We start from the raw sequence: 110,214 nt of genomic DNA, 5'->3' as shown, positions 1-110,214 counted from the left end.
AGCACATGCAACTCGGGATTATTGGACTGGGCCGCATGGGCGGCAATATTGCGCGACGTCTGATGCTCAACGGTCACACCACCGTTGTTTACGACCGCAATACCGCCTTTGTCGACACCCTGGCCGCCGAGGGCTCTACCGGCGTCGCCGATCTGCCTGCACTGGTCGCAGGCCTGGCCAAGCCGCGTGCGGTGTGGGTCATGCTGCCGGCGGGCGCACCGACTGAAGACACCATCGAAACCTTGAGCAATCTGCTCGAAGCGGGCGACACCATTATCGATGGCGGCAACACCAACTATAAGGACGACATCCGTCGGGCCAAGACTCTGGCCGAGAAGGGCCTGCACTACATCGACGTCGGCACCTCCGGCGGCGTCTGGGGCCTGGAACGCGGTTACTGCATGATGATTGGCGGCGATGCCGAGACTGTTAAGCGTCTGGACCCGCTGTTCGCCGCGCTGGCGCCGGGCATGGGCGATATTCCGCGCACCAAGGACCGCAAGTCCGATGACCACCGTGCCGAGCACGGCTACATTCACGCCGGTCCTGCCGGTGCCGGTCACTTCGTGAAGATGATCCATAACGGGATCGAGTACGGCATGATGGCGGCCTTCGCCGAAGGTTTCGACATCCTCAAGACCAAGTCCAGCGAGCTTCTGCCGGAGGATCAGCGTTTCGACCTGAACGTGGCCGACATCGCCGAAGTCTGGCGTCGTGGCAGTGTGGTGTCGTCCTGGTTGCTCGACCTGACCGCGGATGCCCTGGCGGTCGACCCGAAACTCGACGGTTTCTCCGGCTCAGTGGCCGACAGCGGCGAAGGCCAATGGACCATCGAAGCGGCAATGGAACAAAAGGTGCCGGTACCGGTGCTGTCCAACTCGCTGTTCTCGCGCTACCGCTCCCGCGGCCAGGGCACTTTCGGCGACAAGATCCTCTCGGCCCAGCGCTTCGGCTTCGGCGGCCACGTGGAGACTCCGAAGAAATGACCCATACGATCCGCAGAAAATCCAAGGCAGAACCCGCACCACCGACCACGCTGTTTTTGTTCGGTGCCCACGGCGACCTGGTCAAGCGCTTGCTGATGCCGGCGCTGTACAACCTCAGTCGCGACGGCTTGCTTGACGAAAATCTGCGGATCGTCGGCGTTGACCACAACGCCATCACCGATGAAGCCTTCGCGCAAAAGCTTGAAGACTTCATCCGTACCGAAGTGGCAGCCAAGGTCGGCAAGGGCGATCAGATCCTTGATCCAGCCTTGTGGGCCAAGCTCGCCAAAGGCATCAGCTACGTCCAGGGTGACTTCCTGGACGACAGCACCTATTCAGCCCTGGCGGCGAAAATCGCCGACAGCGGCACCGGCAATGCGGTGTTCTACCTGGCCACCGCGCCACGTTTTTTCAGCGAAGTGGTGCGCCGTCTCGGCAGCGCCGGGTTGCTCGAGGAAAACCCGGAAGCGTTCAGAAGGGTGGTGATCGAAAAACCGTTCGGCTCCGACCTGCAAACCGCCGAGGCGTTGAACGCCTGCCTGCTCAAGGTCATGTCGGAAAAGCAGATCTACCGGATCGATCACTATCTGGGCAAGGAAACCGTGCAGAACATTCTGGTCAGCCGGTTCTCCAACAGCCTGTTCGAAGCGTTCTGGAACAATCACTACATCGACCACGTACAGATCACCGCCGCCGAAACCGTCGGCGTTGAAACCCGTGGCAGTTTTTACGAACACACCGGCGCCCTGCGGGACATGGTGCCCAATCACCTGTTCCAGTTGCTGGCCATGGTGGCGATGGAGCCGCCGGCCGCGTTCGGCGCCGATGCGGTGCGGGGCGAGAAGGCCAAGGTAGTCGGTGCGATCCGGCCCTGGACCACCGAGCAAGCACGGGAAAACTCGGTGCGCGGTCAGTACGGCGCCGGTGAAGTCGCGGGCAAACCGGTGGCCGGTTATCGCGATGAAAAAAACGTCTCCCCTGAAAGCACCACTGAAACCTACGTGGCGCTCAAGGTGATGATCGACAACTGGCGTTGGGTCGGCGTGCCGTTCTACCTGCGCACCGGCAAGCGCATGAGCGTGCGCGATACCGAGATCGTCATCTGCTTCAAACCGGCGCCGTATGCGCAGTTCCGGGATACCGAAGTCGACGAATTGCAGCCGACTTACCTGCGTATCCAGATCCAGCCCAACGAAGGCATGTGGTTCGACCTGCTGGCCAAGCGGCCGGGGCCGGCGCTGAACATGGCCAACATCGAGCTGGGGTTCGCCTACAAGGACTTCTTTGAAATGCAGCCGTCCACCGGCTACGAAACCCTGATCTACGACTGTCTGACCGGTGACCAGACGCTGTTCCAGCGCGCTGACAACATCGAGAACGGCTGGCGCGCGGTGCAGCCGTTCCTCGACGCCTGGCAGCAGGACGCCAGTGTGCAGGGTTATGCCGCCGGCGAAGACGGGCCGAAAGCCGCCGATGATCTGCTGATTCGCGATGGTCGCGTCTGGCATGGTCTGGGATGAGCGAACCGATCCGTTTTCTGTTGAGCGACATGGACGGCACGCTGTTGCTGCCCGATCACAGCCTGAGTCAGCGCACGATTGATGCGGTCCGTTCGCTGCGCGAGGCGGGCGTGCTGTTCAGCCTCGCCACCGGGCGTCCGCCCAAAGCCATGCTGCAACAGATCGAGGCCTTGGGCGTGGACCTGCCGACAGCAGCGTTCAACGGCGGCACGATCGTCAATCCGGACGGCAGCATTCTGGTGGCTCATTTCCTGCCCGCGACGGCAGCGTTGACCGCACTGGCATTGTTCGCCGATCAACCGGATGTCGAAATCTGGGTGTTCAGCGGCGGCGACTGGTTGCTCAAGGATCCTCACGGGCCGATGGTCCCGCGTGAGCAGCACGGGCTCGGATATCCGCCAGTGGTGGTGGAGAGTTTCGAGCCGTATCTGCAGCGTATCGACAAGATCGTGGCAACCAGCAGCGATACGGAACTGCTGATCGAGCTGGAGGCGCGGTTGCTGCCGAAAGTCGAGGGCATGGCACAGGTGTCGCGCTCGCAACCGGTATATCTGGACGTGACGGCGCTGGAGGCCAACAAGGGCTCGGCGCTGGTGACGCTGGCTGAACATCTGGGCGTATCAATGGCGCAGACGGTGGCAATTGGCGACGGCGGCAATGATCCGGCGATGTTCCATGTCGCCGGTTTGGCGATTGCCATGGGGCAGGCCGAGGACGCGGTGAAGCGTCAGGCCGATGTGGTCACCGGGCCGAACACCGAGGACGGGGTGGCGCAGGCGATCGAGAAATACATTTTGCCGCGTTGATCGATGCATAAAAAACGGGAGCCCGATGGCTCCCGTTGTTGTTTTTACAGCCAGTAGCTCACGGCATACCAGCCCAGCAATCCCATCACGATGGTGTAGGGCAATGCCATCCACACCATTCGCCCGTAGGACAACCGCACCAGCGGCGCAATCGCAGACGTCAGCAGAAACAGGAACGCCGCCTGGCCATTGGGTGTGGCCACGCTCGGCAGGTTGGTGCCGGTGTTGATCGCAATCGCCAGTGTCTCGAAATGCTCGCGACTCATGTGTCCGGACAGGAACGCCTGTTTCACCTCGGTGATGTAGATCGTGGCGACGAACACGTTGTCACTGATGGCCGATAACAGGCCGTTGGCGATGAACAGCATCCCCGGCTGCTGATCGGCCGGCAATGTCAGTACCCACTGAATCAACGGCGCGAACAGTTGTTGATCGTGAATCACCGCCACCACGGCGAAGAACACCACAAGCAGCGAAGTGAACGGCATCGCATCCTTGAAGGCATTGCCCAGACGATGCTCGTCGGTAATGCCGCTGAAGGCCGTGATCAGCACAATCACCATCAGGCCGATCAAGCCGACTTCGGCGATATGGAACGCCAGCCCGGCAATCAGGATCAGCGCAGCGCAGCCTTGCACCAGCAGGGCGGCACGTTGGCGCGGGGTGCGTTCGGCATTGTCTTCGGCGGCGTAGTTGGCCAGCACCGCACGTACGTTGTCCGGCAGCAACGTGCCGTAGCCGAACCAGCGCAGTTTTTCCAGCAGCAGGCAGGTCACCAGTCCCGCAACCAGAACCGGCAGCGACACGGGGGCGACCTTCACGAAAAACTCGGCGAAGTGCCAGCCCATTTCGTGGCCGATCAGAAGATTCTGCGGCTCGCCGACCAGGGTGCAGACGCCGCCCAGTGCGGTGCCGACAGCGCCGTGCATCAACAGGCTGCGCAGGAACGCGCGAAACTGTTCCAGGTCATCATGATGCAACTGGGGCAGATGGCGGTCATCGCTGAATTCGCTGTCCTGGCGCGGGTCGTTGCCGGAGGCCACTCGGTGGTAAACCGAATAGAAGCCCACAGCGGCACTGATGATCACCGCGGTCACGGTCAACGCGTCAAGAAACGCCGAAAGAAACGCCGATAAAAAGCAGAACATCAGGGCCAGCAGCGCCTTCGAACGCACGCCGAGCAACAGGCGCGAGAACAGGAACAGCAGCAGGTCTTTCATGAAGTAGATGCCGGCGACCATGAACATAAGCAGCAGAATTACCGGGAAATTGTGCTGCAACTCTTCGTACAGCGCCTGGGGCGTGGTCATTTTCAGCAGCAGCGCTTCGATCAGCAGCAAGCCACCTGGCATCAGCGGGTAGCACTTGAGCGCCATGGCCAGAGTGAAAATGAACTCGATCACCAGCAACCAGCCGGCCGCGACCGGGCCGACGGTCCACAGCACCAGTGCGTTGAGAATCAGAAACCCGACGATGCACGCCTTGTACCAGCGGGGCGAATGCCCGAGAAAGTTGTGCGCGAACGCCTGAGCCATCGAACCGGACATCGGTTGCTCCTTGTTTTAAGAAGCACGCAAGTTGCCGTAAGCGATGGGCAAGATCAAGTGTGAGAAGGTTCGCATCAGTGATTCAGATAACGCGCGACCAGTGCGCGGTAGTTGCCATCCAGTGAATAGCCGCCTACCAGAATGCCGCCGTCAGGCTGTATCGCCAGCGAGGTGGCGGTATCGAGGCTGCGCCCCAGTCGTGTGCGCAACCAGCCATTACCTGATCCGAAACCTCGATCAAGGCTGCCGTTCGCCAGATAGCGGGCGACGATGAAGTCGGCTTCGACCCCGCCGATCGTTGCGCCGACCGCGATGATGCGCCCGTCCGGCATCACCTGCGCGGCACTCCATTGGCAGCCGCTGAAGGCGATTTCCAGCAGGTGCGGCTGACCACCGTTGCAATGTAGGTCGGGGCGGCCGTTGCCATGGACGGACAGCGCCATGCATCGAATCGGATCGCGGCTGCTGCCAAAACAATGCAAATGCTCCGCCGATTCGATGACCTGGGTGACCAGCGCGCTGTGCCCCTGGGCTTTGAAGGCCATGAAACCGTCCACCGCAAAACGCTCATCGAGCCGCCCGTCCGGCAGATAGCGGGTGAGCAGGCCTTCCTGAGGAAAGTCGATGGAGCCGGCCACCACGATTCTGCCGTCTTCTTGCAACAGCAGAGCGCCGAGCCAGGTATTGAGCAGCAAGTGGCGAACCATGACGAAACCGCGCCCGTTGAACGACGGATCAAGGTTGCCATCGGGTTTGAGGCGGATCAGCATGCCGACGTGATCGGCGAGCTCGAAGTGATGGTTGGCGATCAGCAGGATATGCCCGTCGGGCTGCACTGCAAAATCGCAGGCTTCGGCGCCTGGAACGCCTGGCGGCAACCAGGCATCGCGGGTGCCCATGGACAGGTCGCCGGGCAGGCGGACAATTTGCTGGCCATTGTCACCGAAGTCCGGGTCAGGCCGACCTTGGGTATCGAACAGGGCCAGGGCAGGCAGAGTGCGATGCTCTGATTCGTAGTGCAGGCCCGCCAGCAGAATTCGTCCGTCGGGCAAGACCTGAACCTTGCTGCCGGTGGCCTCGAAGCCGGCGGCGAACTGGCCGATCACGCTGCCTTGAAAACCAAAGCCCAGATCCGCCGAGCCGTCTTCGAGCAGGCGCGCCAGGCCGAAACGACTGCCTTGTGCAGTAGCTACCTTGGCGGCGACCAGAATTCGGCCTTGCGCATCGAGCGCCACACTCTGAGTCAGGCTGGACATACTTCCGACGAAGTAAACCTGCGCCACACCGTTGCTGGAAAAGTTCTTGTCGAGTTGTCCGGCGTTATTCGCTAGCGTCGGCAGCGCGATGGCTGTCTGGGTTGACATGCATGCTTCTCCTTGCGAGTCGACCGGTTTCCGGGAAGCGGAACGGGTAACTGCATGAGCGAAACATTCAATCCCTGAACACTCGCTAGTACAACTGTAAGAACTAACAGGTGGAGGGTCGCACTGTGCCAGAACAGTGTCTTTTTGAACCAGTCGCAAGCCTGCCAAGTATCGAGGCGCGAAAGTATTAAGGAAAGTTGTACAAAAAGACTGAAGTTGGAAAAGGATCCGCAACTAACAGAAGAGGGCGGATGACTTGAACGTCATCCGCATTGCCCGCCAATATCAGTGTGGCATCGACCAGGATTGCAGCGCATAGCCTTCTTCGCTCAGTTCAGCGCGGGCCTGTTGCAGCAGGTGTTCAAGTTGCGCCGGATCGGAGTAGGCGCTGCTCGGGATCTGGGTGCGACCGATGTGGGAATTGGTCCGGTCGATAACGGTCAGGCTCAGTTCGCCATTGCCGTCTTGTGGGGCCCAGGCGACGCATTGAAAAGGTTCAAATGCGCGGTTGGCAATCAAAAGAGCTTCGTTGATACGGAGCGGGGCGGTCATGGGATCTTCTCTCTATTAGTGCCCAATCAAGTGATCGGCCGTCAGTTGGGCTTACCGTACGGCGAGTTACTTGTACTGATGCACGCAACCCGCTGGCGGGTCACACAGAATCTGAAGAAATTTCGACTTTCTTTCATACACTCAATCTTCAGACAGGTTTTGAAAGCCTGGCGAAAGATTTAAGTCGATAGCTAACTAATAAACTGGCTTCTTATAACTGGTTCACTTGTACATCTATAAGCAATCGATACAAGACGCCGTCAAATTCTTGCTAATGTAACAGTCAGGCCTGCCAAATGACTGTTTTTACGATCATTTCCTGAAATTTGGCGCCAAGGAACAGTCATGAACGAAGCGCCTGCCTTAAGACGTTTGTTGGTCGTCGACCCCTGCGACGATTGTCACCGATTGTTGCCGGGTTTACGTGCCGTGGGCTGGGACGTCGACAGTTGCAGCCTGGAAAATGCCGCCGACCGAAGCTGCGACGTCGGCTTGTTGCGGTTGCAGCCTTTTCACCTGGAACGTCCCGAAGCCGTCAAGGAGCTGATCAGCCGCAGCGGCACCGAATGGATCGCCGTGCTGAATCAGGAAGTGTTGCGCTTGCAGAACGTCGGCGATTTCGTCTGCGAGTGGTTTTTCGATTTCCACACCTTGCCGTTCGACGTGTCACGGGTGCAAGTTACCCTCGGTCGGGCTTTCGGCATGGCGCGTCTGCGCGGTCAGGGCACGATTCACGTCGACCAGCCCGAACATGAGCTGCTGGGCGACAGCAAACCGATTCGCGAGCTGCGCAAACTGTTGAGCAAACTGGCGCCCACCGAGTCGCCAGTGCTGATTCGCGGCGAAAGCGGTACCGGTAAAGAACTCGTCGCCCGCACGCTGCACCGGCAGTCGCAACGCCACAGCAAACCCTTCGTGGCGATCAACTGCGGTGCGATTCCCGAGCACTTGATCCAGTCCGAACTGTTCGGCCATGAGAAAGGCGCTTTCACCGGCGCCCATCAGCGCAAGATCGGCCGGATCGAAGCGGCTAACGGCGGCACGTTGTTTCTCGATGAAATCGGTGATCTGCCGCTGGAGCTGCAAGCCAATCTGCTGCGTTTCCTTCAGGAAAAACACATTGAACGGGTCGGTGGCAGTCAACCGATCCCGGTGGATGTGCGGGTATTGGCGGCGACCCACGTCGACCTCGAAGCCGCGATCGAGAAAAAACGTTTCCGCGAGGACTTGTACTACCGGCTCAATGTGCTGCAAGTCGTCACCGCACCGTTACGCGAGCGTCACGGCGACCTGTCGATGCTGGCCAACCATTTCTCCCACTTCTACAGTCACGAAACCGGCCGTCGTCCGCGCAGTTTCAGCGAAGACGCGCTGATCGCCATGGGCAAGCACGACTGGCCGGGTAATGTCCGTGAGCTGGCCAACCGCGTGCGTCGGGGTCTGGTGCTGGCCGAAGGGCGACAGATCGAGGCCCGAGACCTGGGGCTGATCAGCCAGCAGTCGATCGCGGCACCGATGGGTACGCTTGAAGATTACAAGATCCGCGCTGAACGCCAGGCGCTGTGCGATGTATTGAACCGGCACAGCGACAATCTCAGCGTTGCCGCCAAAGTGCTGGGGGTTTCCCGGCCGACTTTCTACCGTTTGCTGCACAAGCATCAGATCCGCTAGGGCGCGGCGCTTCCTGAGCCCGGGAAGCTGAAAAGGCCCGCTGCGATGCAAATCGCAGCGGGCCTTTTCATGTGTGGTGATTAGAAGTAGTACGGGAATTTCAGGCTGAAGGAGAAGTCCGGGGCATCGTCCGTCATGCCGATGGACAGGTTGGGCACGATGGTCAGGTTGTCGGTGGCCGCGATGGTCATGCCGACGTTGAAGTAACCGGCGTTGGCGTCGCTGGACACCACCGATTCCCAATCGCCGCCATCCTGTTTCAGCTTGCTCTTGCGTTGCACCAAGTCCGAGACGGAGAACGACATACTCATCTTCTCGTTCAGTGCGAAGGCAACACCTGCGCCAATCTGGAAGCTGTCGCCGATGCGTACCTTACCCGGGGTTTTCTGGTTGACGGTCGAACTGATGTCGTCGAACGATTCCTCGAAGTTATGGGTGTAGGACAGGCTGCCGAACAACACGGCCGGGTCAAACGTCTTGACCAGCGAGATGCCCGGGGTGATCGACCAGACGCCGTTGCCGGTAGGCAGGGTGTCAGGCACGAACAGGTTCGAGTTGGCATCGGTCTGGCGCAGCTTGATCCCGAACGGATCCTTGCCCGTTGGCGCCTTGACCCGCAAGGAAACCACGGCATCCGGGGTGTTGACCGATTCGTCCAGGAACTTGTAGGCGATGCCGAAGTTGACGTCGCCGATGGTCGGGTCGCGGCTTACGTCCTGTTCGGTGGTGACATTGGAGGCGCCTCCGTTGCCGCCGCCTGACTGATAGGTCGATTCACGGTAGACCACCGGCACGTTCAGGTCGAACTGCCAGCGGTTGTCAAAGTTGTAGCGTCCCGTCAGGTCGAGAGTCCAGGTATCGGCCTTGATCCGGTCGAGGTTGATGTTGCCCAGAAAGATCGAGTCCAGGGCGAGGAAGCCGTTGAGGATCAGTTGGCGGGTGTCGTAGCGTGAATAGGTCACGCCGGTTTCAAAGCTGAACTTGCCGCCGCCAAAGAAGCCGCTGGCTTCGTCGTACAGGTTGGACACACTCTGTGCCGGTTGCGAATCATCGGCCAGCGACTGGCCATAAGATGCGCCACTTCCCCCGGCGGCGCCCCCCGATGCTGCTGCAGCCCCGGTGCCGGCGGCGACCCGGTTGCCTTTCATGTCCGAAGGCGATTTGGCCAGGCGTTTTGGGGGAGGGGACGCGGGTTGGTCTTCGACCTGGCGGACCCGTTGTTCGAGCACCGCCAGGGCTTTCTGTTGTACTTCGTATCGTTGCTTAAGCTCCAAAAGTTCCTGTTTCAGGGCTTCCACATCTGCGTCGGGTGCTGCTTGCAGCATCGCCGCAGGTAGAAGAGTACTCAAACATACAGCGGCACGCAGTGATACTGATCGATACATGAATAAGCCGTCCCTTTAAGCCCAATGATCGAGACTCAGCGTAGTTCAATATCCGATATTGCGTAGTGCCCTGAGTTGAGTCAGGTTGCAGTCCAGTGCGCCGGCACTCATGCCGTTATTGTTAAGGACAACGTTGAGTTGAGTCAGGTTGTTGACTACGTTTGCGCTACCCAGCAAACGGGTGTTTTGCAGCAGTCCGCCCTGGGCGACCTGTTGCAAGGCTGTACCCTGATTGCCGGAGGCCTGAATGGCCATTTGAACACCGCCGCCTGTGGCCGACACCGCGACGCTGCCGGCGCCGTTGCTGCCGGAAATGGTCTGGCCGGCCATCAAGGCCTGGCCCTGGGCAGGCATCAGTGCCGGTGCCTGACTGGCTTCTTTGACGTTGATCGCAACGTTGTTGTAGGCGGAGTTGCCGTCGCCGGCGGCGCGCACACTCTGCGTCACGCCCTGGCTGGAGTTGAGTCCCGCACCACCCACGATCGAGCCCGTCCCCAGTTCCGGGGTACTGCCATTGCCGTGTTCCTTGATGGTCGAGACGTAGAATTCGGGTTTTACCGAAGCTGCCTGCAATTGCATCGTGGCCGAGGCCCCGATCAGATCTCCACTGGCGTTGCGCCAGGTACTGCTCATGACGACACCGAAGCTGATGATCCGGCCCGGCATGACGTAGCGACCGCGTAGCTCAGCGAGCTCCTGGTCCTTGATTTCAATGGGTTTGAATCCTGCATTGGCATAGCCTGATGCGCTCGCTGCCAGGCAGGCGGCGGCCAGCCAGTATGAGGTTTTCATCTGCTGCTCCCGGGACATCCAGCCCCACTCTTGTAATCGGCGATTAAAAGAAGTCGCTCTGTATGAACCCGAAGTCCATCAATTCAGCATCTTTGACCGGGTTGAAAGCATCCAGCTTGTTTTTGGCCGTCAACGGTACCGGAGGGCTGCGCAAGGCATTGGCCTTGTCATATCCGGGGCCGACGATGGCAAAGACGATGCCGTTCCAACCTTTGACAAAGTCATCATGGGAGTAGCGTTTGTGTCCCAGGACCGGGTCTGCGATGTAAACCCAATCCTTGTCCGCCCGCTGCATCACCACGAAATGCTTGTAGCCGCGAATTTCCATCAGTACCACCACCGGGATCGTGACAGCGTCGAGTTTTTCCCGGGGAATCTTGTAGCCTCTGGCGCGCATGCCGATGCTTTCTATGTAGCGCTTCATGTCCAGCATGGAGAAACCCTGAGTACGGACAAGGTCCTGGTCTGCATTGACCAGCATGCCTTTGATGATGTGCTCCTCATCGACGTCGAGCCAATAAGCCTGGCGCAATACCGTAGCCAGTGCGGCGGCGCCGCAGCTGAAGTCGGTTTTCTGTTCGACGATGTCGGCAAACTTGCGCTCACGAATGCTTTGCACGTTTTTGTAGACAAGCGTGCCGCCCGGCAGGGCAGCAACGGGCATCTGGGCAGCCTGGGTCAGGCCACAGAAGCAAAGCACAGCGAGGAGGGCAGTCTTACGCATGATCGATACGCCTTTGCGGACTGAGGAAAAGCCCCGTTTCCGGGGCTTTCGTTTCGATCGCGATTACATGCAGGCTTTGCAACCTGCGGCGATGGACAGCGAGTTGCTTTGTTGGTTGCCAACACCTGCCGATACGTTGGCTCCGCCGTTGCCGGAGAAGTTGTTCATCGAACCGGTCATGGTTGCGGTGTTGGTTACAGGGTTTTTCCAGCCATCTTTGGTCAGCACTTGTTGAGTGGTGACGCCAGCCAGACCGAAGACACCCACGGCTTCGAATTTGGCTTTTTGATCGTCATCACGACCACCGCCGCGGTTGTTGTTGCCATAGCCGCCGTGACCGCCACCGCCGTGGTGATCATCGTCTTCGATGGTTGCAGTACCTTTGGCGGCGAAGACGCCAGCGGCTGCGAAGGTGCCGGTGAGGGTGTCTTTTTTGTAGGTTTGCACGCCTTTGTTTTCTACGACCAGGCCAGTGGAAGACTGGTTGGCAGCAGCAGCGGCAGTGGCTACACGGCCACCCGATACGGCGATTGCCAGGTTGTTTTTCTGTTGGTTGAAGTTGCCGGAAGTCACGTTGATGCCGATGTTCCCGGATCCGTTGTTGCCAGCGTTGTTAAGTGTAGCGGTGTTGAGGGTCGACGAGTTTTTCACATAGTTGTTGTTGTTGACTTGAGTTGCACTCGAGGCAGCAACAGCAGTACCGAAGATGAAGCTTTCGTCGGCGGTGGCCAGGGCTGCGGCATTGTCTTGTTGGTTGCCGTCGCCGGCTGCAACGTTGGCGCCCATGTTGCCGTTGGAGCCGTTCAGCGAGTTGTCAGCCTTCGCATCGTTTTTAGTGCCCTGGTTTTTTACCACGTTGCCATCGCTGTTTTGTGCATCAAGCACAGCAGCACCGGCACCGGCGGTGATTTGCAGAAGTTGTTCCAGGGTTGGGCCTTTTGGATCATGGTTGCCATGACCATTGCCGTGCCCGTTACCATGACCGTGATTATCATCACGACCGCCTGCCTGTGCTGCGATTGCCATCACTGCTGCGAGTGCGAAAACCAGTGGTTTGAGGGCCATTGTAGGTTTCATGGTGTTTCTCCGTCGTGCTTATTAGTTGGTTAAGTGTTGGTACTTTCTAATTGCACTGCTTCTTGTTTGGGTCAGTCAGCGACCCGGATGCTCAGGGTGTTAGCCATTCGGTTCCCCACCCCGGCACTCTGGTTCACCTGGATTACCCCCCGGCTGCCGGTGAAGGCCTGATCACTTGTCGTGACCTGGCGACTGCCGGGTGAGGTGCCAGTTGCTCCTGAGCTCGGTAACAACGCCACGTTCTGTTGGGAAAGGGCGCTATCGTCAACGCTCTGCGGGGCAGCACTGATGCTGACGCGCGTAACGTTGGCCATTTGGTTGTTGGCCCCGGCGCCCTGGTTCACGCCCAGGATTCCGTTGCCGTTACTGAAAGAGGTGCCGCCGATGTTGGCGCTCGCGTTGATCGAGCGGTCGGCGGGGGTGTCGATTTTCTGTTTCACGCTGGTGGTCGCGTGGGATTCGGTGCCAATGGCGATCGCCTTGACGTTGGCCTGTTGCATTTGGTCGCCGGCGGCCTGGTTGACGTTGAAGTTGCCCCGGTACTGAACGCCGGAGTCTTGAATGTTCGCGTTGTTCACAGCACTGGGGTCGGCCATCACGCTGGAGCAGCCGAGCAGGGCGATAACGAGCAGGGAACGATTCATCTCATTGGCCTCCAGCCATGCGGGTCAACGGGGCAAGGCCGGTGCTCATGGCACGGTTGACGGTATTGGAGATCGAGCTGCCGGAACCGCCGCCATGCCCGGCACTCATGCCGGGCATCCCGTTGGGATTGGTCAGGGTGTTCATGCCAGGCAGATTCGAATTGGGGGTATTGATGTTGCCGCGGATCGACGATCCGCTGGCTACACTGGCAAATTCACCGTCGCTGAGTTCGGTGTTGCTCAGCGTTTGATTGATACGGGCCGATGGGTTGGCATTGACGGTGGTCGGGTAGGGATCTTTGCCGCCGCTGCGGCCGATCGGGATCGGCTGGACGTCACGGTTGAGCACGATCACGCCATTGCCGTCGGCCTGAACGTTGAAACTGAGAAAAGCGCTGGCGGCTGATCCGATCAGCAGAAGGCAGGTAAAGGCTTTTTTGATGTTCCCCACGGCGGCAATTCCTTCTTCAGTGGGCTGAGCCTGTTCAGCGTTGTGAAGGAGAGAGCGAAAGCTGTGCCGCTTTTTAGATGTCTTTTGATTTCAAAGGGTTGTGTGGATTGGACGCAGGGTTGATACACAATCTGTTTCATCGCTGAAACAAGTCACTGGCTTCGCAACCCCTTAAAGTCATTGCAAAGCTCTGGAACAAGGGTTTGCGCGCAGGTGTTTCATCTGCGTAACAAGTCGCATGACAAAGGGATGAAGGGCGCTGAGACGGGCACTTTGCACCCGCAGGAGTGTTTCAGGAACGGACACTTTTGCCCCAAAACAGGGGGAAGGAACGGGGCATTCGCCCCGAAACCTGGGTCAGTCCGCGAGCAGTGAGCGCACCGCGTCGAAGGCTTGCTGCTGGCGTTCGGCCCAGTTGCCCTGAATGATCTGCAAAGGTTGATGATGGGTTTGCAGCCAGATCCGGGTGGCCTCATAGAACGCGAGCCGTTCATTCAAGTCGGGCTGGCAGCGCTGACCATCGTCCGTCCACTCGATCTGCTCGGGGGAGAGCAGCAAGTGCAGGTCGTAGTGACGCGCCAGCAACTCGGTTTGCAGCCAGGGCGGGCAGTCGCCGAACAGGGTCTGGCTCCACAGGATGTTGCTCAACAGATGCGTATCCAGAATCAGCAATCGCGGCTGCTGCGCCCGTGCCGCGTCTTCCCATTGCAACTGGCCGCGAGCAATTTCCGGGATGTCGGCGAGGCAGGTATCGCGAGGGTTCTGCTCGATGAACCAGCGCACATATTCGTCCACCCGCAAACCGCCGAACTGCTGTTGGATGCCGGCCGCCAGCCAGCTCTTGCCCGTGGACTCGGGGCCGGTCAGGACAATCACTTTCATCGTTGCAACGCCGGATCGGCACGCCATTCGCGCCAGCCTTGCACCGCAATTACGGTGAACAGGGCATACAGCGCCGCCGTGAGGTACAGCCCTTTATAGAGAAACAGCGCGACGAAGATCACATCCAGCACGAACCACAAAGCCCAGCATTGCAGACGCTTGTGGGCCATCCAGAATTGCGCGACCAGGCTGAAACCGGTCAGCGCCGCGTCGAGCCACGGTTGTGCCGCGTCCGTCCAGTGAGCCATGGCCGCGCCCAGCAGCAGACTGCCCGCTGCGCCAATGGCCAGCCCTTGCGCAATCGAGCGGGTGTCGAGCCGGCTGACCTCGCGTCCGTCATGCATCGTCCCGGCCCGCGTCCATTGCCACCAGCCATAGAGTTGCAGCCCGGCATACACCACCTGCAGCAGCATGTCCGAATACAGCTTTACCTCGAAGAATACCCAGGTGTAGAGCAACACCATGACCAGTCCGATCGGCCAGCACCACGGATTCTGTTTGACCGTGAGCCACACGGCGATTACACCGAGAGCGGCGGCAAACAGTTCGAGCCCGGACATGCAGGATCCTTGGGGGGAATAAAAGAGGGAGCGGATTGTACCGAAAAACAGGTGGGAAACGAGTTCCCACCTGAAAGGGCGTCAGACGCGAAACTGACGCAGCAAGCCGTTCAACTGTTCGCTGAGCTCGCCCAGGCGAACGCTCGCCACACTCGACTGCTCTGCCGCCAGCGCGGTGCTGTGGGACAGCCCCGCGGCCTGGGTGACGTTCTGATTGATGTCTTCGACCACATGCGCCTGCTGCAGCGTTGCGCTGGCAATCGAGGCGTTCAGGCCGTTGAGGTTGCGCAGGGCCTGACCGATGGCATTCAGGCTGGCACTGGCCAGGCCGGCCTGCTCGATGGTCAGTTGCGAAGCCTTGCTGCTGTCGCCGATCACCTTCACCGCGGCTTCGGAATGATTTTGCAGGCGTTCGATCATCGTCTGGATTTCCGCCGTGGACTTCTGCGTGCGTTGCGCCAGCAAACGCACTTCGTCAGCCACCACTGCAAATCCGCGACCCTGTTCGCCGGCGCGTGCTGCTTCAATCGCGGCGTTGAGAGCGAGCAGGTTGGTCTGCTCGGCAATCGAGCGGATCACCTCCAGCACGCTGCCAATCTGCGTGCTCTCGGTCGCCAGCGTGCGGATCACTTCGACGGCCTGATCGATGGTGCCGGACAGCTTGTCAATCTGCTGCAGGCTGCTGTCGATGTTGACCTGGCCTTGTTGGGCCTGGGCTTCTGCGTCACGCATTTCGCTGGCGGCGTGCTCGGCGTTCTTCGCCACGTCCTGCACACCGTAGGTCACTTCGTTGACGGCGGTGGCCACCAGCTCCATCTGCTGCGACTGTTGCTGGCTGCGTTGCCGGGCCTGTGCCGCATCGTTGCCCAGCTCACTGGACGATTGGCCCAATGCGCTGGCGGATACCTGCAAGTCACCGATCACCCGGCGCAGCTTGGCGGTGAAAGCATTGAAGTGATGGGCCAGTTGAGTGACCTCGTCCTGACCCTGGGTGTCGAGGCTGCGAGTCAGATCGCTTTCGCCGCTGGCAATGTTGGCCATGGCGTTCACGGTTTCCTGTAACGGACGGACGATGCTGCGGGCAATCAGAATCACCAGAAGTGCCATGATCGCCGCAATGACCAGTCCGACTACTGACGCCTTGAGCACCTGGCCCTGGAACTCGGCCTGCACGTCGTCGACGTACACGCCCGAACCGATCACCCAACCCCACGGCTCGAACAGTTTCACGTAAGAGGTTTTGACCACCGGTTCACTGGCACCCGGCTTGGGCCAACGATAGTCGACCATGCCGGCGCCTTTGGCCTTGGCGATGGCGACCATTTCGTTGAACACCGCAAAACCGTCCGGGTCGCGGATCGCCGAGAGGTTCTGGCCTTCAAGCTTGGGATTGGTCGGGTGCATGACCATCACGGGCGTAAGGTCATTGATCCAGAAGTAATCGTTCTGGTCATAGCGCAGGCCACGAATGGCAGTCAGCGCCTGTTTCTGCGCCACATCGCGCGTCAGGGTGCCTGCCGCTTCGAGGCCCTGGTAGTACGTCAGCAAACCGCTGGCGGTCTGCACCACATGTTGGGTTTTCTGGGCCTTGGCGTGATACAGGTCATCATGGATCTGCTTGAGCATCAAAACGCCCAACGTCAGCAGCATGACGACTGCCACGATCAAGATGAGCCACAAGCGTCGGCTGATCGACACACTGCGCAAGCTGTTCATAACGCTGTCACTCCGGATTCTTTTTCTTGTAATAAACCACCGCCAGCATCCAACCACGTTTCGGTGACCGGGCATACGCGACCCAAGTCGTATAACGCGGCAGCGCTATTACGGCTTGTCTGTTAGGATTTCGGCGCCGCGCGTAAAAACCTGAATCCAAATTGATTTTTCACGGAATTTTGACTGTTTCGTGTGGATCCTGTGCGTGCGGAATCGGTACAGCTTTGACCAGCTACGCTGAACGCAGTGAACGTAAAAAATACTATCGGGGCATGCCGTCTGGCATCGCTCTTTGGGGGATTGATGGATCTTTGGACGGCCTTGCAGGCATTGATACTTGGAGTTGTAGAGGGGCTGACGGAGTTTTTGCCCATATCCAGTACCGGACACCAGATCATTGTTGCCGAATTGCTCGATTTCGGAGGCGAGCGGGCCATGGCGTTCAACATCATCATCCAGCTCGGCGCGATTCTCGCGGTGGTCTGGGAATTCCGGCGCAAGATCCTCGACGTGGTCATCGGTTTGCCGACTCAGCCAAGTGCTCGGCGCTTCACCGCCAATCTGCTGATTGCCTTCCTGCCCGCCGTGGTGCTGGGCGTGATCTTCGCCGACCTGATTCACCATTACCTGTTCAACCCGATCACCGTGGCCGCCGCGCTGGTGGTGGGCGGGATCGTGATGTTGTGGGCCGAGCAGCGTCAGCATGAAGTGCACGCCGAAACGGTCGACGAGATTCGCTGGACGGATGCACTCAAGATTGGCTTCGCCCAGTGTCTGGCGATGATCCCCGGTACTTCGCGTTCCGGCTCGACCATCATCGGCGGCCTGTTGTTCGGGCTGTCGCGCAAGGCGGCCACCGAGTTCTCGTTCTTCCTGGCGATGCCGACCATGGTCGGTGCGGCGGTGTATTCGGGCTACAAGTACCGCGACCTGTTCGTACCGGCAGACTTCCCGGTGTTTGCCATCGGTTTCGTCACGGCGTTCATCTTCGCCATGATCGCGGTGCGCGGCCTGCTCAAGTTCATCGGCAGCCACAGTTACGCGGCCTTCGCCTGGTATCGGATCGCCTTCGGTCTGGTGATTCTGGCGACCTGGCAATTTGGATGGATCGACTGGTCGGCCGCCCAGCCATGAGTGATTCCCGCGCACGCCGCCCGGATCGCGGGTCTTCCGGTGGCAATATCCAGCATTTGAAACTGAAACTGGTGGTGCTGCTGATCGTCTGCGCGTTGCCGTTGTCCGGCGCGCTGTCGATGTGGCTGCGCGGGATTTCCCTGGTACCGCTGACGGCTTACGGGCTGGTCAGCGTGCTGGCGTTTTTCCTGTACTGGGCGGACAAGCGCAAGGCCCGCGCCGACGCCTGGCGTACGCCGGAAAACATCCTCCATGCGGTGGAACTGGCCGGCGGTTGGCCGGGTGCGCTGATCGCTCAACAGGTCTTCCGGCACAAGACGCGCAAGGTGTCGTTTCAGATCCTGTTCTGGGTGATCGTGGCGTTGCATCAGGTGTTCTGGATCGATCAGTTGTTCCTCGGTTCGAACCTCCTGGCGCTGTTCTAGAGCACCAGCCCGACCTGAGCGCGCTTGGGCAGCTTGCTCACCACCAGTTGATGGGAGCGCTGCAACAGCCCTCGCAGTTCCTCGGCGCCCAGCGGGTAGGGCGGGTGCATGATGATCCATTGCGCCCGGGCCAGATACGGCGCCGGATGAATCCCCGGCCGGTCGCAATGACCGAGAAACAGATCCTTGTCGACCTTGAATGCCAGCGAATCACCGCGCAGGCCCTGCAGGGCAAACATCTTGTTGCCGGCAATCGAAAACACCCGCACGCCACCCCATTTGTAGTCTTCCCGCGCGCCGGGCAAGGCCAGACAAAATTCTGCAACGTCCGTTTCGCTCATCTTTCCTTGTTTCATAACAGCCGTTCTCCACAGGCGTTGAACGATTCGACCAGATGATCGATCCACGCGCGCACCGCCGGCATCACCCCGCGCCGATGCGGATACACCGCTTGCAACCAGCCGCCGGGCAATGACCAGCCCGGCAGCAATTGCACCAGCGTGCCGTTATCCAGCTCCGCTTCGCAATACATCATCGGCAGCAGGGTGAAACCCTGTCCGGCCAGCACGCACGCCTTGCGCACGATGAAATCGTCGATGCCCAGCCGGGCTTCCAGTGCCAGGTCGCAACTCTTGCCGTGCTGATCGAGCAGACGCACATGCACCATGCGATCCGCCTCCAGGGCGCCCAGCACCGGCAGGCTTTTCAGGTCCTGCGGATGATTGATTTCCACTCCCTGTATAAAGGAAGGGCTCGCCACCACCACCATTTGTGCCTGACGCAGTCGGCGGGTCACCAGCATCGGTTCTTCATCGCCGTGTTCGCGCACACGCAGGGCCACGTCAATGCCTTCGGTGATGAGGTCGACCCGGCGATTGAGCAGGGTCACTTCCAGTTGCACCTGGGGATATTTGCCAAGGAAATTGCTGATCACCACCGGCAGCATTTCATGGGCCAGCCCGGTCGGACTCGAAACCCGCAGGCGACCGCGAGGCTCGCTGGACATGCTGGCCACCGTTTCATCGGCCATTTCCGCTTCCAGCAGCATCGCCTGACAGTGACGCAGATATCGCTCGCCGACCGCCGTCAGCTTCAGTTGGCGAGTGGTGCGTTGCAGCAGACGCGCGCCGAGGCGCTCTTCCAGCTCGGCGATGCGCCGCGAGAGGCGTGACTTGGGGATGCCGAGCAAGCGGCCAGCGGCGGCGAATCCGCCGGCCTCCACCACTTTGGCGAAATAGTAGAGATCGTTGAGGTCTTGCATGGGGGAAATCCGACTGTTCTATCAGTGGGACAAACTATCGCATTGTTGCCGTCTAATCAGCTATTGGTTTCATCGGTAGGATTGCCACCATTCCGTCGCCGCCGGCGATTCATTCCAGGAGATTCCACATGAAACTGCTGCACATCGATTCGAGCATTCTGGGCGACAACTCCGCTTCCCGTCAGCTGAGCAGCCAAGTGACTCAAGCCTGGCAAGCCGCCGAGCCAAGTGCTGTCGTGACCTACCGCGACCTGGCCGCCGACGCTATCAGCCACTTCTCGTCGACCACCCTGGTTGCTGCCGGCACCACCGCTGAACTGCGCAACGCCGGACAACAGCACGAAGCCGAACTGAGCGCCACCACCCTGGCCGAGTTCATCGCCGCCGACGCCATCGTCGTGGCTGCACCGATGTACAACTTCACCGTGCCGACCCAACTCAAAGCCTGGATCGACCGCATCGCCGTTGCCGGCCAGACTTTCCGTTACACCGAAGCCGGCCCTGAAGGTCTGTGCGGCGGCAAGAAAGTGGTGATCGTGTCCACCGCTGGCGGTATCCACGCCGGTCAGGCTTCGGGCGTGGCCCACGAAGACTACCTGAAACTGGTATTCGGCTTCCTCGGCATCACCGACATCGAAGTCGTGCGTGCCGAAGGCCTGGCCTACGGCGAAGAAGTGCGTAACAACGCGATGACTGCCGCTCAAGCGAAGATCAGCGAGCAACTGTTCGCCGCCGCGTAAGGCTTGCGTAAAGAACAGCTCCTGTTCAGGCAAACCCTCAAAAACTCTGTATTCTGGTTCCGCAAGGGCCAGATACAGAGTTTTTGTTTCTGACTGTTACATAATCTGGCCCGGGTTATGCAGTCCGATGATCAACGTCTGAGTGCAACGCCGCGCCGGATCACCGAACCTCGGAATCTCGGGCGTCGAACTCCACGGATCTTTCGATTGAGTAACAACAGGGTGGGGCATCCCATGATGCGTCTTTGTGCAGCGTTACTGATTTGCCTGCTCGGCAGCCTGAATTCAGTGCACGCTGCGCCCGGGCAGCACCCGCGCTGGAGCGTCGGGTATCACGAGATGACGTTCCTCGATCCGCTCGACCTGCAACCGATGCGCGCCATCGCGTTCTATCCCTCCAGCGACCGCGAACATCTGAGTCTGCTTGAAGGCTATTCGGTCGAGGCCGGCGAAGACACCAAAGTCGCCATCGGCCGTTTCCCGATGCTGATGTTGTCTCATGGCAACACCGGCACGCCGCTGGCGCTGCACGACCTGGCCACGTCACTGGCCCGCAAGGGTTTTGTGGTGGTGGCGGTGATTCACCCCGGCGACAACTCCAAGGATCACAGCCGCCTCGGCACACTCAGCAACCTTTATGGTCGGCCGATCCAGATTTCCGAAGCCATTACCGCCACGCTGGGCGACCGCATGCTCGCGCCGTATGTCAACGCCGAACAGGTTGGCGTGATCGGCTATTCGGCGGGCGGCGAAACGGCGTTGATTCTGTCCGGTGCACAGCCTGATCTGGATCGTCTGCGCCGTTACTGCCAGGAGCGCCCGGACGACCGCGACGCCTGCAACACTCAAGGTGAGTTGATTGTCGACCGCGATGATCTGCAACCGGTGGCCGATCCGCGCGTGCATGCATTGCTGCTGATGGCGCCGCTGAGTCTCAAGTTTGGTCGTCACACTCTGGCCGATGTGCATGTGCCAGTGCTGCTGTACAGCGGGGACGGTGACAAACTGGTGGCCTTCGACAAAAACGCCGCGGCCCTGGCGCGCAAGCTGCCGACTGCGCCGGATTTCAAACTGTTGGCCGGGGCGGGGCACTTCGTGTTCATGGCGCCGTGCACCGAAGAGCAGATCCTCGCCATGCCGGCGTTGTGCACCGATGCCGATGGTGTGGACCGCGAAGACATCCACCGCAACCTGATTTCCGAGGCCGGGCGGTTCTTCTCCCATGCCTTGGGCAGGCCGACCCGCGCGGGAATGCAGACGGCGGATCAGTGAGCGCTCACGCCATGGCCCGGCGCTTGAGCAGCAAGGTCAATCCCAGTCCGGTCACGGACAGCACGGCCGCACTGAAGAAAATCCACGAATAGCCCAGATTCAGCGCCACCGCGCCCATCAACGGCCCGGCAATCGCCAGCGCCAGATCGAAAAACACGGCATAAGCACTCAGCCCTGCGCCGCGACTGGAGTTGGGCACTTGCTTGATTGCTTCGACGCCCAGCGCCGGGTACACCAGCGACAGGCCGAAACCGGCCAGACCGGCACCGATCAAGGCATACGCAGTCGAAGGCGCCAGCCACAGCATGACCAGGCCGACGGTTTCGATGGTCATGCAGGCAATCGCCGAGGTGAATCCGCCGAAACGCCCGATGGCTGAAATGAACAGCAGGCGCGACAGAATGAAACACACACCGAACACAGTCAGGCAGTACGCCGCGCCGGTCCAGCCGCGATTGAGGTAATACAGAGTAATGAAAGTGGTCAGCGTGCCGTACCCGATCGACGCCAGGCTCAGACTGGCACCGAACGGCGCAATCCGCCCGAATACCGCCCAGAACGGCAGTCTTTCACCGCGCACCACCGGCACCGACGGCTTGTTGCGGATCAACAGCAAGGCGCCGGCCGCGAGCAACGACAAGGCGATGCCGAGGCTCTCGAAACCATAGTCGGCGACCATCACTACGCCCAGCGGCGCGCCGATGGCAATCGCACCGTAAGAGGCGATGCCGTTCCACGAAATGGAGCGCGCGGTGTGTTCGGCACCGACCTGGCCCATACACCAACTGATGGTGCCAACGCCGATCAGGCCCTGGGCGATCCCCAGCAGCAGACGACCGACGATCAGGATCGACAGGCTCAACAGCGGCAAGCTCTGCAACAGCGTCGAAACCAGCGTCAGCACACCGCTGAGCACAATCCCCGACAAGCCATACACAATCGCCCGCTTGGTGCCGACGGTGTCCGACATGCGCCCGGCCATCGGCCGGCTGAGCAGGGTGGCCAGGTATTGCGAACCGATTACCAGCCCCGCAATGACTGCACTGAAACCCAGTTGTTCGTGGACATAACCGGGCAGCACCGCAATCGGTAAACCGATGCAGAGGAAGGCGATAAAGGTATAGAAAACGATAGAGACGATCTGCAGGGTGATCGCCATGGAGCTTTGCGGAGGCTTTTGCTGCGCAGACATGAGGGCTCGTTCGCGGGCGGCGGTGGGAGAGTTCGCATCATGGCTTGGCGCTGAAATAAAAGAAAGCAGGCTAACGATCGTTTCCACGCACCACGCACCACGCACTAACGTCCTCACGTTGATCGTTCCCACGCTCCGCGTGGGAATGCAGCCCGGGACGCTCCGCGTCCCTTCCAGAGCTGGAACGCGGAGCGTCCCTTGAGGCATTCCCACGCAGAGCATGGGAACGATCAGGAATGAGCAAAAAAAGCCCTGTCACAAGGACAGGGCTTTCTGTTTACCGCTCGATTCGACTCAGAACACCACGCCTTGGCTGCGCAGGTAATCGTCGTAGGTGCCGCTGAAGTCGGTCACGCCGTTCGGGCTCAGCTCGATGATGCGCGTGGCCAGGGACGATACGAACTCACGGTCGTGGCTGACGAAGATCAGCGTGCCCGGGTAGTTTTCCAGCGCCAGGTTCAGCGCCTCGATCGATTCCATGTCCAGGTGGTTGGTCGGTTCGTCCATCACCAGAACGTTCGGCTTTTGCAGGATCAGCTTGCCGAACAGCATGCGACCTTGCTCACCACCGGAGATCACCTTCACCGACTTGAGGATCTCGTCGTTGGAGAACAGCATGCGGCCCAAGGTGCCACGGATCATTTGTTCGCCCTGAGTCCACTGACCCATCCAGTCGAACAGGCTCACATCGTCTTCGAAGTCGTGGGCGTGGTCCTGAGCGTAGTAACCCAGTTCCGCGCTTTCGGTCCACTTCACGGAACCAGTGTCCGGGGTCAGTTCGCCCATCAGGGTGCGCAGCAGGGTGGTCTTGCCGATGCCGTTCGGGCCGATGATCGCTACGCGCTCGCCGGCTTCAACGGTGAAGCTGAAGTTCTTGAACAGGGTCTTGCCGTCGAAGCCCTTGGACATCTGCTCGATGGTCACGGCCTGACGGTGCAGCTTTTTGGTCTGTTCGAAGCGGATGAACGGACTCACGCGGCTCGATGGCTTGACCTCGGCCAGCTGGATCTTGTCGATCTGCTTGGCACGGGAAGTGGCCTGTTTGGCTTTCGAGGCGTTGGCCGAGAAGCGGCTGACGAACGTTTGCAGTTCGGCGATCTGGGCTTTCTTCTTGGCGTTGTCCGACAGCAGTTGCTCGCGGGACTGGGTCGCCGCCGTCATGTACTCGTCGTAGTTGCCCGGGAACAGGCGCAGCTCGCCGTAGTCCAGGTCGGCCATGTGGGTGCAGACGCTGTTCAGGAAGTGACGGTCGTGGGAAATGATGATCATGGTGCTGTTACGCGCCGTCAAAATCGTTTCCAGCCAGCGGATGGTGTTGATGTCCAGGTGGTTGGTCGGTTCGTCGAGCAACAGCACTTCCGGATCGGAGAACAGTGCCTGGGCCAACAGAACGCGGAGTTTCCAGCCTGGCGCCACTTCGGTCATCGGGCCGAAATGCTGTTCCAGCGGAATGCCCAGACCCAGCAGCAGTTCACCGGCACGGGATTCGGCGGTGTAGCCGTCCATCTCGGCGAACTCGGTTTCCAGCTCGGCCACGGCCATGCCGTCTTCTTCGCTCATTTCCGGCAGCGAGTAGATGCGGTCGCGCTCGGCCTTGACCTTCCACAGCTCTTCGTGACCCATGATCACGGTGTCGATCACAGTAAATTCTTCGTAGGCGAACTGATCCTGACGCAGCTTACCCAGGCGCACGTTCGGCTCGAGCATTACCTGGCCGGCAGACGGCTCAAGATCGCCACCGAGGATTTTCATGAAGGTCGACTTGCCGCAACCGTTGGCGCCGATCAGGCCATAACGGTTGCCGTTGTTGAATTTGACCGAAACGTTTTCAAACAGCGGCTTGGCGCCGAACTGCATGGTGATATTAGCTGTAGAAATCAAAGGGCTTACCAGTAAAGGGTTTCAGAGGTTGTCTTTTGAGCTTGGGACCAATTTCGGACCAATTTGCAATTTTTCAAGCTCCTGCCAGTCGCTCGACGAGTTGATCCAACGTGCATAAGTCGATAGAAGCATCTGCACACTGTGGCCAAGCTGCTGGGCGATGAATGCGGGGTTAATTCCAGACATTAGGCATATTGTTGCATACGTGTGGCGGCAGTTGTATGGCGGTCGATGTCGCAACCCCAGCTCAGTGATCACCGGTATCCACTGCTTATGCAGATCCGAGGTCTGTCGGATGAACTCTGAGTTTTTGCTGGGCGGGAAAACGTAGGGCATGTTTTTGATTCGGCTCTGGCCCGCCAGGCGGCGCTCGGCGTATTTCTTCGCAAACTCGATTGCATGAATCGCCCGCGAGTTCAGCAGAACAAACCGGTCACGCCCGGTTTTCGTCCGTTCCTCGATCACGCCCAGCGCAACCGTGCGACGGACGTGAACCGTCTTTTTCTCCAGGTCGACGGCTTCCCAGCGCAGCGCCGCCGCTTCTGAAAGACGTAGCCCGGTGAAAAACACAAACTCAAAGAACGCCGCGTAGATCGTGCTGGGCCAATGCGGATGGTCGTACAGCTTCGCGATAATGGCGTTCGCTTCATCGAGCGTGAACGGATCGACCTCCTTTTTCGATCTGCTCGGGAGCTGTAGCGATTCCGCCGGATTGCGCGCTATAAGCCCGTCTTGGACTGCCGACCGGAGAATGGTCGACAGTTTGACCATTGCGTTTCGCTTCACCGCCGGCGAAGTCCATTCAATGGATGTCAGCATCCGGCGGAGTAGGGTCGTTGTGATCAGATCAATCCGCACCAGGGCGAGGTGTGGAATCACGTACATATTCAACACGCTTTTGTAATTGAGCCGGGTTCCTGCCGCGATTTCCCGGCTGTCGAGCCAGAGCTGGGCATATTCGCCGAAACACGGAATGCTCCCGGCGGCCATGCCGGAGTTCGGGAACAGCTCCGCGTATTTGTCCAGATCCAGCAGATTCAGCTTAATCAGGCTGATTACCTTATCGCGAAGCTTGGATGCAGCTTGGATGCCCTTTTGTGTCGTGGGATAGGGAAGCGTTTCGCTGCGCCGCCCGCCTTCCCAGGTGAAACGGAATCGGAGGGTGCCGTGGTGAATGTCGATCCCTGGGGGTAGATCCATTGGTTTTCCAGCCATTCGTCATATCTCCTTTTGCTGTAGATGATCCGCCCGCCGTGCTTCATCCAGACGCCTTCGGGGATCTGGCCCCGGCCGCGTCGTGCTTCCAAGGCTCGCGCCGTGGTGCCGAGAATCTGAGCCATAAGTGACTCGCTAACTTTGTCGATGTCGTGCGCTTCGGATGGGGTCATATGTCCTCGATAACGCCCGGTGGGCGGGGGTATTGGTCTAGGTTGCTGACGGGATAGTTGATGGCTGAAAGCGCGCCGCCTTGGCGTGGCCTACGCACACGCGCTCGGGAACGCTGTCGTCATCGAGATACGCATGACACATAAACCCTTTCCGGTCGTGTGCCATGAACTCGGCGTCGCTGGTGGTTATGGGGGACTGGTTGGCGATTGATCCGAGGCGATAGGCGCAGCCGTGGCACGCGCCCGCCGGGTCGCATTTCTGCGCCAGCATCACGCCCTGGCACGCGCCGAAGATCGTCGGCAGGTTCACGCTTGAGAACCTGTCCGGGTGTACGTGGCATTCGGTAATCAGAACGGTATCGCTCATTTCCGCGCAGTTTGCGGCGACAGAGTTCGCCATGCCCACGAACTGAGCGAGCAGTTCCACCAATCGACCAGGGCCGTCTCGCTCGAGCGCTGCCTGGATCGCCGTTCGGCGAAAGTCGAGGTCAAACTGGCAAAGCCCGGCGATGAACAGCGCGTCATCGGGCGTCATGCTGTAATCGGTGTTGTCTGTCACGGGGGAACCTCCTTGGTTTCAGGTGAATTCGGCGGGGACTTCAATCGCTGGGCCGTGCATTGCGAATACAAGGGCGCGGTATACGGCGATGGTTCGCGATTCGCCGGCCTGGCGGTTGAATGGATTTCCGGTCATGTCGGCCAGCCAGTGCGGGCCGTTGGCGCGTTCGCACCAGATGCCGTACTTACTAACCAGGTGGTCGGCGCGGGGCTGGTCGCCCTCGATCATGTTGACCGCCCATGCCAGCGCGAGGCCGGCGAGTTCGGGGGTTTGGACGATGGCCGTTCGGCTCATTGCTGCACCTGGTCGGTTGCGGCGCTGGCGCCTGCCGGTGGCAGCGCCTTGACGTGGACGCGCCCGCCTAAGTAGTGCCAATCGATTCGCCAGCCTGTGAGGACAGATAGCCCCCGACAGAGCTGTTCCGCTGCATCCCTGGGCATGTCGCCGATGACCGCGACGCTGCTGCCGCGCTGGTAAACATCCGGGTCGCATGGCGGTATCTGGCGCAGTTGTTCGACTTCCTGAATCAGCCCCAGCACAGCCTCGGGGTGAGCTGCTGCGTAATAACGGGCAACGACCGGCGCCGCCTCGGGCTGGCCATATTCCGCCGTATCTACGGTGAGAATCGGATACTGGTTATCGTCTTCATCGAGCCGACCGACCTGCCAGTCTGCCGGCTCGCCTTCTGCCGGCCAGCATGACGACATGTTGTCCCAGCCTTTCATTGCCAAGGCCGAAGCCTTGAGTTCGGTGTAGTCACCGCTCATTCGGGGCTTTCCTCATTCGATACCAGCAGTTGATCGGCGCCAGCAGTCGCCAGCCCAGGATTGAGTTCGACGCGCTGGCCAGCGAGCAGCCCCGCCAGTTGCGCGTTCAGGTCTAACTCGACCTCTTGCACCTTCCGCGCCTTCCCGATTTCCTGGCCTGCCAGGTATTGCTCAATGAGTGCTTTGTCTTGAGCTTCGACCGCCACCAGGTCGCGGCCTGTCGAATGTTGCTCGATACCTGGTTCATCCTCTCCGCGCGGTATCAGTTCGTGAACCTTGCCCTCGACCGCCGAAACCCACGCGAGCGCGAAATGGTTGCCGGCGGTTTCAGGCGAATACGAGCTACGGCGCTTCCCTGAGCGCACCAGGGCGACGTATTCGCGCCGCGCCAGCGTGAGTTTTGCCAGCAGCGCCTCATAGGCGTACATGGCGATCTGCGGCGCCGGAGTGACGCCGACGTACAGCGCTCGCTCAACGGCTCGTTTCCTGGTGGTGCACCAGTGGCGATACGTGAGTGGGCGAACGCCGAAAGCCTTGCCTACGACAGTGCTTAAATACCGATCCCATCGAGGCCGGCGTCTCACGCGGCACTTTTCCGACTGCACTTCCCCTACGTCGCTCAACCGCACGTCAAGTTCGGAAAGGCGATATTCGCGCATCAACGCCTGTGCCTGGCGCATGGCCGTTGCGGCTTCTGTTTCGTTCGAACTTTGCGACAGGGCCAGACAGCGCTTGATCTTGCGGATTACCCGTTCCAGCTTTGCGTCGATCATGCGACCACCACCCCGCGATAGCCTTCGGCGTGCCGCGCTACGTCAATGAGCCGATACAGCGTGTCGACCTTCTTCTGGCGCTGCTCAAGAATCGCCCACCGTTTTTGGTGCTCGGTGTATCGGTCGTTGAAGCCTCGGATTTGCTCAAGGAGCTTGAGCTTTTCCTGGCGTTTGGGTTCCTGGTTGTACTGCTGCCAGAGCCGTGACCGGTGATCAAAATCAAACCCTTTCAAAATCTCCAGCTCTTGCGCCGTGTCGGATTCAAGCTTGAGGGATTGTCGCTGCCAGCGGATGTACAGAACCTGGCTGCGCTTGGGCTTGGAAAACGTGTGTTGCCGTATCCACTCGACCAGCTCGCCCTTTGTCATTTCCTCAAGGATGTCAGAGGCCTGGTTGCTCATTCCGGCACCTTTTCAGGCTTCTGCAAGCCTTCCTGAATGCGGTTGTAAATTTCCTCACGGTGAACCTCTACCTCTTTCGGGGCATTGATGCCGATGCGCACCTGGTTCCCGCTGACGGCCAGCACCGTCACGGTGATGTCGTCGTTAATGCGGATGGTTTCGGAGACGCGGCGAGTCAAAATCAACATTGGTCAATTCCTTATGTTTCGGGAGTAGGGCAGCGCCCGGAGAATTCCAGGAGCCGGGGCAGAGCAGGGAAGGTTGCCGGCGCCGACAGTTGGTGATCGGCGCCGGTGATGATCAGCGAGGGTCGAACGCGCCCAGGCGCAGGGTTGCTTTGTCCTGCACCTGGTCGAGTAGAACGCCTTTGAACTCCTGGGCGATTTCTTCACGTTGTGCGGCTTCGCCAACCCAGCGCAGGGTCAGTGCCGGGGCGCTGCCACTGGTGATGATCGACAGTCGCAGGGTGAATTCCCGGACTGACAGGCCTTCATAGGGCGACGTGGTGAACACCAGGTTGGCGGGCAACGTTTCTTTGCTGGTGGCCTCGATTTGATCCATCGCGCTGCGACTGGTCGATACCTCAGTCACGGCGTGGTCGCTTTCGGAAAGCGATTTGATCGTGATGTTTCGAATCGATGCCACAACCTTGGCAATCGGCAGTGCGTTGCCGGCGGCGTCGAAGCCGGTAAGGTTGTGGTTCCAGTCCTCGATCCAGTCGGAAAGGTCGCGCTGGGCCATGCGACGGCCTGAAATCTCCTGCACCGCGTTGAACGCTACAGTCGCCTTGAGGCGCAGCGCTGCTTTGTCATCGGCGTGGCCTGGAACTTCCGGGGTGCCGAGGTTGAAATACACGACAGACGACATTGCATCCTGGTCGATGAAACCGAGGCCTTCCCCGCGCTCCTGGACGTAGGCGCCGAAGTCGACCAGCGAAGTGGTGGAGAACGTGCCACGGAACCGGGAGCGGCCAGCCTGGTACGTCTCCAGGTTCGTCAGTTTCGTGGATTCTGGAACCAGGACAACCGGCGTGTGGGTCGGCAGAGTGGCGCCGGCGGCGGACAGCGCGGCATCGATGACAAGTTGTAGCGCTTCTTTCGAAAGGGACATCAGTGTTTTCCTGTGATTGCGTTAAGTGCGTTGCGGGATCGGTGCCTGGTCACGGCTGAAAAGCTGCTCAACCTTTTCCGGGAACAGGGTTAGCTTGCCGCCGCTGCCGACGTGCATCGGGGTATCGAGGCTGGTGTTCTCGCTGCGGTCGCCGCGCTTGGTCGGCACCTTGTACGCCAGCTTGTGCTTGACCTTGACCTGGTGCGTTTCGCCGATTTGGCTGATATCGAGCGTGATCGTGATTTTCCCGGCCTTGCCGTTGTCGACCACGCCGGCGGCGACTTCGGAAAGGGCGTGGCCGATCTGGCTCGCGAACAGCCCGGCATTGAGTTCTTCGAAGAATTCAGCGGGATTCGTTGGGTTTGGCATCTATTCGTCTCCGGTGCGTGCTGGCGCCAAGTGGGGTCGGGCCGGCGATTTCTTTTCAGGGCTGGATCTTTTGCTGGCGCCAAACGCCTGCGGCTTCAAACACCGCCGACGCTTGCGATTCTTCAATCTCAACGAGCGCCGGCACGGCCAGCCAGCCCATTGCGACGTGATGATTGGGGTTACTGCCGTCGCGCAATTCGTCGTAAAAATGTTCGATTACGTCATTCAGCGAATCGGTGCGGTACATGCCAACCGGTTGGATTTCTTTCGACTTCATGTACCTGTCGCCCAGCTCATTGATGCCGAAGGCGGCGATATAGATCGTCCACCGGTGCGGGATATCGCAAAGGGCGTTGGCGATGGTCACGTTTCGGATTTGCCGGCACTTGCGCCAGTCGATCATCACCTGGCGCCCTGACGGGTCTATTGCGACCACGGCGGCGTTGTGGCTGGCGATCATTGAATAGGCGACTCGATCAAGTCGCCGCTGGAGATTGTGGGCCTTGCGTTTACTCATGAGTTGCGACCGGCCATCGCGAGAACTTCCGCCTGGCTGATCCCGAGCCGCGCCGCAATTCGCTTGACCGTAACGCCTTTCTCGACGAGCTGGCGCGCGCGCGCCTCGATGCTGAGAAATGTTGGCTTTAGGGAAAAGTCGCGGTGCGGCGCTGGTGGTTTGTAGCTGTAGCCTTCAATCGGGGTGACTACGCCGCCCTTTGCAAAGAACGCGGCTTTCGCGGCGTCCAAGTCGATTTGGCCGCGCTTCATTTCGAGGCCTTCATAGCGATGACAACGAGAACAACAGCGAGCAGCGAAACCCAGCGCGTTGCACGCTCGCCAATGGCCTTGGCCGTGAACGCTGAGCCGGGTTGGCGAGGGAATACGCGCTCCAGCTTTTCAGCGTACTGCACTGCCTCAATGTGGGTTTTGTTGTTGCCGATCAGGCGATTGTGATCGGCTGAGATTACCGACCACCCGCCGCCTGGGCTTGGCTGGACGAAAAACCGCGACTTGCTGCGAAATTCCTCGGTCGCCAATACGACCTTTTCACGCAAATACTGTCGGTTCTCTTGGGCTGCGCGGATCTTCTCAAGCATGGTCGAAACTCCTTATCAGGCGTCGATGTCGTGTAGTTGGGTAAACCTCATTGGTCAGGCGTCAGGCGGTGGCCAGCAACGCCAGATGGGGGAGGGTGTAACCCGCCTGGCGCCTGCCAATGAAGTCTTAGAGGGGAGGTGAAGAAAGCCCCGCATTGCGCGGGGCTTGATGGCTCGAAAGCGGAGCCGGTGTTACCAGAAACCGAACCAAATGCCGGTTCCGTGAACGATGGCCACCGGGAAGAACAGCGCCCCGGCGATCAGGAATCCCCAGCTCGCCGACTTGAAGCAAACGGCGACGTGCGTAATCCACGCCAGCACGCACCAGACAATCAGCAAAAAGGGAATCCAGCTCCCCGAATCAGAACCTTGCTTACTCATTCGTTATCATCCTCGGGCAGTTCCGGCGACCCGTCTTGTTCGTCCAGTTCGGAAACGTGCTTGTCATAGTCCGAGAGCAGTTCCCGGAGCTTTCCGGGATTGGCTTCGGCGTTGGCCTGAGCGCGCAACAGATCCTCAATACTGGATTTCTCGGTGTTGTTCATTGGGTCGCCTCCTGCGGCGTTACTGAGTTGTTATGACCTGGGCTTTCGGCACCCACCCCGATGGGGTTTCAACCAGGCAGCCCACAAACAAGGCGTATTTGACGTGCCTGTCGATCTGGTAGCCGTAATAGGCGCAGCCCGCACGCTTGCCGGCGCTGCTGATCACGACGACCGCGAGCAGGGCCGCCGAGCCGAACAGCACCAGCTTTGTTCGGAGCTTCAACCTTCGATCCCGAAGTCAGCCAGGCGCAGGCCCAGCAAACGGCCAACTTCCGAAAGCACCTTGAGTTCGCCGGCTTCGATTTCGCCGTCTGCTTCGGCGATGGTGATCATGTTTACAAACACTTCCTCCGCATCGAGCGGGTTGCTCTTGATGTCTTCAATCTCGCGCATGATGTTCATGCGCCCGACGCGGAAACCAGCGTTCAGTTGCTCAGTGAAGCGCCCCAGCGTTGCGGTGATTTCAGAGCCGAAGTGATCCAGGTTTTTGTTCGAACGAATGAGCTGATCGATCTTGTCCAGCTCGGTTTTCTCGATTTCGCCATCCGCCGCGGCGACCAGGATGCAGCCACCTACGATTGCTTCCATAAGGTCGCGGTTCTCAACCTTTTTCAGCTCGGCTTTCGCCTTGCCGAACTTCTTGCCAAACAACTTGCCAAGCATTTTGTTGCCCTCTGTGATGGTTCCCCGTCTGGCCCTGTTTGCAGGGCCAGCCAGCGAAACCGACTCAGATAACGGCTGTCATTTCCGAAGTGCCGCCTTCGCGTTGCGTGGTGATCATCAGGCCGGCAATCGCAAACCCGCCGCCCTGGATAACTCGAGCGCAATGCTGGAATTTCGGGTAGGAATTGCCGTCTCCGTCTGGAGTCAGCGAAGTGCAGACCAGGTCTGTCGCGTCTTCGCCTTCCGGCCCGCCGTCACCGTGGCCAATCGCAAAGCTCGAAAGCATCGCGATCCCTTCCGTCTGGCAAATCTCGATGATTTGCAACATGAGCGGGCTGATTTTGCTGTCGTAAATCTGTTCTTTGTTCACGGGTTTTCCTTGTGGTTTGTCGACTTCCCAGCAGCCACTTTTTCGAATGGCTGCGAGTGAAATCTGTGCGGACGGTTTAGCTTTCTCACCACCGGTTTCCCGGTACGTCGCTTGGGTCACGTCGAAGTTTTAAAGAGCGCCGGCTTTCGCCTGAATCGCCGGGCGGTGCCTGACGACGGGGCAGATTTAAGCAAGCTAAACAGTGACGGTCAAGCTTGCTGAAGAAAATATTTTTAGCTTGCTCAATTTGCTGAATGGCCATCGCTCGCGCTATGCCTCGGTCTGTAAAGGGCGCGGGATTCTAGGAGGGGATCTGGGCATAAAAAAAATTCATAGCGCTTATCAGGCATAAGCAAAATGAATGGGATAGCGCTGTCCGATCTGTACTATTGCGTCCAGTCGGGTCTGGTCAGAACAAACCCGAACCAGTAGGAGATTCCGTGAAAAGCTCGTTTTTTAAAGCCGGCTTTGTAGCAGCGCTGGCGCTGAGTGCCCAGGGCTGCGCAAGCATCATAAGCACCAGCAAGCCCGTTGTAGGCGTTTACGCAAATTCACCCGATACCACGTATTCCATCACCGATGTCGCTGGCAAACTTATTGTGACCGGACAGACTCCCGCTCAAGTTCCTTTGAATGCCGGGCGTGGTTATTTCAAGCGGCAGAGTTACATCGTGAAGTTTCATCACGACGGCTATTCCGATGACGTTCGCAATGTCGATGCATCCGTTAATGGCTGGTATTGGGCCAACTTATTATTCGGTGGGCTAGTTGGCCTATTCGTTGTCGACCCTCTAACGGGGGCCATGTATACGTTGCCCGACGAAGTGAACGGTAACCTTGTTCAACTAGCACACGCGCCGCCCAGCTCGACATCAACAGTCACCAACTAACAGAAGCCCGCCATGCGCGGGCTTTTTCACGTCCGTAGCTTTTCCTCGGGCATTAGAAAGCCCGCGCTAGGCGGGCTTCTGGGGCAGTGCTTGCAAGCTATCTATCTAAGCAAGTGCCGATGACGGCCACTTTGCGTCGATTACTTTTCCGACAATAATCCATTTGTCGTCAAGTTCGATAGTCGGGAACGAAGGGTTTAACGCTTTCAAAAAGGTTCGGCCCGAGTCTCTTATTAATTGTTTAAATGTCGGTTCGTTGGAATCTACCAACTTGGCCAGGACGTAATTACCATCTTTAACGTCTTGATCAGGAGCTACTAGAATAATCATACCTTCTGCGAAAGACATTCCTCCCATTGCGGTCATCGATGGCCCATTGACTCTTAACCAAAAGCCTTTTGGGCCTGCCAACGCATCCGAAGGATGCACCCGAAGTTCTTCGACATTACCTAACTCTATAGCGTCCACGGGCATTCCAGCCTGAACCCAGCTTATTTCCGGGTATTCGTGATATCGGAGTGGCCCATTCACTGGCTCAACGTTTGATCCCCGATCCCTTGGGACGGATTCCATATCGCCTGTTCCATTTGCAAGCCACTCGGCGCTAACGCCTGTCGCCTGGGCGAGCGCAAACAGATTTTCCGGGCGAAGGCTTTTGCTATCGCCGGTTACCCATTGCGTTACCGCTGATGGAGAGACGCCGCACTCGCGCGCGATGTCCTTTTTCAGCTTCCTGCTGTGCTTGATCGCCGTAGCGATTCGGTCTGGTCTGGTCATAAGCAAATATTAAGCGAACTGAAATTTAGCATGGTCTAGACGTTTTGACCATGTTGGCGCGCGCCGTTTAGTATGCTTAAATTCGTTCTTCCCGTAGGAGCTGTGCATATGAAAACCTCTGATGTTATCGAGCAATTCGGCTCGAAAATCAGGCTAGCCGAGAAGCTGGGAATTTCTCCCAGCGCTGTTACGCAGTGGGGAGAAATCGTCCCCGAGTCTCGGCGCTACCAGATTCAAGTGTTGACCCGAGGCAAGTTGAAAGCTGTGCCCGTCAACTCGAAACCCGACCGTGTGTTGGGCAAATGATCACCCCGGAATCAATTTTCAACCACAAAAAACATGCGTGAGATTTTCTGAATGTTCGAATTTTTGAAAGCCCTTCACAACGCGGTTCTGGACAACAACGCCAAGGTGGTTTCCGAGCAAATGCGGCTTTCCCATACCGGCTTGCTGGGGCGTGCGAACCCTGATCACGACGGCTCCAGCCTGAAAGCGGAACACGTCTACGAAATCTTGCAGTACACCCAAGACATGCGCCCGCTTGCGGTGCTGGCTGCTGCATTCGGGTTCGATCTGGTTCCGCGTGAAGAGGCCAAGCCTCAAGCCCTAACCATGTCGCTCCTGACCGTGAGCAAGGAAGTTGCGGAGCTGACCGTGGCCGTACATGCCGCGCTTGAGGATGGCTTTGTGAGCGCGACCGAGAAAAAGACGATTGCCCAGGAAATCGAGCATGTCCGCGAAGGCCTGCGCGTAATGGCCGTGTCCGTTAAATCGGCCTGAGCGCACTTTTTTCAAGGCGAAAAAAAACCGCCGGCGAGGGCGGTTTTCGTACAGCAGACAACTTAAAGCGATCCAATTATGCCCTTCAAGACATCGGGGATTCAACCCCAAGAGCATTCCAGGCACGGAGCCAGCACCACCGATCAAGCCCGGAAAGTCGATATGCAGATAACTCTCAAAAACAGCCGGGCGCCCGAATTCCGTAAGGGGCGCCCATGAGCATCATTCGTGCGCCCCGGCCAGACTCGGGGTTTTACACCTTGAACAAGAAAATCAGCGAGGATGCGCGCCTTTCGTGGGCAGCGCGTGGCGTTCTGGTTTTCCTGCTGGGCAAGCCAGATCACTGGGAAGTTTCAGTACGCCATCTGATGAACCAGACCGAAAACGCAATCGGCAAGCGAACCGGGCGTGATGGTATCCGTGGGATTCTGAAAGAGCTTGAGCAGGCCGGGTATTTGGTGATGGATCAGGCCCGGAGCAATGCAGGCGAGTTCAACGGAACCGCCTACACCGTTTGCGAAAAACCGATATCACCGGAGACGGAAAAGCCGGCGCCGGTTGAGGAACCACCGGAGACGGATTTACCGGCGCCGGATTTGCCGGCGCCGCCAAATCCGCACCTAATAAAGAATGAGTTAAAGCAATATCCTGAAAAAGCAGCAAATACTGAATTTGCACCCCAGGCTATCGCCGGTGAGGTGCTGCCGGTTGTCGTGCCGCGCTGCCCGATTCCGGCGGACATGCCAGGCCCGAAAGATCAGACCTGCAAAACGTTCAAGACCTGGGCGAACTATGCGTTCGCGTATCGCGCCCGCCACAAGGCTTGGCCGATTTGGAACGCCAAGGTTGCCGGCCAGTTCGGCCAATTGATCAGCCGCCTGGGCGCCGACGACGCTCCCCAGGTCGCGGCCTACTTCCTGAAAATCAACGATGCTCGGATTGTCCAGCGGTATCACGCTGTCGGCGACCTGCTGGCCGGCGCTGAGGCGTACCACACCCAATGGGCGACAAACCGGCAGATGACCGGCGCTGCCGCCCGACAGGTCGAGCAGACGCAAACGAACCTTAGCGGCGCCCAAGCGGTTTACGAGCTGATCATGGCCGAGGGGCAGGGGAGCGCATTCGATGCTGACCACTGAGCAAAAGGCCCGGATGGGCGCGACGATCTTCGCGACCGCCGAGGCTATGGGCCAGACGATCAGCGTCGCCGGCGCCAAGATGATTGCCGACGATCTGGCCAGTTACGACGAACCTGTAATCGTCGCCGCGCTCCAGGCCTGTCGCCGTGAGCAAACCGGGCGGATATCGCTCGGACTGATCCTCAAGCATGTTCACGCCGCTGATGGTCGCCCCGGCAAGGATGAAGCGTGGTCTATCGCGCTGGCGGCTGATGACGAATACGCAACCGTTGTGCTGACGACTGAAATCCGCCAGGCAATGATCGCATCGGCGCCTGTACTCGCCGCCGGTGACAAGATCGGCGCCCGCATGGCGTTCCTGAGCGCGTATGAGCGGCTTGTGAGCGTAGCCCGCGCAGAGGATCGCCCGGCAAAGTGGGAGGTTTCGCTGGGCTTCGATCAGGCCGGGCGAGCTGTCGCAATCGATGCGGCTGTGCGCGCAAAGCTGATCACCCACGACGTGGGGGCCAAGTATCTGGCCGACCTGCGTATTGCACCGGTTACCACTGATGGCCAAGCCATTGCCGGGTTGTTGACCGGGCAGGTTCACAACGCAAGCGCCGATGTTCGGGCGCGTCTCGATGGCATTCGCCAGCAGCTCCAGAAGAACAGCGACCGCAACCGCCGCAAGAAAGGCCAGCGCGACCGCGTGGATACCTACCTGAGCAAGCGCCGGCTACGTCTGGCCCTTGCCGCCCTGACATCCGAGGCAACCGAATGCCAATGAGTGAAACCCGGCTGATGAAACTCCTTGAGGGCCAGTCGTCAATCGCCAACAAGATTTTTCAGTTCGTGCCAATCCAGGAAGCATGGGACGCGCAAGACATTCACCGCGCCGCGCTGGCTTCGGAAGCCACGACGGTATCGATTCACGCAATACGCCGTGCGCTGGGCGAGCTGTCCGACGCCGGCGCCATACGAGAACCCGCCGCTGGCCTTTTCCAGCGCGATGCAGTCATCCCCAAGGCCAGAAAGGAGCCAGCAATGCCCACGCCCGCCAAACAACTGAAACCCGGCATGGATCAGGCCACCACCGGCACGCTGGACGTTCTCGCGAGCCTTTCCGCCGAAGTGGTCACGCTGTCGAACGATTTCGGCGCCCGCCTGAAAGGCCTTGCCCAGCGCATCGATGACGTCGCGTTGACTGTCGAGGCCGAGCGCGAGGCAAATTCCGAGGCCGCAACGAAGTTGCTCCAACTGCAAACGCTGCTGAAAGGGCTGTAGGGGTGGAAGTGAAAGATCAGAAGTTTTCGATTGTCCGCCCGGTGCTGGCCGATTTCCGCTACGCCGTCTACTGCGGATCGACGCTGCTGGATCTGCAGAGCGAGCCGGAGTCCGCCGTAGCTCTGTTTGCTGATCGTGATTGCGCGATTCGCTATTGCGCGCGCATGTGGCCGGCGACATTCGCCGTGGTTGATCTGGAGCAGTTGCCAGCATGAGTCCCTGGGAAACGCTCGCCTGGTATGAGGGCGCATTGTTCGGCGGGCTGCTGCTGGAGATTGCAATGCGCAAGCTGTATCGGGCGTATCAGGCTCGACGCTCCCGGCGGTGCCGGGGTTGAAGGCCGCAACCCTCAAGGGGTTTGGAGCAAGGAAGCCGAGAGCAAAACGTGTCGACCGTGAAGGGCTGGAGCAAGCCGACCTGATCGAAGAATTCGACGCTCGATATCCCCGCTATGCGCGGTTGCTGTACCACGTTCCCAACGGTGGCCACCGCCACAAGGCCACCGCCGGGAAGCTGAAAGCCCAGGGCGTTCGCGCCGGCGTTCCTGACCTGGTGCTGGCCGTTGCCCGTGGTGGTTACTTCGGGCTGTACATCGAGTTCAAGGCGCAGCCGCCATACGACGCCGATGTCAGCCCGGCCCAATATGCGTATATCCAAGCCCTCAACGCCGAGGGCTATCTGGCCGTGGTTTGTCGCGGCTCGTTCGACGCGATGGAAGCAATCCGGGCTTACCTGATTCAACCCCCGACACTAAGGGCCGTTCCATGAGTTCCACCGCTGTAATCAAGCTTTCCGACGCCGAGTTGCGTCGACAGGCTGCCCAGGACGGCATTCGAACTGTTCGTGATCCTCGACACCCAGGCTTGCGCCTGCGGTTCTGGCAAAGTCGCCAGGCCGGCACCTGGTATCTGGTGCGCGGTGATGACTGGCTGCAATTGGCTCGCTGGCCTGACGTTGGCGTTTCGGTGATGCTGGCTGAGCTGCCGGAGGTGCGTCGGCGCCTTCTGCGCAATCCCGTTGGCCAGGTGCGCGCGGGCGAGCTGGCCACCGTTGGCGCCGTGCTGGATTGGTACGCGGAACGCCTGGAGCGTGACCGCAATTTGTCGGCCAAACGAAAGGGCAGCGCGCGCTCTGCAATCTCGCGGCAATTGCGCCCGCTGCTGGGCGAGCTGTCCGTTCCGATGCTGACTCGCTCGACGGTCGACCGCGAATTGATCTGGCCGCTACAGGAGCGCTATTCCGTTTCGTATGTGCGCCAGATTCTGGTTCTGCTGCTGACTGTATTTCGCCGCGCTGAAAAAGTCGGGGTGATCAGCGCCAATCCCGTGGCCGGTTTGAGCTTCGGTGATTTCTCAAACGCCAAGATCCCTCCGAAGGCTGCGCGGCTGCGGGGCGTACAACTGCCCGATCTGGTGGCCGATCTGGCGAGCGCCTTCGACAAGTCGCCGGCTGACGCAATGCTGGCCCTGATGATGCTTTGCCACGGCACGCGCATTGGCGAAACCCGCCAAGCTCAATGGCGCGATATCAGCCTGGGCGAGCGCGAGTGGTTCATTCCTGCCGACCGCACGAAGACCCGCACTGAGCATCGGCTGCCGCTGACCGCTCAAGTGTGCGGCCTGCTGACGCGCTACAAGGCCCGTCAGGGCGCGAAAGGCTATGAAGGGGTGTATCTGTTCCCAGGAAAGCGCGGAATGTGCCTCAGCGAAGCCCAGGGCAGCCGAGCGTTCACGCGGTTGGGTAAGGGCGAGTGGACAAGTCACGACCTGCGCAAAGTCGCCCGCTCTGCATGGGTGGATTTGGGTGTGGACGGATTCATTGGCGAGATGCTGCTGAACCACTCCCTGGGCAAAGTCGCCAGTTCATACATTCACACGCGAGCGAGTGGCCAGCTATTGCTCGCCCTGGAGACGTGGCACGAACACCTAGACCGTATCGGATTCAAGGCAATTCACGCCGAGATAACACCGGGATCTGTGAATGCCGCCGAGGTGCTACAGACCAATAACTACGCGGGTTTCGACGCAAAAATGGGTTCCGTATCTGGAGAGGTTTCGAAATGACCAATCGCAACGATAGCGCCATGGCGATGGCCTACGCCCTGCAACGTCGCGGCAAGTCAGAAATGCCGCAAATCGCCCAGGCAGCCCAGGCAGCGGTCGACAAGGTTCTGGCTGGCCAGGCATCAATCCCCCAGGCCTTGATCGGCGCGCTGGTTGATTGCCAGGTGCGGATAATCGTCGACGAGTTCCTGGGCCGGGGTGCGCGATGAAAAAGATTCACGGGCCGGACTTGAAAAAGGCCGTCATCGATCTGGCGAAGTGCCCGGCTTGCCGTGGGAGCGGGGTCGTCAAACCGATGTTCTACGAGCTTGATTGCGAGGGCTGCCATGCATCCGGTTGGGTTGCTGCCGATGGCTTCAAGCCGCTGACGCTCCAGGAGTTGGTCACCCAACTGAATTTCAAACTCAAGGCTGCTGAGCGCCAGCTTGCCGACGCGCGCCGCGCTGTTCCTGTGGGAGCGAGCGCCGACTACGAACGAAATAACCGCCGTGGGCCTGGCGGCACCAATTACACCGGGGACTGATCATGAAAAAGCGAACGTATGCAGGAAAGGCACTCGGCGATACCGAGTACATGCTGGAGCAGTGGGGGTGGTGGCGGATGGATGGAATGGGCGTTCCCAGCTACGTCTCGCAGCTCGACGCGATGATTCAGCGCAACACGCCCAGCGCCAGCCCGGCAAAACAGTATGTGATCACTGACGACCTGGCCCTGGCCGTGGATAGCGCCGTGGCTCGCCTGGTGTGCCGTGATCGCCAGATGGGCGAATTTATCTGGCTGTATTTCGGCGCGAAATGGCCGGCTCTGCGAATCAGCCGGGAATTCAGCATGGGCGAAGCCAAGGCCCGGGAGCTGATCAAGGCCGGCGTAGCTTGGATCGATTGCGCCCTGGAGCGAATTCGCGAGGCGGCATAACGAGCGAGTGCGTTTCAGTCCTGTCGTGCTGATGGGTCGGCTGCTGTCTCGTTATGCTGGCTACGCCTGGAAGTATCTACACGTACAATCCGAATAATTCAGCCAATGGACAAGCCTGATGGACGACAAGCAAAAAGAAATCAAACAATTGAAAAGGATGGTCACTGCGGCCCAACAAGAAATCGAAATGGCGATTATGTTCCATGAGACATGGCGACCTGCGGCGTATGATTCTGACCTGCATGAGCGTGTGGGCACCTCATATGCCGCACACTCCTTTCAGATTATTCGATTGGCTCTGCGTCGCGAATCTTTATTGGCGTTGACGCGGTTATGGGATAGCAACAAAGCGGCTGTGAGAATGAGCCTGATCTTGCATCGGTTGCGAGATAAGGCGTTCTTTGAGGCGCTGGTTCAGGTGACGGCTAGGAGGATGGGGCTTCGCTCTATGTTTGCGCCCGATGCCGTAAAGCGGTCGATGGAGCCAAAACGGGATCAGGTAATAAAGTTGATCGGCAAATATTCAGAGGGCGGCACGCATTCTGGCGTGTTAGATAATCTGATTATCTTGCGACACCAACGGCTAGCCCACCGACAGTGCCCAAACGAGCCGGTTTCGGCGGCGGAGTCTGGCGAAGTTGCGCAGGAGTTCGAATGCTCCCCTATGTGGCCTACAGATGTCGAAATTGAAGAGTTCTATCAAGACAATCTCGAAATCATGCGCATATTGATGAGTCTGGTTAATGGCCTTGCCTACGACTTGTCCGAAGCCACAAAGGTCTATAAGCATCACGCGAAATATTTTTGGGCATCTGCACGGGGCGAGCGTACAGAGGGTCATCCCAATTACCGACCGCCTCGCGTGAAATAAAGGAAATCGCTTTCCGCGCGGATAAAGTGGTGGTTTCATGGCAGCGTGTCACAGCAGCAATCGTGGACACCTACTGATTATCAAGCCTCGGATCATTCCGGGGCTTTTTTGTTTTTGTTGGAAACCGGAGTCAGGCCGGCCCTTATGGGGAGTCCTGGACGCGGAATAGCTGGTGAGTCCCGCGCGAGAATAGAACCCCAGCAGTCGACGATTTCGGTTTTCGGGCTTTTTGCGAAAGGCGTCGGCGGGCGGTGTGGGAAGACACACAACTATTTCCAAGGCTCGCCCAGGTGGCGGGCCTTTTTTTGTATTGGCGCCGGAATCTGCAATGAATCACGTTATCCCGATCCAGTACCAGGGCGTGGTCGTTCGATTCAACGCTGACGGCTGGATTAGCGCGACGGAAATCGCCAAGCGCGAGAGGAAGCGGCTCGACAAGTGGCTGGCCACTCGCGAAACGCAGGATTACATCCAGGCGCTGGGCCGGCATTTAAATACCACCAAAAAGGGGGATTTAATTCGCACGGTTCGGGGCCGCAACGGCGGCACCTGGCTACACCCGAAACTGGCCGTCGCCTTCGCCCGCTGGTTGTCGGCTGATTTCGCTGTATGGGCTGACCTTCGAATTGATGACCTGGTGCGCGGTGAGCTGACCGAAAAGCGCCAGTTTGATATCGCCTGTCTCCAGTACGACGAAGGCAAAACCGCCGCCAGCACCAGCGGTCGAGAGCTGGCCCGCTGGAGAAAGCGAAAGCCTGTCCTTGAACAGCGCGTTGCTTATTGGCGTGAACAATTGCAGATGACGCTCGGTATCGATACCGACTCACACCTGGTCGAGAAACGAAATGGATAAAGACCCCGGCTTGTGGGCTGCACTTCTTTCGTGGGTTGTCACCCACCAAACCCAACTTTATGCGGCTGGTACGTCCATGCTGATGGCTATTTTTCGCGTTGTGCGTGGCGGTGGCACTCGCCGCCAGATGTTCCTTGAGGGCGCAATGTGCGGCCTTATCACCCTGGCCCTGGTGCCGTTGCTTCAGTGGCTGGGCTTGCCTCAGTCCATGGCGACGTTCGCCGGCGGCGCGGTTGGCTTTATGGGCGTGGACAAGATCCGCGAATATTCCGACACCATCCTGTCTCGCAAGGCGGGTGGTTAATGTCCTGTTCTGGTTGCGCTGCCCGGCGTGCCTGGATGATCAAATGGGGAAAGATTGCATATGAGCGCGCGCGTGGAGTCCTTGCTACATCAGGTTCTGACCGAGCTGAGAATTCACACCGTTCTCCAGGAGCGGATCGTGGCCAACCAACTGGCGCTAATCGAAGGCCTGGCGAGTGAAGACGCCGCCGATGAACCGGTGCCAATGGCCGCGTACCTGGATGGCAAGCAGTGCCAGTAAGGACGCAGCGCCCATGCCGTGCCCAGGGCTGCCGGCAACTGCACCGCAACGGCAACGGCCATTGTGATGCACACGCCGAGCTTGCCGCCGAGAAGTCCAAGGCCTGGGCAACTCGCAAGGGTTCTGGCCGTGGTGGTAGGCCATGGCGCCGGTTGCGCGATCAGATCCTCAAGCGCGATGGTTATCTCTGCAAGTGCGACAACTGCGTCGCCCTCGGTCGAATCCTTGAGGCTGACGAAGTTGACCACATTGTGGCGCTCGCCCAGGGCGGAACCGACCTGCCTTCCAACCTTCGGGCCATCAACAAGCATTGTCACAAGGCAAAGACGTTGATCGAGTCGCGAATGCGCAAAAAATGATCAAAATGGCCCCTTAATGAGACGGAATCGCATTCAGGGGTAGGGGCGGGTCGAAAGTCCAGGGCTTTTGCCTCGGACACCGCGCCCTCAGTCGTTTTTTTGCGACCGCGAAATAAAAAGTTCAGGAGTCCCCGCCATGGCTGGTGCAAAACGGGCTGCTGGTGGTGGCAGAAAGCCGAAGCCTACGGCCCTAAAAGAGCTTGCCGGGAACCCTGGCAAGCGCCCGCTCAACAAGTCCGAACCGAAATTCTCAACCGTCACCGATATTGATCCGCCGGAGTGGTTCACCGATCGCGCCGCGACCATGTGGCGAATGATGGTTCCCGAGCTGCTGCGGGAATCGGTGCTTGCGCTGACCGACCTGCACAACGTCGAAGCATTTTGCTGCGCGTACGACAACTGGCGATCCGCCCAGGAACAGGTCACTCAGTTTGGCCCGGTGGTGGAGTCGTCGCAGGGTAGCCCGATGAAAAATCCGGCCCTGACAGCAGCAAACGAAGCCATGCGCCAGATGGTTACCTTCGGCTCGATGCTCGGACTTGATCCGGCCAGCCGAACGCGAATCATCGGAGGCAACAAACAGAAATCTACCAACGAGTTTGCCGCTCTACTGAGTTCGTAATGCCGAAGCCTAAACGCCACCCCAATGTTGATAGGGCGGTGGCTTGGGCGAAGTCCGTTCTCAAGGGCAAGGTTCCGGCGTGCAAGTACATTCATCAGGCGATTCAACGCCATTTCGATGATGTCGCGGCCAGCAAATCGAAGGAATACCCGTACAAGTTCGACCCGGCCAAGGCCGAGAAGAAACTGAAATTGATGCAGCTATTGCCCCACGCAAAGGGGGAATGGGCTTTCAAGCGCCAGCGAATCACGCTGGAGCCGTGGCAGGCTTTCGGCCTGGCTTGCACCTTCGGTTGGGTGCGCAAGAAAAGTGGTTTCCGCCGGTTCCGGGAAAGCTATTGGGAAGTGCCTCGTAAGAACGGCAAGTCCGTTATTGCCGCCGGCGTCGGTATCAGCATGTTTGTTGCCGATGACGAGTTCGGCGCCGAGGTTTATTCCGGTGCAACGACCGAGAAACAGGCGTGGGAAGTGTTCCGGCCCGCCAAACAAATGGTGGAGCGAACGCCGCTACTGGTCGAAGCCGCCGGCATCGAGGTCAACGCCTCAAACCTGAATATCCCGTCTAACGGGAGTCGGTTTGAACCCATTATCGGGAATCCTGGTGACGGTGCTTCGCCGTCTTGCTCGATTGTGGACGAGTACCACGAACACCAGTCCGCCGCGCTTTACGACACCATGTTGACCGGCATGGGCGCCCGCCGACAGCCGCTGATGTTCATCATTACCACGGCGGGGGACAACATCGAGGGGCCGTGCTACGCCAAGCGCAAGGAAGCAACGGAAATGCTCGCCGGCATCGTGCCGGATGACGAGCTTTTTGCCTGGATCTGGACGCTAGACGAGGGCGACGACTGGACAGACCCCAAGAATCTGGCGAAGGCCAACCCCTGCATGGGCGTATCGGTGTTCTCGGAATACCTGGAAAGCCAGCTTGCACGGGCGCTGCGTTCGCCGCGTTTCACCAACAGATTCAAAACGAAGCATTTGAATCTGTGGGTGAGCGCGAAGGCCAGTTTCTTCAACATCGAGAAATGGAAGGCTTGCGAAGATACGTCGCTCACGCTGGAACAGTTCAAGGGTGACGAATGCGTTGCCGCGTTCGACTTGGCGCGAAAGCTCGACATGAACTCCAGGGCGCGCCTTTTCTGGCGGGTGATCGACGGCAAGACGCACTATTTCTGCGTTGGGCCGACGTTTTGGGTTCCCGAGGATACGGCATTTGACCCGGACAATCAGCGGATGTCTGAGCGGTTCCAGGGCTGGATCAACTCCGGCCACCTGACCACCACGCCGGGTGCGGAAATCGATTATCGGGAAATCCTAGAGGACACCATCGAGGCGAACGAGTACGCGCCGATTCGTGAGTGCCCAATCGACCCGCACGGCGCTACGGGCCTGAGTCATGACCTCGATGACGAAGGGTTGAACCCGGTCACCATCACTCAGAATTACACGAACATGTCTGACCCGATGAAAGAGCTTGAGGCCGCGATTGAGTCCGGGCGTTTTCATCACGACGGCAACCCGATCATGACCTGGTGTATCTCAAACGTGGTCGGCAAAAACTTGCCAGGCAACGACGACGTGGTGAGGCCGATCAAGCAGGGCGAGGACAACAAAATCGACGGCGCCGTCGCGCTGATCATGGCTGTGGGTGCTGTGCAGCGGCTGACCATCCAGGGTGATGGCGGTTTCGAACAATTTTTCTCCAACCCCATCGTGGTTGGCTGACGGGGTTTTTATGAATATTGGCCTGATGGTTTTTCTGGCGCTCGCCGCCGGCGGTTTGCTCCTGGGCGTTGCGGGCATCTATGTCCTGACCGGCCTGGGCTATGCGCTGCTCGCCGCCGGCGTTGCGTGCTTGTTCGCCGCCGGCTTTATCCGCAAGGGGCTGACCGGTGAGTAAATCGTTCAAAAACGTGCTTGGCCGGGCAATGGTGAAATCTGCCGAGCCGGGCCTGGTGAAATCGTCGCTGTCTGGTTGGGTAGGGCGCCGCATCGGCCTGGGCGACTCCAGTTTCTGGAACACCTACTACGGCGCCGATTCCGCCGCCGGAAAGGTCGTGAGCCAGCACACGGCGTTGCAACTGTCGACGGTTTGGGCGTGCGTGCGGTTGATCGCCGAGACGCTGGCCACGTTGCCGGTCGCCCTGTACGAGAACCGCAACGGTGCGCCAGTCGTTGCCAGTTCCCACCCGGTGCATTTCGTCATCAGTCAGCAGCCAAATGCCGACCAGACGCCCGTTGAGTTTTGGGAGAACGTCGGCGCAAGTCTTCTGCTCCAGGGCAATTCCTACTGTGACCCCCAATGGAGTCGCAGCGACCTGACAAGCCTGGATTTCCTGCTGCCGCAAAACATGGGGCCACCGCGTCGGCTGACCACGGGCGCGATTGAATACCGGTACACGGACGAGTACGGGAAGCCACACACGTACACCGACAGCACCATGATGCACACGCGCGGTTTCGGCACCGACCCGCTGTGCGGAATGTCGCCCCTGGCGATGGGCCGCAATGTCCTGGGCGCTGCGATGGCTGCTGATGAATCGGCGGCGAAGATGTTCGCCAACGGTATGAAGCTCGGCGGCGTGCTTTCCACTGATCAGATCCTGAATCCAAAGCAGCGAACTGAAATCAGGGATGACATGACCACGCAGTTTGCTGGAGCGACCAACGCCGGCAAAACCATGCTGCTGGAAGCGGGCATGAAGTACCAGCAAGTGTCGATGACGCCAGAAGACGCGCAAATGCTCCAGACGCGCGGTTTCAACGTTGAGGAAATTTGCCGTTGGTTCCGCGTGCCGCCCTGGATGGTGGGCCACACGGCGAACTCTACGAGCTGGGGAACCGGCATGGAACAGCAAATGATCGGGTTCCTAACGTTCACGCTGCTGCCATGGATCAAGCGAATTGAAATGAGCGCAAACCGGCGCCTACTGCGCGCCGATGAACGCCGCCGGTTCTACGTGAAGTTCAACCCCGAAGGCCTGCTACGCGCCGACAGCGCCTCCCGCGCAGCGTTTTACAGCTCGATGACTCAGAACGGGATCTACACCCGCGACGATTGCCGAGTGAAAGAGGATCTGCCGCCGATGGGGGGTAACGCCGGAAAACTCACGGTGCAATCCAACATGCTCCCGATTGATCGACTCGGCGTCGATCCGGGCGCGGCCAACCAGGCTAAATCGGCGCTGCTCGATTGGCTCAATGATCAGCCGAAAGGGGACACGAAATGAACCGCAAAGGGGCGGGCGGGGCGGTCAAGTATCGCTCATTCGATTACGAAATTAAGGCTGTCGGAGACGACGGCCTTTTTTCTGGCTACGGCTCTGTATTTGGGGTTGTGGACAGTTACAACGAAGTGGTGGCGCCTGGCGCGTTTGTCGAGTCGATCCAGGCGACCAAAGCCCTGGGCCGGACGTTCCCGGTGCTATGGCAACACAAGACCGACGAACCAATTGGTTCGTGGGACATCGAGACGCTGGCCGAGGATGAACACGGGCTATTTGGTTCCGGTGGGCTGTGGCTCGCCGATGCGCCTTACGCCCGGATCGCCTACCGAGGGATGCAAACCCGATCTATCACCGGGCTTTCCATTGGCTACTACGTTCGCGAATCGACATTCGACGAAAAAACGCGCATTCGCACGCTGACAAAGCTGGATCTGGTCGAAATCTCGATTGTGACCACGCCGGCGAACGATGAAGCGCGCACCGACACCATCAAGTCGAAGCTGGCCCACGGTGGCCTCCCTTCGCTGCCTGAATTCGAATTGCTCTTGCGTGAGGCAGGATTTTCGAAATCGCAATCTGCGGTTATTGCCACCCGTGGGTTGTCGCATCTGCTTCGGAGTGAGTCCGCAAGCGACCTGGCTGAAATCGAAATTGTGGAAGCGCTGAAATCGCGCCCGCCGCTATCTCTCCCATCGTTTTAAGGATTCACCCATGCACAACGCAATGAGCAACAACGCGCGCGCCGAAGGTCGCCAGTTCCAGCGCAAAGAACACGCCGCCGACAAAATCGAGCTGAAAGCGGTAAATGACCTGCTCGACGAGCGCGACAAGGAAATCAAGGCCTTCGCGGCCAAGGCTGCCGAAGAAATCAAGGAACACGGCACCATCCTTGCGGACACCAAGTCGGTGCTGGATGGCCTGGTGAAAAACGGCCTGAGCCTGCAAGACCGTCTCCAGGACATCGAGCAAAAAATGGCGCGTCGCTTCGCTGCGAACGACCCGCTGGATTCGAAGTCGCTCGGCGAGCAACTGACCGACTCTGAAGACTTCAACAGCCTGCAAACCCGTGGCCGTGGCATTGCACGACTGCGCGCCAAGGCTGTTACCGACATCACCAGCGGTTCCGACAGCGCCGGCTCGATCATCCAGGCTACCCGCGTTCCTGGCATCGTCGCCGGCCCTGATCGCCCGTTCGTTGTTCGAGATCTGATCATGCCGGGCCGCACCGGTTCGAACGCTGTCGAGTACGTCCAGGAAACCGGTTTCCAGAACATGGCAGCCGTCCAGGCGACCGAGGGCGCGACCAAGGCTCAGTCGGATATCAAGTTCGGCCTGAAAAACACCAACGTGGTGACCATCGCCCACTGGTTCCGAGCCTCGAAACAGGTTCTGTCTGACATCCCGCTGCTGCAAAGCTACATCAACGGTCGCGCAATCTACGGCCTCAAGTACAAGGAAGAGGAGCAACTGCTGGCGGGCGACGGCACCGACGGCAATCTGCTGGGCCTGATCCCTCAAGCGACCGCGTTTAACGAATCGCTGCGCAAGTCGGGTGACACCAAAATCGACACCCTGCGCCGCGCCATTCTCCAGGTGCGTGTCGCTGAATACCGCGCTTCGGCTATCGCGCTGAACCCAATTGATTGGGCCGATATCGAGCTGACCAAGGACGCGAACGGCTCTTACATTTGGGTCAACGTCCAGGAAGGCGGCGTGCAGCGCATGTGGAAGCTGCCGGTTGTTGATTCCAACGCCGTTCCAGAGGGCGAATTCCTGGTTGGCGCAATGGACGTTGCCGCCCAGGTATTCGACCGCGAGGACGCGGCGGTCGAAGTGTCGACCGAAGACGGCGACAACTTCCGCACCAACATGGTCACCATTCGCGCCGAGGAACGTCTGGCGCTGGCGGTGTACCGCCCTGAGTCGTTCGTTCACGGCGAATTCGACTCGGCGTCGGCCTAATCACACGGGGAACGCCTGGGAAACCAGGCGTTGCGACTGATGCCAGATATCGAAGTGACGACTATCAAGGGTTTCAACAATCAGGGCCAGTACGCGAAGCGCGGTAGCAATATCACCGTCGACGAGCTGCGCGCCCGCGATCTGCTTCGCAATGGACTGATCGAGGATTACGGCGGCAAGGCTGCTGCCAAGCCAGAAAACAAGGCTGCATCCCCGCCGGCGAACAAGGCGGCAGGACGCACCCGCGCTCGGGGGTGACCTATGAGCTTGATTGACATCGATCTGGCCATGAAACACTTGCTCGCCGAGCCTGACGACCAGGACTTGATCCAGTCGCAACTCGACGGCGCTGAGCTGTCTGCAATGGCCTACTTGAACCGGAATTTCTACGCCGACCAGGAAGCGCTCGATACGGCCAAGGCTGCCGTTCCCGAGCAACTGGCGACTGCCCGCACCAGTTACACGGCGGCGGTTGAGGCTGCGAACCAGGTTGAGAATCAGGAAGACCGCAAGCGGCTTCTGTCGTATGCCTGCCAGGATCTGGCAATGGCCCAGGAACGGGCCGACGCCGCCGCGTATGGAATCGTGTTGAACGCGGATATCACTACAGCCTGCCTGCTCAAGCTAGGGCGGTTGTTCGCTGATCGCGAAGACGATGAAGAAATGCCGGTAGCGGCAAAGGTTTGGCTCGACCCGTACCGCGTTCGGATGGGTGTTTGATGCGGGCCGGTACGCTGAGACAGCGGATCGATATCCAGGAGGAACAGCTAACTCAGAACCAGCAGACAGGCGAAATGGAAAAGGCTTGGGTGACGGTGTGGGAGCGGGTGCCGGCGAGCTTCGCGCCGCTGTCCGCGCGCGACCTGCTGGCCGCGCAAGCCGGCCAGTCGGAAGCAACCGCCCGCGTGGTGATTCGTTACCGCGCCGGCGTGTTGCCGACGATGCGGATTATCCATCGGGGCAACGTCTGCGCCATCGCTGGCCAGCCGCTGCCCGACCAGGATTCCGGCCTGGAGTATCTGACCATTCTGGTTTCGCAGGGGGTGAAATATGGCTGACGGTGTGGAATTCAGCATTACCGGCCTCGATTCGCTCCTGGGGAAGTTGGGCGAGGTGAAACAGGATGTCCGGTATCGCGGCGGACGTGCCGCGCTACGCCGAGCCACTCAAGTGGTGGTGAAAAAAGCCCAGGAAGGCGCCGAAGCGCTCGACGACAAGGAAACAGGTCGTTCGATTGCTTCGAACATCGCGTTGCGCTGGAACGGTCGGCTGTTCAAGTCCACCGGCAACCTCGGGTTCCGTGTGGGCGTGCTGAAAGGCGCTGTTCTGGCAAATGGCGGCGACCTGGCGTCTGGTTCGGCGACGCCTCACTGGCGGTTGCTGGAGTTCGGCACCGAGAAGATGGCGGCAAAGCCGTTCATGCGTCCGGCGATTGAAAGCAGTATCGGCGAGGTAACGAACACCTTCGCCGTCCAGTATGAAAAGAACATTGACCGAGCGATCAACCGCGCCAGGAAAGCAACCCTTAGCGCGGCGCTGGACGCCGCAATAGGGGGTGGGTGATGGATGCACCCATTTTCACCGTTTGCGCGGCTGATACGGCAGTTCTGGAGCTGCTGGGGGCATCGCCGACCAGGCTCTATCCATTCGGGGAAGCGCCGGAAGGCGTGGCCAAGCCGTATGCGGTCTGGCAACTGGTGGGCGGATCGCCGGAGAACTACCTGGCGCAGCGCCCTGACGTGGACGGTTTTTCGCTCCAGGTCGACGTTTACGCCTGCTCTCCATCGGACGCCCGCGAAGTGCGCGACGCGCTACGAGACGCCATCGAGTCGCACGCCTACATCACCCGCTGGGGAGCTGAGGGGCGCGACCAGGAAACCGGGAATTACCGCCTCAGTTTCGACGTGGACTGGTGGAGCTACAGGTAGCCCAGCAATGAAAAAACAAACCCGCTTCGGCGGGTTTTTTATTGGATAAGAGGAAATTTTATGGCGATTCTGAGCCAGGGCACGCAGGTATACGCCCTTGTCCCAACTGTCGACGACCCCACCAAAATGGAAGTTCTGGAAATTGAATGTGCAACCGCATTCAGTCCAGGCGGCAACCCTGCCGACCAGATCGAAACTACCTGTCTGAGCGCGGCGATCCGCACCTACCTGCGCGGTCTGCGCACTCCGGGCCAGGCTTCGCTCACTCTCAACGCTGACCCGCGTAACGCCTCCCACGTTCGACTCCATCAGTTGTCCGAGGATGACGATATCGAAAATATCTCCTGGGCAGTGGGCTGGTCTGACGGTCGCGACATCCCGCCAACTGTCAACACCGCCGGCGATGACTTCGAACTTCCGAAAACGCGCACCTGGTTCATTTTTGACGGCTACGTGTCTGATTTCCCGTTCGACTTCACCGCAAACGCTGTGGTTACCACTGCGGCCACTATTCAGCGCTCGGGCGGTTCCGCGTGGGTCATCAAGGACACGTCGGACGCTGACGACAGCGGGAGCGCATAACGGATGAAACTGAACCTCAAGACGTTGCAACAGGCCGGCGCCTTCACCGGGCGCCCGGTTGAAAAGCAAATCAAATGGCAACAGGGCGAGACGACGCTGGAGGCGACCGTTTACGTTCGCCCGCTGGGCTATCAGTCGGCTGTCAGCGACGTTCTGTCGGTCATCGGCAAGCAAGACAGCATTGCCGGTCGGATCGCTGCCGCGATCTGCGACGAAGAGGGTAGCCCGGTGTTCACCGTGCTGGATATCACCCACGGGCCGATTGATACGGCAGAGCTGGCGAAAGATCCAGACAGCACCAAACGGCTGGGCGCCCTGGATGGCAACCTTACCGTTGCATTGCTCGGCGCCATCCATGAGGTGAACAACATGGGAAAGACGTCGAACTCTCAGACCTCGACGAGTTCTGGCACGAACTTGTCCTTGCCGGAATCGGTGGCCCCACGGTCGCGCTCGCGCAAGAAAACCTAAGTCTGCGTGAGTTCCACGCCTGGCAGAAGTATCGGGCGCGGCGCGGGTCGTTGAATGTAGGGATGCGAGTCGAGCGGGGTTTCGCCCTGCTCGCGACGATCCTAGCCAACCAGGCGCGCGATCCGAAAACCAGGCCGACGCCGTTCACCATGTTGGATTTCATGCCGCATGAGGAAGACCGACCTATTTCCTTGGAAGAGGCTCGGAAGTCTTGGGCATAACCCGCTTCGGCGGGTTTTTTTGTGGGTGTTGCAATGGCATCAAGATCGCTAGGGACGCTGACACTTGATGTCATCGCCCAGGTTGGTGGTTTCGTCGCGGGTCTGGACAAGGCTGAGCGAGGTTCTTCGCAGTGGCGAAAATCGGTTGAGAAGGACGCAAAAGCCGTAGGTGTGAGCCTGGCGTCGGCGGCAACTGCCGCCGTGGGCCTGGGCACCGCTTCGCTGGTGATGCTGAAACACGTAGCCGAGAACACGGCTGAAACCAACAACTGGGCGAAGTCCCTGAATATCGCAACTTCGACGCTCCAGGCGTGGGAGTATGCAGCGCAAAGCGCCGGTATTTCCGGCGACAACATGGCCGATATCTTCAAGGATCTTGGAGACAAAATCGGTGACGCAGTAATCACCGGTGGCGGTGAAGCTGTCGACGTGCTGAATAAGCTGGGCCTCAAGGCTGAAGACCTGGCCAAGATGGCGCCCGACAAGCAGTTGCTTGCCATCGCCGACGCGCTGGGAAAGGTTGGAACTCAATCCGAGAAAATCAACATTCTCGAGAGTTTGGGTAACGACCTTTCCAAGCTGCTGCCGCTCCTGGACAACGGCGCGGCGGGCCTGAAGAACATGCTTCAACAGGCGAAGGACTTCGGAATCTCAATGAGTCCGAAGCAAATCGACGATCTGGTGAAGGCAAACACCCTGATCAAGAGCCTGGGCGCCCAGGTCGACGGTCTGAAAAATCAGTTTGTGGCGGGGCTGGCGAATGTCGATCTGTCGCCGCTGCAAAACTCGCTCGACGTGCTGCGCGATGTCGTTACAGATCCGGCTTTTCAGCAAGGGATGGCCGACCTTGCAAGCGGCGTTGTTCAACTGGTTGCCGCTGCTTCGAAGGGGATCGCGCAGCTTCCCAGCGATCTGAAAAGCCTGGTCAACCAGTACAAAACCTTGAAGGCCGAATTTTTCGGATCTGCCAAGGATCAGCACCTGGCCGGCGTTGCGACTGAGCAGCAAACGAACGACAACCTTGCCGCATATTTGAAGGCCGGTAGCGGGCTGAACAAGCTTGTCACGAACCCGACGCTGGCTGTCGGCGATCTGTTCGGCCAAGACCTGAACGCCGCAAAAAAAGCGTCTGACGAGCGCCTGGCTAGCTACAACGCCTATACCAAGTTGATGGGCTGGACGGAGGAAAAGACAAAGGATGTCTCCGCCGCGACCGCTGAGCTTGCCAACCAGCAAAAAACGCTGACCGGGACGACGACGGGCGCCAGTGGCTCGGTAACCAAGCTGCTGGATTCCTACGACAAGCTCAACAAGTTGCAATCCGACCGGGCGACGCTGGTCGATGCGCAGAAAACCGATTCTGCGAATGCTGCGCGCTATCAGCGCTCGATTGACGCAATCGACAAACAGATTGCCGCGCTGAATGGATCGGCCAAGGCGACCGCCGCTGTCGAGGCCGCACAAAAGAAACTGCAAGGTCAGTTCGCGGACACCGAGAAAGATTATCAGCGCCAGATTGCGCTCATAAATACCGACGCGAGCAAGAGCAAGGATGCGACCGAAGTCCAGTCGCTACAGTTCGACATCGTGTCGGGAAAGCTCAAGGGCTTGAATTCCCAGCAGCAAGATCGGCTTATGCAGCTCGCCACCGAGCTGGATCGTCTGAAACAGCTCAAGAAGGCCAACGAGGACAACTCCAAGGCTGCTGCGTATGCCGCTGGACTCAAAGGCGAGAACGACACGACGCAGGCCGGATTCAACATCGCTTTAGCTGGCGCCGGTGATGGGGACAAACAAAAGCAGCGCCTGCAAGAGCTTTTGCAAATCCGCCAGGATTACAACCAGAAGCTGGCCGACCTGGAATCGCAATACAACTCCGGGGATATCAGTAAGGATCTTTTCGACAAGGAAACGGGCGACCTGCAATCGGCGCTCGATGACCGTTACAGCGCCCAGCTCGACTATTACGACAAGCTGGACGAAGCGCAGTCGGATTGGTTGAGCGGCGCCAAGGATGCTTGGCAGAACTACGCCGATACGGCGCAGAACTACCAGCAACAGGCCGCTGATTTCGTCAGTGGGACGCTTGACGATCTGACCACCGACACCGGAAACGCTTTTTCGCAAATCATCCAGGGCCAAGAGAGCGCCGGCGACGCCGTGACCGATCTTGCATCGAGCATGGCGCAATCGATCATCGGCGCGCTTACCAAGATGGCTGCGCAATGGCTTGTTTACCAGGGCGTGCAATTGATCGTCGGCAAGACTACGCAGTCTTCGGCGGCGCTGGCCATGGTCGCCAACGCGCAAGCGACATCGTTCCAGGCGCAGATCGCTGCGTTTGCTTCGACCGCTGCTATCCCGCTCATTGGCCCAGCGGCGGCGCCAGCCGCTGCGGCTGCTGCTGCGGTTGCGACGGCGCCGATGGTTGCGGGTGTGGCGTCTGCGGCGCTGTCCGGCATGGCTCACGACGGTATCGATGCAGTGCCTGAAACGGGAACCTGGTTGCTCCAGAAGGGCGAGCGGGTCACCACGGCGGGCACAAGCGCAAAACTGGATAGGACGCTTGACCAGGTGCAATCGAGTGCCGCTGGCGGGCGGGGCGGCAACGTCACGTTCAACGCGCCGGTGACTGTCCAAGCGCAGCCCGGAATGTCGGACGAAGACGCGCGCACCCAAGGCAAGACCATCAGTGACGCAATCAAACAGCAAATGGGGCAATTCCTGGATCGTGAAATGGCCCAGGGCGGGCGCCTGTGGAGACGGTGACTATGGACACTTTTACCTGGTGCGTTCGGGTCGGTTCTTCGGGAACGATCACGCAGCGCACCTGGAGCAATGATTTCGGAGACGGATACAGCCAGGCCGGCGGCATCGGGATAAACACCAAATCCGAATCCTGGGATATCAGCGCGGTCGGTCGGCTCAAGACGGCGACGACCGCCGGTGACCAGCTCCAGGAAATTCGCGATTTCCTGGATGCCCAGGAGGGCTACAAGTCATTTCTGTGGACGCCGCCCGGCGGCGATCAGGGTTATTACCGCGCCCCGGACGGCTACAAGATCGATACCCAGGGCGTCGGCATCTACACGCTGACCGCGACGTTCAACCAGGTGTTCAACCCCTGACACAAGGCTGGAGCCTGCATGATTTACACGAACGACATTCAGAAGCTGGAGCCGGGAAACCTGATCCGGCTCTACGAGCTGGACGCCACTCGCCTGGGCGCAACGATCTGGCGATTCCACGGCCACGCCCAGGAAGGCGACATTATCTGGCAGGGGAATCTGTACACCGCGATTCAGCTTGAGGCGAAAGGCTTCGACATTCGCGGCGATGGCCGGCCCGCCACGCCAACCATGCAATTTGCGAACGAGCTGGACGGCATCCGGGGCGCAATCTCCGCGATCTGCCTGCAATACAAGGATCTTGCCGGCGCGCGGGTGACGGTGATTGAGACGTTCAAGCATTTTTTGGACGCCGCCAATTTCGCCGAGGGCAACCCCAACGCCGCCGACCAGTCACGGGTCGGGCTGTGGAACATCGAGCAGAAGACATCCGAAAACCTGTCGGCGGTTTCGTTCGAGCTTTCCAGTCCGATAGACCTTGGCGGGCGCCAGCTCCCGTCCCAGCAGATCACGAAGCTATGCCGCTGGGCGATTCGCGGCCAGTACCGGGGCGAGGCCTGCGCCTACACCGGAACCAGCTATTTCACCAAGAAAAACGAAGCGACCGACAACCCCGCGCTTGACCGGTGTGGGGGCTGGTGGAGCAGTTGCAAACTGCGCGGAAACACTCGCCGTTTCGGCGGTTCGGTCGGCGCCAGCCTGATAGCGAGTTCGAAATAATGAAGATCAGCAAGCAACTGACAGCCGCGATCCAAGACCACGCCCAGCGCGAGTATCCCGCCGAGGCTTGCGGGCTGCTGGTCAAGACCAGCACCGGGCGGGAGTACGTCCCATGCGGGAACGCCGCCGGCGACAAGCTGCGGAATTTCCTTATCGACAAATACGACTTTGCCGACGCGGAGGATCGCGGCGAACTGCTGGCGGTGATCCATTCGCACCCTGACCGCTCGCCAAAGCCCAGCATGACCGACCGCGTGAGCTGTGAGCTTCACGAATTGCCGTGGGGGATCGTGGCCTGGCCAGGTGGCGAAATGGAGTGGTTCAAGCCCTCGGGCTACCAGGCGCCGCTCCTGGGCCGCGAGTTCGCCCATGGTCTGCTCGACTGCTGGTCGGCCTGCCGTGACTGGTACGCACGCGAGGCCGGGTTAGACCTGCCGAACTTCGAACGCTCGGAACTGTGGTGGGAAGATCCCGCCGGCGCGAGCCTGTACGAAGAAAGCTATGCCGGCGCCGGGTTCGTGCGGGTCAACGAGCCAAAGCGTGGGGACATGCTTGTATTCCAGGTTCCGACACCTGGTCGCCCGTGCCATTTCCCGAATCACGCCGCCATCTACCTTGGCAGCGATCCAGAGCTGAAAAGCGAACAGGCTCCAGCCCTGGGCGCCGCCGGCCCGTTCATCTATCACCACATGCCAGGGCGCGCCGCCAGTCGAGATATCTACGGGTTTTCGATGGCCAGCCGCTTGAAACTGATTCTGCGACACAAGGAATACAGACCATGAACCCAAGACAGCCGGTGATGCGCCGGGTGGTGCTTTATGGCGTGATGCGAAAGCACTTCGGGCGCGAGTACATGCTGAGCGTGTACAGCGTCCGGGATGCCGTTCGCGCGCTTTGCTCGATGGTTCCAGGATTTGAAAAGTTTCTTCGCCAGGGCGAAAAGCGGGGCCTGGTTTTCAGCGTGTTTTGTGGGCGCCGGAACGCTGACCCGCAAGAGTTCGATATGCAGGGCGCTGACGACAGCGATATTCGAATTGTGCCGCTGATCCAGGGCAGCAAGCAGGCGGGGCTATTCCAGGTCGTTCTCGGCGTCGTGCTGATCGTTGCCGGCGTCTTCACGGGCGGCACGTCCACGGCCCTGGGCGCGGCGCTGCTGGCCGGTGGTGCGGCGGTCGGGCTTGGGGGCGTTGTGCAGATGCTTTCACCCACGACCGGAATGCCTGACTCAGCCAACAACGACGACGGCAACAACCCCAGCTATGGGTTCGGCGGTGCGGTTACGACCGTTGCCCAGGGGAACCCCTATCCAATCCTGTACGGCGAACGGGAAATCGGCGGCGCCGTTGAATCAGGCGCCATCTACACGCAAGACCAGGCTTAACGACCCGCTACGGCGGGTTTTTTTATGGGGTATGCATGAGCGTTTTAGCACTTCCAAGCCAGATCGCCGGCGGTAAGGGCGGGTCGTCCAGCACCAAACAACCGACCGTCGCGGAAAACAGCACTCCATCGCTGGCGACGGCCCGGATTGTCTACATCTGGAGCTGGGGGCCAATCGTCGGCCCGGTCAACGGCAACCAGTCGGTGATGTTGGAAGGAACGCCACTGGTGAACGCGGACGGCACCGAGAACTATCCGGGCGTCAAATGGCAGTTCCGCAACGGTGAGCTTGACCAGTCGCGGCTCGACGGGATTGCCGAATCGACCAATGAAATCGATGTCAATCAAACATTGCTCACAACGGCGCCGTGGATTTACACCGTCACGAACCCCGTTCTGGACGCGGTTCGGGTTCGCTTCGGCTGGCCGACGCTCCAGTCGCAAGACTCCAGCGGCAATATCAACGGCGTTCGGATCGAATACGCGATTGATGTCGCCACCGATGGCGGCGCATATGTCCAGGTGCTGTCCTCATTCGTTGATCGAAAGAACGTCACCAACTACGAGCGAAGCCACCGTATCGACTTGCCGGCGGGCAGCCGCTGGACGATCCGGGCGCGCCGCCTGACTGCCGAAGCGAACAGTTCGCTGGTCGCCGATAGCATGGTGGTCGAGGCCGTGGCCGAGATTGTCGACAGCGACCAGGAATACCCGCTTACCGCCGTTGGCTGCGTGGAGTACGACGCCCAGCAATTCGGCGGGGACATTGCAAAAATCGCTGTGCGGATGCGCGGACGGATTATCAGCGTCCCGGCCAACTATGACCCGGACACCAGGACTTACTCGACAGTCGGCACCGGCACCACGAACGGGGTATGGGACGGCACGTTCAAGCAGGCGTACACCAATAACCCGGCGTGGATCTTCTATGACCTGGTGCTAAACCCGTATTACGGACTCGGCGACCGGATCGATGCGACGATGATCGATCGCTGGAACCTGTACCGCATTGGCCAATACTGCGACCAGATGGTTTCGGACGGCAACGGCGGGCAGGAACCGCGATACGCCTGCAATATCTACCTGCAAAAACAGGCCGATGGCTACGCGGTTCTCCAGGATCTGGCGTCGGTGTTTCATGGGATGTCCACCTGGGACGGCTCGCAAATCACCGTCACCGCCGACATGCCCGGCGACCCGGTGTACACCTACAACCCTTCGCAGATTCTGAACTACGGGGAAATCAATTACGCCGGCACGAGGGCGCGCGACCGGCACAACCTGGCAATGGTGACCTGGGACAACCCGGCGCAGGCCTACGACACCGACAAGGAGCCGGTGTTTGATGACGAAGCGCTGGCGGAAACCGGCGCAATCAACCAGCTCGATGTTCCTGCCTATGGCTGCACGTCTCGGGGCCAGGCGCAGCGAGCGGGGCAATACGCGCTGATCACCGAGCAGACGCAGACACGCGGCGCGACGTTCCGCGTCGGCCTCGATGGCGGCATCCCGAAGCCCGGCGAAATCATTGCCGTGGCCGACCCGATGCTGGTCGGGCGCATCAACGGCGGGCGTGTGAGCGCGGTTGCGGGGAAGGTCATCACGCTTGACCGGGAAATCACTATCCCGACGACGGCAAGCCTTTGGGTGAACCTCCCCAGCGGCACCACCGAATCGCGGGTGATCACCGCTGTGGACGGTCGCAAGGTCACCGTTCAATCGGAATTCAGCGAAACGCCGGAGGCGCAGGCGGGGTGGGTGCTGGAGTTCGACGACCTGAACACGCTGCAATTCCTGGTGCGCAACATCACCCGCCCGGAGTGGCACCAGTACGAACTGGAAGTGATCCAGCACGAACCGAGCAAGTTCGACACCATCGATTATGGCGCGGTGCTGGATGACCGCCCGATCAGCGCATTGCCGATTGGCATCCAGGACGCGCCGTCAGAGGTGCTGATTAGCGAATACGTGGTGATTGAGCAGGGTATCGCCGTAACGGTGATGACCATCGCCTGGACTGCGGCGCCAGGCGCTGTCGCGTATGACATCGAGTGGCGCTGGGGTTCGCGTGAGTGGGTGCAAGTCCCGCGCACTGGCGAGCTGTCCGTGGACGTGCGAGGCATTTACGCCGGCGATTACATCGCCCGCGTTCGGGCAGTCAACGCGCTGAAAACGTCGTCGCTCCCTACGTCGTCGGCGCTCACAACGTTGAACGGCAAGGTTGGCGCGCCGCCGGTGGTGGCCTACCTGCGCACCACCAGCGAGATTTTCGCAATCCGCGTTGAGTGGGGAATGCCCGAGGGCGCCGAGGATACCGCGTACACCGAGTTGCAAATGGCGTCCGAAAGCACCGGGCAAGATCCGCTGAGCCTGGGCCTGTTCGGTTACCCGACAAATCTGTACGTCCATTCGGGTATGGCTGCCGGGGTGGTGCGGTATTTCCGCGCGCGCCTGGTGGACAAGACCGGGAACGTGGGGGAATGGTCGGAATGGGTGTACGGCGTTTCGAGCGCCGATGCGAACGCGATCCTGGATTACATCACCGGGCAAATTACGGAAACGCAGCTCGGGCAGGATCTGCTTTCGGAAATCGAGAAAATCAGCGGCGACGGCGCCGGCTCTGTGAATGAGCGGTTGACCGAGGGAGACAAGGCGCTCCAGTCGCAGCTCGATACACTCCAGTCGCAGCTATCCGACCTTGCCGGGGCGCCCAATTGGGATTCCGAGCAGGCCTATTTGTCCGGCTCGCTGGTGAAGGATGACGGGAAGCTTTACCGGGCAACGCAGGACGTGCCGGCGGGCACGCCACTTACTGACACCAGTTACTGGGAGTCGCTGGGCGACTATGCGTCCCTCGGGGATCTGGTCACCGCGCTGGCGGTGCGAGTGGATTCGGTAGAAACGAGCGTCCAGGAGATTGACGGCGAGATTCAAGCGATGGCCACCAGGATGGTGGGCGTAGAAGCCCAGGTGTTCCCGCTGATGGCGGGCGACACCGACTGGCAGGCTGGCGACTCCGGGGTAGACGCTACGGCCTACACCATCTACAGCGCGTTTTCTGATGCTGACTCGGCAATCAGCAAGCGAATCGACGTGGTAGAGGCGCAGGTCGGCGACGACCTCAACGCCCGGTTTGAGCAGGAAATCGAGGCGCGGGTTACTTCTGATGAAGCCCTGGCCAGCCAGATTACGACGGTATCCGCTCTTTTCGACGACGCAAGCGCGGCGCTCCAGCAGGAAATCACCGCGCGGGCGACCGCCGACCAGGCATTCACCGAGTCGGTGACCACGCTGCAAAGCCAGCTTGGGGACACCACAGCGCTTGTTTCGGACACGTCTCAAGCGGTTGTCGACCTGGAGGGCAACGTTAGCGCCAGCCGGGTTATCAAGGTCGGCGTAGACAGTAACGGCCAGTATTACGCCGCCGGCATGGGCATCGGGGTCGAAAACACGGAAAACGGAATCCAGTCGCTGGTCACATTCTTGGCTGACCGATTTGCCGTCATGAGCCAGGTCAATGGCACGCCTCAAACGATGTTCGCCATCGAGAACGGCCAGACCGTGATTCGAAGCGCGTTTATCAGCCAGGCGCAGATTCAGCAGTTGATCGTGTCCGGTGAGCTGAGAAGCCCGAACTATGTCGCGGGGACGCAAGGGATACTAATCAACTTTGTAAGTGGAACATTTGAGTTGAATAGCGCGCTCGGCGGCGGGGCGCACCAATCGATCAATAACTACGGCGGCAAAGTTTTCGACGAGAACGGCGTTAAACGTTATCAGTGGGGCAACTTGGACGTATGAGTAGTTATGGGATAAGGATTTGGGGCGCTGATGGAACGCTTCAACTCGATGAAAACTCTTTTACAATCCGCGTTGTTCTTTCAACTTTGGTTACATTTTCAACCGCTGCAAAAACAACGCAGGATTTTTCTGTACCTGGGGTGAATACAAGCAACGGAACTGCAATTGTTATTCCGAATGGAACTTACACCAGCAATGAAAGGCAGTTTGAAACGGAAATGCTAGACGGCGTTGTCCGCGTCTACAACTACACGCGAACTTATGATGCGAGCAGTTCAACTGCCGGAACAATGCGGCTTATTGTAATGAGGTGGTCATAATGACGTATGGCGTTCAATTTACGAACGGCAGCGGCGTCGTAACCCTCGATTCTGAGTATTCCAGATTGGTGGTTATTAGCTCCGGGAGATACGCGCCTACAGGTGATAGCGGAATGGGTTCTACAACCTATTTCGCTCGCCCTGTTACCTCCCAGGAGCCTCCGTTAGTTTTCGTTCGGCCTGATACGGTGAACGCCGTCGCCGGCCTATGCCTGATGTCCCTAATCGGTTCTGCTGGTAATTGGACAGGGTTTTATGTCCGTGCCTACAGCGATAATACGGCGCAGCCAAACGGTCGATATTTCGTCGCCGCTTTCGGCGCCCAGGCTGCGGCGGATTACGGTATGAGGATTTGGAACGGATCGGGTGCGCTTCTTTTTGACTCGGGCACGCCCAACGCAACATTCACCAGGGCTTTCCAAAACTGGACTTATGAGCGTTATGACACGACCGATCAGGGGTTGTATAGAATTTATTATTCAGTGCCGTTCGACTTTCCAGAAAATGAATTCATGCTAATTAATACCTTCGGTATGGATATGAATTCGGGTAGCGGTATTGCTCGCCAACTTTATTGCTGGTGGGATTTTCCAAACCAGAAGTTATACGCCTTAACAGTTGCATTGAATAACCCGTTTGCATTTTATCTACCGGCTGTTTTCGCTAAGCAAGCGGTATAGTTTCCAAATCTAGAAGGCATTTATGACCCAACAAACTATTAATTTGGGCACTGCTCCTGGCGGTTCCGATGGCGACGACGCACGCTCGGCGTTCCGAAAAGTAAATGACAACTTCACAGAGCTGTACGGTGGCAATGTCGCGCAGCCGACGAATGCGAAGCTGACCGCCATTGCGTCGTCAGTTTGGGAGGCTAACCAGTTGCTGGTCACGACCGGCGACAGCGAGCTGGAAATGGTAACGCTGTCTGATGCCGGGCGCGCACTTCTTGGGGCGTCGACCGACACCATTCCGTCTGCTGTGCGCGGCACGGCGCTGACCGGGCTCAGCGTTGCCGATGGAACAGTTACCGCGTCCGATTCTGTTCTTAGCGCGGTTGGTAAGTTGCAAGGGCATACGGAATCACTAGACAGCTCCGTTGAGTCGCTGGAAAGTGAGTTCGGGTCGCTTGGTAGCGCTGCAAGTGCGACGTTAACAACGTCGCAAATAGACCCGACAGTCGGACATGTTTTAAAGGTCGGTGACTACGGGATTGGTGGAGCCGTGCCGTACTTTATTGGGGATATTGACGATGTAACCAAAGTTCCTTTTGGCCGTGTCGCTGTTAACTATGTGAACAACACAGGCACGTTTCCATCGAGTGAGAGATATGGGTATCTAGAGACTATCGGTATTCCGGGTGGGGGTTCAGGCTCGCCAGTTCACCAGCGATGGATTGCGTTCGACGGCACCGTTGGGACTAAGCCCGAATACATTCGTTCGAAATACGCGACAAACGCATGGGGGAACTGGCGACTGGTTTATGACCAGAACACTGCATTTGCTACCGCATCTTACAACTCAACGCTAGGCATTGTTACAGGCGGGATTGTGGAGGCGGGCCTTAATGCTAATGGCCATTATATTAAGTTTGGAAATGGCGCTCTGATATGCACGGCGACCATCAACGTTAACAGCTCGGGTTCGTATTCTTACGGTTATGTCTTTGGTAGTGATGCATACGGCGTTGAGTGGCCAATGGCGTTTTCGGCAAACTATACTATCGCCGTAACCATGGGGGCTGTTCCAGGAGCAGGGTCTACGTCACAATGGCCGTGCACTTTCAATTCGCCAAGCGCTACTAATACCGGTGCACATAGATTGCTATCGGCGTTAAACACGGCGGTCGCTGGTGCTGTTCAACTTATTGCTGTAGGAAGGTGGTATTAATGAAAATCAATCTTTCACCCATTCGAATGGATGTTGATCCGATTTTAGTTATTAAATCTGGCAATACGGTCACGGTTAACAACGTGCTTTACGACTTCAGCCGTATGCAGGATGGTGACATCTTGCCGGTGGGCGCTATTGAGGGTAATGCCTTCGGCGCTTACACAAAAGTCACAATGACCGGCGAAGAACTAGAATTCACACTTCTATTTCCCATCCCGGCAAATTTTAGCCCTGAACAGGCATTCCCTGAGCCGCTGCTGGATGTCCCGGATGGCGTAGTGGCACTACCGCAACCATTGCCAGTACAAAAAGAGGGCGAAGAATGACAGATGTAACCGTTGCAAAAATCGACTGGTCGCAACTGATCACCAAAGAAATGACGGAAGCCGCCGCCGCTGCCCAGGAGCTGGCAGCCGCCAAGGCTGAGCTTTCGTCGCTGAATGCCGTAGCCACCAAGCAAATCGCGCGGATTCAAGATCGCGTCGACACGTTGGGCTATGGCGTTGAGGCTGGCGTGGCGACAGAGGATGACGAGGCCGAGCTGGCCAGTCTGACGGCCAGTCTTAAAGACTGGAAGGCTTACAAGTTCGCCCTGGGCAAAGTGTCTACGCAATCGACCTGGCCAGCCGCGCCGGTGTGGCCGGACGCTCCAGACATCCCCGAAATCGCCGGTGACGCAACCGGGGAAAAGGTCGACACCGCCTGACAGATTTGAACATCCATAACCCGCTTCGGCGGGTTTTTTTGTGCCTGGAGAAAACATGACACAAGCAATTACGCGGGGAGTACGCAATAACAACCCCGGCAACGTCGACCACAACAGCGCCAACCAATGGGTGGGTGAGCTGCCTGTAGATATCGAGGTTGAGTCGCGCTTTTGCCGATTCGACACGCCGGAAAACGGCATTCGATGCCTGGGCAAAATCCTGATTACCTATCACCAGCGGCGCGGTCTGAAAACCATTCGCCAGATCCTGACCAGGTACGCCCCAGGGATTGAGAACGACACCGGCTCATATATCCGGGCGGTCGCCAAGGAGGCCGGGTTAGATGCTGACCAGGAGCTGGCCAGCGTGAAAGAGCAGCGGATCATGACCGCCTTGGTGCGCGCGATCATCCGTCACGAAAACGCCAATTACGAATATTCGCCGGTGATCTTGGCCGAGGGCGTTCGGCGGGCGCTGGCATGAGCGCGCTGATTGAGCGTTACCGAGCGGCGTTGCTGGTGCTGGCCTGCCTGTTGGTGGTCGGCCTGCTGGTTGGCGTTGGGGTTTGGGTGTACAGCGCCGGCGAAGGCGCGTCGGATCGACGCTGGAGCGCGAAATGGTCTGACCTGCAAGCGCAGCAAGCCCAGGCGCAGGCGGACGACGAGCGCCAGCAGCGGCAAGAAGAACAACGGCGCCAGGTCGCCGTCAATGAGGTGGGGGAGAATGCGAGAGTTCAAGGCGCGGCTGTGGCCGCTGATGTGTCTGGCGCTGACGCTGCTGGTGACCGGGTGCGCACAGCAGCCGATCAGCTTGCCCGTGTCGGTGCCGCCTGCGGTGATCCCGGAATTGCCAGCCGAGGCGAGGCAGCCGCCCGCGCCGCCGGACTGCTCTCCGACATGCTCAAGCGGGCTGACGAAAGATCGGGAATCCTGGCTGCGGCTTACGACCGCGCCAGGGTAGCCGGCCTGGCGTGCGAGGCGGCATATGACCAGGTGCGCGGCGCAGAAACGAAAAAGCCCGGCGCAATGGCCGGGCTTGAAGGGGGGAAGGTTGCTCAGTAGCGATCCGGGAAATCGCGCCTCATTTCGTTCATTTCCGCCAGCGACAGATGCCCGGTGAAGATCAAATAGACCAGGTATCCAATCAGGACGACAACGGCGGCGCCGCCAACGGTGGCAATGACTGCCTGAATCCCCGCCGGGAACTTGCTCAAATTGCACGCGACGATAAAAAAGAGCGCGAATCCGGCGCTGTATTCCCATGGCATCGAGTAGGCAAGGAAGCCGAGCAGGGCGATTGCTGCGCACACGCCGGCAACCGGGCCGGCGCCTTTCGGCAGCTTTTTGGCGTACCAGGGACTTGCGAATATGAGAACCCAGAGTACAGCGAGTTGCCAGGTTTTCATCCGTTACAGCTCCCGTGGATTGACGCCGATTTTTTGAAGAGCATCCGCAAATGATTTATCGATTACAGCCTCTCCGGTTGTGGATGCCGCCTGGTTGATGCCCACGGTTCGATACTTGATGATGTGGCCACTAAGCATTTGCTTGATGATCGTTTTCGCCTTTTCGCCACCGGTGACGGTGTAAGGGCTCATCATTTGCGTGGTGGATAGCATCGCCTGTTCTTGGGCGCTTTTGATAATCGCGGCCTGATCCGGCGGGAGATTTGGCGGAACAAAGTTCGGGGCTGGCGGCACCATTGCAATGGGCGTTTCCTGCGGGGTAATCGTCCATGCCTCATTTTGGTCGATGCGGAGTTGTACGGTTCCCACTGGAATTTTGAAGCGTCCGCCCGACATCACGCCAACATACAGTTGGTTGCCTTCCTTGCGCACTACCGGGTAAAGGTGCATTCCCCTGGTGAAAATGCTGGTGTTCGATCTGAATTCGCCAGTGGTTACGAAGGAGGTCGTTCCATCGGTGAATTCGTCGGTGGTTTGCGCGGCTTTCCAGATTGCGCCGGGTTCGAAACCTGCACCTGGTTCAATACCTGCACAGCCGGAAAGGAGCAGGCCGGTAGACACTGCCAGCAAGGCGAGAGTTTTTTTCATCTTAAATTCTCTGTTTGTCGGTAACAGTCAATTGGCAGGCGGCGGACGATACCAGCCGACCGACAAACGGTCGAGCGCGACCACCCGGAGCGAACGCCTGGAAATGTGTTCTGAAGGGGGTGTTATGCAAGATCGGCATAGGCCAGAAAATTGGCCCTGGAACCAGCCGGCGTACCAATGTGTGCGTTTTGGTGGGGGGTTATGTGGGGTTTCGCCCAATGATTACTACGCTACAGCCCGCTCAAACACCCATCGCATAGCGCATGGTGATGTTAGCTGTAGAAATCAAAGGTTTTTCCTGCGAAGCATTCTGAAAAGCGAGGTGCGGCCGGAGCGCTTGGCCCGAGTCGAAGTGCGCTGAGGCGGGGCAATTCCCGTCATCAACCAAGGGGGCGCGTAAAGTTTGGCGGCGATTGTACTGGTCTGGCTCTTTAAACGATAGGGCAGTGACACCCGGAGTGCCGATTGGTGCAATCGCGGGACAGTTTTTCACAGATGAAGGTTCACTATTGGTTACAAACTGTGGCTAAAATGCCATCCATTCACCCGGCGCCCTTCCAGCGCGCGGGCTCAGGGATGTGCCACCGGGACGCTGTTTTGTATTCAGACACTGCGAAAGGCCTGTTGCCAACGCCTGAAAGGCGCGCAGTTTGTTCACTTCTGACGTGTGACGATTTCCGTGAAACTCATCATTGCCGCTGTATATGTCATTTCCATTGCATACGTTCACCTGCGGGGGCGCGTGCGCCACAAACTAGGTCGTCAACTGAGCGATCACTCTTCGTTCCTGGCACCGATCAACTGCTTCCTTTATCTGTTCTCGAAAAAGCCCAATACCCCGTATCTGGACCCGAAAGACTTCCCCGACCTGACTCCATTGCAGACGCACTGGGAAGAGATCCGTGAGGAAGGCCGCAATCTGCTGCGTGCCGGCGAGATCAAGCGCTCGAACCAGTACGACGATGTTGGTTTCAACTCGTTCTTCAAGACCGGCTGGAAGCGTTTCTACCTGAAGTGGTACGGCGACAGCCACCCGTCGGCGCTGCAACTGTGCCCGCGCACCACTGAGCTGGTGCAGAGCATCGGCTCGATCAAGGCCGCGATGTTCGCCGAATTGCCGCCGGGCTCGAAACTGGTGCGTCACCGCGACCCGTACGCCGGTTCCTACCGTTATCACCTGGGTCTGGAAACGCCGAACGATGCCGGTTGCTACATCAACGTCGATGGCGAGAACTATCACTGGCGTGATGGCGAAGCGGTGATGTTCGACGAGACCTTCATTCATTACGCGGAAAACACCACTGACCAGAACCGCATCATCCTGTTCTGTGACGTCGAACGTCCGATGAAGTACCGCTGGGCAGCGGCATTCAACGGCTGGTTCAGCCGCAACGTGATGTCGGCAGCCGGCGCACCGAACGATGCCGGTGACCGCACGGGTGGCATCAACCGCTTGTTTACCAAAATCTACAAGATTCGCCTGCGTGGCAAAGAGCTGAAAAAGCGCAATCGCAAGCTTTACTACATGGAAAAGTGGGCGATCTTCGGCGGTCTGCTGGCGATCTTCATTCTGATCTGACGAATCGGGCGACTGTTGAAAGACAGTCGCCCGATTTGATTTTCACGACGCTTTTTTGGTCTTCTTCGCCGTTGTTGACTTGCTGGCGGTCTTCTTCGCCGGTTTGGCCGGAGCCTTCCCGCCGAGACTGCGCTTGAGCAGTTCGGTCAGGTCGATAACATCGGCCGATTTGCGCTCTTCTTCGCCCTCAACGGTCTCAACGTCTTCGATCTTGCCCTCATGGGCCTTCTTGTCCACCAGCGCCATGATCTTGTTTTCGAACTCGTCCTTGTAGTCCTCGGGCGTCCAGTCCGCGGTCATGTCTTCAACCAGCCGTTTGGCCATTTCCAGCTCGCCCTTCGCCAACTGCGGCTTGGTCACTTCACTGCCCAGCGCCAGTTCATCGAGGCTGCGCACTTCCTGCGGCCAGCGCAGCTTCACCAGCACCAGCGCCGACTCCAGCGGCATCAACGCCGCCAGATACTGGCGCGTGTGTAAAACCACGCGGGCGAGGGCGACCTTCCGGGTTTTGCTCAAGGTTTCACGCAGCAATGCGTAGACCTTGCCACCGCGTTTGTCGGGGGCCAGGTAATAGGGCGTGTCGATGTTCTGCAAAGGGATCTGTTCACTGTCGACGAAAGCGAAAATGTCGATGGTCTGGGTCGACACCGGGTGCGCCGAACGGATTTCTTCCTCGCTGAGCACCACATAGCGGCCTTTTTCGAATTGCACGCCTTTGACGATGTGCTCTTTGGTGACCTCCTTGCCGGTGACCTTGTTGACCCGCTTATAGCCGACCGGGTCCATGCTGCGGCTGTCGAGCCAGTCGAAGTCAACGCCGTGTGACGAGGTCGCCGAAACCAGCGCCACAGGGATATGCACCAGACCAAAACTGATTGCGCCTTTCCAGATTGCCCGAGCCATGGTGCTGTTCTCCAAGTGATGTTCGGGTGACCCGTGGCCCGGCGCAAAAGTTTCCGTTGTTTGCGGAGGCGGCGGTAAACGGCAGGTCAAGCCGTGTTACATCTTGTTTAGCGGTGACGGGTTAACAAATCCGAACCCACGGCGTAGCGTGGACTCGAAGGCTCTAAGCCACGTGCATCAAAACACGCACATCCAGAGAGGCCGCTCATGAACCGTTTCCTGCTAGGCATTGCGTTGCTGGCCCTCAGTGGCGGGCTGGTTCACGCCGAGGGCGCAACCACGTATTCATCGCTGTTGCTGGCACAAAGTCCGACCGGCAACAGCAACAACCCCTACAACAGCCCGATCCGCCGGGCGAATCCCAACAGCATGCAGGGCACCCAGCCCAGCGCTCCGCCGCTTCGCGGGCCGAACACGGTGCCAGTGCCCCGGCCACCGACCCTGGAAAACCGCGGTATCGGCAACGGTCAGCCGCCGCGCTCCGTTCCGAGCAAGCCCCCCACCTTCATTCCCAATCCTCCGGCCCGTGACAGCGGGAGCAACCGTTGAATGGCAGAGCCACTTCTGTCAGCCCTTCAAACGAACAAAAGGAATCGTGCATGTTGCGTAAAACCCTTCTGGCCGGTCTATGTGCCAGCGCACTGATCTCAGCCCCGGCGTTCGCCGCCGCTCCCAAAGAGCTGCAAAGCGAGCAGGGCACCCTTGAAGTCACGACGATTACCCAAGGGCTCAAGCATCCATGGGCCTTGGCTTTCCTGCCGGATCGTCAGGGCATGCTGGTGACCGAACGCCCCGGTAACCTGCGGGTGGTGGATGCCGGCGGCAAGCTGTCTGCGCCGATCACCGGTGTACCGGACGTCTGGGCCAAGGGGCAGGGCGGATTGCTCGATGTGGTGCTGTCACCGGATTTCAAACAGGATCGCCTCGTTTACCTGTCCTACGCCGAGGGCGGCGGTGCGGGTGACAAGGCCGGAACGGCGGTGGGGCGCGGGCGCCTTTCGGATGACCTGAAAAGCCTGAAGGACTTCAACGTGATCTTCCGCCAGGAGCCGAAGCTGTCGGTCGGCAACCACTTCGGCTCGCGGCTGGTGTTTGACCGGGACGGTTATCTGTTCATCACTCTGGGCGAAAACAACGACCGCCCGACCGCGCAGGATCTGGACAAGCTGCAAGGCAAAGTCGTGCGGATCTACCCCGACGGCAAAGTACCCGATGACAATCCCTTTGTCGGCCAGTCCGGCGTGCGCCCGGAGATCTGGTCCTACGGCCACCGCAATCCCCAGGGCGCCGCGCTCAACCCGTGGACCGGCACCGTGTGGGAAAACGAGCACGGTCCGCGCGGCGGCGATGAGGTGAACATCATCGAGCGCGGCAAGAACTACGGCTGGCCGCTGGCGACTCACGGCATCAACTACTCCATGCAACCGATTCCGGAAGCCAAGGGCAAGACCGCCGAAGGCACGGTAGGGCCGCACCATGTCTGGGAAAAGTCCCCGGGCGTTACCGGGATGGCGTTCTACGATGCCGATCGCTTCAAGCCGTGGCAGCACAACGTTTTCATCGGTGCGCTGGTGACGCAGGAACTGATCCGCCTGCAGTTCGACGGCGACAGGGTGGTGCATGAAGAGCGCTTGCTGGGCGAACTGAAACAGCGGATCCGTGATGTGCGCCAAGGGCCGGATGGTTACCTCTATGTGCTGACCGATGAGTCCGACGGATCGCTGTACAAAGTCGGACTCAAATGAATCCTTCATGCGGATGAGCGGGCATAGAGCACAACCGCCGCCCGCAATTTGCCACGACCGAAGCGGCACATCTTCTCGAACTCCCCATGGCTGACCGGCACATGCTGGCAGTCCATGGGCTGACGGTGCTGGCTGTGATCGACATCCGGGTCGTGCAGGTAGACAAAGTCTTCATCGCAGTCGGTGACGATTACCCAGTGCGGCGACTTGGAACGAGTCAGGCGATAGCTGCTGATCAGCACCAGAGGCTGCCCACCGTTGGCCAGTAGCGCCGGAAGGTCCAGTGTTGCGCCAATGAGTTGAACGACATCGGAGTCGTTCAGCTGCGCCATGAACTCGTCGTGCACCAGGCGCATGACGTCTTTTTTATGCGCGTCCCGCACTCCGTCGAGAAACAGCGGCCCGGTCATGCTCAGTTGCAAACGCACTGTAAAACCCCGGCGCCAGGCCGCCAGTGCCAGGCCTTGCGGGCTGCAACCGCCGTGGCCGGCGGTCATGAACACCGTGGTTGCCTCGCGCCACAACTGCAATTCCTCGCGTCGCTCCAGCAAGCGATCGGCTTGCAACGCCCCCATGGCCATCAGCAGGCAGGCCGGGCCGCAGGTGAAATCGGTGGTTTGGCGGTAATAGGGGACCTTGATGTCGCGTGAATCGCGGTGCTGGAGAATGCGTTTCTCCAGCCGCAGCGCGTCGGCGTGATCCTCGTAGTAGTCATGGATCAGCGCGAAGCGCCGGTAGCCGTTGCGCTCATACAGGGCAATGGCGGCGGGATTGTCGGTGCGCACTTCCAGCCGCAGGTAGGCGCAATCGTGCTCAAGCGCACAGGCCTCGATCCGTTGCAGCAGTTGTTTGCCCAGACCGCCGCCGCGCGCTTCGGGCGCAATCGCAATGGAATACAGCCGGGCCAGTGAAGTGCCGCGATGAAACAGCACCAGCGCATAACCGGCCAGTTGTCCCTCGCGTTCGGCCACCCACAATTGCCCGTGTGCCCGGGTGATCATCCATTGGAAACTGCGGCGCGTGAGCCGGTCTGTGGTGAAACAGTGCATCTCCAGCGTGAGCAATGCTGGCAAATCCTCAACGACTGCCAGGCGAAAAACAGCATTCATATGACCACCGTAAAAGTTGCGTAACGAAACGGGACTTTCGAAAAACTTCGTGCTTAATAGAAAAGGTCTTGTTCTCCAACGGATCAATTTCTATGTCAGCGGTACAGGGTCATTGGCGCGAAGTATCCATTCAAAGTTTGCCACCGGCAACTTATTTAAAACCGCAGATCAGAACTTCCAGCCAAGTGTTGATCATCGTCGAACGCAAGGAAGACTGGGCTTCGTATTTTCCCAGCGAGGACATCCTGACGGCCCAGGAATACCTCGAACAACCACCCGACAACGAGCAGGGAAAACGGGTGCAGGTGATCAATCTGTGCCGAAGTTATAAGTACCTGGGCCACGGCTACTACTGCTCGCTGCTGGCCGAGGCCCGGGGGCACAAGGTGATTCCTTCGGTGCGGACCATCAGCGAGCTGACCCGAAAATCTCTTTATGGTCTGGCCCTGGATGACCTGGATAAAACCCTGGAAAAAGCCCTCAGCCATCATCTCTATAGCGATACCGAAGGTTTTACCCTCACACTTTATTTCGGCAAAACGCATATCGAACCGTTGCAGGATCTCGCCCGGCAATTATTCGAAGTATTCCCGTGTCCGATTCTGTTAGTTGAATTTCGCCGAACTAACGGTTGGCACATCGAAGGTATAAAATCCGGTGCCTTGCATAAGTTGCGTGACGATCAGGAAGACCAGTTCGCCAATGCGCTGGACGGCTTCAGTCGCAAGATCTGGCGAGTTCCGCGTTCGCCGCAAGTGGCGCGTTATGACCTGGCGATCCTGCATGATCCGCAGGAGGCGTTACCGCCGTCCAACGCTCGGGCACTGGAAAACTTTGTGCGGGTCGGCAAGGGCATGGGCATCGATGTCGAACTGATCGAACGCAAGGACTACGCAAGGCTGGCCGAATACGACGGCTTGCTGATCCGCGAGACCACTAGCGTCGACAACCACACTTACCGCTTCGCCAAGAAGGCCGAAAGTGAGGGGCTGGTGGTGATGGATGATCCGACGTCGATCCTGCGCTGCACAAATAAGGTCTATCTCACGGATCTGCTCAACAGCCATCAACTGGGCATGCCGGCTACGGAAATCCTCTACAAGGAACGACCCGAAGATTTCGAGCGAGTCGGCGAGCGCCTCGGCTTTCCACTGGTATTGAAGATCCCGGATGGTTGCTTCTCCCGTGGCGTGATCAAGGTCGAGAGCCAGCAGGCCTTGCTGGACGCCACCGCCGAGCTGTTCGAACATTCGGTGTTGTTGCTGGCCCAGGAGTTTTTTTACACCGAGTACGACTGGCGCATCGGCGTGCTCAACCGCAAACCGATCTTTGCCTGCCAGTACTTCATGTCCAAGGGCCATTGGCAGATTTACAACCACAAGGCCAAGGGCCAGGACGTCAACGGCGAGTGCCGCACGTTGGCGATCCACGAAGCACCGCGCGCGGTGGTGGAACTGGCGGTGAAGACCGCCAACCTGATCGGCGACGGACTTTACGGCGTCGATTTGAAACAGGCGGGCGACAAGGTGGTGGTGATCGAGGTCAACGACAACCCGAACCTCGACGCCGGCATCGAAGACGCTTATTTGCAGGACGATCTGTATTCACTCGTGTTGGAAGAATTTGTGCGGCGCCTCGAACTCAAGCGCCGTGGCCAGGCCTGGTGACCGGCCGATGATCAACAGCTTTGCACTCAATCACGGCGCCCTGCAGCGGGTCGAGCGACTGGACGCCGAGGTAATGCTGTTCAGCGACCCGGACGCTGCCGAGCGCGATTTGCTCCACAGTCACTTCAAACTCGATGAACACGCGCTGGCCTCGGCGCTGGACCCGGACGAGGTGTCGCGGATTGAATTCCATCCCGATCATCTGTTCCTGATCTGGAAGCGCCCGGAGAACTATTCCGGCGGCGGCAGCCTGGCCTTCGAGGTCTCGTCCTGCGGTCTGCTGTTTTCCCCGGGCCAGTTGCTGGTGATCGCCACCGACGACACGCCGCTGCACGGTCTCGGCACGGGCCGACCACTCAATACGCCGCTGGATGTGTTGCTGGACCTGTTGTTCAACAACATCCATCACTACCTTGGGCACTTGAAGGTGATCAAACTGGTCGCCCGGGAGCTGCAGCAGAAATTCAATGCCTCGATGCAGAACCAGCATCTGGTGCAGATGTTCAACCTCAGCGAAAGCCTGATCTATTACATCAACGCCCTGCACAGCAACGGCGCGGTGCTGACGCGGCTGCGCAATCACGCGGAAAAACAGCATTTCGGCAGCGAAGCGATCGGCCTGATCGACGACCTGATCATCGAAAACAACCAGTGCTACAAACAGGCGGAAATCTACTCGACGGTGTTCTCCGGGCTGATCGACGCCCGGGGCAACCTGATGAACAACAGCATGAACAACCTGCTGCGCAAACTGACGCTGATCAACGTGGTGTTCCTGCCGCTCAACCTGATTGCGAGCATCGGCGGCATGTCGGAATTCAGCATGATGACCGCCGGGACGCCATGGTGGGTGTCGTACCCGTTGTTTCTGGCGGCGATGCTGCTGGGGGCGGGCGGGATGCTGTTCGGGCTCAGGCGTCTGGCGAAATGAAAGCAAAATTCGCCATTGACTTGCCCGCAGGGCCCGGGCTAATTTCGGGCCCATGACTTCCACCGTTCTGCGCTGCCAGCCAAGCATTATTACCGCCATTCCTCATTTGGCGGGCTAGCTCACGACTGCAGCACCCAACCCGCCCTAGAGGCGGGTTTTTACTTTCTGTCTCCGGGGTTCCGAATCAAACGTCAGGAGACGACCATGCGCTACAGCCCCGCCCAGCAAGCTCTGCTTGAGCAGTACGTGAAAAAGATCCTCGCCGCTCCGGTGTATGAACTGGCGGTGCGCACGCCGCTGCAACCGGCGCCGGCGCTGTCCGAAGCGCTGGGCAACCGGATCCTGCTCAAACGCGAAGACCTGCAACCGACGTTCTCCTTCAAGATCCGTGGTGCGTACAACAAACTGGTGCAATTGCGCGAGGAGCAGAAGGCGCGCGGGGTGATCACGGCATCGGCGGGCAATCATGCGCAAGGCGTAGCGCTGGCGGCGCGGGAACTGGGTATTGCCGCGACCATTGTGATGCCGGCAACCACGCCTGAGTTGAAAGTGCTGGGGGTCAGCAGTCGCGGGGCTGAGGCGCTATTGCATGGTGAAAGCTTTCCCTTTGCCCTGGCCCATGCGCTGCAACTGGCCGAGCAGACCGGACGAACCTTCGTCTCGCCGTTCGACGACCCTGATGTGATCGCTGGCCAAGGCACAGTCGCCATGGAAATCCTGCGCGAACATCAGGGCGCGCTTGATGCGATCTTTGTCCCGGTGGGCGGCGGCGGGTTGATCGCCGGCATCGCGGCGTACGTAAAATACCTGCGGCCGGAGGTGCGGATAATCGGCGTGGAGTCTGAGCACTCGGCCTGTCTCAAGGCAGCATTGGAGGTCAGTGAACGGGTGGTGTTGCCCAGCGTAGGCACCTTCGCCGATGGCGTGGCAGTGGCGCAGATCGGCGCCTACGGGTTCGAGGTTTGCCGCTTCTGCGTGGATGAGGTCATCACCGTCAGCAACGATGAACTCTGCGCAGCAATCAAGAACATCTACGACGATACCCGCTCGATCACCGAGCCTTCCGGCGCATTGGCGGTCGCGGGCATCAAACAGTACGTGGCGCAAACCGGCGCACGGAATCAAACGCTGATCGCCATCGATTCCGGCGCCAATATCAACTTCGACAGCCTGCGTCATGTCGCCGAGCGAGCGGCGGCATGCGGTGTGGTGGCTTGAGGTTACTCAGGAATGGCCACGCCAATCTTGTCCGAGGCCGACCAGATGCGATAACGCACTTCCACATCCGTCGGTGCGTAAACCACGATCGGCAGCTTGCTGTTGTAGCGCACGGTGAAGCCGTCACCGATGACCGGTACGAACGCGCGCTTTTTCTGGGTGCCGGGTGGGCAGGCCATCAGGGTGCTCATCGGGCCACTGACTTTTTCCAGGCGGTAGAACGGATAGCCCCAGCCTTCGAGGTTTTTCTCTTCGAGGGTGCCGCCCAGGCGCTGGCGGTTGCAGTCGACTTCGAGGGTCTTGCCGGCGAGGATTTCGACTTTGAAGTTTTCTTCCTGGGCCTGTTGCGGCAGGTGGATGACTTGGCGCGTGAAGCCCGCTTCAGCCTTCGGATAAGGCGCGGTGTCTTCAAGCTTGGCGGCGTGGGTGAGGGTGGACAGGCTGGCGAGCATCAGGCCGGCGGTCGCGTAAACAGTGAAATTTCCCATTGAAGCCTCCTGGCGGGTGTACGTTGGTTGACGGGCATTCTCACTGTCACAAGCGATGAATGCAAACCGCCAGCCGCATGCAAATTGCAGTGCCTGCACGATCGGATCTTGCATTTTGCAACTGGCCAGTTGCCTGTCTTTTTGCCAAGTCATTGATTTGCAAGGAGGTGAATGCAGCCTGATGAAAGGCATGTTTTATGCGTTGATTTGGTGCAGCGCACCGAGTTTGGGCGCCTACACTCCAATGGGCATTTCGCATCACAGCCGCTTGTCACAACCCAAGGAATTCAGCGGGGACACACCCGTGGGAAACTGTGGCAACGGTCGACGTGAATACTTGATTGGCAGTCTCACAGTAAGGAGAGGTTTCGCCATGTTTCTGTCTGCCTTGGAACTCCGCAACATCATTGAAAGCAGCTTTCTACCGAAACGCTGCCAGTGCACGCTGTCCCCGGATCTGTCGATGACCGTCAAGGTGTATGGCGATCACAAGACCGATCAGGTTGAGCTGCTGGTGAGTGGCATTGATGCCAGTCATCTGAACAGCTGTCGCGAAATCAACGGCCTGATCGCCGGGTTGCGCTCGGATCTTGCGCAACAATCGGCAATCCATTCAGTGCCGCGATCCCGAGTCGTTTAACTGACTGTTTCACCCAGTTCGACCGTCACGCGCCGGGCCTGCAAGAAGCCAAGGCCCAGCGCGAACTCTACCAGCACCGCGAGCAGAATCCCGGGGCCGGCGTGGCCGTTGAGCCATTCAGCAAAACCCAGCACCGCCAGGCCAAAACAGCCGACGATAAAGCCGTTGCTCAGCGCATTACGCGCGATCGACACCGGCGCGTTGCGCACCAGATAAAACATCACCCCCAGCGCCGCAAACAGCACCGCCATGCGTCGTGCAACAAATCCTGCTGCCTCTGAGTACTCAATACTCCAGATCGCCAGCAACATCTGAGGCGCCAGCCCCCACGCCAAAGACAGCAGAAAACACAGGGAGAAGGTGAGGGTCGAGAGCGTGCGAAACGACAACTGCATGGCGAATCCTTGCGGCAGTGAGGAGGGCCCCGAGCATACCCTTCGAGACCCGTATTCGCCTACCGCAAAGCCGCAAATCAGAGCTTTCTGTCAGTTTTGGAAGCTGCACGCGTCAGATAATTTCCGGTAACTGATTTGCTCGGGTTTGCCGGCGTTGTCGATGTACTTCATGTCGGCGGTGATGACCTTGCATTCCTGTGTCGGCGGCTCAGTCAGGGATACCACTTTGGCGACATGCAACGGCATGCCGTATTCATAGGGAACAGCCTTGGCGGTGTCATTGGCCTGGGCCAGCCCGGCAAACGCGGTGCAGGCGAGGGCAGTGGTGAGCAGGAACGGACGAATGTTCATGATGGACTCCGGTGCGACGGAAAATGAGTTCGGCATGTTGCAAGCCAAACCTGCCGCACTGGGCATCAGCCAGGGACTGAGGGCGTGCGGTTCAGTAGAGTTTTTGACCGCGGCGTTAAGCGATGGTTAACCGGGCTGAACGCCGGCTGTCCGGACGGGGATTGTTTCACGGGGGAGTCTCGGCGGATTCCTACAAGGGTGGATGCCTTGTCTGCTTTCGGCGGCTGGAGGGGGGCGGTTATGGTTTGGTGTCGCTGCAAAATCAGCGGCTTAGGTTTGGTCACCTGAAAAACTCGACACATCTGTGCCATGATTCGCGCCGCGGACACTCACGTCTTCGGAGTACATTGCTGTGGCGGCTGTGTGCAGGGGCGCCTTCGGGCGAGCTGATCGGGTTTCTCAGTTGACCAAGCCTTGCATACAGTCCGCCTCCCATCGTTTGGTCACGGTGTCGGCGGGTCATTGAAGCCTATCGAGTAATGACAATGCCAATCCTGAAACCAAGCTCCGCTCGCTATCTCCCGCTCAACACTGGCGTCACCGACAGCGCACCGCTGGTCATCGACACCCAAGCCAACCCGAAAGACCTCTTCGAAGCCGCCGTGCAACGCATCCGCGCTGCCAGCGACTTGCTCGAAACCCTGCACTGCCTGTGCTTCAAACACGCCGACGTCCAGGACATTCCCCACATCACCCATGCGCTGTACCTGCTGACGCAGGATGGCAGTGATTTGCTGCAGGTTGCGCAGCAGAAAATGTTGAACTGGCAGGCTCCGGTTTAAAGTATCTGTACAGGATGGAGGAGGAGTCGGACGAGACTCCTCCCTGTTCAATTACCAAGAGCCATATGGCACGCCAAATTTTTCAACGTAGGCTTTCGACACTGGGGAAAGTGGGCGATGTTTCCCTCCGGACCCTCCTTCGTAAGGACCACGTGGGTCAACCTCAGCTTGAACGCGAGTAATTTCAACGGGCGTCAGGCATGGGCCGAGGGCCCAGAGTTTGGCAACACCACCTGGAGCAAGTCCGATGACCAAAGCTTCTCGATAACCTGTAATCCATTTTCCATCGGCAGCGCAGTAGGCTTTCTCCTCTTTTCGCATGACTTCTCTGGCCGACTCAGGGATGTCTATGCCCATCTGATAGGTTTGAGGTTCAACCAAGGACTGCCATCGGACGTAGATTTTTTTGGGGAGGTCTGCGCCTGTGAGGTATTTCCCCTTGCCCCAGGCGGGTTTTACCGGCCAACCCTTTGGATTTCCTGTGTTACGAGGTGGAGTCTGAATTGCAGCAACACCACTCATGGCCCGACGGTAGACCTGTCCTTGAATATCGATTACATCGGCTGTTTCGATCCACACTTCCATATAGTTGGGTGCAGAGAAACCCACTCGCCAGGCCTCATAAGGCAGAGAAGCTCCATGAGTAGTCGAGTACGCCACAAGGAAGGAAGCAAAGATTTGTAGGCGCAGGTGTTTCAAAGAAAATTCACCACGCTTTTCGCTGGTCAGTGCATATGCCTATTTCACTGAATTGCTTTTATAACAGGATCTTTATAGTTCTCATCGATTTCTATCCCTGCAGCACGGGCATTGTTTTCAGCAGCGATGCGCGCCTCATGGTCACGCTTCAATTGAGCAGGCAGCAGCTCTTTCCATCTTGCCTTTTCTTCATCTTTGGTAAAGCCTGAAGACCAGAAGTCGCGCTCGCTAAGGAACTCCATCGATAATAAATAGGTACCCGTTTTGTCCGGGGTGTCTTTGGAATCACGGCGCCAAGCTTTAAAGGTCAGATAGACGCCGTCATTGTAGAAATACCAATTGTAGAATGACTCAATTTTCAGCCAGCGATCAATGTCCAGCTCGTAATTCGGATCCAGCCAGGGATGACTGGAAGTCAAGTGCCCCAATACGTTGTCTGGTGACGGAATTTTTCTGATCTGAGACCCGGAAATCCTAGGGTCGCCTGGATAGTAATAGTGACTCCAGCCAGCTGACTGTATTTTTTTTAGCAAGTCATAAATAAAGTCTTTTTGTTTTTCATGCGGGCTGTTGTCAGGGAGGCCTCTCACTGTGATGTCAAGGTTTTCAATGGTGTTGCCTGTCTTTTTGTCTATCACCATTGTGATGCTTGTTGCTTTTTCGATTGAAAGTGAACTGCTTTCATTTTTTACGGTGATGGAGGGCAGCTCTTTTTCATTTGCCGATTTTTTAAATTTGTACCAGCAGAGGTCTAGCTCGCTCATGCATTCTTGAGAGAACTCTAAGGGGCTATTTTGCATGGTTTTTTCTATTTCGCCGCGCAGCTCTATTTCAATGTTGTTTGGTGTGTTCGTCATATTGGATTCACCGTTGTTGCAAGCCGCTAGTAGTAAGCTATAAAGAAATATCCATAAATACTTCATTTGGCATTTGACCAAGTGGAAATTGTCTTGATTTGGCCTTCCATGTAGCTTTCTCGTTCCCCCATGAGTTTATGGTATTGCTTGGCAATGGCTCCAATAAACTCCATTCGGTCTGCTTCGTCGTAGAGATCGCCTTCCGACATTTGCACTCTGAGATCAGGACTTTCAACGTCGCAAGCAGTACTCAACGCAGCTACCCTTACCGGTACGAATGGTGCCCATTCGAAACCTGCTTGCATTTTCAGCGTTGCTCTAAATGGTGTACTTTCATAAATCAAAGGTTGAAGGATGCGACGTTGCTCATGGTCGGCAATAGCAAGTAAAGAGGTAAGCTGGGCGTTTCTTCTTGCTGGTCCCGAAGAAAGTTCCTCGGTTGCTTTGATGGCTTTAAAACCTTTAATGATGTCACTGGTTACAGCCAGATTTTTCAATATTGGCAGTGCGTCATCTGCCCAAGGCAAACTGTCGATATTGGTTTTTATCTGACCTTCGCAACTCCGAGCGTTGCGTTCCGGAGCGCACTCATCAAATTGGTCTTTGTATTTTGCGTAAAACCAATGCCAAACAAAAATATCCTGAAATAACCAGAAATTTCCTTTCCCCAGCGAATTTTTACCAATTCGTAAGGGCGGCTGTACGATTGGTGGGGTAAGCGCGAGATAAGGATCGTTTGGAATGAAGTCCAGCCCGCACTTAACTTGCTTGCTTGCGAATGCTGCTAAACCCATCCAGTAAAACCGGCCTTTTAGTTCTGGCTTTCCATCTTCACCGGATTCTAGATAGAAGCCGGCATACGCAGCCGCAATTCTCGCGGCTCGCGCACTAAAGTCGGATATCAGCTCGTACTTTCCTGAGTTTGCAGTGCGTCGTTTGCTCAGGCGTCGGATAGCTTCTTCTTGTCCCATTGCCCATAACTTTTCGCAACCAAGCACGACTTCATGCACAGAGCATTTTTTGTCGTTGGTTGTAAATGTTGTAATCGGTTGCGCACTCATTTGTTTCGGCTCGCTTCATAGTCATCCGCACCAGATGGAACAGAAAGCTCATCCCATATCAGGTGAGCCTTCACAGCTTCTTTAGCGTCTGTTTGTACTCGAGGGTGAAGTCCATCTGCATCACTTTTCGATATTTGCGGTGTTGCTTCAGAGGGAACAATCAGTGCAGCCTTTACGGACTTGACAGGTTTTCCGAGTTTAGTCACGAACTTGAGTTGTTCGTCAAAACGTTCCTCTATCACTTTGGCTTTAAGTACGCTTCCGGCTCTAGACTGGTCGGCAATGACCGGAATCAGTGGTGCCAAAATCTGAACGCCAGAACCCATACCCGGCGCACCACCGGTATTGGCCTTCACTTCCGCACCGCTGATGGTCACACCACCCGCATCAACCTTGACGAAACTGCCGCCAGCCTTGGCCGTCAGTTCCATACCACCCTCGATCACGACCTTGTCGCCGGCGTGGTAATGAATCTCCGTGCCCGCTTCAACGAACTGCGCAGTGCCGACCTTCACATGCTGGGTCACGCCCACGGTCAGGTGATCGTTGGCGCGCATTTCACTCTTGCGATCCAGATGAGTGATGCGGTGCTCTTCAACCTTGAATTCACTTAAAACATTGGCTTCGACCGTGTCATGCCGTTCATTGCCAACGCGAATCTTCTGGTCGTGCTCAATGTTCTCGTCCCAGTCGCGCTGGGCATGGATGTAGATCTGTTCCGCGCCTTTTTTGTCTTCGATGCGAAATTCGTTGTAGCCCTTGCCGCCGGGTGAACTCAGGGTCTTGAAGGTGCTGCGGGTCTTGTTCGCCGGCAGGTCGTAGGGAACGACGTTTTCCTTGTGGTACAGGCAGCCGGTCACCAGTGGCTGGTCGGGGTCGCCTTCGAGAAAGGTCACCAGCACTTCCATGCCGATCCGTGGGATGGCGATGCCGCCGTAGGCTGCGCCGGCCCAGCCGCTGGCGACGCGTAGCCAGCAGGTGGTCTTGTCGTCGGCCTGACCTTCACGGTCCCAGTGGAATTGCACTTTCACGCGGCCGTACTGGTCGCAGTGGATTTCTTCGCCGGCGGGGCCGGTGACGATGGCGGTCTGGCTGCCGAGGACTTTCGGTTTCGGGTGTTCGAGGGCAGGGCGGTAGTGGGCGTCCCACGGGGTGGCCACGAATGAGTTGCGATAGCCCTGGTGGAAATCGCTCTTGTTGTCGGTGACGTCGCTGGTGACGTTTTCGCCCAGCACTTGCGGCTGCTTGCCTTCGTGGAAGATTTCCAGCAGCAGCCACAAATCGTTCCACTCGGCGCGCGGGTGCTCGGCCAGGGTCAGGAAGTGGCCGGTGGTCAGGGTCGGCTCGTCACTTTTGCCTTCAGCCAGTTTGTAGTCGCTGCGATGGCGTTCCAGGGCGCGGGTCGAGAGGAACTTGCCGCGCTCGCGCGTGGTGAAGCGGCCGGGGTAGTCGTAGTCCTCCAGGTCCGGGGCGAACGCGGACTTGACGGCACCTTCGGGCAGGATCTTCGGTTTTTCGAAATCGTAATCGCGGAGGCTGACGCGGCTGGTGCGGGTTTCCAGGCGCAGGTTGAAGCGCTTGATGACCGGTTTGTCGGCGGTCATGCCGGAGTCTTGCTGGTAGTTCACCGGTTTCAGTTTGCGGAACACGGTCTGGTCGTCGCCGAACACCAGTTTGTGGCCGCTGCTGCTGTGCTGGAAGTGGAAGTGAATGCCTTCCTCTTCGCACAGGCGCTGGATGAAATGCAGGTCGGATTCGTCGTACTGCACGCAGTAGTCGCGTTCCGGATACTCGGCACCGAGCTGGAAGCTGTAGGCGTCGGACAGGATCCCGCGATCTTCCAGCACCTGGGCAATGATCTTCGGCACCGTCATTTGCTGGAAGATCTGCTGGTCATGGTTGTGCCGCAGGTAGGCCAGTTGCGGCACCAGACTGATGCTGTAACGGGTCAGGGTCTTGCCGGAATCACCTTGCTCGATGCGGTACACCAGACCATGAATCTTGCCCTCGCCAGTGGCGCCGAAGGTCAGGCAGCCAGGCTTGTGCAGGAGTTCTTCGAGTTTGAGGTCGGGGCGGGCGCTGACCAGTTTGAGGTCGAAACGGAACGGTTCGTTGAGGGCTTCGCGACCGGTAAAGCTGAGGACTTGCAGGTCGGCGGAGGCGCCTTCGAGCGTGAGGGTAATGTGGGTAGCATTGGCGTCCAGCATGCCTTTATTTCCGTCCTTTGGATTAGCGTGGGCGGATGGTGCAGGATTAAACCGCCTCGTTCAAGGCGCAAATGCCGTAGAAGCACAGGCCTGAAGTCATAGGGAAAACCCTTAGGTCGGCTGTTTCGCCCCATGAAACAGGCACTTGCGCGCGAGAGATTGCGTGCAATCGTCAACCTCAGCGTCCAGGAACAGCCAGTCAGTTTCAGACTAAAGTCGCCTGTAGCACGTCAAAGCCATCTGCCATCATTGCTCTTCACCCCCGCGTGTTCACTGCCTCCCGGTTCTTTATCGACCCGGGACGGGAGCTATTTCCGGTTGTTTGCGCCTCTGCGCAATCGTTGCCCTGTTGGAGTTTTCAATGCGTCCCCCATTTCCCCTCATCACCCCGCGCCAGTCGCTTGGCTTCGGAGCCTTTGTGCTGTGCGCCGGTTTTACCGCGCAGGTCCAGGCCAGCGGTTTTTTCGAAGACACCACGGCGAAGATCGAATCGCGCACGGTGTACTTCAACCGTGATTTCCGTGATGGGCACACCTCCAATGATCAGGGCGCGTCCAAGCGCGAAGAGTCGGCGCAGGGCTTCATTCTCAATCTGCAATCGGGCTACACCGAAGGCACTGTCGGTTTCGGTATCGATGCGCTGGGTATGGCGGGCTTCCAGCTCGATTCCAGCCCTGATCGCAGCAACAGCGGCCTGCTGCCCTCCAGCGGCGACAACCCGCGCGGCTCGAAAGGCCAATACGCAAAAATGGGCCTGACCGCCAAGGTGAAAGTCTCGGACACCGTGCTGAAGTACGGCGCGCTGCTGCCGGATCTGCCGCTGCTCAAGTACAACGACGGTCGCCTGCTGCCGACCATGTTCAACGGGGCAATGCTGACCTCCAAGGAGGTGAAGGACCTGACCTTCATGGCCGCGCGTCTGGACAAATACACCGCGCGGGATTCGACCGATTCGCAAGACATCCGCGTGCACTGCAAGAACAAGCGCTATGCCTGCAACACCACCGCCGATCATTTCGACATGTACGGCTTCGACTACAAGATCAACGATCGCCTGACTGCGCAGTATCACTACGCCGAGCTGGAAGACATCTATCGCCAGCACTTTGTGGGTCTGCTGGCCAATCAGCCGCTGGGTGACGGCGTGCTGAAAGCCGATCTGCGTTTGCTGAAGAGCGCCGACAGCGGTGATGCCAAGGCCGGCTCCATCGACAACCGTGCCTTGAGCGCAATGCTGTCCTACGGCATCAGCGGCCACACCTTCAGTGCCGGCTGGCAGCGCATGAACGGCGACAACTCGATGCCATATCTGGATGGCAGCAACCCGTATCTGGTGAACTACGTGCAGGTCAACGACTTCGCCGCCGCGCAGGAACGTTCATGGCAGCTGCGTTATGACTATGACTTCAAGGCGATCGGTATCAACGGCCTGAGCTTCCTGACCCGTTACGTGAACGGCGATCACGTCAAGGTGCCGGGCAGCGATCAGGAAGGCAAAGAGTGGGAACGCGACAGCGAGTTGAAGTATGTGATTCAGACCGGGACGTTCAAGGATGTCAGCCTGCGTTTGCGCAATGCGACTTACCGTACCAACTACGAGAAGTTTGCCCGGGATGTGGATGAGACCCGGTTGATTGTGAGTTACAACTTTTCGGTGTTGTAACCCATAGGTCGGCGGTGTCTGAGCTGACGCCATCGCGAGCAAGCTCCCACAGGTTTCCCGGGTGCTCACTAAATTGTGGTCACTCTAAATCCCTGTGGGAGCGAGCTTGCTCGCGAATGCGGTTTCATGGCTACCGCTATAGCCAATGCCAGAACCGGCTCCAGAACCCGCGATTCAGATCATCCTTGCACGCGGCGTATTGCTGACCGTACATGTCCGAGCGGTTCTGCACCTTGCGCGCAGTCGGCATCAGCCACGCCTTGCTGGCATAGGTCTTCTGGCGAAAACCGCCCCAGCCTTCGTGGTAGTTGAGGTACTGGTTGTAGGCGTCGTACTTGTACACGCCGTTGATCGAGGTGGTCTTGTCCATGTACCAGCCGACGAAGTCGATGGCGTCGTCGAAGTCTTCGCGATCGGCGCCATATCGGCCGGTGCTTTTCTGGTAATCGGACCAGACCTCATCCTTGGCCTGCGCATAGCCCGAGGCCGTCGAAACCCGGCCCCACGGGATCACCCACAGCAGGTATTTGCGCGGCGTCTTGGCGTCGTAGCGGTAGCCGGACTCCTGATACATGATCGCGAACGGCACCTGGATCGGTACGCCCCAGCGCTTTTGCGTGACTTGCGCCGCGTCGTACCAGTCACTCTTTTCGCGGAAAATCTCGCAGAGGTTTTCCGGCGAACGCGGTGGCGATGTTCCGCAACCGGTCAGCAGTGCCGCCAATACCAACAGTCCAACCGTACGCCCCGAATTCAAAAGCCGTCATCCCGTCGTGCAAAAAAGGGCGCCAGTCTACGCGGTCAGCTCAACTGGTGGCGATAAGGCAAATCCGGACCCGTTTTACTGCATGTAAGGGCGGCGGCCTGTACGGCAAACCTGAGCATGCCGTCGATCTGTTCGCGGCTCAGGTGCTGAACGCCTTCCACCGAATCCAGCTCATGCTCGGTCAGCCAGGTGATCAACGCGGCCTGGAAGGTATCGCCGGCGCCGACGGTATCGGCGATCTTCACCGAGTTCGCCGGCACCGACCATGAACCGTGGGCCCGGCTGAACACCGTCGCACCTTCACCGCCACGGGTCAGGAACACCACCTGACAACGATGCTGCAGCCAGCCTTCGATGACGCGCTGCGGGTCTTGCTCGGGGTACAGCAGGCTCAAGTCTTCGTCGCTGACTTTGATCAAGTCTGCCAACGGCACCAGCGTAGCGATTCGTTCGCGCCACAGGTCGATGTTCGGTTCCGGGTTGAGGCGCACGTTCGGGTCAAGGCTGATCAGGCGCTTGCCGCTTTCACGCTGCACCAGCGCAAGCAAGGTATCGGCAATCGGTTGCACCACCAGCGAGAAGGAACCGAAGTGCAAACCGCGCACCTCAGGGCCCAGCGTTGGCAGGTGTGCCAGGCTCAACTGGCGATCGGCGCAGCCTTCGCCACGGAAGCTGTAATGCGGCGAGCCATTGGCGCCCACCGCGACCATCGCCAATGTGGTCGGCGCAGCGAAATCCACCAGATAGTCCGGACGTACGCCCTCATCCTGCAGCACCTGTTGCAAGCGCCGGCCGAGGTAGTCGGTGGACAACCCGCCGAACAGCGCCGAATCCACGCCCAGCCGGCGCAACCCCACCGCCACGTTGAACGGCGAGCCACCGGCAATCGCCTTGAAATTGACTTTTGAGGCCTGCCCGCCGGCATCGTCATCGCTGAAGAAATCGAACAGCGCTTCGCCACACACCAGGTACATAGTTGTTTGCTCTTTATAAGGTTGCGACATGCAGTCGATAGCGTTCATAGGCCTGCTGGAACGCCGCGACATTCGCGGCAACCGGCAGGGTTTCACTGTTCAGGTCGAGCTTCACGCAGCGCTGGCACAGGTCGGCCAGGGTGTCTTCGTGGCCGTTCGACCACGACTTGCACCACGCCGCCTGAATCGCCGCGCCCAGGGCAGCGGCCTCGCTCTGCTCGGTGCAGATCACCGGGGTGTTCATGATGTCGGCGACGATCTGGCGCCACACCGCACTTTTCGAGCCGCCGCCGATCAGGCAAATGCTGCGGCTTTGTAAACCATTCTGGCGCAACAGATCCAGTCCATAACGCAGGCCGAAGGTGGTGCCTTCGACCGCCGCGCGGCAAAGATTGGCTTGCGTCAGGTTATCGATCGTCAGCCCATGCAGACTGCCAGTGGCGTGGGGAAGGGGTGGCACGCGTTCGCCGTTGAGGAACGGCAACATGCTCACGCCGTCAGCGCCGATCGGGGCCTGGGCCACCAAAGCGTTGAAGGCATCGAGATCGAGGTTGAACAGTTCGCGGATCGCGCCGGTGGCGTTGGTCAGGTTCATGGTGCAGATCAGCGGCAGCCAGCCACCGCTGGAGGAGCAGAAGGTCGCGACCGACGCGTCCGGACTGACCTTTGGCGCTTCGGCGTAGGCGTACACCGTGCCGGAAGAACCGAGGCTCATGGTGATCGCACCCGGTTGAATATTGCCGGTGCCGATGGCGCCCATCATGTTGTCGCCACCACCGCTGGACACCAATGCATCGGGGTTGATGCCCAACTGTTCGGCGATTGCGGGCAGGATCGTGCCGACTGCTTGATGGGCGTCGATCAGCTCGGGCAGCGCGGATTGCAGGCGACCGCTGGCATCGATGTCACGCAGCAGCTGCAAATCCCACTGGCGGGTGCGCACGTTGAAATAGCCGGTACCGGATGCGTCACCGTATTCGCTGCACGCACGGCCGGTGAGCCAGAAATTCAGGTAGTCGTGGGGCAACAGGATCCGAGCGATGCGTGAAAACACCTCTGGATGCTTTTCCTTGGTCCACAACAGTTTGGAGACGGTGTAGCCCGGCGCGATGACCACGCCGAGACGCTCCAGCGAGCCTTGTTCGCCACCCAGGTGAGTCAGCAGGCGATCGTTTTCAGGCGTGGTTTCGGTGTCGCACCAGAGCTTGGCCGGACGCAGGACCTGGCCTTGCTCGTCGAGCAGCACCAGGCCGTGTTGCTGACCGGAAACGCCGATGCCGAGGATCGACTGGCCGTCCACTTTCGCTGCCAGCAGGGCACGGCGAGTGGCGAGGGCGAAGGCCTCCAGCCATTGCGCGGTGTCTTGCTCGCGACGGCCGTTGGCGCCGCTGATCATCGTGTGGGCGGCGGCGCCTTGGCCGAGGACCTGACCGCTGATAGCGTCGAGGATGATGGCCTTAGTGCCTTGAGTGCCGCAGTCGATGCCGAGGAACAGTTGCTGTGTTGTCATGTGCGCTCCACACAGATCGAGGGACGCGGAGCGTCCCGGGCTGCATTCCCACGCAGAACGTGGGAACGATCAGGTCAACAGGTGTTCGAGGGTGCGAGTCACGCCTTCTTCGCGCAAGCTGTTCAGGCACCACTCGAACGCCGCCACAAACTCCTTCGAGCGCGGTATCGCGGTACCGAAGATTTCTTCAACCCCCAACAACCGCTCAGTGATCAAAGCATCCTCCGCCACCAACCCCTGACAGAACGCGGCCCGAGGATCCGGAATCGAGTAAGTGTCGCCATTCTCGTCCACGCCCTTCAAGTACAGCGCCCAGGCCGCCACCACCAACGCCGCCCGTTTGGTCTCCTGTCCGTCGGCAATCAACCGATTGATCGTTGGAATGGTGAACTTGGGAAACTTCGACGAACCATCCGAACAAACCCGCTCCAACTGATCGGCAATCGCCTGATTGGAGAACCGTGCCACCAGCGTGTTCTTGTAGTCGGTCAGGTCGATGCCCGGCACCGGCGCCAGTTGCGGGGTCACGTCCAGATCCATGTAGGCGCGCATATAACGCACGAACAGCGGGTCGTTCATGGTTTCGTGAACGAAGCGGTAACCCTTCAAAAAGCCCAGATAAGTCAGTGCAAGATGGCTGCCGTTGAGCAGTTTGATCTTCATTTCTTCGTAGGGCGAAACATCGTCGGTGAATTGCACGCCGACCTTTTCCCAGGCCGGGCGGCCGTTGACGAATTTGTCTTCCAGCACCCATTGCACGAAGGGTTCGCAGACCACCGGCCAGGCGTCGTCGACGGCGTGTTTGTCCGCCAGTTGCAGGCGATGCGCAGTGCTGGTCATGGGGGTGATGCGGTCGACCATCGCGTTGGGGAAGCTGACGTTGGCGTCGATCCAGTCACGCAGGTCCGGATCCAGCAGCGAGGTGAAGGCCAGCAGCGCCTTGCGGGTGACGGCGCCGTTGTGCGGCAGGTTATCGCAGGACATCACCGTGAACGCCGGAATGCCTGCCGCACGTCGCTTGGCCAGCGCGGCACAGAGGAAACCGAACACGGTTTTCGGCTGTTGCGGGTAAGTCAGGTCGTGCTGAATCTGCGGCAGGTGCGCCATGAACTCGCCGTTGCTGTCATCAATGCAGTAGCCGCCCTCGGTGATGGTCAGCGAGACGATACGGATCTGCGGGTCGGCGAGTTTTTCGATCAGCGCCTGAGCGCTGTCCTCGGCCAGCAGCATGTCGCGGATCGCACCGATGACGCGGACTTCGGTGTCGTCGCTGTCGCCGAGTTCGAACAGGGTGAACAGGTAATCCTGTTCCTTGAGGTCGTCGCGGGCGCGGCGGTCTTCGGCGCGCAGGCCGACGCCGCAAATGGCCCAGTCCAGCGCTTCGCCGGTGTTCATCAGCGCGTCGGTGTAATACGCCTGATGTGCGCGGTGGAAACCGCCGACGCCAATGTGGGCGATGCCCTGGCGGGTGTCGCTGAGGCTGTAGGCCGGCAGTTTCACTTCGGCGGCGAGGCGGTTGAGGTTTTGCTTGTTCAGTTTCATCGGGTCAGTCTCGAAATCAGGCAGCCGCGCGCAGCGGGCGGGTCAGCGCCACGCCGTCGGCATCGAACAGGTGGCAGTGGGCAGCGTCCAGGTGCAGGTTCAGTTGTTCGCCGTAACGGCTCGCCAGATCGCCGCGCACGCGCATGGTCAGGGCTTCGCCGGCGTTGGTCTTGACGTGGCAGAAGGTGTCGCTGCCCAGCCGTTCGCTGACGTCGGCAGTGACTTGCAGGGTGCAGTCGCCCGGTTGCGCCAGTTCCAGATGTTCCGGGCGAATGCCCAGGGTCACGGCGCTGCCGACGCTCAGGTTCGACGCGTTGAATGGCAGGGTGATGCGAGTGCCGGCGTCCAGCGAAACTTCGCAGCTCGCGCCATCGATCCGCGCGATCTGGCCTTTGAGGAAGCCCATTTTCGGCGTGCCGAGGAAGCCGGCGACGAACAGATTGGCCGGGTTGTGGTACAGCTCCAGCGGTGAACCGACCTGTTCAATCTTGCCGCCGTTGAGCACCACGACCTTGTCGGCCATGGTCATGGCCTCGACCTGATCGTGGGTCACGTAGATCATGGTCGCTTTCAGATCCTTGTGCAGGCGCAGCAGTTCAAGGCGCATCTGCACCCGCAGGGCGGCGTCGAGGTTGGACAGTGGTTCGTCGAACAGGAAGATTTTCGGGTTGCGCACGATCGCCCGGCCGATGGCCACGCGCTGACGCTGACCGCCGGACAACTGTTTCGGCTTGCGTTCCAGCATCGGACCCAGTTCGAGAATCCGCGCCGCTTCACCGACTTTCTTTTCGACTTCGGCCTTCGGCACACCGGCCAGGTCGAGGGCGAACGACATGTTCTTCTTCACGGTCATGTGCGGGTACAGCGCGTAGGTCTGGAACACCATCGCCAGATCGCGCTTGGCCGGGCTGACTTCGGTGATGTCGCGCCCGTCCAGTTCGATCGTGCCGCCACTGACTTCTTCGAGGCCGGCGATCAGTCGCAGCAGGGTGGATTTGCCGCAGCCCGACGGGCCGACGAACACCACGAATTCCTTGTCGTTCACCTCAAGGTCGATGCCTTTGATGATGGAGAAACCTTCGAAGCCTTTTTGCAGATTCTTGATTTTCAGGTTGGCCATGGTGGCGCTCCTCTTGCGAATTCTTATTTGACGGCGCCGAACGACAGGCCGCGCACCAGTTGTTTCTGGCTGATCCAGCCGAAGATCAGGATCGGCGCGCAGGCCAGGGTCGAGACGGCCGACAACTTGGCCCAGAACAATCCTTCGGGGCTTGAGTAGGAAGCGATCAGCGCGGTCAGCGGCGCGGCTTTGGACGAGGTCAGGTTCAGCGACCAGAATGCCTCGTTCCAGCACAGGATCAGCGACAGCAGCACGGTCGACGCGAGGCCGCCCTTGGCGATCGGCAACAGCACGCGGAGCATTTCCTGTGCGAGGGTGGCGCCGTCGAGGCGGGCGGCTTCGAGGATGTCTTTGGGAATGTCCTTGAAGTAGGTGTAAACCATCCAGACCACGATCGGCAGGTTGATCAGCGTGTAGATCACGATCAGCGCGATGCGCGTGTCGAGCAGGCCGAAACTCTTGGCCAGCAGGTAGATCGGCATCAGCACGCCCACCGGCGGCAACATCTTGGTGGAGAGCATCCACAGCAGCGTGCCCTTGGTGCGCTGGGTTTCGTAGAACGCCATCGAGTACGCTGCCGGCACCGCGATCAGCAGGCAAAGTGCCGTGGCACTGAAGGAAATCACCACCGAGTTCAAGGCGAAGCTGAAGTATTCGCTGCGCTCATTGATGTGCAGATAGTTCTCCAGCGTCGGCGTGAAGATGAACTGCGGCGGTGTGGCGAAGGCGTCGATTTCGGTCTTGAAACTGGTCAGCACCATCCAGAAGATCGGGAAGAAAATGATGATCGCGATGGCCCAGGCCAGCGTGCCGAGCAGCAGGCTTTGCAGCCGGCGGGATTGTTGAAGAGTCATGGCAGGCCTCAGGCTTTGTCAGTCAGGTTTTTGCCGATCATCCGCACCAGAATGATCGCGGCGATGTTGGCGATGACCACGGCGATCAGGCCGCCGGCCGAGGCCATGCCGACGTCGAACTGCACCAGCGCCTGGTTGTAGATCAGGTAGGCGAGGTTGGTCGAGGCGTAGCCGGGGCCGCCATTGGTGGTGGTGAAGATTTCGGCGAACACTGACAGCAGAAAGATGGTTTCAATCATCACGACCACGGCAATCGGCCGTGCCAGGTGCGGCAAAGTCAGGTGCCAGAAAATCGCGATCGGGCCGGCGCCGTCGAGGCGGGCGGCTTCTTTCTGTTCCTGGTCGAGGGACTGCATGGCGGTCATCAGGATCAGGATCGCGAAGGGCAGCCATTGCCACGAAACAATGATGATGATCGACAGCAGCGGGTAGTGGGCCAGCCAGTCCACCGGTTGCGCGCCGAACAGCTTCCAGATGTAGGCGAGGATCCCGGACACCGGATGGAAAATCAGGTTCTTCCAGATCAGCGCACCGACCGTGGGCATGATGAAGAACGGCGAAATCAGCATCACCCGCACGATGCCTCGACCGAAGAACTCACTGGCCTCCAGCAACGCACTGATCAACACGCCGAACACCACGCTGATCAGCAGCACGCTGCCTACCAGCAGCAGGGTGTTGGTGGCGCCGGGCATGAAGCCTGAGTCAGTCAGGAAGTAGGTGAAGTTTTCCAGCCCGACGAACTCGTTTACGCCGGGGTCGAGCAGGTTGTAGCGGATCATCGAAAAATAGACGGTCATGCCCAGCGGCACGATCATCCACAGCAGCAACAGGGCCACCGAAGGGCTGACCAGGAACCAGCCGGGATTGGCCACGCGGCTTTTGCGCCGGGGCTGCGACAGGTCGATGTGGGCTTTGGCAGTTGAAGTATTCATGGTGATCACAACCGAGTCATACAGACCTATGGAGATCCCCGGTGGGCGCGAGCTGGCTCGCGAAGGCGTCGTGTCAGACAACAAATGTTTCACTGAAACACCGCTTTCGCGAGCAAGCTCGCTCCCACAGGAGGCAGGAGCGAGCTTTACGGGTTACTTCGGATAACCCGCGCGCTTCATCTCGCGTTCGGTGGTTTGTTGCGCAGCGGTCAGCGCCTGGTCGACCGAGGTCTGGCCGATCAGCGCGGCCGAGAACAGCTTGCCAACCTGGGTGCCGATGCCCTGGAATTCAGGGATGGTCACCAGTTGAATGCCGATGTACGGCACGGGCTTGAGGGTCGGTTTGCTCGGATCAGCGGCTTTCAGCGATTCCAGCGTGACCTTGGCAAACGGTGCGGCGCTCATGTAGGCCTCGCTGTAGGTCGAGGCGCGAGTGCCCGGCGGTACGTTGGCAATGCCGTCGGTCTTGGCGACCAGTTCGCCGTACTCCCTGGAGGTAGCCCAGGCGCTGAATTCCTTGGCGGCGTCCTTGGCCTTGGAGCTGGTCGGAATCGCCAGCGCCCACGAGTACAGCCACGCCGAGCCTTTGTCGGTGACCTGATGCGGCGCGTAGGTGAAGCCGACGTGATCGGCGACCTTGCTCTGGGTCTTGTCGGTGACAAACGATCCGGCGACGCTGGCATCGACCCAGATCGCGCACTTGCCGCTGTTGAACAGGGCGAGGTTTTCGTTGAAACCGTTGCTGGAGGCGCCCGGCGGGCCGGACTTCTTCATGGTGTCGACGTAGAAGTTCAGCGCGTTCTTCCATTCCGGGCCGCTGAATTCCGGTTTCCACTGCTCATCGAACCAGCGCGCGCCGTAGGCGTTGGCCACGGTGGTGATCAGCGCCATGTTCTCGCCCCAGCCGGCCTTGCCGCGCAGGCAGATGCCGTATTGTTCCTTGTCCTTTTTGGTGAGTTTCTCGGCGAAGCCGGCGATCTGCTCCCAGGTCGGACGCTCCGGCATGGTCAGGCCGGCGTCCTTGAACAGGTCGGTGCGGTAATAGGTGATCGAGCTTTCGGCGTAGAACGGCAAGGCGTACAGCGAACCCTTGACCGACAGGCCTTCACGCACCGACGGAAACACGTCGTCGAGTGCGTAGCTGGCCGGCAGATCCTTCATCGGTTCCAGCCAGCCCTTGGCGCCCCAGAGTGCAGCTTCGTACATGCCGATGGTCAACACATCGAACTGACCGCCCTGGGTGGCAATGTCGGTGGTCAGGCGCTGGCGCAGGACGTTTTCTTCCAGCACCACCCAATTGAGCTTGATGTCCGGATGCTCGGTCTCGAAGGTTTTCGAGAGCTTTTGCATGCGGATCATGTCGCTGTTGTTGACGGTGGCGATGGTCAGGGTCTGGGCGCCAAGGCTGACGCTGCTGAGGGTCATGCAGGTGAGGGCCAGCAGAGCTTTTGCAGTGGGTTGCATCGTGCACTCCTTTTCTGCGCCCGGCGGGGGCAGAAGGACAGTTATTGTTTTTGTGTTCTTCCGGCAGGGGAAGAATGTGCACTGATTACAGCCTTCTAACGCAGGGCTGACAAATCATCCCTAGCACTTGAATCGATACTTTTTTGCACTCGGGATTGACGCGATAAACGCAGGGAAGGGCGTTTCAGAAGGGCGGCAGCCATGAATCCGTACAGGTTTTCCTGCGTCAGCCGTGGTTTTGCTCGGTCAGGCGCTGTACGACCAGCCGGCGATAATGCGAAGGCGTCATGCCTTTGAGCTGCTGAAAGCGCCGGTTGAAGTTGGAAATATTGTTGAAGCCCGATTCGAAACACACCTCGGTCACCGGTTTGTCGCCGTCCGCCAGCAGCTCGCAGGATTTACTGATGCGCAGGCGATTGACGAATTCGATGAAATTGCGCCCGGTCGCCTGCTTGAACACGCGACTGAAGTAGGTGGGTTTCATGCCCAGGTGCTCGGCGACTTCCTCCAGCGGCAGTTCACGGGCGTAGTGGGCGAAGATGTAGTCCACCGCGCGGTTGGTGCGGTCGATGTTGTGCTCGTCGGCCAGTTGCGGGGTGGTTGCGCCGGACAACAACTGGTAGTCGTCGCAGGCCGCGAGCAACTCCATCAGGATGAAAAAGTGCCCGAGACGGGTAATGCCGTTTGAATCGGCGATGCGTTGCATCAGGATCATGGCCTGACGAATTGTCTGTGGTGAGCGGAATTCGATGCCGTACTGCGCACGTTCCAGCAACGGTGCCAGGGTCTTGAGTTCGGCGAACACATGATGGCCGCTCTCGAACAATTCATCGGTGAAGTTGACCAGCATGTCGCGCTTCTCGACCACTTCGTCTTCGGCCACCTGGCTGATCCAGTTGTGCGGCAGGTTGGGGCCGGTCAGGAACAGCGTCTGCGGGTAGAAGTTGCCGATGTAGTCGCCGATGAACACCTTGCCCGAACTGGCGACGATCAAATGCAACTCGTATTCCTTGTGGAAGTGCCAGCGCACCAGCGGGCAAGGGAAGCCGTGCTGGCGGTAAATGATGGACAACCCGTTGTGGTCATCCATCAATTCATACGAGGGGTCGGTGACGCGGGCTGTTCGGGTCATGATCGGGCGCTTTTTTTGTTATCGCCTGGCGATCATGCCTCTTTGTGCACGGGATGCGCCAGTTTCCAGTGCAGCTCAAAGCCCCCGTTGCCGGGCTTTCTTCAGGCTGGCGATCCGGCAGAACTCCACCAGGTCCGACTCTTCCATGAAGTCGACATTGATGATGTTGCACTTCAACGCCCAGTCGCTCTTATCCAGATCAAACCATTCGTTCAGCTTGTCATGGATATCGACGGGGCCGCCGAGGGCGGTGTAGCTGGTGGCGGATAAAGACCAGAGCCGCCAGCTACCAGGAGGGCTTTGCAAAACTCTGTCAATGAACTGCCTCAGTTCTTCAGGATTGGTAATGCCGCTACCGGACCATTGATGATTGACGACGTCATGAAATGCATTGTGTTCCAGCTGCCAATGAGACTTGGCCGCTGCAAACACGCGCTGTTGGGGGCTGATTCGCTTGAGTTCACGAAGACTCAGAGTTGCATTCTGGCGGGGAACAAGACGTTGCCCCAGAAATTGGATGATTATTTTATTGAAGTAGTCGTAATCAAAATCGGCGCCATCGAGGCTGTGAAAGTCCAGAATAATGAACTCATCCGGATTGTTCTCAAGAAACGCTTTGACATCCACTACCAGATTTTTCAGGGTTCTAGAATTTCGATATCCATTGTGGTGAGCGATGAACTTTTCCAGTTCTTTGGCCTTCGCGTCATAAGTCAGACGAATGTCGAGTACCCTGGAACCGTTATTCAGCTGGGCAAAAAAACTGTCATGCTGGCAGGCGAGCCAGTGGCGCGGAGGGCCGAAAACCGGATAGGAAGCTTTCCAGTCACTGCCGGCGTTATGGGTGCCCGGTAATGACAGTTCAAATATCGACAGTGAATCAATGGCGGGAGTCGATCCCATCCAGTTATGAGTACTCATGAATGCATCCTGCATGTATTGAAGTAGTGTGCTGCGTTGCGAGACAGTCAAGGCAGCACTTGCAGGGTCTTTATAATGTCTGGCTTTTTAGTTGACCATTTGGAGTTTGATTCAACGTGTTGGCGAATGTTTTTTTAGTTGTCCGGAGAATTATTTATTCTGGTTTTTGGCTTCGATCCACTGCGACATATATTGCGTGCTCTTGTGCGAATGGTGGCGCAACATGCTGCCCATAAAGTTTTGACGTCTTAGTTGAACAAGGTTCTTGCGACATTCCTGCAACCTTTCGATCAATGCCGGTCCATGTATCGCTTGCGGGTAAACGTCGTTGAGCAGTGCTTGCCCCTGAGACTGAGCGGCTTGCCAACGGACCTCGTCGCGATAGAGCTCAACGGCGGCATTGGCCAGATCCTGCGCCGTACGACAAATGGCACCCGGCCAGGGTTGGTCGGTGCGCATGCCTTCGGCGCCGATCGGCGTAGTGACGCTCGGCGTTCCGCAGAGCATGGCATCGATCAGTTTGCCTTTGATGCCGGCGCCGAAACGCAAGGGTGCCAGGCAGATGCGCGCGTCGGACATGACCTGCAACGCATCTTCCGCCCAGTTCATGATGTGAAAACCCTGCGCCGCGTTGTGCATAGCGGCTGCCTTGGGCGGCGTATAGGCGCCGTAGATGTGTAATTGTGCTTTCGGGAGTTGCGCGCGGATCAGCGGCCAGATGGTTGATTTCATCCATAAAACCGCATCCCAGTTCGGCGCGTGGCGGAAGTTGCCGATACTGAGGAAGTTCGCGCGCTCTTCAAATGTTTTTGCTGGAACGCGGGCCGGTTCGACCATCAACGGGCACCAGTGCAACAACTCGGGCGGCAATTTGAACTGCTGCACCAGCAACTCGATTTCTACCGGCGAGATCATAAGGTTCAGATCACAGCGGTAGAGCGCGGCAATCTCGCGCTTGGCCAGATCGGTGTCAGCCATCAATTCGAACTCTTCGCGCAGCGCAGGTGCGAACAGTGCATGGAAGTCGTCAGCGTCATCGCTGCTCTTCAGCCGATCCTTCAAACGTTGATGACGAGCGTGCCGCAAACTCTGCAAGTCCGATGTTTCCAGTACGCGCAGAGCATTGGGGCAGTGTTTTTCCACGCGCCAGCCGAATTGTTCTTCGATCATGAACTGGTCGAACAGCACGATATCCGGCGCCAGCTCGCTGACGAAGACATCGAAGCTGCTGTTGTTCAATTCGATCGGAACAGTGCGAATGCCCAATTCGGCAAGATCGGCCGGATGTTCGCCAACGCCTGCGGGGCTGGCAAAAGTAATGTCCCAGCCCTGTTGCAGGAAGGTCTCGAGAATCTGCATCACATGCCCGCTCGCTGCGGAGGAACGGGGTTCCGGCCAGACGTAACCAATGACGAGGACTTTGGTTGCGGGCTGACTCATGAAAAGGTATTTCCTGAAGAACGAGAGAGAAGAAGAAAAAACGCGCGGATTAGAACATATCCTGAGGTTGAATCCGCGCTGCAAAGCCGTTTGTGTCAGTGTTGACCCAGAACGCTCTTCACCTTGTCGCGCAGTTGATCGATCGAAAACGGTTTGCCGATCACATGCATATCTGCCGGCACTTCAATGGTCTCGGCATAACCGCTGGCAAACAGAATCGGCAGTGACGGGCGAATTGTGCGGGCTTCGGTGGCCAGCTGACGGCCATCCATGATCGGCAGACCGACGTCGGTCATCATCAGATCAATGTGCTGATTCACATCCTTGAGGATTTCCAGCGCCTGTTCGCTGCCATCGGCTTCCAGAACCTTGAACTCCAACTCCTCCAGTACATCGACGATCAGCATGCGCACGATGGCGTCGTCTTCTACTACAAGGATGGTGGACGTGGTGCTGGACATAATGGCGGCTCTCAAGAATGGGGGGCGGGGCGCCGGTCGATCAAAAATGCCGGGCTCTTGCATGAGTAAGTGGCGCATAGCCACAAGTTCCCGGATGGATACAAAAAAGAATAGGCGCAAACGGGTGGGCAAGGATAACCGCTGGCCTGCGATTCGGCGCAGGCAAATGTAGGAAAACGATACTAAAACTGTGAGAAAAATGGATCCATGCCGCTGTTTTGGGGCAAACTCCCTGGTTTTCACCAGTTCGACAAGGCTGCCACATGTCCTCTCCGTCTTCGGTTGATGAGCAACGGTTTCGCAAACTTCTGAGCCGCAACGTCAGTTTGCCGTTGGGCGTCGGCTTCATCAGTGCCGTGTTCTTCGTTTCGCTGATCACTTATCTGTTGTCCGTGATTCAGTGGGTGGAGCACACCGACCGGGTGATCAATAACGCCAACGAAGCGGTGAAACTCACCGTGGACCTGGAAACCGGCATGCGCGGTTTTCTGCTCAGCGGCGACGAGCATTTCCTCGACCCGTACGAGACGGCCAAGCCGCGCATCGCCGTGGCGCTGAGCACCTTGCTTGAACTGACTGCCGACAATCCGGCGCAGACCGATCGCCTGCGTCGTCTTCAGGCGCTGCAAACCGAATGGGCGACGTATGCGCAGTCGATGATCGATCTGCAACGCGCGAGCGGTGACTACAAGGCAGCAGTCAAAGCGGGCAAGGGCAAGCGCCTGACCGACGAAATACGTAAACAGTTCGAAGACGTGATTGAAACCGAACAGCTGCTGCGTGCTTCACGCAACGAAGACGTGCGCCGCACCACGATCTGGAGCATCAGCCTCTACCTGCTGTTCGTGGCCGGCATCAGCGGCCTGCTGGCCTATGTAGGCCGGCGCGATCTGCTCAACCTGTCCCAAAGCTATGGCGCAACCCTGGCGGCGCAAGAGGCCAGCGCGCTTCGTCTGGAGCAGCAAGCCTGGCTGCGCAATGGCCAGACTCAGCTTGCAGAGCAGGTATTGGGGCAACTGACGCTCAATCTGCTGGGGCGCAACATTTTGCAATTCTGTGCCCAGTACCTTGGCAGCGCTGTCGCTGCTTTGTATGTGCGCGAAGAACATGGTGGCCTCAAACGCGTGGCGACCTACGGTTTCTCCCGCGAGCAGGAACAACAGGATCAATCGATCTACAGCGACGAAGGCCTTGTCGGTCAGGTCGCCCAGCAGGCCCGGCTGATTCGACTCGATTCGGTGCCGTCCGACTATTTCAAGGTCAGCTCCGGCCTGGGCGAAGGCCTGCCGCACAGCGTGCTGGTGGTGCCGACCAGCGATGACGAACGGGTCAACGGCGTGATCGAACTGGGTTTCCTGCGTCCGCTCACCGATCGTGATGTGGCGTTGCTGGAACTGATCGCCGGCAACATCGGCACCTCCATCGAAGCGGCGCGCTATCGCCAACGCTTGCAGGAAGTGCTGGCCGAAACCCAGCAACTCAACGAAGAGTTGCAGGTGCAACAGGAAGAGCTGAAGACCGCCAACGAAGAGCTGGAAGAGCAGTCGCGGATTCTCAAGGAATCCCAGGCGCATCTGGAAACCCAGCAAATCGAACTGGAACAGACCAACGAGCAACTGGCCGAACAGGCCCAGACTCTGGCCGAGCAGCGCGATGCCATGGACCAGAAGAACACCGAGCTCAATCAGGCCCAGATCCAGCTCGAAGAACGCGCCGAAGAGTTGCAGCGTTCAAGCAAGTACAAGTCCGAATTCCTGGCCAACATGTCCCACGAACTGCGCACGCCGCTGAACAGCTCGCTGATCCTGGCCAAGCTGTTGGCGGAAAACCCGCAGGAAAACCTCAGTGCCGAGCAGGTCAAGTTTGCCGAGTCGATCTATTCCGCCGGCAACGATCTACTCAACCTGATCAACGACATTCTCGACATTTCCAAAGTGGAAGCCGGCAAACTCGAAGTGATGCCGGAAAACACCAGCGTCGCGCGTCTGGCCGACAGCCTGCGCAGCCTGTTCGAACCGCTGGCGGCGGAAAAGAAACTGACGTTCAACGTCGAATTGCAGCCTGATGCACCGATCACCCTGTTTACCGACCGTCAGCGTCTGGAACAGGTGATCAAGAATCTGCTGTCCAATGCGGTGAAATTCACCGAGCACGGGACTGTCAGCCTGACCATCGCCGGCCAGCCGGACGATCGCATTGGCTTCATTGTGCGCGATTCGGGAATCGGGATTGCGCAGGATCAACAGGAAAGTATTTTCGAAGCCTTCCGCCAGGCCGACGGCACCACCAACCGCAAATACGGCGGCACCGGGTTGGGTCTGTCGATTTCCCGGGATCTGGCGACGCTGTTGGGCGGTTCGATCAGCGTCAGCAGTGCGCCGGGGCAGGGCAGTACTTTCACTCTGGTGTTGCCGCAGCAATACCGTGAGCCGGGTGACACGCCGATAACGCCGTTGACCTTCACCCCACCGGCCTCTACGCCGGTCATCGCGCCCGTGGCGTCCGTGGCGGCGGTTTCGCCTCTGGCGCCGGTCCACATCCCGCGCTTCGACGATGATCGCAACAAGGCGCCGTTCAATACTCGTTGCATCCTGGTGGTGGAAGACGAGCCGAATTTTGCGCACATCCTCTACGATCTGGCCCACGAACTGGGCTATCAGTGCCTGGTTGCCCACGGCGCCGACGAAGGTTACGACCTGGCGAAAGAGTTCGTGCCGGACGCGATCCTGCTGGACATGCGCCTGCCGGACCACTCGGGTCTGACCGTCCTGCAACGCCTGAAAGAACACGCCGAAACCCGGCACATTCCGGTGCATGTGATTTCCGTGGAAGACCGTGTCGAAGCAGCGATGCACATGGGCGCCATCGGTTATGCGGTCAAACCGACCACTCGCGAAGAACTCAAGGATGTGTTCGCCCGTCTGGAAGCCAAGCTGACCCAGAAGGTCAAACGCGTACTGCTGGTCGAGGACGACGATCTGCAACGGGAAAGCATCGCCCGACTGATCGGCGACGACGACATCGAGATCACCGCCGTCGGCCTGGCACAGGACGCGCTGGAGTTATTGCGCACGACGATATTCGATTGCATGGTCATCGACCTGAAGCTGCCGGACATGCTCGGCAACGAATTGCTCAAGCGAATGTCCACCGAGGACATCTGCTCGTTCCCGCCGGTCATCGTCTATACCGGACGCAACCTGACCCGCGACGAAGAGTCCGACCTGCGCAAGTATTCGCGCTCGATCATCATCAAGGGCGCGCGCTCGCCGGAGCGTTTGCTGGATGAGGTCACACTCTTTTTGCACAAAGTCGAATCGCAGTTGTCCCATGAACGGCAGAAGATGCTCAAGACCGCCCGCAGCCGCGACAAGGTCTTCGAAGGTCGGAAAGTGTTGCTGGTAGACGACGATGTGCGCAACATCTTCGCCCTGACCAGCGCGCTGGAAACCAAGGGTGCAGTCGTGGTCATCGGCCGTAACGGCCGTGAAGCGATTGAAAAACTGAATGAAGTCGAGGACATCGACCTGGTGCTGATGGACGTGATGATGCCGGAAATGGATGGGTTTGAAGCCACCATGGAAATCCGCAAGGATCCGCGCTGGCGCAAGCTGCCGATCATCGCGGTGACGGCCAAGGCCATGAAGGATGATCAGGAGCGTTGCCTGCAGGCGGGCGCCAATGATTACCTGGCCAAGCCCATCGACCTGGATCGCCTGTTCTCGCTGATTCGCGTGTGGTTACCGAAGATGGAACGCATTTAGTGGAACGTAGTCATCACGTTGAACGAAACAGTGAAATCGAACTGCGGCTGCTGATCGAGGCGATTTATCTCAAATACAGCTATGACTTTCGCGATTACTCTGGCGCTTCGATCAAGCGCCGGGTGCAACATGCGCTGAGCCAGTTCGAATGCGCGACCATCTCGGCCTTGCAGGAGAAAGTCCTGCACGACCCGACGGCGTTCATGCAGTTGCTGCAATTGCTGACAATCCCGGTCAGCGAGATGTTCCGCGATCCGTCGCACTTCCTGGCGATCCGTCAGGAAGTGGTGCCGCTGCTCAGGACCTATCCGTCGATCAAGATCTGGATCGCGGGGTGCAGCACCGGCGAGGAGGTCTACTCGATGGCGATCCTGCTGCGCGAAGAGGGCCTGCTTGATCGCACGATCATCTACGCCACCGACATCAACCCGCGCTCGCTGGAAAAGGCCAAGCAGGGGATCTTTTCGATGGAGAACGTGCGCGCCTACACCGCCAACTATCAGCAGGCCGGTGGCCAGCGCTCGTTCGCCGACTACTACACTGCTGCCTATGGCTACGCGATTTTCGACAAGAGCCTGTGCGAGAACGTGACCTTCGCCGATCACAGCCTGGCGACCGATAGCGTATTCTCCGAAACCCAATTAATTTCATGTCGTAACGTGTTGATTTATTTCAACAAAAAACTTCAGGATCGAGCGTTTGGGTTGTTTCACGAATCGTTGTGCCACCGCGGTTTTCTGGTGTTGGGCAGCAAGGAAACCCTGGATTTTTCCGGCTATTCCAACCAGTTCGAACCGCTGGTGAAACAAGAACGGATCTACCGAAAAACATGAACAGTGCAGCGGATTTGCCTCGGATCGAGGCGATTGTGATCGGAGCTTCTGCCGGTGGCGTCGAGGCGTTGCTGAACTTGCTCGGTTCATTAAAGGCCGGATTCGGGCTGCCGATCATCATCGTGTTGCATTTGCCTGAAGAGCGCCGCAGCCAGCTCGCCGATGTGTTCGCCCGACGGCTGACGTTGCCGGTGGCAGAAGCCATCGACAAACAGGACATCACCCCCGGCACCGTGTATTTCGCGACGCCGGGCTATCACTTGTCGATAGAGCAGGATTTCTCCTTGTCGCTGAGTCTTGAAGACCGTCTGCATCACTCGCGGCCTTCGATCGACTTCCTGTTCGAATCCGCCGCCGATGCCTACGGGCCGACGCTGGCTGCAGTGTTGCTGACTGGTGCCAACCACGATGGCGCGCGGGGCCTGGCGCAAGTCAAACGCCAGGGCGGGCTGACCATCGTGCAAGACCCGGACGAGGCGCAGGTCGCGACAATGCCACGCGCGGCGCTGAAGACACATCAACCGGATTACATTCTTCCCATCCACGGCATCGGCCGTCTGCTTGTCGAGCTGGAACGAATCGCATGCTGAGTAATATCCAGGCAAAACTGCTGATCGTCGACGATCTGCCCGAGAACCTGCTGGCCCTCGAAGCGCTGATCAAACGCGAAGACCGCACCGTCTATAAAGCGCTGTCGGCGGACGAAGCGCTGTCGCTGCTGCTGCAACACGAATTCGCCATGGCCATCCTCGACGTGCAGATGCCCGGCATGAACGGCTTCGAGCTGGCCGAACTGATGCGCGGCACCGAGAAAACCAAGAACATCCCGATCATCTTTGTCAGCGCCGCCGGCCGTGAACTCAATTATGCGTTCAAGGGCTATGAAAGCGGGGCGGTGGACTTTCTGCACAAGCCGCTGGATATCCATGCGGTGAAGAGCAAGGTCAACGTCTTCGTCGACCTGTACCGCCAGAGCAAGGCGATGAAGCAACAGGTCGAAGCGCTCGAGCAGAGCCGGCGCGAGCAGGAAGCGCTGTTGCAGCAACTGCAAAGCACTCAGGGCGAACTGGAGCAAGCGGTGCGCATGCGCGACGATTTCATGTCGATCGTCGCCCATGAAGTACGTACGCCGCTCAACGGCCTTATTCTCGAAACCCAACTGCGCAAGATGCACCTGGCCCGGGACAACGCCGCCGCATTCACCCTCGACAAGATGCACGCCATGGTCGACCGCGACGAGCGCCAGATCAAAAGCCTGATCCGACTGATCGAAGACATGCTCGACGTTTCGCGGATTCGCACCGGCAAGTTGTCGATCCGACCGAGTCGCTTTGACCTCGTGCAGTTGGTGGGCACTCTGCTGGAGAATTTCGCCCAGCAGATCGAAGCCGCCGAGACTGAAGTCAGTTTCACCGCGACCGAACCGGTGGAAGGGCAGTGGGACGAATTCCGTATCGAGCAAGTGGTGTCGAACCTGCTGACCAATGCCTTGCGTTATGGCGGTAAAAGTCCGATCCAGGTTCGGGTTTATCGCGAAGACGATGAAGCCCGGATCGAGGTTCAGGATCAGGGCATCGGCATCAGCGAAGAGAATCAGAAGCGCATTTTTCAACAGTTCGAACGTGTCTCCGCCAAGACAGTGGTGGCCGGCCTCGGGCTGGGGTTGTTCATTTCCGAACAGATCGTCGCCGCCCATGGCGGCTCCATCGTCGTCGAAAGCAAGATCAACGAGGGCGCCCTGTTTCGCGTCTGTCTGCCGCTCCAGGAAAACGGCAAAACAAACGCAACCTCTGAGTGACCACACGGTCGTATCAGCAGCTATTGAACGAACAAAGGCTTCCCATGAGCGTAGATGCACAAGATGTAGTACTCGTCGTCGAGGACGAACCGGTGATCCTGATGGTCCTGACAGACTATCTGTCAAGCCAGGGCTATCGCGTATTGCAGGCCGAAAACGGCGAGCAGGCGTTCGAGATTCTGGCGAGCAAGCCGCATCTGGACATGTTGATTACTGATTTTCGCCTGCCTGGCGGGATCTCCGGCGTGCAGATCGCCGAGCCCGCCGTCAAATTGCGCCCTGATCTGAAGGTGATCTTCATCAGCGGCTATCCGCAGGAAATCCGCGAGACCGGCAGCCCGATTACCCGCCGGGCGCCGATCCTGGAAAAACCATTCGATCTGGATGTATTGCAGGAGAAGATTCAGGAACTGCTGGCCTGAGGCGTCAACCGCCTCAGCTCTTGATCATTTCCCGAACCTTTGCCGTCAGCAGATCGAAGGTGAACGGTTTGGTGATCATCTGCATGCCAGGATCGAGAAACCCGCCGCGCACAGCGGCGTGCTCGGCATAACCTGTGATGAACAGGACCTTCAGGTCTGGCCGGTATTGCCGGCCGATTTCCGCCAGTTGCCGACCGTTCATGCCCGGCAGGCCGACGTCGCTGATCAGCAGATCGATGCGCTGCTCCGAATCCAGAATCGGCACGGCACCGTCGGCATCGCTGGCCTCGACAAATCCATAACCCAGTTCACTCAATACTGCACTGACCAGCACGCGCACGGCCGGGTCGTCTTCGACGATCAATACGGTTTCGCCTTCCACGGCGTCGGGCGCCTGTTCCATATCCGTTGGTGCGTGAGGCAGTGATTCGCCCTGGAATCGCGGCAGGTAGAGTTTGACCGTGGTGCCCTTATCGATCTTGCTGTCGATCGACACATGACCACCGGACTGTTTGCTGAAACCGTAGATCATCGACAGACCCAAACCGGTGCCCTGGCCGATCGGCTTTGTGGTGAAGAACGGATCGAACGCGCGATTGATGACACTTTCCGGCATGCCGCAGCCATTGTCTGTGACGCTCAATACAACGTAATCACCAGGTTCAAGATTGCTGTAGGCCGCGGTGTAGTCTGGATCCAGCACCTGATTACCCGTCTCGACCACCAGATTGCCGCCGTCGGGCATCGCGTCACGTGCGTTGATCACCAGGTTGAGCAGGGCGCTTTCCAGTTGATTGGGGTCGGCCTCGGCCACCCACAATTGTTGGTGCAGGCGCATGTCAAGGTGAATGCTTTCGTTGAGGCTGCGTTGCAGCAACTCACCCATCGATTGCACCAGATCGTTCATATGAACGGCTTTGGAATCCAGCGACTGGCGACGGGAGAACGCCAGCAAGCGGTGAGTCAGGCCAGCGGCGCGGTTGGCCGAGGTCACACCGAGGTCGATCAGGCTGTCAAGATCATCCAGGCGGCCACGGGCCAGCCGCCGGCGCAGCAATTCAAGACTGCCGATGATTCCGGTCAGCATGTTGTTGAAGTCGTGGGCGATACCGCCAGTGAGCTGGCCGACCGCTTCCATCTTCTGCGACTGGCGCAGGGCTTCCTCGTTGTGCCGCAGTTGCGCGGTGCGTTCCTCCACTTGTTGCTCAAGGGTTTCCAGCGTCGATTGCAGGCGACGTTCGCTATTGCTCAGATCGATCAGGCGGTCGCGGGCCTCGTACTGTCGTCGTCGTCCACGCAGGGCGGTGGAGATCAGGCTGACCAGGGTGGCCGGATGGAAAGGGCGCTCAAGAAAAGTGACGTTGCCCAACAACTTGCTGAGCTGCGACGAAGGGCCTTGTTCGGATCCGCCGTGATGGGTGAGCAGGACGATTGGCAAATCAGACCACGCAGGTTGTTGTTCCAGATACGCCAGCAGGCACTCGAGTTCCGGACCATTAAGGGCCTCGGCAGCGATCAGCAGCAGACCGGCGCCGGGCTCGAGCTCGGTACAAAGAGTGGCCAGGTCGGGCGTGATCAGCCCACCGTATCCGGCCTCGTTGAGAATCATCAGCGCTACCTGGCTGTCGCGTCCCAGCGGCGCAAGGATCAGCGCCCGTTCCGATAGCGGTACGGTGACGGTCACAAGTTGTCATCCTTGAGCAGCGGGTTGCTTGCACCGAGGTAGGTGGGCACGCCGCGCAATACACCCTGAAAGGCCTCCAAAGGCTCACCGATGGTCATGCCTTGAGTGGAAATGCGGTATTCGCGGATGGTCGATTCATGGCTGCCGGTGCGTTTCTTGATGATCGAGATGGCCCGACGGACCTTGCCCGCGGCTTCGAAGTAACGCAGCAGAATTACCGTGTCGGCCAGGTAAGTGATATCGACCGGAGCATGCATGTCGCCGACCAGTCCATGCTGGGCGACGGTCATGAACGTCGCGGCGCCCTTGCGGTTCAGGTACAGCAACAGTTCGTGCATGTGCAGTACCAGCGCGTTTTCTTCGGGCATCGCGGCCTGATAGCCGTTGATGCTGTCGATCACCACGGTCTTGATGTCACCTTCATCGACACAGCGGCGTACGCGGTGGGAAAACTCGCCGGGGGACAGCTCGGCGGCGTCGACCTGTTCGATCAGCAGGTTGCCGGTGGCCTGCAGGGCCTTCAGGTCGATGCCGATGTTTTTCATGCGCTCGAACAGCAGGCCCAATTCTTCGTCAAAAATGAACAGGGCAGCCTTTTCACCGCGCGCCACGGCAGCCGCCGCGAAAATCATGCTGATCAAGGATTTGCCTGTCCCTGCCGGGCCCAGAATCAGCGTGCTGGAGCCGGTCTCGATACCGCCGCCCAACAGAGCGTCCATTTCCCTGATGCCGCTGGACAGCTGCAGCCGCGGGTAGTCGCTGCGGTGCTCCGCCGCCACCAGACGCGGGAAAACGTGCACGCCATCGCCCGTGATGGTGAAGTCATGGAAGCCGCCACGGTATTTCTGGCCGCGATACTTGATCACCCGCACGCGACGGCGTTCGGCGCCGTAGTTGGGGGTCAGCTCTTCGAGGCGGATCACACCGTGAGCGACACTGTGAACGGTTTTGTCGAGGGATTCGGTGGTCAAGTCATCCAGCAGCAAAACCGTGGCGTCGTAGCGCACGAAGTAATGCTTGATCGCCAGGATCTGGCGGCGGTAGCGCAGGGAGCTTTGCGCCAGCAGGCGGATTTCCGAGAGGCTGTCGAGTACGACCCGGGTGGGCTTGAAGCGCTCGACCACTTCGAAAATCTGTTTGGTCGCTTCGCCCAGCTCAAGATCCGAGGAGTACAACAGGCTTTGCTGATGTTCGGCGTTGAGCAGGCTTTCCGGAGGCGTCAGCTCGAAAATCTCGATGTTTTCGTCCAGTTCCCAGCCGTGGGACGCCGCACCCTGGCGCAATTCGTGCTCGGTTTCGGACAGCGTGATGTACAACGAACGTTCACCGGCACGGGCGCCGGCCAGCAGAAAATGCAACGCGACGGTGGTTTTACCGGTTCCAGGCTCGCCCTCCAGCAAGAAAACATGACTGCGAGACAAACCACCGGCCAGGATATCGTCGAGGCCCTCGATGCCGGTGGCGGCTTTGGCACTGATCAACGCGTTCGATGTAGACAAAAAATGCCCTCTCATGACTAGGAGAAACCAGGCAGCGGGCGCCGGACGCCGTTTGGCACTGCCTGATTTACATGACCTTATGCCGAGACGGCGGTTCCAAGTTTCTTGCAGGATGTGTCGAGAAGACCGCTAGAGTCCTTGCTGCAACGAAGGGTCGTCCGGGTTCATCTGCTCAAGCTGGGCCAGCAGAATCTGTACGTTCTGTAACTGGCCGCTCTCTTTCCAGTAACTGATCAGCAGCACCCGCGCCTTGCGATCAGCCGGGTGGCGCTGGACGATTTCCTGCAACTGCTTTTGCGCCGCTTCCAGTTCTTCGGCGCTGTGCAGGGTGGTGGCGAGGTCGTAGCGGTAGTCCTTGTTGTCAGGCTCCAGCTCCACGGCTTTGGACAGACCGAGCAGGGCGTACTCGCGCTGATCGTGGTGCAACAGCCAGAGTCCCAGCGCATGTTGCAGATAAGCCGAGTCGGGTTGGGCCTTCAATTGTCGAGCGAGCAATTGCCGCGCGGCGTCGCTCTGGCCCTGGCGGTCGAGCACTTCAATCTGCATCACCAGCGCCGGCAAGTTCCCGGGGTCCAGGCGCAAGGTCTGCTCCAACGCTTCCTGTGCCTGTTTCAGCTCGGCGTTGTGCAGATACAGGCGCGCCAGTTGCACGTAGTTGGCCGCGCTTTGCGGCTGGCTCTTGAGCGCCTGCTCCCACACGTCGATGCCTTGCTGGAGCGGGGCGAAATACAGGCCCAGTTGATCCGGAGACAAGCCGAGCAGGGCGTTGATCGCCGCGAAGCGGACAGTTTGGTCTTCATCCTCAAGCAATGGCCCCAGCAGAAGGCTGCGCTGTCCGCCCGGCACCAGACCGGTCACGCTTTTGATCGCTGCCAGCCGAACGTCCGGCGATGCGTTTTGCAGATCGGCATCCGCCAGCTTCAAGGCCTGCGGGCTCGGGTAATTGGGTAGTTCGGCATGCAGCCACACACGCCGCTTGACCGACAGATCCGGACGCCCCAGTTGCTGATACAAAACTCGCGCGGCACCCGGCTGCCCGGCACGAGCGGCAGCCAGCGCTTCGCTGTACCCATGCCTGATCGCTTCCGGCACCACGGGCGCGGTACTGCGCAATGACAGCCAGGCCACGATGAAGACCAGCACGAGGCCGAGGCTGACGAGCAAATAGCGGCGAGACTGAGGCATGCGGATTTCCGAAACTTTCGTTTTGTAGCGGAGGTCGCAAGCTTCTGTCAGCTCGCGCCGTGAGTCAAACTCTCTGCCGGATATGGCCTGCTACAGGCGTTGAATCGCCCTACAGCTTTTGTCGACCCTGTTAGTCGTCATGCCCTCCATGCAGTGTCTACGCTTGCAGAAGTTGTTTCGAAGAGGCTACCCATGCAATCCCTGCTTGTTTATTTCAAGGCGGTGATCCACCCCAGCCAGGCAGTGCTGCTGTTTGGTTTGCGCACCATTGCCGCCGGATTGCTGACCTTGTACCTGGCGTTCCTGTTCGATCTGGACCAGCCGAAATGGTCGATCATGGCCGTGGTGATCATCAGCCAGCCCCTGGCCGGGATGGCGCTGGCACGCAGCTTCGGACAAATCATCGGGACGACCCTCGGCGCGGCAGTGGCAGTGCTGCTGATGGCGATTTTTCCCCAGGCGCCGTTGCCGTTCATCACGACCCTGGCGCTGTGGCTGGCCCTGTGCACGGCCGGCGGCACGTTGTTGCGCTACACCAGCTCGCAGGCGTTCGTGCTCAGTGGGTATACCGCCGTGGTGGTGGCGCTGCTGGCGATTCCGGATCAGGACGGCACTTTCCTGCTGGCGGTGACCCGGGTTACCGAAACCTTGCTGGCGGTGGCGTGCGTGTGCGTGGTCAGCCTGCTGACGGCGCGGCCAGAGGCGGTATCACGCAACTATTTCGCGAAGGTCGATCAGGTGATCAGGTTGGTCGCCAGTCATTCGGCTGCCGTCCTCAGGACAGAAGAAAGCGAAGCGGACTTTCAGCGCCGGCAAATGCAGTTGCTGGGGGAGATCAGTGCGCTTGAAGGGCTGCGCCGGCATTTGTACTTCGATGCCCCGCGCCTGCGCAGTGCCAACAATCTGGTGCTGTTGCTGGGCAATCAACTGATGTTGCTGACCTCGCGCCTGACCGCGTTGCGTCACCAGCGGGAATTGCTCACCGAACGCTGGGAGGGCGATCTGCCGCTGGACATCCAGCAATTGCGCGCCGAGGAGCTGGCACTGCTTGATCAGCTCGCAGAACAAGGGCGCTCCTTACCGGCCGAGGTTCGTCATCAGTTCGTCGCGCTGCAACAGCAATTCGAAGCGCTCGCCTACAAGGCCGAACAGCTGACGGAAGACATGAGTGCAACCCTGCGCTCGCTGGCCTGGGCATTGCGTTGGGAACAGGCGCGGCTGTTGCAGCAACTGGAGCAGATTCTCGAATTGAGCGATGCGATACAGGAAGGGCGGGAAGCCAGCTGCATGTTCCGTGGCCAATCCAATCCCTTGCATCTGGATTTCACGCTCGCGACGATGAACGCCATCCGCGCCTTCAGCGCATTGCTGGTGGCCGGGCTGATCTGGATCGAAACCGCCTGGGACGGCGCGCGGGGCGGGATGATCCTGGTGGGAATCCTGTGTTCGTTGATGGCGACGTTCCCGCGACCTCTGATCGCCGCGCAGAGCTACGCCCGAGGGCTGGGACTGGCACTGGT

126 protein-coding genes and 1 pseudogene (1 of these 127 running past the window's edge) are annotated in these 110,214 nt (G+C 58.9%); 67 read left to right on the top strand and 60 right to left on the bottom strand.

The window, feature by feature from the left end; all coding sequences use genetic code 11:
* Positions 1–5: 5 nt before the first annotated feature.
* Genes gnd through CAF79_RS02760 form a run of 3 tightly spaced genes read left to right on the top strand, consistent with a single transcriptional unit; the run spans position 6 to position 3,312 of the window.
* Positions 6–986: a phosphogluconate dehydrogenase (NAD(+)-dependent, decarboxylating) gene (gene gnd, locus CAF79_RS02770; RefSeq protein ID WP_085696368.1), complete on the top strand. Its 981-nt coding sequence runs from the start codon at positions 6–8 to the stop codon at positions 984–986.
* Complete coding sequence (zwf, locus tag CAF79_RS02765; protein WP_085696366.1) at positions 983–2,506, top strand: glucose-6-phosphate dehydrogenase; 1,524 nt, start codon at positions 983–985, stop codon at positions 2,504–2,506. The genes gnd and zwf overlap by 4 nt, the downstream gene beginning before the upstream one ends.
* Complete coding sequence (locus CAF79_RS02760; RefSeq protein WP_085696364.1) at positions 2,503–3,312, top strand: Cof-type HAD-IIB family hydrolase; 810 nt, start codon at positions 2,503–2,505, stop codon at positions 3,310–3,312. The genes zwf and CAF79_RS02760 overlap by 4 nt, the downstream gene beginning before the upstream one ends.
* Before the next feature lie 44 nt (positions 3,313–3,356).
* Here CAF79_RS02760 and nhaB read toward each other — a convergent pair whose 3' ends face one another.
* The 3 genes from nhaB to CAF79_RS02745 form a co-directional block, all read right to left on the bottom strand.
* Positions 3,357–4,859 (bottom strand): sodium/proton antiporter NhaB, encoded by a 1,503-nt coding sequence (gene nhaB / locus CAF79_RS02755; protein ID WP_085696362.1) that lies wholly within the window; start codon positions 4,857–4,859, stop codon positions 3,357–3,359.
* A gap of 74 nt (positions 4,860–4,933) precedes the next feature.
* Complete coding sequence (locus tag CAF79_RS02750; RefSeq protein WP_085696360.1) at positions 4,934–6,223, bottom strand: hypothetical protein; 1,290 nt, start codon at positions 6,221–6,223, stop codon at positions 4,934–4,936.
* A 285-nt stretch (positions 6,224–6,508) separates the two neighbouring features.
* On the bottom strand, positions 6,509–6,775 hold the full coding sequence (locus CAF79_RS02745) for a hypothetical protein (protein ID WP_011334006.1): 267 nt from the start codon (positions 6,773–6,775) through the stop codon (positions 6,509–6,511).
* 345 nt (positions 6,776–7,120) lie between these two features.
* On the opposite strand from CAF79_RS02745, the gene CAF79_RS02740 reads away from it, so the two are divergent.
* Complete coding sequence (locus CAF79_RS02740) at positions 7,121–8,446, top strand: sigma-54 dependent transcriptional regulator (RefSeq protein WP_085696359.1); 1,326 nt, start codon at positions 7,121–7,123, stop codon at positions 8,444–8,446.
* Positions 8,447–8,526: 80 nt separating this feature from the next.
* Here CAF79_RS02740 and CAF79_RS02735 read toward each other — a convergent pair whose 3' ends face one another.
* The 9 genes from CAF79_RS02735 to CAF79_RS02695 all read right to left on the bottom strand — a co-directional run bounded on the left by CAF79_RS02735 (position 8,527) and on the right by CAF79_RS02695 (position 16,677).
* Positions 8,527–9,831 carry a transporter gene (locus CAF79_RS02735; RefSeq protein WP_085696358.1) on the bottom strand — a complete coding sequence of 435 codons (1,305 nt, stop codon included), beginning with the start codon at positions 9,829–9,831 and terminating at the stop codon, positions 8,527–8,529.
* A 45-nt stretch (positions 9,832–9,876) separates the two neighbouring features.
* Complete coding sequence (locus CAF79_RS02730) at positions 9,877–10,623, bottom strand: hypothetical protein (protein ID WP_085696357.1); 747 nt, start codon at positions 10,621–10,623, stop codon at positions 9,877–9,879.
* A gap of 43 nt (positions 10,624–10,666) precedes the next feature.
* Positions 10,667–11,347, bottom strand: a complete 681-nt coding sequence (locus tag CAF79_RS02725) for a C39 family peptidase (RefSeq protein WP_085696355.1) — start codon at positions 11,345–11,347, stop codon at positions 10,667–10,669.
* A 63-nt stretch (positions 11,348–11,410) separates the two neighbouring features.
* Complete coding sequence (locus CAF79_RS02720) at positions 11,411–12,424, bottom strand: heme utilization protein (protein ID WP_085696352.1); 1,014 nt, start codon at positions 12,422–12,424, stop codon at positions 11,411–11,413.
* Between the two features lie 71 nt (positions 12,425–12,495).
* Positions 12,496–13,068: an adhesin gene (locus tag CAF79_RS02715; RefSeq protein WP_085696350.1), complete on the bottom strand. Its 573-nt coding sequence runs from the start codon at positions 13,066–13,068 to the stop codon at positions 12,496–12,498.
* 1 nt (position 13,069) lies between these two features.
* A complete protein-coding gene (locus CAF79_RS02710) occupies positions 13,070–13,519 on the bottom strand; it encodes a hypothetical protein (protein WP_085696348.1) in 450 nt (149 codons plus the stop codon).
* 357 nt (positions 13,520–13,876) lie between these two features.
* Positions 13,877–14,401: an AAA family ATPase gene (locus CAF79_RS02705; protein ID WP_085696346.1), complete on the bottom strand. Its 525-nt coding sequence runs from the start codon at positions 14,399–14,401 to the stop codon at positions 13,877–13,879.
* Positions 14,398–14,961, bottom strand: coding sequence for a nicotinamide riboside transporter PnuC (gene pnuC / locus CAF79_RS02700; RefSeq protein WP_085696344.1), 564 nt, complete (start codon positions 14,959–14,961; stop codon positions 14,398–14,400). The genes CAF79_RS02705 and pnuC overlap by 4 nt, the downstream gene beginning before the upstream one ends.
* An 81-nt stretch (positions 14,962–15,042) precedes the next feature.
* Positions 15,043–16,677 (bottom strand): methyl-accepting chemotaxis protein, encoded by a 1,635-nt coding sequence (locus CAF79_RS02695; protein WP_085696342.1) that lies wholly within the window; start codon positions 16,675–16,677, stop codon positions 15,043–15,045.
* A 303-nt stretch (positions 16,678–16,980) separates the two neighbouring features.
* On the opposite strand from CAF79_RS02695, the gene CAF79_RS02690 reads away from it, so the two are divergent.
* A complete protein-coding gene (locus CAF79_RS02690) occupies positions 16,981–17,811 on the top strand; it encodes an undecaprenyl-diphosphate phosphatase (protein ID WP_085696341.1) in 831 nt (276 codons plus the stop codon).
* Positions 17,808–18,236 carry a DUF1294 domain-containing protein gene (locus CAF79_RS02685; protein WP_085696339.1) on the top strand — a complete coding sequence of 143 codons (429 nt, stop codon included), beginning with the start codon at positions 17,808–17,810 and terminating at the stop codon, positions 18,234–18,236. Before CAF79_RS02690 ends, CAF79_RS02685 begins: the two co-directional genes overlap by 4 nt.
* Here CAF79_RS02685 and CAF79_RS02680 read toward each other — a convergent pair.
* Positions 18,233–18,592 carry an MmcQ/YjbR family DNA-binding protein gene (locus CAF79_RS02680; RefSeq protein ID WP_085696337.1) on the bottom strand — a complete coding sequence of 120 codons (360 nt, stop codon included), beginning with the start codon at positions 18,590–18,592 and terminating at the stop codon, positions 18,233–18,235. The two genes, CAF79_RS02685 and CAF79_RS02680, sit on opposite strands and share 4 nt — an antisense overlap.
* Positions 18,589–19,497 (bottom strand): LysR substrate-binding domain-containing protein, encoded by a 909-nt coding sequence (locus CAF79_RS02675; RefSeq protein ID WP_085696335.1) that lies wholly within the window; start codon positions 19,495–19,497, stop codon positions 18,589–18,591. Before CAF79_RS02675 ends, CAF79_RS02680 begins: the two co-directional genes overlap by 4 nt.
* 128 nt (positions 19,498–19,625) lie before the next feature.
* Here CAF79_RS02675 and CAF79_RS02670 point away from each other — a divergent pair, with 128 nt between their 5' ends.
* Complete coding sequence (locus tag CAF79_RS02670; RefSeq protein WP_085696334.1) at positions 19,626–20,237, top strand: FMN-dependent NADH-azoreductase; 612 nt, start codon at positions 19,626–19,628, stop codon at positions 20,235–20,237.
* 234 nt (positions 20,238–20,471) lie between these two features.
* Entirely contained in the window at positions 20,472–21,509 is a 1,038-nt protein-coding gene (locus tag CAF79_RS02665) for a dienelactone hydrolase (RefSeq protein WP_085696333.1), read from the top strand.
* Positions 21,510–21,513: 4 nt separating this feature from the next.
* Here the strand turns inward: CAF79_RS02665 and CAF79_RS02660 are convergent, their stop codons facing one another.
* From CAF79_RS02660 to CAF79_RS02575, 19 genes are all read right to left on the bottom strand, one after another.
* Complete coding sequence (locus tag CAF79_RS02660; protein WP_085696332.1) at positions 21,514–22,701, bottom strand: MFS transporter; 1,188 nt, start codon at positions 22,699–22,701, stop codon at positions 21,514–21,516.
* A gap of 294 nt (positions 22,702–22,995) precedes the next feature.
* Positions 22,996–24,582 carry an ABC-F family ATPase gene (locus CAF79_RS02655; protein ID WP_085696331.1) on the bottom strand — a complete coding sequence of 529 codons (1,587 nt, stop codon included), beginning with the start codon at positions 24,580–24,582 and terminating at the stop codon, positions 22,996–22,998.
* 21 nt (positions 24,583–24,603) lie between these two features.
* Positions 24,604–25,797, bottom strand: a complete 1,194-nt coding sequence (locus CAF79_RS02650; RefSeq protein WP_085696330.1) for a site-specific integrase — start codon at positions 25,795–25,797, stop codon at positions 24,604–24,606.
* A 210-nt stretch (positions 25,798–26,007) separates the two neighbouring features.
* Positions 26,008–26,529: a hypothetical protein gene (locus CAF79_RS02645; RefSeq protein ID WP_085696328.1), complete on the bottom strand. Its 522-nt coding sequence runs from the start codon at positions 26,527–26,529 to the stop codon at positions 26,008–26,010.
* Between the two features lie 18 nt (positions 26,530–26,547).
* The gene (locus tag CAF79_RS02640) at positions 26,548–26,823 is read right to left on the bottom strand and encodes a hypothetical protein (RefSeq protein WP_085696326.1); all 276 of its coding nucleotides are present in this window, start codon (positions 26,821–26,823) and stop codon (positions 26,548–26,550) included.
* Positions 26,820–27,296, bottom strand: coding sequence for a hypothetical protein (locus CAF79_RS02635; RefSeq protein ID WP_085696324.1), 477 nt, complete (start codon positions 27,294–27,296; stop codon positions 26,820–26,822). Before CAF79_RS02635 ends, CAF79_RS02640 begins: the two co-directional genes overlap by 4 nt.
* Positions 27,293–28,069: a DUF2786 domain-containing protein gene (locus tag CAF79_RS02630; protein WP_085696322.1), complete on the bottom strand. Its 777-nt coding sequence runs from the start codon at positions 28,067–28,069 to the stop codon at positions 27,293–27,295. The genes CAF79_RS02635 and CAF79_RS02630 overlap by 4 nt, the downstream gene beginning before the upstream one ends.
* Positions 28,066–28,470: a hypothetical protein gene (locus CAF79_RS02625; protein WP_085696320.1), complete on the bottom strand. Its 405-nt coding sequence runs from the start codon at positions 28,468–28,470 to the stop codon at positions 28,066–28,068. Before CAF79_RS02625 ends, CAF79_RS02630 begins: the two co-directional genes overlap by 4 nt.
* Positions 28,467–28,658, bottom strand: a complete 192-nt coding sequence (csrA, locus tag CAF79_RS02620; RefSeq protein WP_085696319.1) for a carbon storage regulator CsrA — start codon at positions 28,656–28,658, stop codon at positions 28,467–28,469. The genes CAF79_RS02625 and csrA overlap by 4 nt, the downstream gene beginning before the upstream one ends.
* 112 nt (positions 28,659–28,770) lie before the next feature.
* Positions 28,771–29,580: a DUF2303 family protein gene (locus CAF79_RS02615; RefSeq protein ID WP_085696317.1), complete on the bottom strand. Its 810-nt coding sequence runs from the start codon at positions 29,578–29,580 to the stop codon at positions 28,771–28,773.
* A gap of 21 nt (positions 29,581–29,601) precedes the next feature.
* Entirely contained in the window at positions 29,602–29,949 is a 348-nt protein-coding gene (locus CAF79_RS02610; RefSeq protein ID WP_085696315.1) for a hypothetical protein, read from the bottom strand.
* Between the two features lie 55 nt (positions 29,950–30,004).
* The gene (locus tag CAF79_RS02605) at positions 30,005–30,466 is read right to left on the bottom strand and encodes a hypothetical protein (RefSeq protein WP_085696313.1); all 462 of its coding nucleotides are present in this window, start codon (positions 30,464–30,466) and stop codon (positions 30,005–30,007) included.
* A complete protein-coding gene (locus CAF79_RS02600) occupies positions 30,463–30,717 on the bottom strand; it encodes a hypothetical protein (protein ID WP_085696311.1) in 255 nt (84 codons plus the stop codon). Before CAF79_RS02600 ends, CAF79_RS02605 begins: the two co-directional genes overlap by 4 nt.
* Positions 30,714–31,046 (bottom strand): hypothetical protein, encoded by a 333-nt coding sequence (locus CAF79_RS02595; protein ID WP_085696309.1) that lies wholly within the window; start codon positions 31,044–31,046, stop codon positions 30,714–30,716. Before CAF79_RS02595 ends, CAF79_RS02600 begins: the two co-directional genes overlap by 4 nt.
* A 192-nt stretch (positions 31,047–31,238) precedes the next feature.
* Entirely contained in the window at positions 31,239–31,427 is a 189-nt protein-coding gene (locus CAF79_RS02590; protein ID WP_085696307.1) for a hypothetical protein, read from the bottom strand.
* Positions 31,424–31,591 (bottom strand): hypothetical protein, encoded by a 168-nt coding sequence (locus CAF79_RS29080; RefSeq protein WP_170929686.1) that lies wholly within the window; start codon positions 31,589–31,591, stop codon positions 31,424–31,426. Before CAF79_RS29080 ends, CAF79_RS02590 begins: the two co-directional genes overlap by 4 nt.
* A 19-nt stretch (positions 31,592–31,610) precedes the next feature.
* Positions 31,611–31,814 (bottom strand): hypothetical protein, encoded by a 204-nt coding sequence (locus CAF79_RS02585; protein WP_085696305.1) that lies wholly within the window; start codon positions 31,812–31,814, stop codon positions 31,611–31,613.
* The gene (locus CAF79_RS02580; protein WP_085696304.1) at positions 31,811–32,254 is read right to left on the bottom strand and encodes a tellurite resistance TerB family protein; all 444 of its coding nucleotides are present in this window, start codon (positions 32,252–32,254) and stop codon (positions 31,811–31,813) included. Before CAF79_RS02580 ends, CAF79_RS02585 begins: the two co-directional genes overlap by 4 nt.
* Positions 32,255–32,318: 64 nt before the next feature.
* Positions 32,319–32,624 (bottom strand): hypothetical protein, encoded by a 306-nt coding sequence (locus CAF79_RS02575; RefSeq protein ID WP_085696302.1) that lies wholly within the window; start codon positions 32,622–32,624, stop codon positions 32,319–32,321.
* A gap of 440 nt (positions 32,625–33,064) precedes the next feature.
* Between CAF79_RS02575 and CAF79_RS02570 the strand changes: the two genes are divergently transcribed.
* Complete coding sequence (locus tag CAF79_RS02570) at positions 33,065–33,514, top strand: hypothetical protein (RefSeq protein ID WP_085696300.1); 450 nt, start codon at positions 33,065–33,067, stop codon at positions 33,512–33,514.
* A 105-nt stretch (positions 33,515–33,619) separates the two neighbouring features.
* Here CAF79_RS02570 and CAF79_RS02565 read toward each other — a convergent pair whose 3' ends face one another.
* Positions 33,620–34,291, bottom strand: a complete 672-nt coding sequence (locus CAF79_RS02565; RefSeq protein ID WP_085696299.1) for a LexA family transcriptional regulator — start codon at positions 34,289–34,291, stop codon at positions 33,620–33,622.
* A gap of 108 nt (positions 34,292–34,399) precedes the next feature.
* Between CAF79_RS02565 and CAF79_RS02560 the strand changes: the two genes are divergently transcribed.
* From CAF79_RS02560 to CAF79_RS02355, 42 genes are all read left to right on the top strand, one after another.
* A complete protein-coding gene (locus CAF79_RS02560; RefSeq protein WP_085696298.1) occupies positions 34,400–34,597 on the top strand; it encodes a Cro/CI family transcriptional regulator in 198 nt (65 codons plus the stop codon).
* A gap of 51 nt (positions 34,598–34,648) precedes the next feature.
* On the top strand, positions 34,649–35,071 hold the full coding sequence (locus tag CAF79_RS02555) for a phage regulatory CII family protein (RefSeq protein ID WP_085696297.1): 423 nt from the start codon (positions 34,649–34,651) through the stop codon (positions 35,069–35,071).
* A gap of 215 nt (positions 35,072–35,286) precedes the next feature.
* Entirely contained in the window at positions 35,287–36,210 is a 924-nt protein-coding gene (locus CAF79_RS29285) for a hypothetical protein (protein ID WP_085696296.1), read from the top strand.
* Positions 36,197–36,976: a hypothetical protein gene (locus CAF79_RS02545; RefSeq protein WP_085696295.1), complete on the top strand. Its 780-nt coding sequence runs from the start codon at positions 36,197–36,199 to the stop codon at positions 36,974–36,976. The genes CAF79_RS29285 and CAF79_RS02545 overlap by 14 nt, the downstream gene beginning before the upstream one ends.
* Positions 36,973–37,473, top strand: coding sequence for a hypothetical protein (locus CAF79_RS02540; RefSeq protein WP_085696294.1), 501 nt, complete (start codon positions 36,973–36,975; stop codon positions 37,471–37,473). Before CAF79_RS02545 ends, CAF79_RS02540 begins: the two co-directional genes overlap by 4 nt.
* Positions 37,474–37,481: 8 nt before the next feature.
* On the top strand, positions 37,482–37,688 hold the full coding sequence (locus tag CAF79_RS02535) for a hypothetical protein (protein ID WP_085696473.1): 207 nt from the start codon (positions 37,482–37,484) through the stop codon (positions 37,686–37,688).
* Entirely contained in the window at positions 37,685–37,810 is a 126-nt protein-coding gene (locus CAF79_RS29395) for a hypothetical protein (protein WP_256579222.1), read from the top strand. The genes CAF79_RS02535 and CAF79_RS29395 overlap by 4 nt, the downstream gene beginning before the upstream one ends.
* The gene (locus tag CAF79_RS02530) at positions 37,807–38,241 is read left to right on the top strand and encodes a VRR-NUC domain-containing protein (RefSeq protein ID WP_085696471.1); all 435 of its coding nucleotides are present in this window, start codon (positions 37,807–37,809) and stop codon (positions 38,239–38,241) included. The genes CAF79_RS29395 and CAF79_RS02530 overlap by 4 nt, the downstream gene beginning before the upstream one ends.
* Positions 38,238–39,536 carry a site-specific integrase gene (locus CAF79_RS02525; protein WP_085696293.1) on the top strand — a complete coding sequence of 433 codons (1,299 nt, stop codon included), beginning with the start codon at positions 38,238–38,240 and terminating at the stop codon, positions 39,534–39,536. The genes CAF79_RS02530 and CAF79_RS02525 overlap by 4 nt, the downstream gene beginning before the upstream one ends.
* The gene (locus tag CAF79_RS02520; RefSeq protein WP_085696292.1) at positions 39,533–39,745 is read left to right on the top strand and encodes a hypothetical protein; all 213 of its coding nucleotides are present in this window, start codon (positions 39,533–39,535) and stop codon (positions 39,743–39,745) included. Before CAF79_RS02525 ends, CAF79_RS02520 begins: the two co-directional genes overlap by 4 nt.
* Positions 39,742–40,059 carry a hypothetical protein gene (locus CAF79_RS02515; protein ID WP_085696291.1) on the top strand — a complete coding sequence of 106 codons (318 nt, stop codon included), beginning with the start codon at positions 39,742–39,744 and terminating at the stop codon, positions 40,057–40,059. Before CAF79_RS02520 ends, CAF79_RS02515 begins: the two co-directional genes overlap by 4 nt.
* Before the next feature lie 2 nt (positions 40,060–40,061).
* A complete protein-coding gene (locus CAF79_RS02510; protein WP_085696290.1) occupies positions 40,062–40,451 on the top strand; it encodes an antiterminator Q family protein in 390 nt (129 codons plus the stop codon).
* Positions 40,452–40,569: 118 nt separating this feature from the next.
* Positions 40,570–41,322, top strand: a complete 753-nt coding sequence (locus CAF79_RS02505) for a hypothetical protein (protein ID WP_085696289.1) — start codon at positions 40,570–40,572, stop codon at positions 41,320–41,322.
* A 328-nt stretch (positions 41,323–41,650) separates the two neighbouring features.
* Positions 41,651–42,175 carry a KilA-N domain-containing protein gene (locus CAF79_RS02500; protein ID WP_085696288.1) on the top strand — a complete coding sequence of 175 codons (525 nt, stop codon included), beginning with the start codon at positions 41,651–41,653 and terminating at the stop codon, positions 42,173–42,175.
* Positions 42,168–42,479, top strand: coding sequence for a phage holin, lambda family (locus tag CAF79_RS02495; protein ID WP_085696287.1), 312 nt, complete (start codon positions 42,168–42,170; stop codon positions 42,477–42,479). Before CAF79_RS02500 ends, CAF79_RS02495 begins: the two co-directional genes overlap by 8 nt.
* A 230-nt stretch (positions 42,480–42,709) precedes the next feature.
* Positions 42,710–43,078 (top strand): HNH endonuclease, encoded by a 369-nt coding sequence (locus CAF79_RS02485; RefSeq protein ID WP_085696285.1) that lies wholly within the window; start codon positions 42,710–42,712, stop codon positions 43,076–43,078.
* 136 nt (positions 43,079–43,214) lie between these two features.
* Complete coding sequence (locus CAF79_RS02480) at positions 43,215–43,700, top strand: phage terminase small subunit P27 family (protein WP_085696284.1); 486 nt, start codon at positions 43,215–43,217, stop codon at positions 43,698–43,700.
* Positions 43,700–45,430, top strand: a complete 1,731-nt coding sequence (locus CAF79_RS02475; RefSeq protein ID WP_085696283.1) for a terminase large subunit — start codon at positions 43,700–43,702, stop codon at positions 45,428–45,430. Before CAF79_RS02480 ends, CAF79_RS02475 begins: the two co-directional genes overlap by 1 nt.
* Positions 45,431–45,440: 10 nt before the next feature.
* Entirely contained in the window at positions 45,441–45,605 is a 165-nt protein-coding gene (locus CAF79_RS29075) for a hypothetical protein (RefSeq protein WP_170929685.1), read from the top strand.
* On the top strand, positions 45,598–46,935 hold the full coding sequence (locus CAF79_RS02470; protein ID WP_085696282.1) for a phage portal protein: 1,338 nt from the start codon (positions 45,598–45,600) through the stop codon (positions 46,933–46,935). The genes CAF79_RS29075 and CAF79_RS02470 overlap by 8 nt, the downstream gene beginning before the upstream one ends.
* Positions 46,932–47,633 carry an HK97 family phage prohead protease gene (locus CAF79_RS02465; protein ID WP_085696281.1) on the top strand — a complete coding sequence of 234 codons (702 nt, stop codon included), beginning with the start codon at positions 46,932–46,934 and terminating at the stop codon, positions 47,631–47,633. Before CAF79_RS02470 ends, CAF79_RS02465 begins: the two co-directional genes overlap by 4 nt.
* Positions 47,634–47,643: 10 nt before the next feature.
* On the top strand, positions 47,644–48,894 hold the full coding sequence (locus CAF79_RS02460; RefSeq protein WP_085696280.1) for a phage major capsid protein: 1,251 nt from the start codon (positions 47,644–47,646) through the stop codon (positions 48,892–48,894).
* A 39-nt stretch (positions 48,895–48,933) separates the two neighbouring features.
* On the top strand, positions 48,934–49,152 hold the full coding sequence (locus CAF79_RS02455; RefSeq protein ID WP_085696279.1) for a hypothetical protein: 219 nt from the start codon (positions 48,934–48,936) through the stop codon (positions 49,150–49,152).
* Positions 49,153–49,155: 3 nt separating this feature from the next.
* On the top strand, positions 49,156–49,614 hold the full coding sequence (locus CAF79_RS02450; protein ID WP_085696278.1) for a hypothetical protein: 459 nt from the start codon (positions 49,156–49,158) through the stop codon (positions 49,612–49,614).
* On the top strand, positions 49,614–49,952 hold the full coding sequence (locus CAF79_RS02445; protein WP_085696277.1) for a phage head closure protein: 339 nt from the start codon (positions 49,614–49,616) through the stop codon (positions 49,950–49,952). The genes CAF79_RS02450 and CAF79_RS02445 overlap by 1 nt, the downstream gene beginning before the upstream one ends.
* Positions 49,945–50,457 (top strand): HK97-gp10 family putative phage morphogenesis protein, encoded by a 513-nt coding sequence (locus CAF79_RS02440; protein ID WP_085696276.1) that lies wholly within the window; start codon positions 49,945–49,947, stop codon positions 50,455–50,457. Before CAF79_RS02445 ends, CAF79_RS02440 begins: the two co-directional genes overlap by 8 nt.
* Positions 50,457–50,822, top strand: a complete 366-nt coding sequence (locus CAF79_RS02435) for a DUF3168 domain-containing protein (RefSeq protein WP_085696275.1) — start codon at positions 50,457–50,459, stop codon at positions 50,820–50,822. The genes CAF79_RS02440 and CAF79_RS02435 overlap by 1 nt, the downstream gene beginning before the upstream one ends.
* Positions 50,823–50,882: 60 nt before the next feature.
* A complete protein-coding gene (locus CAF79_RS02430) occupies positions 50,883–51,404 on the top strand; it encodes a phage tail tube protein (RefSeq protein ID WP_085696274.1) in 522 nt (173 codons plus the stop codon).
* 3 nt (positions 51,405–51,407) lie between these two features.
* The gene (locus CAF79_RS02425) at positions 51,408–51,875 is read left to right on the top strand and encodes a phage tail assembly chaperone family protein, TAC (RefSeq protein ID WP_085696273.1); all 468 of its coding nucleotides are present in this window, start codon (positions 51,408–51,410) and stop codon (positions 51,873–51,875) included.
* Positions 51,876–52,129: 254 nt separating this feature from the next.
* On the top strand, positions 52,130–54,865 hold the full coding sequence (locus CAF79_RS02415; protein ID WP_256579221.1) for a phage tail tape measure protein: 2,736 nt from the start codon (positions 52,130–52,132) through the stop codon (positions 54,863–54,865).
* A 2-nt stretch (positions 54,866–54,867) separates the two neighbouring features.
* Complete coding sequence (locus tag CAF79_RS02410) at positions 54,868–55,224, top strand: phage tail protein (RefSeq protein ID WP_085696271.1); 357 nt, start codon at positions 54,868–54,870, stop codon at positions 55,222–55,224.
* 18 nt (positions 55,225–55,242) lie between these two features.
* The gene (locus tag CAF79_RS02405) at positions 55,243–55,944 is read left to right on the top strand and encodes a phage minor tail protein L (RefSeq protein ID WP_085696270.1); all 702 of its coding nucleotides are present in this window, start codon (positions 55,243–55,245) and stop codon (positions 55,942–55,944) included.
* Complete coding sequence (locus CAF79_RS02400) at positions 55,944–56,726, top strand: C40 family peptidase (protein ID WP_085696269.1); 783 nt, start codon at positions 55,944–55,946, stop codon at positions 56,724–56,726. Before CAF79_RS02405 ends, CAF79_RS02400 begins: the two co-directional genes overlap by 1 nt.
* 17 nt (positions 56,727–56,743) lie before the next feature.
* Entirely contained in the window at positions 56,744–57,325 is a 582-nt protein-coding gene (locus tag CAF79_RS02395; protein ID WP_085696468.1) for a tail assembly protein, read from the top strand.
* A 35-nt stretch (positions 57,326–57,360) separates the two neighbouring features.
* A complete protein-coding gene (locus CAF79_RS02390; RefSeq protein WP_085696268.1) occupies positions 57,361–61,125 on the top strand; it encodes a phage tail protein in 3,765 nt (1,254 codons plus the stop codon).
* 11 nt (positions 61,126–61,136) lie between these two features.
* On the top strand, positions 61,137–61,445 hold the full coding sequence (locus CAF79_RS29300) for a hypothetical protein (RefSeq protein WP_085696467.1): 309 nt from the start codon (positions 61,137–61,139) through the stop codon (positions 61,443–61,445).
* A complete protein-coding gene (locus CAF79_RS02380; protein WP_085696267.1) occupies positions 61,445–62,125 on the top strand; it encodes a hypothetical protein in 681 nt (226 codons plus the stop codon). Before CAF79_RS29300 ends, CAF79_RS02380 begins: the two co-directional genes overlap by 1 nt.
* A gap of 22 nt (positions 62,126–62,147) precedes the next feature.
* A complete protein-coding gene (locus tag CAF79_RS02375) occupies positions 62,148–63,332 on the top strand; it encodes a hypothetical protein (RefSeq protein ID WP_085696266.1) in 1,185 nt (394 codons plus the stop codon).
* A complete protein-coding gene (locus tag CAF79_RS02370) occupies positions 63,332–63,661 on the top strand; it encodes a hypothetical protein (protein ID WP_085696265.1) in 330 nt (109 codons plus the stop codon). The genes CAF79_RS02375 and CAF79_RS02370 overlap by 1 nt, the downstream gene beginning before the upstream one ends.
* Positions 63,658–64,041 (top strand): phage tail protein, encoded by a 384-nt coding sequence (locus tag CAF79_RS02365; RefSeq protein WP_085696264.1) that lies wholly within the window; start codon positions 63,658–63,660, stop codon positions 64,039–64,041. Before CAF79_RS02370 ends, CAF79_RS02365 begins: the two co-directional genes overlap by 4 nt.
* 55 nt (positions 64,042–64,096) lie before the next feature.
* Positions 64,097–64,525, top strand: a complete 429-nt coding sequence (locus CAF79_RS02360; protein ID WP_085696263.1) for a structural protein — start codon at positions 64,097–64,099, stop codon at positions 64,523–64,525.
* Entirely contained in the window at positions 64,522–65,103 is a 582-nt protein-coding gene (locus CAF79_RS02355) for a DUF2514 family protein (protein ID WP_085696262.1), read from the top strand. Before CAF79_RS02360 ends, CAF79_RS02355 begins: the two co-directional genes overlap by 4 nt.
* Here the strand turns inward: CAF79_RS02355 and CAF79_RS02350 are convergent.
* A complete protein-coding gene (locus tag CAF79_RS02350) occupies positions 65,097–65,447 on the bottom strand; it encodes a hypothetical protein (protein WP_085696261.1) in 351 nt (116 codons plus the stop codon). The two genes, CAF79_RS02355 and CAF79_RS02350, sit on opposite strands and share 7 nt — an antisense overlap.
* A gap of 3 nt (positions 65,448–65,450) precedes the next feature.
* Positions 65,451–66,095, bottom strand: a complete 645-nt coding sequence (locus CAF79_RS02345) for a hypothetical protein (protein WP_085696260.1) — start codon at positions 66,093–66,095, stop codon at positions 65,451–65,453.
* A gap of 679 nt (positions 66,096–66,774) precedes the next feature.
* Between CAF79_RS02345 and lpxO the strand changes: the two genes are divergently transcribed.
* The gene (lpxO, locus tag CAF79_RS02340) at positions 66,775–67,674 is read left to right on the top strand and encodes a lipid A hydroxylase LpxO (RefSeq protein ID WP_085696465.1); all 900 of its coding nucleotides are present in this window, start codon (positions 66,775–66,777) and stop codon (positions 67,672–67,674) included.
* A gap of 42 nt (positions 67,675–67,716) precedes the next feature.
* On the opposite strand, the gene CAF79_RS02335 is transcribed toward lpxO, so the two are convergent.
* A complete protein-coding gene (locus CAF79_RS02335) occupies positions 67,717–68,577 on the bottom strand; it encodes a Ku protein (RefSeq protein ID WP_085696259.1) in 861 nt (286 codons plus the stop codon).
* A gap of 207 nt (positions 68,578–68,784) precedes the next feature.
* Here CAF79_RS02335 and CAF79_RS02330 point away from each other — a divergent pair, with 207 nt between their 5' ends.
* The gene (locus CAF79_RS02330) at positions 68,785–69,126 is read left to right on the top strand and encodes a hypothetical protein (protein ID WP_085696258.1); all 342 of its coding nucleotides are present in this window, start codon (positions 68,785–68,787) and stop codon (positions 69,124–69,126) included.
* Between the two features lie 50 nt (positions 69,127–69,176).
* The gene (locus tag CAF79_RS02325) at positions 69,177–70,322 is read left to right on the top strand and encodes a PQQ-dependent sugar dehydrogenase (RefSeq protein ID WP_085696257.1); all 1,146 of its coding nucleotides are present in this window, start codon (positions 69,177–69,179) and stop codon (positions 70,320–70,322) included.
* A 5-nt stretch (positions 70,323–70,327) separates the two neighbouring features.
* Here CAF79_RS02325 and CAF79_RS02320 read toward each other — a convergent pair whose 3' ends face one another.
* Positions 70,328–71,431 carry a GNAT family N-acetyltransferase/peptidase C39 family protein gene (locus CAF79_RS02320; RefSeq protein ID WP_085696256.1) on the bottom strand — a complete coding sequence of 368 codons (1,104 nt, stop codon included), beginning with the start codon at positions 71,429–71,431 and terminating at the stop codon, positions 70,328–70,330.
* Between the two features lie 92 nt (positions 71,432–71,523).
* Here CAF79_RS02320 and CAF79_RS02315 point away from each other — a divergent pair, with 92 nt between their 5' ends.
* From CAF79_RS02315 to ilvA, 3 genes and pseudogenes are all read left to right on the top strand, one after another.
* Entirely contained in the window at positions 71,524–73,098 is a 1,575-nt protein-coding gene (locus tag CAF79_RS02315; RefSeq protein WP_085696255.1) for a RimK family protein, read from the top strand.
* 7 nt (positions 73,099–73,105) lie between these two features.
* Positions 73,106–74,029: a magnesium transporter CorA family protein gene (locus tag CAF79_RS02310; RefSeq protein WP_085696254.1), complete on the top strand. Its 924-nt coding sequence runs from the start codon at positions 73,106–73,108 to the stop codon at positions 74,027–74,029.
* 204 nt (positions 74,030–74,233) lie between these two features.
* Positions 74,234–75,223: pseudogene (gene ilvA, locus CAF79_RS02305) on the top strand (threonine ammonia-lyase, biosynthetic); the annotation flags it as partial.
* A 26-nt stretch (positions 75,224–75,249) separates the two neighbouring features.
* Here ilvA and eco read toward each other — a convergent pair.
* Positions 75,250–75,735 (bottom strand): serine protease inhibitor ecotin, encoded by a 486-nt coding sequence (gene eco, locus CAF79_RS02300; RefSeq protein WP_085696252.1) that lies wholly within the window; start codon positions 75,733–75,735, stop codon positions 75,250–75,252.
* Positions 75,736–76,108: 373 nt separating this feature from the next.
* Between eco and CAF79_RS02295 the strand changes: the two genes are divergently transcribed.
* Complete coding sequence (locus CAF79_RS02295) at positions 76,109–76,375, top strand: DUF1652 domain-containing protein (RefSeq protein ID WP_085696251.1); 267 nt, start codon at positions 76,109–76,111, stop codon at positions 76,373–76,375.
* On the opposite strand, the gene CAF79_RS02290 is transcribed toward CAF79_RS02295, so the two are convergent.
* Together CAF79_RS02290 and CAF79_RS02285 are read right to left on the bottom strand one after the other, a co-directional pair.
* Positions 76,372–76,770 carry a hypothetical protein gene (locus tag CAF79_RS02290; protein WP_085696250.1) on the bottom strand — a complete coding sequence of 133 codons (399 nt, stop codon included), beginning with the start codon at positions 76,768–76,770 and terminating at the stop codon, positions 76,372–76,374. The two genes, CAF79_RS02295 and CAF79_RS02290, sit on opposite strands and share 4 nt — an antisense overlap.
* Before the next feature lie 90 nt (positions 76,771–76,860).
* Positions 76,861–77,121 carry a DUF2790 domain-containing protein gene (locus CAF79_RS02285; protein ID WP_085696249.1) on the bottom strand — a complete coding sequence of 87 codons (261 nt, stop codon included), beginning with the start codon at positions 77,119–77,121 and terminating at the stop codon, positions 76,861–76,863.
* Here CAF79_RS02285 and CAF79_RS29070 point away from each other — a divergent pair.
* Positions 77,114–77,251, top strand: coding sequence for a hypothetical protein (locus CAF79_RS29070; RefSeq protein ID WP_170929684.1), 138 nt, complete (start codon positions 77,114–77,116; stop codon positions 77,249–77,251). The genes CAF79_RS02285 and CAF79_RS29070 overlap by 8 nt on opposite strands.
* A gap of 355 nt (positions 77,252–77,606) precedes the next feature.
* Entirely contained in the window at positions 77,607–77,903 is a 297-nt protein-coding gene (locus tag CAF79_RS02275; protein WP_085696248.1) for a hypothetical protein, read from the top strand.
* Positions 77,904–77,954: 51 nt separating this feature from the next.
* Here CAF79_RS02275 and CAF79_RS02270 read toward each other — a convergent pair whose 3' ends face one another.
* From CAF79_RS02270 to tssI, 4 genes are all read right to left on the bottom strand, one after another.
* Complete coding sequence (locus CAF79_RS02270; RefSeq protein ID WP_256579226.1) at positions 77,955–78,593, bottom strand: DUF2931 family protein; 639 nt, start codon at positions 78,591–78,593, stop codon at positions 77,955–77,957.
* Positions 78,594–78,646: 53 nt separating this feature from the next.
* Complete coding sequence (locus CAF79_RS02265; RefSeq protein ID WP_256579220.1) at positions 78,647–79,459, bottom strand: hypothetical protein; 813 nt, start codon at positions 79,457–79,459, stop codon at positions 78,647–78,649.
* 62 nt (positions 79,460–79,521) lie between these two features.
* Positions 79,522–80,520 (bottom strand): DUF2515 family protein, encoded by a 999-nt coding sequence (locus CAF79_RS02260; protein ID WP_085696245.1) that lies wholly within the window; start codon positions 80,518–80,520, stop codon positions 79,522–79,524.
* On the bottom strand, positions 80,517–82,727 hold the full coding sequence (tssI, locus tag CAF79_RS02255; RefSeq protein WP_085696244.1) for a type VI secretion system tip protein VgrG: 2,211 nt from the start codon (positions 82,725–82,727) through the stop codon (positions 80,517–80,519). The genes CAF79_RS02260 and tssI overlap by 4 nt, the downstream gene beginning before the upstream one ends.
* A 361-nt stretch (positions 82,728–83,088) precedes the next feature.
* Here tssI and CAF79_RS02250 point away from each other — a divergent pair, with 361 nt between their 5' ends.
* The gene (locus CAF79_RS02250) at positions 83,089–84,390 is read left to right on the top strand and encodes an OprD family porin (RefSeq protein ID WP_085696243.1); all 1,302 of its coding nucleotides are present in this window, start codon (positions 83,089–83,091) and stop codon (positions 84,388–84,390) included.
* Between the two features lie 136 nt (positions 84,391–84,526).
* Here the strand turns inward: CAF79_RS02250 and CAF79_RS02245 are convergent, their stop codons facing one another.
* The 12 genes from CAF79_RS02245 to CAF79_RS02190 all read right to left on the bottom strand — a co-directional run bounded on the left by CAF79_RS02245 (position 84,527) and on the right by CAF79_RS02190 (position 97,509).
* A complete protein-coding gene (locus tag CAF79_RS02245; RefSeq protein ID WP_085696242.1) occupies positions 84,527–85,147 on the bottom strand; it encodes a hypothetical protein in 621 nt (206 codons plus the stop codon).
* Positions 85,148–85,191: 44 nt separating this feature from the next.
* Positions 85,192–86,130 (bottom strand): carbohydrate kinase, encoded by a 939-nt coding sequence (locus tag CAF79_RS02240; protein WP_085696241.1) that lies wholly within the window; start codon positions 86,128–86,130, stop codon positions 85,192–85,194.
* 13 nt (positions 86,131–86,143) lie between these two features.
* Complete coding sequence (gene xylB, locus CAF79_RS02235; RefSeq protein WP_085696240.1) at positions 86,144–87,640, bottom strand: xylulokinase; 1,497 nt, start codon at positions 87,638–87,640, stop codon at positions 86,144–86,146.
* Positions 87,641–87,709: 69 nt separating this feature from the next.
* Complete coding sequence (locus CAF79_RS02230) at positions 87,710–89,182, bottom strand: mannitol dehydrogenase family protein (RefSeq protein ID WP_085696239.1); 1,473 nt, start codon at positions 89,180–89,182, stop codon at positions 87,710–87,712.
* A gap of 16 nt (positions 89,183–89,198) precedes the next feature.
* A complete protein-coding gene (locus CAF79_RS02225; protein ID WP_085696238.1) occupies positions 89,199–90,302 on the bottom strand; it encodes an ABC transporter ATP-binding protein in 1,104 nt (367 codons plus the stop codon).
* Positions 90,303–90,325: 23 nt separating this feature from the next.
* On the bottom strand, positions 90,326–91,156 hold the full coding sequence (locus tag CAF79_RS02220) for a carbohydrate ABC transporter permease (RefSeq protein WP_085696237.1): 831 nt from the start codon (positions 91,154–91,156) through the stop codon (positions 90,326–90,328).
* 8 nt (positions 91,157–91,164) lie between these two features.
* On the bottom strand, positions 91,165–92,091 hold the full coding sequence (locus tag CAF79_RS02215; RefSeq protein ID WP_085696464.1) for a carbohydrate ABC transporter permease: 927 nt from the start codon (positions 92,089–92,091) through the stop codon (positions 91,165–91,167).
* 153 nt (positions 92,092–92,244) lie between these two features.
* The gene (locus CAF79_RS02210) at positions 92,245–93,555 is read right to left on the bottom strand and encodes a sugar ABC transporter substrate-binding protein (protein WP_085696236.1); all 1,311 of its coding nucleotides are present in this window, start codon (positions 93,553–93,555) and stop codon (positions 92,245–92,247) included.
* A 226-nt stretch (positions 93,556–93,781) separates the two neighbouring features.
* Positions 93,782–94,687, bottom strand: a complete 906-nt coding sequence (locus CAF79_RS02205; RefSeq protein ID WP_085696235.1) for an AraC family transcriptional regulator — start codon at positions 94,685–94,687, stop codon at positions 93,782–93,784.
* Positions 94,688–94,762: 75 nt separating this feature from the next.
* On the bottom strand, positions 94,763–95,608 hold the full coding sequence (locus tag CAF79_RS02200; RefSeq protein ID WP_085696234.1) for a phospholipase: 846 nt from the start codon (positions 95,606–95,608) through the stop codon (positions 94,763–94,765).
* A 150-nt stretch (positions 95,609–95,758) separates the two neighbouring features.
* Complete coding sequence (locus tag CAF79_RS02195) at positions 95,759–97,048, bottom strand: glycosyltransferase (protein WP_085696233.1); 1,290 nt, start codon at positions 97,046–97,048, stop codon at positions 95,759–95,761.
* A gap of 95 nt (positions 97,049–97,143) precedes the next feature.
* The gene (locus tag CAF79_RS02190) at positions 97,144–97,509 is read right to left on the bottom strand and encodes a response regulator (RefSeq protein WP_085696232.1); all 366 of its coding nucleotides are present in this window, start codon (positions 97,507–97,509) and stop codon (positions 97,144–97,146) included.
* A 263-nt stretch (positions 97,510–97,772) separates the two neighbouring features.
* Here CAF79_RS02190 and CAF79_RS02185 point away from each other — a divergent pair, with 263 nt between their 5' ends.
* From CAF79_RS02185 to CAF79_RS02165, 5 genes are read left to right on the top strand one after another with little or no spacing between them, the layout of a single operon-like run.
* A complete protein-coding gene (locus tag CAF79_RS02185) occupies positions 97,773–101,273 on the top strand; it encodes a response regulator (RefSeq protein ID WP_085696231.1) in 3,501 nt (1,166 codons plus the stop codon).
* A complete protein-coding gene (locus CAF79_RS02180; protein ID WP_085696230.1) occupies positions 101,273–102,106 on the top strand; it encodes a protein-glutamate O-methyltransferase CheR in 834 nt (277 codons plus the stop codon). The genes CAF79_RS02185 and CAF79_RS02180 overlap by 1 nt, the downstream gene beginning before the upstream one ends.
* Positions 102,103–102,696: a chemotaxis protein CheB gene (locus CAF79_RS02175; protein ID WP_085696229.1), complete on the top strand. Its 594-nt coding sequence runs from the start codon at positions 102,103–102,105 to the stop codon at positions 102,694–102,696. The genes CAF79_RS02180 and CAF79_RS02175 overlap by 4 nt, the downstream gene beginning before the upstream one ends.
* Positions 102,690–103,904: a hybrid sensor histidine kinase/response regulator gene (locus CAF79_RS02170; protein ID WP_085696228.1), complete on the top strand. Its 1,215-nt coding sequence runs from the start codon at positions 102,690–102,692 to the stop codon at positions 103,902–103,904. The genes CAF79_RS02175 and CAF79_RS02170 overlap by 7 nt, the downstream gene beginning before the upstream one ends.
* Before the next feature lie 44 nt (positions 103,905–103,948).
* Entirely contained in the window at positions 103,949–104,326 is a 378-nt protein-coding gene (locus CAF79_RS02165) for a response regulator (protein ID WP_085683718.1), read from the top strand.
* Between the two features lie 13 nt (positions 104,327–104,339).
* Here the strand turns inward: CAF79_RS02165 and CAF79_RS02160 are convergent, their stop codons facing one another.
* The 3 genes from CAF79_RS02160 to CAF79_RS02150 form a co-directional block, all read right to left on the bottom strand.
* Entirely contained in the window at positions 104,340–106,010 is a 1,671-nt protein-coding gene (locus tag CAF79_RS02160) for an ATP-binding protein (RefSeq protein WP_085696227.1), read from the bottom strand.
* Positions 106,007–107,509 carry an ATPase domain-containing protein gene (locus tag CAF79_RS02155; RefSeq protein WP_085696226.1) on the bottom strand — a complete coding sequence of 501 codons (1,503 nt, stop codon included), beginning with the start codon at positions 107,507–107,509 and terminating at the stop codon, positions 106,007–106,009. The genes CAF79_RS02160 and CAF79_RS02155 overlap by 4 nt, the downstream gene beginning before the upstream one ends.
* A gap of 129 nt (positions 107,510–107,638) precedes the next feature.
* Positions 107,639–108,694, bottom strand: coding sequence for a tetratricopeptide repeat protein (locus CAF79_RS02150; RefSeq protein ID WP_085696225.1), 1,056 nt, complete (start codon positions 108,692–108,694; stop codon positions 107,639–107,641).
* A gap of 192 nt (positions 108,695–108,886) precedes the next feature.
* Here CAF79_RS02150 and CAF79_RS02145 point away from each other — a divergent pair, with 192 nt between their 5' ends.
* Positions 108,887–110,214, top strand: partial view of an FUSC family protein gene (locus CAF79_RS02145; protein WP_085696224.1) — the 5' portion only. It continues 808 nt past the right edge of the window; the window shows 1,328 of its 2,136 coding nt (coding positions 1–1,328); it begins with the start codon at positions 108,887–108,889; its stop codon lies off the right edge, out of view.

The sequence above is a fragment of the Pseudomonas sp. B26(2017) genome (assembly GCF_002113045.1).
GTDB lineage: Bacteria > Pseudomonadota > Gammaproteobacteria > Pseudomonadales > Pseudomonadaceae > Aquipseudomonas.
The sequence above is the reverse complement of the archived record's forward strand: the minus strand, read 5'-3'. Positions and strand labels throughout refer to the sequence as shown.

What these genes read in the sequence shown, in the direction of transcription:
- gnd (WP_085696368.1), top strand. Translation starts at nt 6, where the DNA reads ATGCAACTCGGGATTATTGGACTGGGCCGCATGGGCGGCAATATTGCG.
- zwf (WP_085696366.1), top strand. Translation starts at nt 983, where the DNA reads ATGACCCATACGATCCGCAGAAAATCCAAGGCAGAACCCGCACCACCG.
- CAF79_RS02760 (WP_085696364.1), top strand. Translation starts at nt 2,503, where the DNA reads ATGAGCGAACCGATCCGTTTTCTGTTGAGCGACATGGACGGCACGCTG.
- nhaB (WP_085696362.1), bottom strand. Translation starts at nt 4,859, where the DNA reads ATGTCCGGTTCGATGGCTCAGGCGTTCGCGCACAACTTTCTCGGGCAT.
- CAF79_RS02750 (WP_085696360.1), bottom strand. Translation starts at nt 6,223, where the DNA reads ATGTCAACCCAGACAGCCATCGCGCTGCCGACGCTAGCGAATAACGCC.
- CAF79_RS02745 (WP_011334006.1), bottom strand. Translation starts at nt 6,775, where the DNA reads ATGACCGCCCCGCTCCGTATCAACGAAGCTCTTTTGATTGCCAACCGC.
- CAF79_RS02740 (WP_085696359.1), top strand. Translation starts at nt 7,121, where the DNA reads ATGAACGAAGCGCCTGCCTTAAGACGTTTGTTGGTCGTCGACCCCTGC.
- CAF79_RS02735 (WP_085696358.1), bottom strand. Translation starts at nt 9,831, where the DNA reads ATGTATCGATCAGTATCACTGCGTGCCGCTGTATGTTTGAGTACTCTT.
- CAF79_RS02730 (WP_085696357.1), bottom strand. Translation starts at nt 10,623, where the DNA reads ATGAAAACCTCATACTGGCTGGCCGCCGCCTGCCTGGCAGCGAGCGCA.
- CAF79_RS02725 (WP_085696355.1), bottom strand. Translation starts at nt 11,347, where the DNA reads ATGCGTAAGACTGCCCTCCTCGCTGTGCTTTGCTTCTGTGGCCTGACC.
- CAF79_RS02720 (WP_085696352.1), bottom strand. Translation starts at nt 12,424, where the DNA reads ATGAAACCTACAATGGCCCTCAAACCACTGGTTTTCGCACTCGCAGCA.
- CAF79_RS02715 (WP_085696350.1), bottom strand. Translation starts at nt 13,068, where the DNA reads ATGAATCGTTCCCTGCTCGTTATCGCCCTGCTCGGCTGCTCCAGCGTG.
- CAF79_RS02705 (WP_085696346.1), bottom strand. Translation starts at nt 14,401, where the DNA reads ATGAAAGTGATTGTCCTGACCGGCCCCGAGTCCACGGGCAAGAGCTGG.
- pnuC (WP_085696344.1), bottom strand. Translation starts at nt 14,961, where the DNA reads ATGTCCGGGCTCGAACTGTTTGCCGCCGCTCTCGGTGTAATCGCCGTG.
- CAF79_RS02695 (WP_085696342.1), bottom strand. Translation starts at nt 16,677, where the DNA reads ATGAACAGCTTGCGCAGTGTGTCGATCAGCCGACGCTTGTGGCTCATC.
- CAF79_RS02690 (WP_085696341.1), top strand. Translation starts at nt 16,981, where the DNA reads ATGGATCTTTGGACGGCCTTGCAGGCATTGATACTTGGAGTTGTAGAG.
- CAF79_RS02685 (WP_085696339.1), top strand. Translation starts at nt 17,808, where the DNA reads ATGAGTGATTCCCGCGCACGCCGCCCGGATCGCGGGTCTTCCGGTGGC.
- CAF79_RS02680 (WP_085696337.1), bottom strand. Translation starts at nt 18,592, where the DNA reads ATGAAACAAGGAAAGATGAGCGAAACGGACGTTGCAGAATTTTGTCTG.
- CAF79_RS02675 (WP_085696335.1), bottom strand. Translation starts at nt 19,497, where the DNA reads ATGCAAGACCTCAACGATCTCTACTATTTCGCCAAAGTGGTGGAGGCC.
- CAF79_RS02670 (WP_085696334.1), top strand. Translation starts at nt 19,626, where the DNA reads ATGAAACTGCTGCACATCGATTCGAGCATTCTGGGCGACAACTCCGCT.
- CAF79_RS02665 (WP_085696333.1), top strand. Translation starts at nt 20,472, where the DNA reads ATGATGCGTCTTTGTGCAGCGTTACTGATTTGCCTGCTCGGCAGCCTG.
- CAF79_RS02660 (WP_085696332.1), bottom strand. Translation starts at nt 22,701, where the DNA reads ATGTCTGCGCAGCAAAAGCCTCCGCAAAGCTCCATGGCGATCACCCTG.
- CAF79_RS02650 (WP_085696330.1), bottom strand. Translation starts at nt 25,797, where the DNA reads ATGGCTGGAAAACCAATGGATCTACCCCCAGGGATCGACATTCACCAC.
- CAF79_RS02640 (WP_085696326.1), bottom strand. Translation starts at nt 26,823, where the DNA reads ATGAGCCGAACGGCCATCGTCCAAACCCCCGAACTCGCCGGCCTCGCG.
- CAF79_RS02635 (WP_085696324.1), bottom strand. Translation starts at nt 27,296, where the DNA reads ATGAGCGGTGACTACACCGAACTCAAGGCTTCGGCCTTGGCAATGAAA.
- CAF79_RS02630 (WP_085696322.1), bottom strand. Translation starts at nt 28,069, where the DNA reads ATGATCGACGCAAAGCTGGAACGGGTAATCCGCAAGATCAAGCGCTGT.
- CAF79_RS02625 (WP_085696320.1), bottom strand. Translation starts at nt 28,470, where the DNA reads ATGAGCAACCAGGCCTCTGACATCCTTGAGGAAATGACAAAGGGCGAG.
- csrA (WP_085696319.1), bottom strand. Translation starts at nt 28,658, where the DNA reads ATGTTGATTTTGACTCGCCGCGTCTCCGAAACCATCCGCATTAACGAC.
- CAF79_RS02615 (WP_085696317.1), bottom strand. Translation starts at nt 29,580, where the DNA reads ATGTCCCTTTCGAAAGAAGCGCTACAACTTGTCATCGATGCCGCGCTG.
- CAF79_RS02610 (WP_085696315.1), bottom strand. Translation starts at nt 29,949, where the DNA reads ATGCCAAACCCAACGAATCCCGCTGAATTCTTCGAAGAACTCAATGCC.
- CAF79_RS02605 (WP_085696313.1), bottom strand. Translation starts at nt 30,466, where the DNA reads ATGAGTAAACGCAAGGCCCACAATCTCCAGCGGCGACTTGATCGAGTC.
- CAF79_RS02600 (WP_085696311.1), bottom strand. Translation starts at nt 30,717, where the DNA reads ATGAAGCGCGGCCAAATCGACTTGGACGCCGCGAAAGCCGCGTTCTTT.
- CAF79_RS02595 (WP_085696309.1), bottom strand. Translation starts at nt 31,046, where the DNA reads ATGCTTGAGAAGATCCGCGCAGCCCAAGAGAACCGACAGTATTTGCGT.
- CAF79_RS02590 (WP_085696307.1), bottom strand. Translation starts at nt 31,427, where the DNA reads ATGAGTAAGCAAGGTTCTGATTCGGGGAGCTGGATTCCCTTTTTGCTG.
- CAF79_RS29080 (WP_170929686.1), bottom strand. Translation starts at nt 31,591, where the DNA reads ATGAACAACACCGAGAAATCCAGTATTGAGGATCTGTTGCGCGCTCAG.
- CAF79_RS02580 (WP_085696304.1), bottom strand. Translation starts at nt 32,254, where the DNA reads ATGCTTGGCAAGTTGTTTGGCAAGAAGTTCGGCAAGGCGAAAGCCGAG.
- CAF79_RS02565 (WP_085696299.1), bottom strand. Translation starts at nt 34,291, where the DNA reads ATGACCAGACCAGACCGAATCGCTACGGCGATCAAGCACAGCAGGAAG.
- CAF79_RS02560 (WP_085696298.1), top strand. Translation starts at nt 34,400, where the DNA reads ATGAAAACCTCTGATGTTATCGAGCAATTCGGCTCGAAAATCAGGCTA.
- CAF79_RS02555 (WP_085696297.1), top strand. Translation starts at nt 34,649, where the DNA reads ATGTTCGAATTTTTGAAAGCCCTTCACAACGCGGTTCTGGACAACAAC.
- CAF79_RS29285 (WP_085696296.1), top strand. Translation starts at nt 35,287, where the DNA reads ATGAGCATCATTCGTGCGCCCCGGCCAGACTCGGGGTTTTACACCTTG.
- CAF79_RS02545 (WP_085696295.1), top strand. Translation starts at nt 36,197, where the DNA reads ATGCTGACCACTGAGCAAAAGGCCCGGATGGGCGCGACGATCTTCGCG.
- CAF79_RS02540 (WP_085696294.1), top strand. Translation starts at nt 36,973, where the DNA reads ATGAGTGAAACCCGGCTGATGAAACTCCTTGAGGGCCAGTCGTCAATC.
- CAF79_RS29395 (WP_256579222.1), top strand. Translation starts at nt 37,685, where the DNA reads ATGAGTCCCTGGGAAACGCTCGCCTGGTATGAGGGCGCATTGTTCGGC.
- CAF79_RS02525 (WP_085696293.1), top strand. Translation starts at nt 38,238, where the DNA reads ATGAGTTCCACCGCTGTAATCAAGCTTTCCGACGCCGAGTTGCGTCGA.
- CAF79_RS02520 (WP_085696292.1), top strand. Translation starts at nt 39,533, where the DNA reads ATGACCAATCGCAACGATAGCGCCATGGCGATGGCCTACGCCCTGCAA.
- CAF79_RS02515 (WP_085696291.1), top strand. Translation starts at nt 39,742, where the DNA reads ATGAAAAAGATTCACGGGCCGGACTTGAAAAAGGCCGTCATCGATCTG.
- CAF79_RS02510 (WP_085696290.1), top strand. Translation starts at nt 40,062, where the DNA reads ATGAAAAAGCGAACGTATGCAGGAAAGGCACTCGGCGATACCGAGTAC.
- CAF79_RS02505 (WP_085696289.1), top strand. Translation starts at nt 40,570, where the DNA reads ATGGACGACAAGCAAAAAGAAATCAAACAATTGAAAAGGATGGTCACT.
- CAF79_RS02500 (WP_085696288.1), top strand. Translation starts at nt 41,651, where the DNA reads ATGAATCACGTTATCCCGATCCAGTACCAGGGCGTGGTCGTTCGATTC.
- CAF79_RS02495 (WP_085696287.1), top strand. Translation starts at nt 42,168, where the DNA reads ATGGATAAAGACCCCGGCTTGTGGGCTGCACTTCTTTCGTGGGTTGTC.
- CAF79_RS02480 (WP_085696284.1), top strand. Translation starts at nt 43,215, where the DNA reads ATGGCTGGTGCAAAACGGGCTGCTGGTGGTGGCAGAAAGCCGAAGCCT.
- CAF79_RS02475 (WP_085696283.1), top strand. Translation starts at nt 43,700, where the DNA reads ATGCCGAAGCCTAAACGCCACCCCAATGTTGATAGGGCGGTGGCTTGG.
- CAF79_RS29075 (WP_170929685.1), top strand. Translation starts at nt 45,441, where the DNA reads ATGAATATTGGCCTGATGGTTTTTCTGGCGCTCGCCGCCGGCGGTTTG.
- CAF79_RS02465 (WP_085696281.1), top strand. Translation starts at nt 46,932, where the DNA reads ATGAACCGCAAAGGGGCGGGCGGGGCGGTCAAGTATCGCTCATTCGAT.
- CAF79_RS02460 (WP_085696280.1), top strand. Translation starts at nt 47,644, where the DNA reads ATGCACAACGCAATGAGCAACAACGCGCGCGCCGAAGGTCGCCAGTTC.
- CAF79_RS02455 (WP_085696279.1), top strand. Translation starts at nt 48,934, where the DNA reads ATGCCAGATATCGAAGTGACGACTATCAAGGGTTTCAACAATCAGGGC.
- CAF79_RS02450 (WP_085696278.1), top strand. Translation starts at nt 49,156, where the DNA reads ATGAGCTTGATTGACATCGATCTGGCCATGAAACACTTGCTCGCCGAG.
- CAF79_RS02445 (WP_085696277.1), top strand. Translation starts at nt 49,614, where the DNA reads ATGCGGGCCGGTACGCTGAGACAGCGGATCGATATCCAGGAGGAACAG.
- CAF79_RS02440 (WP_085696276.1), top strand. Translation starts at nt 49,945, where the DNA reads ATGGCTGACGGTGTGGAATTCAGCATTACCGGCCTCGATTCGCTCCTG.
- CAF79_RS02435 (WP_085696275.1), top strand. Translation starts at nt 50,457, where the DNA reads ATGGATGCACCCATTTTCACCGTTTGCGCGGCTGATACGGCAGTTCTG.
- CAF79_RS02430 (WP_085696274.1), top strand. Translation starts at nt 50,883, where the DNA reads ATGGCGATTCTGAGCCAGGGCACGCAGGTATACGCCCTTGTCCCAACT.
- CAF79_RS02425 (WP_085696273.1), top strand. Translation starts at nt 51,408, where the DNA reads ATGAAACTGAACCTCAAGACGTTGCAACAGGCCGGCGCCTTCACCGGG.
- CAF79_RS02415 (WP_256579221.1), top strand. Translation starts at nt 52,130, where the DNA reads ATGGCATCAAGATCGCTAGGGACGCTGACACTTGATGTCATCGCCCAG.
- CAF79_RS02410 (WP_085696271.1), top strand. Translation starts at nt 54,868, where the DNA reads ATGGACACTTTTACCTGGTGCGTTCGGGTCGGTTCTTCGGGAACGATC.
- CAF79_RS02405 (WP_085696270.1), top strand. Translation starts at nt 55,243, where the DNA reads ATGATTTACACGAACGACATTCAGAAGCTGGAGCCGGGAAACCTGATC.
- CAF79_RS02400 (WP_085696269.1), top strand. Translation starts at nt 55,944, where the DNA reads ATGAAGATCAGCAAGCAACTGACAGCCGCGATCCAAGACCACGCCCAG.
- CAF79_RS02395 (WP_085696468.1), top strand. Translation starts at nt 56,744, where the DNA reads ATGCGCCGGGTGGTGCTTTATGGCGTGATGCGAAAGCACTTCGGGCGC.
- CAF79_RS02390 (WP_085696268.1), top strand. Translation starts at nt 57,361, where the DNA reads ATGAGCGTTTTAGCACTTCCAAGCCAGATCGCCGGCGGTAAGGGCGGG.
- CAF79_RS02380 (WP_085696267.1), top strand. Translation starts at nt 61,445, where the DNA reads ATGACGTATGGCGTTCAATTTACGAACGGCAGCGGCGTCGTAACCCTC.
- CAF79_RS02375 (WP_085696266.1), top strand. Translation starts at nt 62,148, where the DNA reads ATGACCCAACAAACTATTAATTTGGGCACTGCTCCTGGCGGTTCCGAT.
- CAF79_RS02370 (WP_085696265.1), top strand. Translation starts at nt 63,332, where the DNA reads ATGAAAATCAATCTTTCACCCATTCGAATGGATGTTGATCCGATTTTA.
- CAF79_RS02365 (WP_085696264.1), top strand. Translation starts at nt 63,658, where the DNA reads ATGACAGATGTAACCGTTGCAAAAATCGACTGGTCGCAACTGATCACC.
- CAF79_RS02360 (WP_085696263.1), top strand. Translation starts at nt 64,097, where the DNA reads ATGACACAAGCAATTACGCGGGGAGTACGCAATAACAACCCCGGCAAC.
- CAF79_RS02355 (WP_085696262.1), top strand. Translation starts at nt 64,522, where the DNA reads ATGAGCGCGCTGATTGAGCGTTACCGAGCGGCGTTGCTGGTGCTGGCC.
- CAF79_RS02350 (WP_085696261.1), bottom strand. Translation starts at nt 65,447, where the DNA reads ATGAAAACCTGGCAACTCGCTGTACTCTGGGTTCTCATATTCGCAAGT.
- CAF79_RS02345 (WP_085696260.1), bottom strand. Translation starts at nt 66,095, where the DNA reads ATGAAAAAAACTCTCGCCTTGCTGGCAGTGTCTACCGGCCTGCTCCTT.
- CAF79_RS02335 (WP_085696259.1), bottom strand. Translation starts at nt 68,577, where the DNA reads ATGGCTCGGGCAATCTGGAAAGGCGCAATCAGTTTTGGTCTGGTGCAT.
- CAF79_RS02330 (WP_085696258.1), top strand. Translation starts at nt 68,785, where the DNA reads ATGAACCGTTTCCTGCTAGGCATTGCGTTGCTGGCCCTCAGTGGCGGG.
- CAF79_RS02325 (WP_085696257.1), top strand. Translation starts at nt 69,177, where the DNA reads ATGTTGCGTAAAACCCTTCTGGCCGGTCTATGTGCCAGCGCACTGATC.
- CAF79_RS02320 (WP_085696256.1), bottom strand. Translation starts at nt 71,431, where the DNA reads ATGAATGCTGTTTTTCGCCTGGCAGTCGTTGAGGATTTGCCAGCATTG.
- CAF79_RS02315 (WP_085696255.1), top strand. Translation starts at nt 71,524, where the DNA reads ATGTCAGCGGTACAGGGTCATTGGCGCGAAGTATCCATTCAAAGTTTG.
- CAF79_RS02310 (WP_085696254.1), top strand. Translation starts at nt 73,106, where the DNA reads ATGATCAACAGCTTTGCACTCAATCACGGCGCCCTGCAGCGGGTCGAG.
- eco (WP_085696252.1), bottom strand. Translation starts at nt 75,735, where the DNA reads ATGGGAAATTTCACTGTTTACGCGACCGCCGGCCTGATGCTCGCCAGC.
- CAF79_RS02295 (WP_085696251.1), top strand. Translation starts at nt 76,109, where the DNA reads ATGTTTCTGTCTGCCTTGGAACTCCGCAACATCATTGAAAGCAGCTTT.
- CAF79_RS02290 (WP_085696250.1), bottom strand. Translation starts at nt 76,770, where the DNA reads ATGCAGTTGTCGTTTCGCACGCTCTCGACCCTCACCTTCTCCCTGTGT.
- CAF79_RS29070 (WP_170929684.1), top strand. Translation starts at nt 77,114, where the DNA reads ATGTTCATGATGGACTCCGGTGCGACGGAAAATGAGTTCGGCATGTTG.
- CAF79_RS02285 (WP_085696249.1), bottom strand. Translation starts at nt 77,121, where the DNA reads ATGAACATTCGTCCGTTCCTGCTCACCACTGCCCTCGCCTGCACCGCG.
- CAF79_RS02275 (WP_085696248.1), top strand. Translation starts at nt 77,607, where the DNA reads ATGCCAATCCTGAAACCAAGCTCCGCTCGCTATCTCCCGCTCAACACT.
- CAF79_RS02265 (WP_256579220.1), bottom strand. Translation starts at nt 79,459, where the DNA reads ATGACGAACACACCAAACAACATTGAAATAGAGCTGCGCGGCGAAATA.
- CAF79_RS02260 (WP_085696245.1), bottom strand. Translation starts at nt 80,520, where the DNA reads ATGAGTGCGCAACCGATTACAACATTTACAACCAACGACAAAAAATGC.
- tssI (WP_085696244.1), bottom strand. Translation starts at nt 82,727, where the DNA reads ATGCTGGACGCCAATGCTACCCACATTACCCTCACGCTCGAAGGCGCC.
- CAF79_RS02250 (WP_085696243.1), top strand. Translation starts at nt 83,089, where the DNA reads ATGCGTCCCCCATTTCCCCTCATCACCCCGCGCCAGTCGCTTGGCTTC.
- CAF79_RS02240 (WP_085696241.1), bottom strand. Translation starts at nt 86,130, where the DNA reads ATGTACCTGGTGTGTGGCGAAGCGCTGTTCGATTTCTTCAGCGATGAC.
- xylB (WP_085696240.1), bottom strand. Translation starts at nt 87,640, where the DNA reads ATGACAACACAGCAACTGTTCCTCGGCATCGACTGCGGCACTCAAGGC.
- CAF79_RS02230 (WP_085696239.1), bottom strand. Translation starts at nt 89,182, where the DNA reads ATGAAACTGAACAAGCAAAACCTCAACCGCCTCGCCGCCGAAGTGAAA.
- CAF79_RS02225 (WP_085696238.1), bottom strand. Translation starts at nt 90,302, where the DNA reads ATGGCCAACCTGAAAATCAAGAATCTGCAAAAAGGCTTCGAAGGTTTC.
- CAF79_RS02220 (WP_085696237.1), bottom strand. Translation starts at nt 91,156, where the DNA reads ATGACTCTTCAACAATCCCGCCGGCTGCAAAGCCTGCTGCTCGGCACG.
- CAF79_RS02215 (WP_085696464.1), bottom strand. Translation starts at nt 92,091, where the DNA reads ATGAATACTTCAACTGCCAAAGCCCACATCGACCTGTCGCAGCCCCGG.
- CAF79_RS02210 (WP_085696236.1), bottom strand. Translation starts at nt 93,555, where the DNA reads ATGCAACCCACTGCAAAAGCTCTGCTGGCCCTCACCTGCATGACCCTC.
- CAF79_RS02205 (WP_085696235.1), bottom strand. Translation starts at nt 94,687, where the DNA reads ATGACCCGAACAGCCCGCGTCACCGACCCCTCGTATGAATTGATGGAT.
- CAF79_RS02200 (WP_085696234.1), bottom strand. Translation starts at nt 95,608, where the DNA reads ATGAGTACTCATAACTGGATGGGATCGACTCCCGCCATTGATTCACTG.
- CAF79_RS02195 (WP_085696233.1), bottom strand. Translation starts at nt 97,048, where the DNA reads ATGAGTCAGCCCGCAACCAAAGTCCTCGTCATTGGTTACGTCTGGCCG.
- CAF79_RS02190 (WP_085696232.1), bottom strand. Translation starts at nt 97,509, where the DNA reads ATGTCCAGCACCACGTCCACCATCCTTGTAGTAGAAGACGACGCCATC.
- CAF79_RS02185 (WP_085696231.1), top strand. Translation starts at nt 97,773, where the DNA reads ATGTCCTCTCCGTCTTCGGTTGATGAGCAACGGTTTCGCAAACTTCTG.
- CAF79_RS02175 (WP_085696229.1), top strand. Translation starts at nt 102,103, where the DNA reads ATGAACAGTGCAGCGGATTTGCCTCGGATCGAGGCGATTGTGATCGGA.
- CAF79_RS02170 (WP_085696228.1), top strand. Translation starts at nt 102,690, where the DNA reads ATGCTGAGTAATATCCAGGCAAAACTGCTGATCGTCGACGATCTGCCC.
- CAF79_RS02165 (WP_085683718.1), top strand. Translation starts at nt 103,949, where the DNA reads ATGAGCGTAGATGCACAAGATGTAGTACTCGTCGTCGAGGACGAACCG.
- CAF79_RS02150 (WP_085696225.1), bottom strand. Translation starts at nt 108,694, where the DNA reads ATGCCTCAGTCTCGCCGCTATTTGCTCGTCAGCCTCGGCCTCGTGCTG.